The organism is Mesorhizobium sp. MC2-1-1, assembly GCF_057597255.1.
In genome coordinates, this window is record NZ_CP195205.1 from 4,621,041 (window position 1) to 4,733,932 (window position 112,892).

General features: G+C 64.8%; 106 protein-coding genes and 2 pseudogenes (2 of these 108 cut by a window edge). 36 read left to right on the plus strand and 72 right to left on the minus strand.

Annotated elements, in window-relative coordinates:
• Positions 1–651, minus strand: the 5' portion of a protein-coding gene (locus ACR64R_RS22970; protein ID WP_487358550.1) for an alpha/beta fold hydrolase. The gene continues 261 nt to the left of window position 1, outside the view; the window shows 651 of its 912 coding nt (coding positions 1–651); it begins with the start codon at positions 649–651; the stop codon falls past the left edge of the window.
• A 100-nt stretch (positions 652–751) separates the two neighbouring features.
• On the opposite strand from ACR64R_RS22970, the gene ACR64R_RS22975 reads away from it, so the two are divergent.
• Positions 752–1,372: a TetR/AcrR family transcriptional regulator gene (locus ACR64R_RS22975; protein ID WP_487358551.1), complete on the plus strand. Its 621-nt coding sequence runs from the start codon at positions 752–754 to the stop codon at positions 1,370–1,372.
• A 102-nt stretch (positions 1,373–1,474) separates the two neighbouring features.
• Here the strand turns inward: ACR64R_RS22975 and ACR64R_RS22980 are convergent, their stop codons facing one another.
• Positions 1,475–2,653: an MFS transporter gene (locus ACR64R_RS22980; RefSeq protein ID WP_487358552.1), complete on the minus strand. Its 1,179-nt coding sequence runs from the start codon at positions 2,651–2,653 to the stop codon at positions 1,475–1,477.
• 9 nt (positions 2,654–2,662) lie between these two features.
• Entirely contained in the window at positions 2,663–4,009 is a 1,347-nt protein-coding gene (locus ACR64R_RS22985; protein WP_487358553.1) for an FAD-binding oxidoreductase, read from the minus strand.
• A 131-nt stretch (positions 4,010–4,140) separates the two neighbouring features.
• Between ACR64R_RS22985 and ACR64R_RS22990 the strand changes: the two genes are divergently transcribed.
• Positions 4,141–5,070: a LysR substrate-binding domain-containing protein gene (locus ACR64R_RS22990; RefSeq protein ID WP_487358554.1), complete on the plus strand. Its 930-nt coding sequence runs from the start codon at positions 4,141–4,143 to the stop codon at positions 5,068–5,070.
• Between the two features lie 119 nt (positions 5,071–5,189).
• Here ACR64R_RS22990 and ACR64R_RS22995 read toward each other — a convergent pair whose 3' ends face one another.
• The 15 genes and pseudogenes from ACR64R_RS22995 to ACR64R_RS23065 all read right to left on the minus strand — a co-directional run bounded on the left by ACR64R_RS22995 (position 5,190) and on the right by ACR64R_RS23065 (position 23,374).
• A complete protein-coding gene (locus ACR64R_RS22995; protein WP_487358555.1) occupies positions 5,190–5,729 on the minus strand; it encodes an NADH-quinone oxidoreductase subunit B family protein in 540 nt (179 codons plus the stop codon).
• A 21-nt stretch (positions 5,730–5,750) separates the two neighbouring features.
• On the minus strand, positions 5,751–7,262 hold the full coding sequence (locus tag ACR64R_RS23000) for a hydrogenase large subunit (protein WP_487362520.1): 1,512 nt from the start codon (positions 7,260–7,262) through the stop codon (positions 5,751–5,753).
• Between the two features lie 20 nt (positions 7,263–7,282).
• Positions 7,283–8,735 (minus strand): annotated as a pseudogene (locus ACR64R_RS23005) (hydrogenase 4 subunit F).
• Positions 8,732–9,394, minus strand: coding sequence for a hydrogenase-4 component E (locus ACR64R_RS23010; protein ID WP_487358556.1), 663 nt, complete (start codon positions 9,392–9,394; stop codon positions 8,732–8,734). Before ACR64R_RS23010 ends, ACR64R_RS23005 begins: the two are co-directional and overlap by 4 nt.
• Positions 9,394–10,350, minus strand: a complete 957-nt coding sequence (locus ACR64R_RS23015) for a respiratory chain complex I subunit 1 family protein (protein ID WP_487358557.1) — start codon at positions 10,348–10,350, stop codon at positions 9,394–9,396. Before ACR64R_RS23015 ends, ACR64R_RS23010 begins: the two co-directional genes overlap by 1 nt.
• The gene (gene hyfB / locus ACR64R_RS23020; RefSeq protein WP_487362521.1) at positions 10,341–12,332 is read right to left on the minus strand and encodes a hydrogenase 4 subunit B; all 1,992 of its coding nucleotides are present in this window, start codon (positions 12,330–12,332) and stop codon (positions 10,341–10,343) included. Before hyfB ends, ACR64R_RS23015 begins: the two co-directional genes overlap by 10 nt.
• Positions 12,333–12,349: 17 nt before the next feature.
• Positions 12,350–12,661: a helix-turn-helix domain-containing protein gene (locus ACR64R_RS23025; RefSeq protein WP_487358558.1), complete on the minus strand. Its 312-nt coding sequence runs from the start codon at positions 12,659–12,661 to the stop codon at positions 12,350–12,352.
• 313 nt (positions 12,662–12,974) lie between these two features.
• Positions 12,975–13,526 (minus strand): 4'-phosphopantetheinyl transferase family protein, encoded by a 552-nt coding sequence (locus ACR64R_RS23030; protein WP_487362522.1) that lies wholly within the window; start codon positions 13,524–13,526, stop codon positions 12,975–12,977.
• A gap of 105 nt (positions 13,527–13,631) precedes the next feature.
• Positions 13,632–14,102, minus strand: a complete 471-nt coding sequence (locus ACR64R_RS23035) for a GNAT family N-acetyltransferase (RefSeq protein ID WP_487358559.1) — start codon at positions 14,100–14,102, stop codon at positions 13,632–13,634.
• Positions 14,099–18,169, minus strand: coding sequence for a Pls/PosA family non-ribosomal peptide synthetase (locus ACR64R_RS23040; protein WP_487358560.1), 4,071 nt, complete (start codon positions 18,167–18,169; stop codon positions 14,099–14,101). Before ACR64R_RS23040 ends, ACR64R_RS23035 begins: the two co-directional genes overlap by 4 nt.
• A gap of 304 nt (positions 18,170–18,473) precedes the next feature.
• Positions 18,474–20,129: an FAD-binding dehydrogenase gene (locus ACR64R_RS23045; RefSeq protein WP_487358561.1), complete on the minus strand. Its 1,656-nt coding sequence runs from the start codon at positions 20,127–20,129 to the stop codon at positions 18,474–18,476.
• 42 nt (positions 20,130–20,171) lie between these two features.
• Complete coding sequence (locus ACR64R_RS23050; RefSeq protein WP_487358562.1) at positions 20,172–21,158, minus strand: Gfo/Idh/MocA family protein; 987 nt, start codon at positions 21,156–21,158, stop codon at positions 20,172–20,174.
• A 70-nt stretch (positions 21,159–21,228) separates the two neighbouring features.
• On the minus strand, positions 21,229–21,804 hold the full coding sequence (locus ACR64R_RS23055) for a YceI family protein (protein WP_487358563.1): 576 nt from the start codon (positions 21,802–21,804) through the stop codon (positions 21,229–21,231).
• Between the two features lie 67 nt (positions 21,805–21,871).
• Positions 21,872–22,441: a cytochrome b gene (locus ACR64R_RS23060; RefSeq protein ID WP_487358564.1), complete on the minus strand. Its 570-nt coding sequence runs from the start codon at positions 22,439–22,441 to the stop codon at positions 21,872–21,874.
• Positions 22,442–22,483: 42 nt separating this feature from the next.
• The gene (locus tag ACR64R_RS23065; protein WP_487358565.1) at positions 22,484–23,374 is read right to left on the minus strand and encodes a LysR family transcriptional regulator; all 891 of its coding nucleotides are present in this window, start codon (positions 23,372–23,374) and stop codon (positions 22,484–22,486) included.
• A gap of 96 nt (positions 23,375–23,470) precedes the next feature.
• On the opposite strand from ACR64R_RS23065, the gene ACR64R_RS23070 reads away from it, so the two are divergent.
• Positions 23,471–24,466: an aldo/keto reductase gene (locus ACR64R_RS23070; protein ID WP_487358566.1), complete on the plus strand. Its 996-nt coding sequence runs from the start codon at positions 23,471–23,473 to the stop codon at positions 24,464–24,466.
• Positions 24,467–24,505: 39 nt separating this feature from the next.
• On the opposite strand, the gene ACR64R_RS23075 is transcribed toward ACR64R_RS23070, so the two are convergent.
• From ACR64R_RS23075 to infC, 8 genes are all read right to left on the minus strand, one after another.
• On the minus strand, positions 24,506–25,108 hold the full coding sequence (locus ACR64R_RS23075) for a nucleotidyltransferase family protein (protein WP_487358567.1): 603 nt from the start codon (positions 25,106–25,108) through the stop codon (positions 24,506–24,508).
• A 41-nt stretch (positions 25,109–25,149) separates the two neighbouring features.
• Positions 25,150–27,558, minus strand: a complete 2,409-nt coding sequence (gene pheT / locus ACR64R_RS23080; RefSeq protein WP_487358568.1) for a phenylalanine--tRNA ligase subunit beta — start codon at positions 27,556–27,558, stop codon at positions 25,150–25,152.
• On the minus strand, positions 27,555–28,007 hold the full coding sequence (locus ACR64R_RS23085) for a GFA family protein (RefSeq protein ID WP_487358569.1): 453 nt from the start codon (positions 28,005–28,007) through the stop codon (positions 27,555–27,557). The genes pheT and ACR64R_RS23085 overlap by 4 nt, the downstream gene beginning before the upstream one ends.
• A complete protein-coding gene (gene pheS / locus ACR64R_RS23090) occupies positions 28,004–29,056 on the minus strand; it encodes a phenylalanine--tRNA ligase subunit alpha (RefSeq protein WP_487358570.1) in 1,053 nt (350 codons plus the stop codon). Before pheS ends, ACR64R_RS23085 begins: the two co-directional genes overlap by 4 nt.
• A gap of 207 nt (positions 29,057–29,263) precedes the next feature.
• The gene (rplT, locus tag ACR64R_RS23095; protein WP_042637600.1) at positions 29,264–29,665 is read right to left on the minus strand and encodes a 50S ribosomal protein L20; all 402 of its coding nucleotides are present in this window, start codon (positions 29,663–29,665) and stop codon (positions 29,264–29,266) included.
• A gap of 37 nt (positions 29,666–29,702) precedes the next feature.
• A complete protein-coding gene (rpmI, locus tag ACR64R_RS23100; RefSeq protein WP_027166935.1) occupies positions 29,703–29,906 on the minus strand; it encodes a 50S ribosomal protein L35 in 204 nt (67 codons plus the stop codon).
• A gap of 184 nt (positions 29,907–30,090) precedes the next feature.
• Positions 30,091–30,738, minus strand: coding sequence for a methyltransferase family protein (locus ACR64R_RS23105; RefSeq protein ID WP_487358571.1), 648 nt, complete (start codon positions 30,736–30,738; stop codon positions 30,091–30,093).
• Between the two features lie 118 nt (positions 30,739–30,856).
• A complete protein-coding gene (infC, locus tag ACR64R_RS23110) occupies positions 30,857–31,393 on the minus strand; it encodes a translation initiation factor IF-3 (RefSeq protein ID WP_095767981.1) in 537 nt (178 codons plus the stop codon).
• 214 nt (positions 31,394–31,607) lie between these two features.
• Here infC and ACR64R_RS23115 point away from each other — a divergent pair, with 214 nt between their 5' ends.
• From ACR64R_RS23115 to ACR64R_RS23130, 4 genes are all read left to right on the plus strand, one after another.
• Positions 31,608–32,378 (plus strand): alpha/beta hydrolase, encoded by a 771-nt coding sequence (locus ACR64R_RS23115; protein ID WP_487358572.1) that lies wholly within the window; start codon positions 31,608–31,610, stop codon positions 32,376–32,378.
• Between the two features lie 2 nt (positions 32,379–32,380).
• The gene (locus ACR64R_RS23120; RefSeq protein ID WP_487358573.1) at positions 32,381–33,523 is read left to right on the plus strand and encodes a benzoate/H(+) symporter BenE family transporter; all 1,143 of its coding nucleotides are present in this window, start codon (positions 32,381–32,383) and stop codon (positions 33,521–33,523) included.
• Between the two features lie 116 nt (positions 33,524–33,639).
• Positions 33,640–34,119, plus strand: coding sequence for a DUF2852 domain-containing protein (locus ACR64R_RS23125; RefSeq protein WP_487358574.1), 480 nt, complete (start codon positions 33,640–33,642; stop codon positions 34,117–34,119).
• A 120-nt stretch (positions 34,120–34,239) separates the two neighbouring features.
• Entirely contained in the window at positions 34,240–34,998 is a 759-nt protein-coding gene (locus tag ACR64R_RS23130) for a M48 family metallopeptidase (RefSeq protein WP_487358575.1), read from the plus strand.
• A 145-nt stretch (positions 34,999–35,143) separates the two neighbouring features.
• On the opposite strand, the gene ACR64R_RS23135 is transcribed toward ACR64R_RS23130, so the two are convergent.
• On the minus strand, positions 35,144–35,359 hold the full coding sequence (locus ACR64R_RS23135; RefSeq protein WP_487358576.1) for a hypothetical protein: 216 nt from the start codon (positions 35,357–35,359) through the stop codon (positions 35,144–35,146).
• 105 nt (positions 35,360–35,464) lie between these two features.
• Between ACR64R_RS23135 and ACR64R_RS23140 the strand changes: the two genes are divergently transcribed.
• The 7 genes and pseudogenes from ACR64R_RS23140 (at position 35,465) to ACR64R_RS23170 (ending at position 41,198) form a co-directional block, all read left to right on the plus strand.
• A complete protein-coding gene (locus ACR64R_RS23140) occupies positions 35,465–36,124 on the plus strand; it encodes a phosphoribosylanthranilate isomerase (protein ID WP_487358577.1) in 660 nt (219 codons plus the stop codon).
• A gap of 33 nt (positions 36,125–36,157) precedes the next feature.
• Positions 36,158–37,378 carry a tryptophan synthase subunit beta gene (gene trpB / locus ACR64R_RS23145; protein WP_487358578.1) on the plus strand — a complete coding sequence of 407 codons (1,221 nt, stop codon included), beginning with the start codon at positions 36,158–36,160 and terminating at the stop codon, positions 37,376–37,378.
• Between the two features lies 1 nt (position 37,379).
• Positions 37,380–38,219: a tryptophan synthase subunit alpha gene (gene trpA, locus ACR64R_RS23150; RefSeq protein ID WP_487358579.1), complete on the plus strand. Its 840-nt coding sequence runs from the start codon at positions 37,380–37,382 to the stop codon at positions 38,217–38,219.
• Between the two features lie 95 nt (positions 38,220–38,314).
• Positions 38,315–39,241: an acetyl-CoA carboxylase, carboxyltransferase subunit beta gene (accD, locus tag ACR64R_RS23155; protein ID WP_487358580.1), complete on the plus strand. Its 927-nt coding sequence runs from the start codon at positions 38,315–38,317 to the stop codon at positions 39,239–39,241.
• A 150-nt stretch (positions 39,242–39,391) separates the two neighbouring features.
• Positions 39,392–40,717, plus strand: coding sequence for a bifunctional folylpolyglutamate synthase/dihydrofolate synthase (locus ACR64R_RS23160; RefSeq protein WP_487358581.1), 1,326 nt, complete (start codon positions 39,392–39,394; stop codon positions 40,715–40,717).
• A gap of 32 nt (positions 40,718–40,749) precedes the next feature.
• Positions 40,750–40,869 (plus strand): annotated as a pseudogene (locus tag ACR64R_RS23165) (VOC family protein); the annotation flags it as partial.
• Between the two features lie 23 nt (positions 40,870–40,892).
• Positions 40,893–41,198, plus strand: coding sequence for a VOC family protein (locus ACR64R_RS23170; protein WP_487358582.1), 306 nt, complete (start codon positions 40,893–40,895; stop codon positions 41,196–41,198).
• Here ACR64R_RS23170 and ACR64R_RS23175 read toward each other — a convergent pair.
• The 13 genes from ACR64R_RS23175 to ACR64R_RS23235 form a co-directional block, all read right to left on the minus strand.
• Complete coding sequence (locus ACR64R_RS23175; RefSeq protein WP_487358583.1) at positions 41,176–41,457, minus strand: cupin domain-containing protein; 282 nt, start codon at positions 41,455–41,457, stop codon at positions 41,176–41,178. The genes ACR64R_RS23170 and ACR64R_RS23175 overlap by 23 nt on opposite strands.
• 181 nt (positions 41,458–41,638) lie before the next feature.
• Positions 41,639–41,962, minus strand: coding sequence for a thioredoxin (gene trxA / locus ACR64R_RS23180; protein ID WP_041000044.1), 324 nt, complete (start codon positions 41,960–41,962; stop codon positions 41,639–41,641).
• Between the two features lie 74 nt (positions 41,963–42,036).
• Positions 42,037–45,549, minus strand: coding sequence for a double-strand break repair helicase AddA (gene addA, locus ACR64R_RS23185; RefSeq protein WP_487358584.1), 3,513 nt, complete (start codon positions 45,547–45,549; stop codon positions 42,037–42,039).
• Positions 45,546–48,665 (minus strand): double-strand break repair protein AddB, encoded by a 3,120-nt coding sequence (gene addB, locus ACR64R_RS23190; RefSeq protein ID WP_487358585.1) that lies wholly within the window; start codon positions 48,663–48,665, stop codon positions 45,546–45,548. Before addB ends, addA begins: the two co-directional genes overlap by 4 nt.
• Positions 48,662–49,384 carry a nucleotidyltransferase family protein gene (locus ACR64R_RS23195; RefSeq protein WP_487358586.1) on the minus strand — a complete coding sequence of 241 codons (723 nt, stop codon included), beginning with the start codon at positions 49,382–49,384 and terminating at the stop codon, positions 48,662–48,664. Before ACR64R_RS23195 ends, addB begins: the two co-directional genes overlap by 4 nt.
• Complete coding sequence (tsaE, locus tag ACR64R_RS23200) at positions 49,381–50,892, minus strand: tRNA (adenosine(37)-N6)-threonylcarbamoyltransferase complex ATPase subunit type 1 TsaE (protein WP_487358587.1); 1,512 nt, start codon at positions 50,890–50,892, stop codon at positions 49,381–49,383. Before tsaE ends, ACR64R_RS23195 begins: the two co-directional genes overlap by 4 nt.
• A 5-nt stretch (positions 50,893–50,897) precedes the next feature.
• Positions 50,898–53,459 (minus strand): sensor histidine kinase, encoded by a 2,562-nt coding sequence (locus ACR64R_RS23205; protein WP_487358588.1) that lies wholly within the window; start codon positions 53,457–53,459, stop codon positions 50,898–50,900.
• A 190-nt stretch (positions 53,460–53,649) separates the two neighbouring features.
• Positions 53,650–55,050, minus strand: a complete 1,401-nt coding sequence (ahcY, locus tag ACR64R_RS23210; RefSeq protein ID WP_487358589.1) for an adenosylhomocysteinase — start codon at positions 55,048–55,050, stop codon at positions 53,650–53,652.
• A 168-nt stretch (positions 55,051–55,218) separates the two neighbouring features.
• Positions 55,219–55,515 carry an HPr family phosphocarrier protein gene (locus ACR64R_RS23215; RefSeq protein ID WP_278160918.1) on the minus strand — a complete coding sequence of 99 codons (297 nt, stop codon included), beginning with the start codon at positions 55,513–55,515 and terminating at the stop codon, positions 55,219–55,221.
• Positions 55,512–55,913, minus strand: coding sequence for a PTS sugar transporter subunit IIA (locus tag ACR64R_RS23220; protein ID WP_027166957.1), 402 nt, complete (start codon positions 55,911–55,913; stop codon positions 55,512–55,514). Before ACR64R_RS23220 ends, ACR64R_RS23215 begins: the two co-directional genes overlap by 4 nt.
• A 164-nt stretch (positions 55,914–56,077) precedes the next feature.
• Entirely contained in the window at positions 56,078–56,536 is a 459-nt protein-coding gene (locus ACR64R_RS23225; protein WP_487358590.1) for an HPr kinase/phosphorylase, read from the minus strand.
• 14 nt (positions 56,537–56,550) lie between these two features.
• Complete coding sequence (locus tag ACR64R_RS23230) at positions 56,551–58,335, minus strand: stimulus-sensing domain-containing protein (RefSeq protein WP_487358591.1); 1,785 nt, start codon at positions 58,333–58,335, stop codon at positions 56,551–56,553.
• A 74-nt stretch (positions 58,336–58,409) separates the two neighbouring features.
• A complete protein-coding gene (locus tag ACR64R_RS23235; protein WP_487358592.1) occupies positions 58,410–59,111 on the minus strand; it encodes a response regulator transcription factor in 702 nt (233 codons plus the stop codon).
• 341 nt (positions 59,112–59,452) lie between these two features.
• Between ACR64R_RS23235 and ACR64R_RS23240 the strand changes: the two genes are divergently transcribed.
• The 4 genes from ACR64R_RS23240 to ACR64R_RS23255 all read left to right on the plus strand — a co-directional run bounded on the left by ACR64R_RS23240 (position 59,453) and on the right by ACR64R_RS23255 (position 63,652).
• Positions 59,453–61,063, plus strand: coding sequence for a phosphoenolpyruvate carboxykinase (locus ACR64R_RS23240; protein ID WP_487358593.1), 1,611 nt, complete (start codon positions 59,453–59,455; stop codon positions 61,061–61,063).
• Positions 61,064–61,147: 84 nt separating this feature from the next.
• On the plus strand, positions 61,148–61,585 hold the full coding sequence (gene arfB, locus ACR64R_RS23245; protein ID WP_487358594.1) for an alternative ribosome rescue aminoacyl-tRNA hydrolase ArfB: 438 nt from the start codon (positions 61,148–61,150) through the stop codon (positions 61,583–61,585).
• Between the two features lie 162 nt (positions 61,586–61,747).
• The gene (locus ACR64R_RS23250) at positions 61,748–62,365 is read left to right on the plus strand and encodes an alpha-ketoglutarate-dependent dioxygenase AlkB family protein (RefSeq protein WP_487358595.1); all 618 of its coding nucleotides are present in this window, start codon (positions 61,748–61,750) and stop codon (positions 62,363–62,365) included.
• 72 nt (positions 62,366–62,437) lie between these two features.
• Positions 62,438–63,652 carry a glycosyltransferase family 87 protein gene (locus ACR64R_RS23255; protein WP_487358596.1) on the plus strand — a complete coding sequence of 405 codons (1,215 nt, stop codon included), beginning with the start codon at positions 62,438–62,440 and terminating at the stop codon, positions 63,650–63,652.
• Positions 63,653–63,698: 46 nt separating this feature from the next.
• On the opposite strand, the gene ACR64R_RS23260 is transcribed toward ACR64R_RS23255, so the two are convergent.
• The 10 genes from ACR64R_RS23260 to hisB all read right to left on the minus strand — a co-directional run bounded on the left by ACR64R_RS23260 (position 63,699) and on the right by hisB (position 70,762).
• Positions 63,699–64,850, minus strand: a complete 1,152-nt coding sequence (locus tag ACR64R_RS23260) for a glycosyltransferase family 87 protein (protein ID WP_487358597.1) — start codon at positions 64,848–64,850, stop codon at positions 63,699–63,701.
• A 146-nt stretch (positions 64,851–64,996) separates the two neighbouring features.
• Positions 64,997–65,956 carry a type I pantothenate kinase gene (gene coaA, locus ACR64R_RS23265; RefSeq protein WP_487358598.1) on the minus strand — a complete coding sequence of 320 codons (960 nt, stop codon included), beginning with the start codon at positions 65,954–65,956 and terminating at the stop codon, positions 64,997–64,999.
• 78 nt (positions 65,957–66,034) lie between these two features.
• Positions 66,035–66,358, minus strand: coding sequence for a phosphoribosyl-ATP diphosphatase (locus tag ACR64R_RS23270; RefSeq protein WP_487358599.1), 324 nt, complete (start codon positions 66,356–66,358; stop codon positions 66,035–66,037).
• Positions 66,359–66,367: 9 nt separating this feature from the next.
• The gene (gene hisF / locus ACR64R_RS23275) at positions 66,368–67,159 is read right to left on the minus strand and encodes an imidazole glycerol phosphate synthase subunit HisF (RefSeq protein ID WP_487362523.1); all 792 of its coding nucleotides are present in this window, start codon (positions 67,157–67,159) and stop codon (positions 66,368–66,370) included.
• Positions 67,159–67,998, minus strand: a complete 840-nt coding sequence (locus ACR64R_RS23280; protein ID WP_487358600.1) for an arginase family protein — start codon at positions 67,996–67,998, stop codon at positions 67,159–67,161. The genes hisF and ACR64R_RS23280 overlap by 1 nt, the downstream gene beginning before the upstream one ends.
• Positions 67,995–68,741: a 1-(5-phosphoribosyl)-5-[(5-phosphoribosylamino)methylideneamino]imidazole-4-carboxamide isomerase gene (gene hisA, locus ACR64R_RS23285; RefSeq protein WP_487358601.1), complete on the minus strand. Its 747-nt coding sequence runs from the start codon at positions 68,739–68,741 to the stop codon at positions 67,995–67,997. Before hisA ends, ACR64R_RS23280 begins: the two co-directional genes overlap by 4 nt.
• A gap of 2 nt (positions 68,742–68,743) precedes the next feature.
• Positions 68,744–69,034, minus strand: a complete 291-nt coding sequence (locus tag ACR64R_RS23290; RefSeq protein ID WP_487358602.1) for a DUF1330 domain-containing protein — start codon at positions 69,032–69,034, stop codon at positions 68,744–68,746.
• Positions 69,035–69,685: an imidazole glycerol phosphate synthase subunit HisH gene (gene hisH / locus ACR64R_RS23295; RefSeq protein ID WP_487358603.1), complete on the minus strand. Its 651-nt coding sequence runs from the start codon at positions 69,683–69,685 to the stop codon at positions 69,035–69,037. It abuts the gene before it with no gap.
• A gap of 1 nt (position 69,686) precedes the next feature.
• Entirely contained in the window at positions 69,687–70,160 is a 474-nt protein-coding gene (locus ACR64R_RS23300) for a DUF2628 domain-containing protein (protein ID WP_487358604.1), read from the minus strand.
• 5 nt (positions 70,161–70,165) lie between these two features.
• A complete protein-coding gene (hisB, locus tag ACR64R_RS23305) occupies positions 70,166–70,762 on the minus strand; it encodes an imidazoleglycerol-phosphate dehydratase HisB (RefSeq protein WP_487358605.1) in 597 nt (198 codons plus the stop codon).
• A 214-nt stretch (positions 70,763–70,976) separates the two neighbouring features.
• Here hisB and hslV point away from each other — a divergent pair, with 214 nt between their 5' ends.
• The 5 genes from hslV to ACR64R_RS23330 all read left to right on the plus strand — a co-directional run bounded on the left by hslV (position 70,977) and on the right by ACR64R_RS23330 (position 75,304).
• Positions 70,977–71,528 carry an ATP-dependent protease subunit HslV gene (hslV, locus tag ACR64R_RS23310; protein ID WP_487358606.1) on the plus strand — a complete coding sequence of 184 codons (552 nt, stop codon included), beginning with the start codon at positions 70,977–70,979 and terminating at the stop codon, positions 71,526–71,528.
• Between the two features lie 109 nt (positions 71,529–71,637).
• Positions 71,638–72,162, plus strand: a complete 525-nt coding sequence (locus tag ACR64R_RS23315; protein WP_487358607.1) for a GNAT family N-acetyltransferase — start codon at positions 71,638–71,640, stop codon at positions 72,160–72,162.
• Positions 72,163–72,166: 4 nt separating this feature from the next.
• Positions 72,167–72,766 (plus strand): DUF2585 domain-containing protein, encoded by a 600-nt coding sequence (locus ACR64R_RS23320; protein ID WP_487358608.1) that lies wholly within the window; start codon positions 72,167–72,169, stop codon positions 72,764–72,766.
• A 5-nt stretch (positions 72,767–72,771) separates the two neighbouring features.
• Complete coding sequence (gene hslU / locus ACR64R_RS23325) at positions 72,772–74,082, plus strand: ATP-dependent protease ATPase subunit HslU (protein ID WP_487358609.1); 1,311 nt, start codon at positions 72,772–72,774, stop codon at positions 74,080–74,082.
• 262 nt (positions 74,083–74,344) lie between these two features.
• Entirely contained in the window at positions 74,345–75,304 is a 960-nt protein-coding gene (locus tag ACR64R_RS23330) for a DUF1402 family protein (protein WP_487358610.1), read from the plus strand.
• A gap of 9 nt (positions 75,305–75,313) precedes the next feature.
• Here ACR64R_RS23330 and ACR64R_RS23335 read toward each other — a convergent pair whose 3' ends face one another.
• The 3 genes from ACR64R_RS23335 to ACR64R_RS23345 are packed head-to-tail and all read right to left on the minus strand — an operon-like array spanning position 75,314 to position 78,001.
• The gene (locus tag ACR64R_RS23335) at positions 75,314–76,528 is read right to left on the minus strand and encodes an NAD(P)/FAD-dependent oxidoreductase (RefSeq protein ID WP_487362524.1); all 1,215 of its coding nucleotides are present in this window, start codon (positions 76,526–76,528) and stop codon (positions 75,314–75,316) included.
• Between the two features lie 14 nt (positions 76,529–76,542).
• Positions 76,543–76,857, minus strand: a complete 315-nt coding sequence (locus tag ACR64R_RS23340; protein ID WP_487358611.1) for a MocE family 2Fe-2S type ferredoxin — start codon at positions 76,855–76,857, stop codon at positions 76,543–76,545.
• A 46-nt stretch (positions 76,858–76,903) separates the two neighbouring features.
• Positions 76,904–78,001: a fatty acid desaturase family protein gene (locus ACR64R_RS23345; RefSeq protein WP_487362525.1), complete on the minus strand. Its 1,098-nt coding sequence runs from the start codon at positions 77,999–78,001 to the stop codon at positions 76,904–76,906.
• A 182-nt stretch (positions 78,002–78,183) separates the two neighbouring features.
• On the opposite strand from ACR64R_RS23345, the gene ACR64R_RS23350 reads away from it, so the two are divergent.
• The 7 genes from ACR64R_RS23350 to ACR64R_RS23380 all read left to right on the plus strand — a co-directional run bounded on the left by ACR64R_RS23350 (position 78,184) and on the right by ACR64R_RS23380 (position 85,645).
• Complete coding sequence (locus ACR64R_RS23350; protein ID WP_487358612.1) at positions 78,184–79,215, plus strand: LacI family DNA-binding transcriptional regulator; 1,032 nt, start codon at positions 78,184–78,186, stop codon at positions 79,213–79,215.
• Between the two features lie 342 nt (positions 79,216–79,557).
• Positions 79,558–80,499: a sugar ABC transporter substrate-binding protein gene (locus ACR64R_RS23355; protein WP_487358613.1), complete on the plus strand. Its 942-nt coding sequence runs from the start codon at positions 79,558–79,560 to the stop codon at positions 80,497–80,499.
• Positions 80,500–80,608: 109 nt separating this feature from the next.
• A complete protein-coding gene (locus tag ACR64R_RS23360; protein WP_487358614.1) occupies positions 80,609–81,685 on the plus strand; it encodes an ABC transporter permease in 1,077 nt (358 codons plus the stop codon).
• A gap of 2 nt (positions 81,686–81,687) precedes the next feature.
• Positions 81,688–82,458, plus strand: coding sequence for an ATP-binding cassette domain-containing protein (locus tag ACR64R_RS23365; protein WP_487358615.1), 771 nt, complete (start codon positions 81,688–81,690; stop codon positions 82,456–82,458).
• A gap of 78 nt (positions 82,459–82,536) precedes the next feature.
• Positions 82,537–83,529 carry an inositol 2-dehydrogenase gene (gene iolG / locus ACR64R_RS23370; protein ID WP_487358616.1) on the plus strand — a complete coding sequence of 331 codons (993 nt, stop codon included), beginning with the start codon at positions 82,537–82,539 and terminating at the stop codon, positions 83,527–83,529.
• A 30-nt stretch (positions 83,530–83,559) separates the two neighbouring features.
• Complete coding sequence (locus tag ACR64R_RS23375) at positions 83,560–84,354, plus strand: SDR family oxidoreductase (protein WP_487358617.1); 795 nt, start codon at positions 83,560–83,562, stop codon at positions 84,352–84,354.
• A gap of 199 nt (positions 84,355–84,553) precedes the next feature.
• A complete protein-coding gene (locus ACR64R_RS23380; protein WP_487358618.1) occupies positions 84,554–85,645 on the plus strand; it encodes a 3-deoxy-7-phosphoheptulonate synthase in 1,092 nt (363 codons plus the stop codon).
• Between the two features lie 20 nt (positions 85,646–85,665).
• Here the strand turns inward: ACR64R_RS23380 and ACR64R_RS23385 are convergent, their stop codons facing one another.
• Entirely contained in the window at positions 85,666–86,301 is a 636-nt protein-coding gene (locus tag ACR64R_RS23385) for a LysE family translocator (protein ID WP_487358619.1), read from the minus strand.
• A gap of 127 nt (positions 86,302–86,428) precedes the next feature.
• On the opposite strand from ACR64R_RS23385, the gene ACR64R_RS23390 reads away from it, so the two are divergent.
• Entirely contained in the window at positions 86,429–87,133 is a 705-nt protein-coding gene (locus tag ACR64R_RS23390) for a helix-turn-helix transcriptional regulator (protein WP_487358620.1), read from the plus strand.
• A gap of 55 nt (positions 87,134–87,188) precedes the next feature.
• Here ACR64R_RS23390 and ACR64R_RS23395 read toward each other — a convergent pair whose 3' ends face one another.
• Positions 87,189–87,989 carry a class I SAM-dependent methyltransferase gene (locus ACR64R_RS23395; RefSeq protein ID WP_487358621.1) on the minus strand — a complete coding sequence of 267 codons (801 nt, stop codon included), beginning with the start codon at positions 87,987–87,989 and terminating at the stop codon, positions 87,189–87,191.
• Between the two features lie 107 nt (positions 87,990–88,096).
• Positions 88,097–89,209 (minus strand): LacI family DNA-binding transcriptional regulator, encoded by a 1,113-nt coding sequence (locus ACR64R_RS23400; RefSeq protein WP_487358622.1) that lies wholly within the window; start codon positions 89,207–89,209, stop codon positions 88,097–88,099.
• A 624-nt stretch (positions 89,210–89,833) separates the two neighbouring features.
• Between ACR64R_RS23400 and ACR64R_RS23405 the strand changes: the two genes are divergently transcribed.
• The 3 genes from ACR64R_RS23405 to ACR64R_RS23415 all read left to right on the plus strand — a co-directional run bounded on the left by ACR64R_RS23405 (position 89,834) and on the right by ACR64R_RS23415 (position 93,459).
• Positions 89,834–90,796 carry a sugar-binding protein gene (locus tag ACR64R_RS23405; protein WP_487358623.1) on the plus strand — a complete coding sequence of 321 codons (963 nt, stop codon included), beginning with the start codon at positions 89,834–89,836 and terminating at the stop codon, positions 90,794–90,796.
• Between the two features lie 105 nt (positions 90,797–90,901).
• Positions 90,902–92,467, plus strand: coding sequence for a sugar ABC transporter ATP-binding protein (locus tag ACR64R_RS23410; protein WP_487358624.1), 1,566 nt, complete (start codon positions 90,902–90,904; stop codon positions 92,465–92,467).
• The gene (locus tag ACR64R_RS23415) at positions 92,464–93,459 is read left to right on the plus strand and encodes an ABC transporter permease (RefSeq protein ID WP_487358625.1); all 996 of its coding nucleotides are present in this window, start codon (positions 92,464–92,466) and stop codon (positions 93,457–93,459) included. The genes ACR64R_RS23410 and ACR64R_RS23415 overlap by 4 nt, the downstream gene beginning before the upstream one ends.
• Positions 93,460–93,602: 143 nt before the next feature.
• Here the strand turns inward: ACR64R_RS23415 and phnN are convergent, their stop codons facing one another.
• From phnN to ACR64R_RS23460, 9 genes are all read right to left on the minus strand, one after another.
• Positions 93,603–94,229 (minus strand): phosphonate metabolism protein/1,5-bisphosphokinase (PRPP-forming) PhnN, encoded by a 627-nt coding sequence (gene phnN / locus ACR64R_RS23420; RefSeq protein WP_487358626.1) that lies wholly within the window; start codon positions 94,227–94,229, stop codon positions 93,603–93,605.
• Positions 94,226–95,365 (minus strand): alpha-D-ribose 1-methylphosphonate 5-triphosphate diphosphatase, encoded by a 1,140-nt coding sequence (locus ACR64R_RS23425; RefSeq protein ID WP_487358627.1) that lies wholly within the window; start codon positions 95,363–95,365, stop codon positions 94,226–94,228. The genes phnN and ACR64R_RS23425 overlap by 4 nt, the downstream gene beginning before the upstream one ends.
• Positions 95,366–95,497: 132 nt before the next feature.
• A complete protein-coding gene (locus ACR64R_RS23430) occupies positions 95,498–96,205 on the minus strand; it encodes a DUF1045 domain-containing protein (RefSeq protein ID WP_487358628.1) in 708 nt (235 codons plus the stop codon).
• A gap of 245 nt (positions 96,206–96,450) precedes the next feature.
• Entirely contained in the window at positions 96,451–97,263 is an 813-nt protein-coding gene (gene iolB / locus ACR64R_RS23435; protein WP_487358629.1) for a 5-deoxy-glucuronate isomerase, read from the minus strand.
• A gap of 15 nt (positions 97,264–97,278) precedes the next feature.
• Positions 97,279–97,491 (minus strand): DUF3329 domain-containing protein, encoded by a 213-nt coding sequence (locus ACR64R_RS23440; protein WP_487358630.1) that lies wholly within the window; start codon positions 97,489–97,491, stop codon positions 97,279–97,281.
• Positions 97,492–97,555: 64 nt separating this feature from the next.
• Entirely contained in the window at positions 97,556–98,470 is a 915-nt protein-coding gene (gene iolE / locus ACR64R_RS23445; RefSeq protein WP_487358631.1) for a myo-inosose-2 dehydratase, read from the minus strand.
• A 37-nt stretch (positions 98,471–98,507) separates the two neighbouring features.
• Positions 98,508–100,352, minus strand: coding sequence for a 3D-(3,5/4)-trihydroxycyclohexane-1,2-dione acylhydrolase (decyclizing) (gene iolD / locus ACR64R_RS23450; RefSeq protein WP_487358632.1), 1,845 nt, complete (start codon positions 100,350–100,352; stop codon positions 98,508–98,510).
• A 50-nt stretch (positions 100,353–100,402) separates the two neighbouring features.
• Positions 100,403–102,337 (minus strand): bifunctional 5-dehydro-2-deoxygluconokinase/5-dehydro-2-deoxyphosphogluconate aldolase, encoded by a 1,935-nt coding sequence (locus ACR64R_RS23455; protein WP_487358633.1) that lies wholly within the window; start codon positions 102,335–102,337, stop codon positions 100,403–100,405.
• 154 nt (positions 102,338–102,491) lie between these two features.
• A complete protein-coding gene (locus ACR64R_RS23460; RefSeq protein WP_487358634.1) occupies positions 102,492–103,337 on the minus strand; it encodes a MurR/RpiR family transcriptional regulator in 846 nt (281 codons plus the stop codon).
• Positions 103,338–103,495: 158 nt separating this feature from the next.
• Here ACR64R_RS23460 and ACR64R_RS23465 point away from each other — a divergent pair, with 158 nt between their 5' ends.
• Positions 103,496–104,605, plus strand: coding sequence for a Gfo/Idh/MocA family protein (locus tag ACR64R_RS23465; protein ID WP_487358635.1), 1,110 nt, complete (start codon positions 103,496–103,498; stop codon positions 104,603–104,605).
• 60 nt (positions 104,606–104,665) lie between these two features.
• On the opposite strand, the gene ACR64R_RS23470 is transcribed toward ACR64R_RS23465, so the two are convergent.
• From ACR64R_RS23470 to iolE (ACR64R_RS23500), 7 genes are read right to left on the minus strand one after another with little or no spacing between them, the layout of a single operon-like run.
• The gene (locus ACR64R_RS23470) at positions 104,666–105,604 is read right to left on the minus strand and encodes a sugar phosphate isomerase/epimerase family protein (protein ID WP_487358636.1); all 939 of its coding nucleotides are present in this window, start codon (positions 105,602–105,604) and stop codon (positions 104,666–104,668) included.
• A gap of 32 nt (positions 105,605–105,636) precedes the next feature.
• Entirely contained in the window at positions 105,637–106,629 is a 993-nt protein-coding gene (gene iolG / locus ACR64R_RS23475) for an inositol 2-dehydrogenase (protein WP_487358637.1), read from the minus strand.
• Between the two features lie 60 nt (positions 106,630–106,689).
• Positions 106,690–107,508, minus strand: a complete 819-nt coding sequence (locus tag ACR64R_RS23480; RefSeq protein WP_487358638.1) for a carbohydrate ABC transporter permease — start codon at positions 107,506–107,508, stop codon at positions 106,690–106,692.
• Positions 107,505–108,410, minus strand: coding sequence for a carbohydrate ABC transporter permease (locus ACR64R_RS23485; protein WP_487358639.1), 906 nt, complete (start codon positions 108,408–108,410; stop codon positions 107,505–107,507). Before ACR64R_RS23485 ends, ACR64R_RS23480 begins: the two co-directional genes overlap by 4 nt.
• Positions 108,410–109,723 carry an extracellular solute-binding protein gene (locus tag ACR64R_RS23490; RefSeq protein ID WP_487358640.1) on the minus strand — a complete coding sequence of 438 codons (1,314 nt, stop codon included), beginning with the start codon at positions 109,721–109,723 and terminating at the stop codon, positions 108,410–108,412. The genes ACR64R_RS23485 and ACR64R_RS23490 overlap by 1 nt, the downstream gene beginning before the upstream one ends.
• A complete protein-coding gene (locus tag ACR64R_RS23495; protein WP_487358641.1) occupies positions 109,720–110,817 on the minus strand; it encodes an ABC transporter ATP-binding protein in 1,098 nt (365 codons plus the stop codon). Before ACR64R_RS23495 ends, ACR64R_RS23490 begins: the two co-directional genes overlap by 4 nt.
• Before the next feature lie 27 nt (positions 110,818–110,844).
• Entirely contained in the window at positions 110,845–111,756 is a 912-nt protein-coding gene (gene iolE / locus ACR64R_RS23500) for a myo-inosose-2 dehydratase (RefSeq protein WP_487358642.1), read from the minus strand.
• Positions 111,757–112,157: 401 nt separating this feature from the next.
• Here iolE (ACR64R_RS23500) and mocR point away from each other — a divergent pair, with 401 nt between their 5' ends.
• Positions 112,158–112,892 carry the beginning of a rhizopine catabolism transcriptional regulator MocR gene (gene mocR, locus ACR64R_RS23505; protein ID WP_487358643.1) on the plus strand. 738 nt of this gene lie beyond the right edge of the window, so only the first 735 of its 1,473 coding nucleotides appear in the window; its start codon is at positions 112,158–112,160; its stop codon lies off the right edge, out of view.

The window sequence follows — 112,892 nt, forward strand, 5'->3', positions numbered from 1 at the left end:
GGGCCTTGCATAGAGTTTCGCGTAGTGCTGGCGGGTCGCTTCATCGAACTTCGCCGGCGTGCCCGCGAACTCGTTCCAGAACCTGTCTAGATAGATGCGTTCGCGGCCGAGCACGAGGCGCTCCATGTCGGGACCGCCGAAATCGAAATGCCAGAGCCTCGGATCGCGCACGATGTCGTTCCAGGGCGGAATGCCAGGCACCGGCGCGTCCATGACGACAAGTTTGTCTGTCTTTTCGGGATAGCGGGCTGCATAGGCATAAGCGACCATCGTGCCGATATCGTGCCCGATGATGTCGGCCTTCCCGATGCGCAGATGATCAAGCACGGCCTGGATGTCGGCGGCCTGGTTCCATTTTTCGTAGCCGCCCTCCGGGATCGAGGAAAGCCCCATGCCGCGCAGATCGGGAACGATGACGGTATGATCCTTGGAAAGGTCGACAGCCAGCCGTTCCCACATGTCGCCGGTGTCGCCAAACCCGTGGATCAGCACCACGGCTGGCCCCGATCCGCCAATGCGCGCATAGATTTCGGCGCCGTTCGCGGCGACCATTTCAGTCCGGAAGCCCGGAAAAGTGCCGCCTTCCGCATGAACGGCCATCGGCGCGCCGATCGCCAGGAACAACGAAAGCATCATCACCTTGCCGAGCATCTTACCCTCTCACCATTTAGATCCACAGGTGCTGAAATCTAGAACGATCGTTCTACATTAAGCAAGCCCTATTATGCAAAACGCTGAGTCGGAGGTTGGCATGGGAGCAGGAAGACCACGCGAGTTCGACATCGACCAGGCGCTCGACCGGGCGGTCCAGCTGTTCTGGCGCCATGGCTATGAAGGGACTTCAATCGCCGACCTTACCGAGGCGCTCGGCATAACCCGCGCGAGTCTCTACGCTGCGTTCGGCAGCAAGGAGGCCTTGTTCCAGCGCGTTATGGACCGCTACGAGAGCCGGGCCGGTTCCTACAGGCGCGCCGCGCAGCAGGCTACGGCGCTCGAGGACGCCATCCGGCACCTGATGACCGGGCCGGTCGAGCTGCACGGAGATAAGCGCAATCCGCGGGGCTGTCTGGGTGTTCAGGGGGCATTGTCCGTCAGCCCGCTCTCGCAGGCGGTCAGAGGAGATCTGGCCGCGCGGCGTCGCCGCGGCGAGCTAGGTATTCTCGATCGGCTGCAACGCGCGCGCGATGAGGGCGAGCTGCCGGCCGGCGCGCAACCTGCGGACCTCGCCCGGTATTTTTCCGCATTGATATACGGAATGGCGATACTGTCGGCCGACGGAGCGAGCAAGAAGGAGCTGGAAGCTGTCGCGGACATTGCCCTTCGTGGCTGGTCGAATAGTTCGAGAAGCGATGGCGATTTCATGAACCCATAGCGGCGCGGCGGTCATTCCCGCGAAGCACGGTCCGACGCGGACCACCCGCCCAGACTGAATTCAAGCCGTTTCGAGCTTGTTCCGCGGCAGGACCGGCGCACTTCAGCTTGCTTGCGGTGCCGTCCGCGCCTGGACGAGCACCCGGTGTTCGAACCTCCATAGAAGAATCGGGCAGGCGACAAGCGCGGCGATGCCGAGGCCGAGAGCCGCGCCGGCGCTGCCTGCCCAAAGGGCAAGCTGACCGCCGAGCCATGGCGCGACCAGCATCGTGGCGTAGTACACCGTGTAGAAGAGGCCCATCCCTACCGCCCGCGTCGCCGGCGCCAGCACGCGCGCCGGCAGGCTCATGATCGATCCGGCCGGGAGCCCGCAGACCAGCCCGAGCGCAACCAGGGTGGGCAGCACCGGCGAACCCCACCACAACAGGAGAACAAGTGCAGCGAAAGCGAGGCTGCTTGCCGCAAGCAAGCCATTGCGGCTGCCTGTGCGGTCGGCGAGGTAGCCTCCGAGCGGAACCGACAGGGCCGCAAGCCACAGCACGATGCTGACGGCCGAGCCCGCGGCGGCGGTCGACCAGCCACGCTCGACCAGCATCGACGGCCCGAAGCTGAAGATCATGGCGAAACCGACATTGTAGAAGGCCCATATCGAGCCTGCCAGCAGCACGGCCCACATGGCCGGCTTCGTCAGTCGCGGGGCTTCCGCCGCAATCGGGGCGACGGACTGGCCGGGTGGCTGGTAGAATAGCTCCACCAAGACCAACGCCGCGCCGACAAGGGCCATCACCGCAACCTGCGCGCCCGCCACGCCGAGTTGTGACTGGATCGGCGGCAGCACGACGAGGGTGAGGGCGATTCCCAACGGCCAAGAGTTGATGAAGATCGCCATTGCGCTGGCGATCTGCCGGCTCGAGAACCAGTCGACGATCATCTTGGTCATCAACACGTTCAGCAGCACGCCGCCCATGCCCGCGATGAGGCGGCCCGCGATCTGCACCGCCCATGAAACCGAGGCGCACAGCAGCGCCTCGCCCGCCAGCATCATGACCAGGCCGGCAAGCACGATCGCCTTGTCGCCGAAACGCCGGCCGATCGCGCCGCCTGGAAGCGCCAGCGCGATGCCGGGCGCGAAATAAACGCCGATAAGAACGCCGATATCGGCGATACTGGCGTTCAGTGTCCTGCCCAATTCCGGCGCGATGGCCGCGATGCTCTGAAACTGCACCGCCATCGCCGCTCGGGCGACGAAGAGCACCGCAAGGATCGTCCAGCGACTGCGCACGGTCCCGGATTATCCAGGCCTGATGTTCTGGTTCAATCGGAAGAGATTGGTCGGGTCGTATTGCGTCTTGACGGCGGCGAGACGCGCATAGTTGGAGCCGTAGGCATCACGCACGCGCCCCTCGCCCTCGTCACCCAGATTATTGGCGTAGACTCCGCCGGTTGAGAATGGCCGGACTGCATTCCACAGCTCGCGCGCCCAGCTTATGTTCACCTCGTCATCGGCCGGATCGTCCCAAATGGCGATCGGGAAGCAGTCGAGGGCCGCATCGCGATTGGCGTAGGGCGAGTGCGACGCCGGCACGCGGGCGATCGCCCCGCCGACCTGCTGGAAAACCAGCAGGGACGAGTGATTGGGCGCCCTCGCGTAAGCGTCGAGCAGCGTCTCGATCGCGCCGTCGCTGATCTCACGCAGGAACTGCGCTTTCCAGTAGTAGCGACGTCCGCTAGGAAACAGGCTGTCGCCCGCCGATTGGATCTGGAGATACGGAACGGCCTGAAGGCGGCTGTCGATGGGGGATCCGAATGTCATCAGCGGCTCAAGGACGGCTTGGCCCGCTTCGGGCGGCCCTGCATAGCAGGCCGAAATGCTGAAGGCTCGCTCGCCCGAGGGCAGCGTAATAAGCGCGGCGTCGACGCTCGCCTCGTCGGGGGCGTGGAGCGAGAATTTGTCGTAAAACCGCATGGCCTCGCGTGCATCATCCCAGCCGTGCAGCACCGAGCCTACGAGTAGGTCCGGACCGAGTGGGTGCAGCCGGTACTCGAACGCCGTCACGATGCCGAAATTCCCGCCGCCGCCACGCAGGGCCCAGAACAGGTCGGGATAAGCGTCGGCGCTTGCGCGCAGCAGCCTTCCGTCGGCGGTGACGATTTCGGCCGCGATCAAATTATCGCAGCTCAGGCCGTGCTTTCGACCGAGCTTGCCGAAGCCCCCGCCGAGCGTCAGACCGGCTATCCCAGTGTCGCCGTTGACGCCCATGGTCGTCGCAAGCCCATGCGCCTGCGTGGCTGCGTCGAACTCGGCGAGGGTCAATCCCGCTTCGGCCCTGGCGACGCGGCGCTCGGGATCGACGACGATCTTCTTCATGCGCGACAGGTCGATCACCAGTCCATCGTCGCAGACCGACAGGCCGGCGACGTTGTGGCCGCCGCTGCGAACGGCCACGAGACAGCCTTGTGATCGAGCATGGGTCACGGCACGGACGACATCATCGGCGTTGGCGCAAAAGACGATTGCGGCCGGCCGCCTGTCGATTGCCCCATTCCAGACCCTGCGCGCCTGGTCGTAGCGGGCGTCCGTCGGCAAGACGACTTCGCCTTGCAGACCTTGGCGGAGCTGTTCGATCGCCGCGATCATTGAATGGGGTCTGCCTGATTTCACTTCGGTCTGTCGTGGAAGCTCCATCGTTGCCGCCCTCGGTTTCAACGGGACCACGGTCTCACGGGGCCTGACCTTCTGCAAAAGCGAAATTCTTAGCGACTGGATGAATGAAATTCATCTACACTGCCGGTATGGGAAACCGCCTGCCGCTACGCGCCCTGCACGCCTTCGAGGTAGCCGCCCGGCACGGCAGCTTCAAGGCCGCGGCGGAGGAACTCGGGGTGACGCCGACGGCGATCAGCCACCAGGTCCGCCAGCTGGAAGAGATATGCGGTTGCAAGCTGTTTCAGCGCCGGCCGCGCCCGCTAGTCCTGACCAGCGCGGGAGCGCGGCTGTTTCCGATCCTGCGCAACGGCTTCGATCTTCTCGCCGGGTCCCTTGCCGCGGTCACCGAGCCGGACGCCGAGGCGCCGTTGCGGGTGACAAGTCCGAACGCTTTCGCGAGCCGTTGGCTGGTGCCTCGCCTGCCGAAATGGCGAGAGGCCAACCCGACCGTGCCATTGGAGATCATCGGGACGGACGCGCTGCTCGATCTGCGCGCCGGCGCTGCGGATGTGGCAATCCGCTACACGCGCCGCGCGCCCGTGGGCTTTGCCGGGCAAGAGCTGTGCCGCGATTCCTTCTTTCCCATCTGCAGTCCGGGGTTGCTGGCAAGCGGCGGACGGTCGATCGAACGCGCCGCCGATCTCCTGCGCTATCCGCTGATCCATTTCGACTGGATGAACCGGGATCCGGACGCTCCCACCTGGCGCCGGTGGCTGGCGACGGCCCGTTCGATCGATCCGGAACTGATCCCGGAAAAAGCCTGGGACCTGAGTTTCCGCGAGGAACTGCATGCCATCGATGCGGTCGTCGCCGGGCAAGGCATCGCGATCTTGAGCGACGTCGTGGTCGGCCGTGAGTTGGGCAACGGCTCGCTCGTCAGGGCGCACCCGTTGTCACTGCCGGGCTACAGCTTCTATCTCGTGTGGACGCAGCACAATGCGCGATCCACGGTGATAGAGACTTTCCTGGGGTGGATGAGAACCGTCTTGTAAGGCGGTGGGAACCGCCGCGCAGTGCCTTCTCACCCTTCTATGCCCATCCGCCGTTCATCCGAGATGTCGCCTGTCGTGTCCGGTTCGTTGGTCGGCAGATCCGGCACGACGCAACAGCATCATGCCTTGGACGCTCCACCCTTCCCGTTCGCGCCGTCGAGCAGCGCGATCAATCCCTTGAGGATCTCGATCGGGGGCGGCGGGCAGCCTGGAATGTGCAGGTCGACCGGCACCACGTCCGCCACGCCGCCGACGACAGCGTAGCTGCCGGCGAAACAGCCGCCGTCCCTGGCGCAGTCGCCGAGCGCGACCACCCATTTCGGGTTGGGCGTGGCGTCGTAGGTCCGCTTGAGCGCTTCGCGCATGTTCTTGGTGACCGGCCCGGTGACCAGAAGCACGTCGGCATGGCGCGGCGAGGCGACGAAGCGGAAGCCGAAGCGCTCGATGTCGTAGAAGGCGTTGTTGAGCGCGTGCATTTCGAGCTCGCAGCCATTGCAGGAGCCGGCGTCGACCGCGCGGATCGACAGGCTCCGGCCGAGCCGCCTGCGGGCAAGCCCGTCAAGCGCGTGCGCCAGCTCGTCGACGGCAGTGTTGCTGGCTTGCGGCGCGCGCTCGGTCAGCGGCGGGCGGATGAGGCTTTCGAAGAGCAGTTTTCGCATGACGGTGTGCCTCGGCCCGGCCTAGAGGTCATGGCCGGAATAGGAGCAGTTGAAAGATTTGTTGCAAAGCGGGAAGTCGGCGATGATGTTGCCGTCGATCGCCGCTTCCAGCAGCGGCCACTGGAACCATGAAGGGTCGCGCAGGTGGCAGCGCTCGATCAGGCCGTCCTTGCCGATGCGCAGCCAGACCAGTATGTCGCCGCGGAAACCCTCGACCAGCGCCATCCCCTCGCGCGGCTCCTCCGGCGCGGCGATATCGACGCCGATCGGGCCTTCGGGCAGGCGCGATAGCATCTGCTCGACCAGTGACAGGCTCTGCTCGACCTCCCGCACGCGGATCCAGACGCGGGCATTGACGTCGCCCTCCTGCAGCACCGGCACGTCGAAGGCAAGCTGGTCGTAAGGCGCGTAGCCCGGGCTGCGGCGCGCATCGAATTCGCGGCCCGACGCCCGCCCGACATAGCCGCCGGCGGCATATTGCCGGGCAAGATCGACCTTGAGCCGACCGGTCGCCACCGTGCGGTCCTGCAGCGAGGCGGTATTATCGTAGAGCTCCACCAGATGCGGAAAGCGCTGCCTGATCTCCGCGACAAGCGATCGTATGGCGCTTGTTCCCGCCTCGCCCAGATCGCTTGTCGTGCCGCCGGGCACGATGCAGTCGCGCATCAGGCGATGGCCGAAGGCCGTGTCGGCGGCGCGCAGCACGCGCTCACGCAGCACGCCGCAATGCGCAAGCATGATCGCGAAGGCGGCGTCGTTGCAGATCGCGCCGATATCGCCGAGGTGGTTGGCAAGCCGCTCCAGCTCGGCCATCAGCGCCCGCAGCCACGTCGCGCGCGGCGGCGGCGTGACGCCCAGCGCCGCCTCCGCGGCGCGGGCGAAGGCCAGCGAATAGGCGACCGTGCTGTCGCCTGATGTCCGGCCCGCGAGTTTCGCGGCACGATCGATAGGCGCGCCGGCCATCAGGCCTTCGATACCCTTGTGCACATAGCCAAGCCGCTCCTCCAGCCGCACCACCGTCTCGCCGCCGGCCGTGAAGCGGAAATGCCCCGGCTCGATGATGCCGGCATGGACAGGCCCGACCGCGACCTGATGGAGGCTCTCGCCTTCCGCTGTCAGGAACCGGTAGGAAGAGGCTGCTGCCGGCCCGCCGGGTTGCGCCGCCAGCGGATGGCTGGTGCCCCATTGGCCGTGGTCGAGCCAGCTTCGTGTGTCGGGCAGGCCCTGCGGCGCCAGCCCGAAGAGGTCCGCCGCGGCGCGTTCCAGCCGCAGCGCCGGAGAATGGCGCTGGCCGACCGACGGGTAGCGGCCGCCACGGCAATCCAGGCTGATCACGCCGATAGTCAGCGCCTCGTCGAGAAGCGCCATGTGAACCTTGTCAGGCTCCCCCCACAGGCCGAGCAGGCTCCAGCGGCCGCCGGCAAGCTGCTCGACGGCAAGGTTCCAGACTTTGGGGGCGACCACCGCGCGCGGCCAGGGCGCGTGATGCTCGATCCGGCGGCCGGCTTCTATGAGATCGGCGAGCGCGGGCATGTTTTTCCTCGCCATGCGCATCACCCCAGCATCCCGGCGACATGCTGGAACCACGCCACCAGCGGCGCCGGCAGATAGATGCCGGCGGCAAACACCAGGGCAAGGTGCGAATACATCGGCACGTAGGAGGCCTCGACCGGCGCCATGCCGCCGCGCGGCTCGCCGAAGGCAACGCCCGTCAGCCGCAGCAGCAGGGCCCCGAAGGCGACGAGCAGCCCGAACACCAGTGGGATCGCCAGCCACGTATGCCTGGCGAAAGTCGAGCTGACGACCAGGAATTCGCTCATGAAGATGCCGAGCGGCGGCAGGCCGGCGATTGCCACGACGCCGATGACGAGCGCCCAGCCAAGTCCGGGGTGGCTCTCGGTCAGGCCCCTGATCTCGGAGATCTTCTGCGTGCCCTTGACCTGCGCGATATGTCCGACGGCGAAGAAGATCGCCGATTTGGTCAGGCTGTGCATGACCATGTGCAGCAGGCCGGCGAAGTTGGCGAGCGGGCCGCCCATGCCGAAGGCGAAGACGATGATGCCCATATGCTCGATCGAGGAATAGGCGAACAGGCGTTTGATGTCGCGACGTCGGTAAAGCATGAAAGCCGCGAAGATCAGCGAGGTCAGTCCCATCGTGACCATCAGCGGTCCGGGGCCGATCGCCTGCGGGCTTGCCGCGAGCAGGAGCTTGAAGCGCAATACGGCATAGAGCGCGACGTTGAGCAGCAGGCCCGACAGCACCGCCGAGATCGGCGTCGGGCCCTCGGCGTGCGCGTCGGGCAGCCAGGCATGCAAGGGGGCAAGGCCGACCTTTGTGCCGTAGCCGAGCAGCAGGAAGATGAAGGCGACGCTGAGCAGCGCCGGATCGAAATGCGCGGCCTTCTCGATCAGCACCGACCAGACCATGGCGTTGGTGCCCTCGCCGACCACCGGCTGTGCGGCCATGTAGACAAGGATCGTGCCGAACAGGGCCAGCGCGATGCCGACGCTGCCGAGGATGAAATACTTCCAGGCCGCTTCCAGCGCCTCATGCGTGCGGTAGATTCCGACCATCAGCACGGTGGTCAGCGTGGCGAGTTCCACCGCGACCCACATCAGGCCGATATTGTTCGACACGAAGGCCAGGTTCATGCCGAACATCATGATCTGGTACATCGCGTGATAGAATTCTGAGGTTCCGCGCCGTCAGCCGGCCGGTCTCCAGCTCATGCGCGATATAGGAGGCGCTGAACACGCTGGTGGTGAAGCCGACGAATGCGTTGAGAACGATGAAGACGATGTTGAGGTCGTCGACCAGCAGATATGGGCCCGGCGCCGGCCGCGCCGTGATGAACAGCGACAGCGCCGCGAGCAAGGTCAGCAGGCTGGCGATGACGTTGACGACGGACGATGCCTTGTAGTTCGGCAGCGCCGCCAGGATGGCCGCGGCGCCCGCCGGGATGAAAAGGATCGCGGCCACGGCGTCAAACGAAAACCCGGTCACCTTCGTTCTCCCCGGTAGTCGTCGAGCGCGCCGATATCGACCGAATCGAACCGTTCCCGGATGCGGAACAGGAAGACGCCGATGACGATGAAGGCGATCAGGATCGAGAAGGCGACGCTGATCTCGACCACAAGCGGCATGCCCTTGGCGCCGGTGGCGGCCAGCACCAGGCCGTTCTCCAGCGACATGAAGCCGACGACCTGGCTCACGGCGTTGCGCCTAGTGACCATCACCAGGAGTCCCAGCAGGATGATCGACAGCGCGAAGGCGAGGTCCTCGCGGGCGAGCGGGTCGGCCTCGGGCGTCACCCGAAGCATCAGCACCATGGAGAGCGTCACCAGCCCGATGCCGGCGAGCATGGTCGGGCCGATGCCGACGGCGGTCTCGATGTCGCGGTGGATGCCGAGCCGCTGGATGATGCGATGCAGCCCGACCGGAATGACGATCGCCTTGAAGACCAACGCTATCGCCGCGGTGATGTAGAGGTGATGCGCGTCCTGGATATAGGCCTGCCAGGCGACCGACAGCGCAAGCACGACCGCATGCAGCGCAAAGACGTTGATCAGCGCGAACAGCCGGTCCTGGTAGAGCATCATGAAGGAGATCAGCACCAGGCTGCCGGCGAGCAGATGGGCGATGTCGAAGGTGAGACCGCTCATCACAGGCTCCGCGAGACGAACAGCAAAAGCGTGCCGAGCAGCGCCAGCATGAGCGCGGCCCCGAGGAAATCCGGCACGCGGAAGACACGCATCTTGGCGACCGCCGTCTCGAAGACGGCAAGCAGCATGGCAAGCACCATGAGCTTGCCGAGATAGGTGGCCGCGCCGATGGCCAGCGATTTCGGCCCCGTCCCACCGCTGTCCAGCCCCCAGGGCAGGAAGACGCAGGAAATCAGCGACATGTAGAGCAGGAGCTTGAGGAAGGTGGCGAGCTCGATCATCGCCAGGTGGCGGCCGGAATATTCCAGTATCATCGCCTCATGCACCATGGTGAGCTCCAGGTGCGTGGCCGGATTGTCGACCGGTATGCGCGCATTCTCGGCGATCGCCACTATCACCAGCGCGATCAGCGACATGCCGAGCGACACCCTCAGTCCGACCTCGGGCGACCCCATGAAGGCCGCGACCGTCGAAAGCTGCGTGGCGCCGGCCACCAGCGCCAGGCTGAACACGATGAGCAGCATCGCGGGTTCGGCCAGCGACGCGATCATCACCTCGCGGCTGGCGCCGAGGCCGCCGAAGCTGGTGCCGATATCCATTCCGGCCAGCGCCTGGAAGAAGCGTGCGCTGCCGAGCAGCGCCACGATGACGATGAGGTCGGCGGTCCAGCTGAATTCAAGTCCGGTGGCGAATGTCGGAACGAGCGCCGCCGCGACCCAGGTGGCGGCGAAGATCAGATAGGGCGTCACCCGGAACAGCCAGGACGCGTTGTCCGCCAGTACGACCTCCTTGCGCGTCAGCCGAACGAGGTCGCGATAGGGCTGGATCAGCGAAGGCCCCTGCCGCCGCAGCAGCCTTGCCTTCACCTTGCGCACGAAACCGATCAGCAGCGGCGCCAGCAAAAGCACCAGAAGCATCTGCGCGCCCTGCACGGCCAGTTGCGAGATCATGGCCATAGCGCCAGCACCAGAAGCAGGATGACGAGGTAGAGGAAGACCAGCGTCAGATAGCGGCGGATGCTCAGGAACTGCAGGCGGTTCAGCCGCTCGGTGGCGAAATCGATCGCGCCGGTGATCGGTTGGTAGAACGTCTCCCAGGCCACATCATGCATCTCCACCTTGAGGCGCGCCGGCTCCAGCGCCCCCGGTGCCGGCATGTCCACCGTCTCGCGGGAACGGAAGGCGAAGCCGCCGAAGACGCGGCGGATGGGCTGCGCGAAGCTCACGGCCGTGTATTGCGCGGCCGGCACCGCGTCCGTGAAGCCGCACCCCCATGCGATGCTCCGACGCGTGGCATGTGAGGCGAAGCGGTGGATGAAGAAGGCTGCCATCGATGCCGATATGATGATGAAGACGAACACCAGCAGGCCGTTATAGGAGCTGCGGCTCTCGGCGATCGGCACGATCGACAGCCAGGGCTCGGCCATCTGAACCGGCATGCGGTCGCCGAGGAGCGAAAGCGTCACCGGCGACAGGCCGTCGATGACGAAGCCAGGCAGGATGCCGGCAAGCAGGCACAAGGCGGCAAGCACGGCCATCGCCGCCAGCGACCAGCGGTCGACCTCATGCGCTTGTTCCACCGCCGCCGACCGCGCCCGGCCGAGGAAGGTGATGCCGAATGCCTTGACGAAGCAGGCCGCGGCCAGCGCCGCCGCCAGCGCCAGCATGCCGCCGACCGCGGGCACGATGACCTTCAGCCCCCATTGCGGCAGTTCCGGACTGAGCAATACGGCCTGGAAGACCAGCCATTCGGAGGCGAAACCGTTGAAGGGCGGCAGCGCCGAGATCGAGACGCAGCCGATGAGGAAGACGAAGCTGGTCACCGGCAGGCGGTGGATGAGGCCGCCGAGCTTTTCCATGTCGCGTTCCCCGGTTGCCGAGAGCACGGCGCCGGCGCCGAAGAACAGCAGGCTCTTGAAGAAGGAATGGTTCAGCACGTGGAAGAGTGCCGCGGTGAAGGCCAGCGCCGCGGCCGACGGCATGGCGTTCGCCTTGAAGGCCAGCGCAAGGCCGAGGCTGGCGAAGATGACGCCGATATTCTCGATGGTCGAATAGGCAAGCAGCCGCTTGAGGTCCTTTTCCATCAGCGCGTGCAGGATGCCCAGCACCGCCGTCACGCCGCCGATGAGAAGCACGGCTATGCCCGACCACCATGCCGGCTCGCCAAGCAGGTCGAACACGACGCGGATGAAGCCGTAGATCGCAACCTTGGTCATGATGCCGCTCATCAGCGCCGAGACGTGGCTCGGCGCCGCCGGGTGGGCAAGCGGCAGCCAGGCATGCAGCGGCACGAGGCCGGCCTTGGAACCGGCGCCCAGCAGCATGAGTACCAGCACCGCGCCGGCGGCGAAGCGATCTGGATGCACTGCCCGCATCGCGTCGAACGCATAGGATCCCGCCGGTCCTGCCAGCAGGCCGAAGGCAAGCAGCAGCGCCATCGTGCCGAAGCTTGCCATCACCAGGTAGATATAGCCGGCGCGCCGGTTGGCTTCGTCGCGATGATGCGCCATGACCAGCGCCCAGGAGGCGAGCGACATGAATTCCCAGGACAGAAGGAAGCTGAAGGCGTCGTTGGCCAGCACGACGAGATTCATGCCGGCGAGGAAGGCCGGATAGAATGGCAGGACGCGATGCGGCGCGGATTCGTGCTGGCCGTAGCCGAGCCCGTACAGGCTGGTGATGGCACCGCCCAGGTTGACGACGACGAGGAAGAACGCCGACAGGCCGTCGAGCCGGAACCGTGCGCCGGTCCATGGCAGGCCGAGCGGCAAGGTGACGGACACCTCACCGGAATTGCCGGCGAGGTGGCCGGCAGCGATCACCAGCAAGGCACCGGAAATGACCAGCGTCGCGCCATAGACCAGACGCGTCGCGGCGAGCCGGCTGGCGGCCGCGGCCGATATGGCTGTTCCCAGATACGCGGCGGGGCCGCACAACATAAGGGCGACCGTCGAATTCACGGCAGGCTCCCACCCGCCTCTGCGTCATCGCCATCGGTTGCGGACGCCTTGGCGGGATCGAAGCCGGCCTTCAGCCGCACGCCGCGCCCGCCGCCCTGGCTGGCAGCACCTTCCCCGATCAGTTCAATGCCGGCCGCCTCCAGCGCCGCGATCAGCTTCATCAGCGAATCGACATTGCCCCGGATGATCGAGCCACTGGCTTCCATGCGCTGGATCGTCGGCACCGAAAGCCCTGACCACTCGGCAAGCCGACGTTGGTCGATGCCGAGCAGCGATCTGGCTGCGCGCAATTGCGGTGCGGTTATCACCGGCGACTCTCTCGTTCAGTGCTGAGATATGAGGTCTCGGTGCTGCACCTTACATTAAAATGTCTAATCGTCAAGGATTGATGTTTAAAACATCTATGTTGATGGCGGGGCGCGGTCGGTCGGCAGAGGTTCTCCCACGTTTTGCATGCAGACGTGCAGGGCAGATCAAACCACATCGGCGCTACGGGCGAAGAGAATGTCTGCCGGCGAGGCAATTAGGAGCGGCACGGAAATCGAGGATGAGCACGACCTCTTCGCCGCGCCGCAGGTGCCAACGGCGCTGCATCTCGGGGCGGCGCGACGGGCGGAACTCTCAGCACCTAGGCGCGGGATAAGCTAGCGCCAGAATTCTTGGGGAGATAGCGAAGCGAACTGTCAGCCGCTGGCCGGATGACGTCACCGCGTTGCCGGCTTCGAAGTCGACGGCAATGTCCTCGAAACCGAGCACGCAGCCGTCGAGGGGAAACGTTGCCTTGTAGACCGCTTCCTTGACCGCAAACAGAAGGCGGCTTCCCATGCCCGGATCGACGTCGCCCATGCGGTCTTGCGGCGCGCAAACCATTGACCACAGGTCCGCAGGCAACGGCAAGGCAGGCTCGACGTCGACGCCGACGCTTCTCATCGCATCCATTCGCGCGGCTACCGCCACTGCCATCTCGCCGTCATGGGCGATGGAGCCGACAATGCCCGGCGGCCAAATCGGGTTTCCCTGGCGGCCTCGCGACACTGCGACATCGGCGGATTCCAAACGTCCCAGCAATTCATGTACAATCCAGCGGCCCGCTCCGCTCGCAGCGAGGGCTTTGTGTTCGCGTGTGGCGATCGAGTCCCGTTCCGCCGGCAGCAGATGTCGTTCATCCCCCATCTGGATCCGACGGCAGGCGGTCAGCAGGCGAGGTGGCGCAAGGCTGGCCAGCGCCCGATCCGTGGCGACGGCAAGCGGTTCGCTTTCGGAAGAGGCGGGCACTTGCTATCGGCTCAACTCAAGCACGGCGATCATCTCGTCGTCCTCGTCCAGTCCCTGTTCCACGAACCAGAAGCGGGAATAGAGGCGGCGAGTTGGCTCATTGTCAGGCTCGTAGCAGATCGAAGCGCAGCGGATATGCCAGAGGCGCGCTATCTCTTTCAGTACCTTGGCGACCGGGGCATGACCCGGGCCCCTGCCCTGTTCGCGGCAGTCGATCATGAGACGGTAGACCATCGCCTGGTCATCGCCTTCCGCCGCGCTGTACATCAGGAATCCGGCGACCTGTCCGGCGGCGATGACGGCACGCGCGATGGCCTCCCGATCATGGCTGGCCTCCGCCAAGCACTCTCCGTTGGAGGCGATCCGCCTTTGTTGCTCCGGCAAAAGTTCGAGAGCAAGTACCTCCGCCCGGTTGCCCTTGCCGATTGGCTCCAGCACAACCGGGCGATCGGGCTCGACGACGTGTCTGGTCACGGAGCGTGTCCGATTTCCATTGCGCGCGCATCGATCGGGGTCACCACGCCGTAGAGCTTCGCTGGGTTACCGCGCCAGACAGTGTTCGGCTCGAGCACCTCGCCCTTCATGACAAAGCAGTCGACGTCTGCCACGGAGCCTTCGCCCATCACAACGGCATAATGGACGAAGGACGATGGTGCCAGCGTGCAGCCATTGCCGATACGGATATAGTCGGACTTGAACGCGCCTTCCTCGAGCGAGTGCGGCTGGATCACGCAGCCTTCGTTGAGCGTCACGTCGTCGCCTATTTCCACCAGCGACCGCTCGGTGATGATGCAACCGCCGTCATAGAGCCGCAGCCCGACCTTGACACCCAGCATGCGCAGGATGATCGGCCGGAACGGCGTGCCGGTGAACAGGCCCATGATCGGCGAATCGGACAGCTTCCAGTGACGTTCGTGCCGCCAGAAGACCGGGTCGTAGATCGTCGCCATCCTCGGCTTCAACCGACGGAAGCCGAGACTGGCCCGTTCGAGGAAGATGTAGAACGGGATGCCGATCGCCGTGGTCAACATCACCGCCACGAAGAGGGCCGTCGCCCCCCATTCAGTATAGTAGTTGAGCGCCCGGTCCCATATGGCGAGGGTCAGGAACAGGATCAGCCACTGCGCGGCTACGAACATCAACGCGGTGACCAGGTTATGCAGGTTCTTCAACGGCAGGCGGCGATTGCGCTCTTTGTCGGAGATCAATCCGAGAAGCTCCTTGTCGCGATTGACCATGCGGGGAATTTCGAACGGCGGCGAACCCAGAAGGCCTACATTCTCGCGCATGGGGCCTTCCACCGGAACATGGACTTTGGTTCCGAGCAGGCAATTGTCCCCGACATGGGAATCCGGTGAATAGATAATGTTGTTCCCGAAGAAGTTGCGTTCGCCGACCCGCGTATGCTCAAGGCGGAAGGAGTTGGCCGACTTCTGCATGTTGACCATGAACAGGCCGTCGGAGACCATCGTGTGCGAACCGATCTCGCTGAGCTGCGGATTCTCGTGCCGCTGGTTGGTGCCGAAGTTCGACCCGGTCTGATCCACCTTGTTCAATTTCCAGCCTATGGCGCGCAGATAGTAGATGATCGCCGAGCTGTCGCCGAACAGCACATTCAGCAGCCGCACGTTGCTGATCAGCTCGAGCATGGTCTGCAGCCAGTAGTGGAACCCGTAGAGCGAATAGTTCCGACCAGGCTTCAGCATGAGGTTGAACAGCCGCGGCACGATCGCCGCCAAGAGCACGCCGCCGACGATGAAGCCGACCACCGTCACGGTCGTGCCGATCGCCACGACGCCGATGGTCTCGTCGTAATCGTCACCGACATTTTCCCAGTAACTGTGAAACAGCAGCGGGAACGGCGTGACGATCGCAAAGAGGATGAAGAGCTGGATCGCCTCGTAGATGAAGCGGCGCAATCTCGTCATCGGGACGTTAGGAACGGTGCAGTAGTTCGCCTCGGTCGGGATAGCCGGCGAGCCGTGCCACCGCTCGCCGGCGGGGATCGACTGCCCGCGATGCAGTGACGAGGCATGGCCAAGCTGGGTTCCGTCGGCCATGCGCGTGTCGATGTCGAGCGTGGAGCCGACCCCGACGAAGGCGTTGTTGCCGATATTGACCGGCCCGGTATGGATGTAGCCGGCCTGGGCCCGAAAGCCAAGGATCGTCGAGTCCTTGCGCAGAATCGAGTTGTCGCCGATGGTGATCAGGTCGGTGCAAACCGGAACGGCCCGGCACTCGACCACCGCACGGCTGCCGAGACGCGCGCCGAGGAGGCGTAGATAGAGGCTGTAGAGCGGACTGCCACGAAAAAGCACCACCGGAGCGCTGCGGATCAGCGTCTTCACGATCCAGAAGCGATAGTACCGCCAGCCCCAGATCGGAAAGGTTTCGGCCTTCCAGCGGCCGACCAGCAGCCATTTGGCGACGACGGCGAAGCCGCTCAGCCCGAAGAACACGCCGGCCGACAGAACAACGCAGCGCATATAGAGCTTCGGCGCGTCGTCCAGCGCGTCATAGACCCAGCTGAGCCCGTCATTGACCAGCCAGAGCGCGGCATAGGAGTAGGCTGCATAGAACACGAGCTGGCCCAAGCCCGTAGCCCAGATGGCGAAATTCGAGGCGCGATGCGTCAGCATCGGCTCGCTCGCAGCCACCGCGGCCAACTGCGGCGCCCGCAGATGCTCGGCGAGCTTGGCGACCGTCGGGTTCAGGTAGATGTCGCGCATCGATGTCGTGGACCACGCCTTGCGCGAGCGGATGCGCGCGCAGAACCGCGCCATCAGCAAGGAGTTAGCGCCCAGATCATCGAAGAAGTGATCTTCGATCGAGATATCCTCGAACTTCAACACGTCCTGCAGCGTGTCGACCAGAAACCTCTCGTCCTCGTTGCGCGGGTCGATCATCGCATGGCCCGCGGCAACGCGGGCGCTGGTCGGCTTCGGCAGCTTTCGCAGGTCAACTTTGTTGGACACCGTCATCGGGATTGCGGGTAGCTGCTCCAGATAGGCTGGAACCATGTAATCGGGCAGCCGCCGCTTGAGTTCCTGCACCAGCGCGGTGCGATCCACGCCGTCCCGGCCGCATTTGGGGGCGTAATAGCCTACCAATTCCGTGCGCTCGGGCTCGATCTCCCATGTTGTGACCACCGCCTGGGCGATGCCCGGTTGATCCAGCATTACACTCTCGATCTCGCCCAGTTCGATGCGATACCCGCGGATCTTCACCTGCGTGTCTATGCGGCCGTGATATTCGATCTCGCCCGTGTCGTTGATGCGGCCAAGGTCCCCTGTTCGATATATGCGGCCGCTGGGGTTGTTGGGCAGGCCGACGAAATCATGGATGAATTTCTCGTCCGTCAGTTCCGGCCTGTTGAGATAACCGACCGCCACGCCCATGCCGCCGATGCAGATTTCGCCCAACTCGCCGCCGGTGAGTACCTTAGGCTCCTTCGGGTCGAGAATGGCTATGGAATAGGTGGGAAGCGGCCTGCCGATCGTCACCTGTTCGTCCGGCGTCAGCAAGGCCATGGTGGCGGTGACTGTGGCTTCGGTCGGGCCGTAGGTGTTCAGGATTTGGCGGCCGGGCCTCGCCCATCGCACGACCAGCTTGTGCGAGCATGCCTCTCCGCCGACCAGGATCGCGCGGAGACTCGGCGCGTCGGTCTCGATCGACGACAACAGAGTGGGGCTGCAGGCCATGCAGGTGATGTTGTGCTCGCGCAGGAAACTGGCCAGTTCCTCTCCAACGAGAGGCTGCTGGCCGGGCGCAGGCACAACTGTGGCGCCGGCTGCGAACGGCACCCAGATCTCTTCCGAGGAGAAGTCGAAAGCGATGGTCATGCCCTGGTACACCCGGTCGCCAGGCTGATATCCGTAGGAAGTCGCCGCGACGCGGATGAAGTTGCAGAAGCTTTGGTGAGTGATGACCACGCCCTTAGGCTTGCCTGTGGTGCCCGACGTGTAGAGGATGTAGCAGGTTTGATCCTCGCTGCCGTCCGGCAACGGCACCGTTTCAGGCTGGAGCGCGATTTCGGATTCCGCCGAGTCGGCCGAAATGTGCGGCACCGGCAGGCGTGCCACGCGCGCGGCATAGCCGGAAACGCTGATCACCATAGTGACGTTGGCATCCTCGATGATCATCACCATGCGATCTTCGGGAAACGCTGTGGCCAACGGGACAAACGCCGCCCCAGCCTTCATGACGGCAAGCACCGCGATATAGGTTTCGGCGGAGCGATCCAGCAAAAGCCCGATCCGATCCCCGGGCTTCACGCCGCGCTCGATCAGGAGATGCGCAAACTGGTTGGCACGGTTGTCCAACTCGCGGTAGGACCAGGCACGGCCGCCGGAAATGACCGCGGGCGCGGCGTCGAAGCGGCTGGCTAGGTCGCCGAAGAAGCGGTCGAGCCGCTCATGAGGTTCGCCTTTCTGGACGAAATCGGGGCCGATGAGGATCTGCTCGCGACCGGGGGATTGTGCAATTGCTTTGACCACGCGCGACTTCTGCCGGACGGGCTTGGGTACTTCATTGAGCGACATTGGTGACCCCGCGGACGAGTGCTGGCCCGCACATGCAGTGATTGGCAAAAGTACAAGAAATGGCGATGCCGGACCAGTAGTCCCCTCGTGGCCGACCGGCCTGGCCGGGCGTGTCGGAACAGAACTGGGCCGATTTCCGCTGGCGCTATGTCGCTACCCTGATGGCCGATCCGTGACGATCAGGCGACTTCACGAATATTTGATCAGGTCATGTCGCATTACGGCGATCAACGGCTGATTTCGGCGACGGCTAACTTACCGAAACCCGAAGCCGCAACGCGTTGGCCATGGACGGACTTCACCGTCAGGCGACAGCCTTCGCCACCGCCCGTCCCGCGCTGCGGCCGGAGAAAATGCAGCCACCGAGGAAGGTGCCTTCCAGCGCCGCATAGCCGTGCACGCCACCGCCGCCGAAGCCGGCGACCTCGCCGACTGCATAGAGCCCGGGCACCGGTTGCCCCTCAGCGTCGAGCACGCGGCTGTCGAGGTCGGTCTGCAGCCCGCCCAGCGTCTTGCGGGTGAGGATGTTGAGGCGCACCGCAATCAGCGGGCCGTTGGCCGGGTCGAGCATCTTGTGCGGCTTGGCGGTGCGGATCATCCTGTCGCCGAGATAGGCGCGCGCGCCGCGCAGCGCGGTGATTTGCGCATCCTTGGAGAAAGGATTGTCGAGCTGCATGTCGCGGGCGCGGATCTCGCGTTCGACCTGCGCGACATCGAGCAGCGGCTCGCCACCGGCCAGCGCGTTCATGCGCGCCACAAGCTTGGCAAGGTCGGCCTCCACAATGAAATCCTCGCCCTTTTCCATGAAGGCTTTCACCGGGCCGGGAATGCCGCTTGTCGCGCGGCCCAGCACCTGCCGCCAACTTTTTCCGGTGAGGTCGGGGTTCTGCTCGGAGCCCGACAGCGCGAACTCCTTCTGGATGATCTTTTTGGTCAGGATGAACCAGGAATAGTCGAAGCCGGTGCCCATGATGTGGTTGAGCGTGGCAAGTGTGTCGAAACCCGGATAGAGCGGCACCGGCAGCCTCTTGCCGCACGCGTCGAGCCACAGCGAGGAGGGACCGGGCAGGATGCGGATCGCGTGGTCGGTCCAGATCGGTGACCAGTTCTTGATGCCCTCGACATAGTGCCACATGCGGTCGCGGTTGATGATGGAGCCGCCGGCCGCCTCGGTGATCGCCAGCATGCGGCCGTCGACATGGTCCGGCACGCCGCTGATCATGCGCTCCGGCGGCGCGCCAAGGCGACGCGGCCAGTTCTGGCGCACCAGGTCGTGATTCCCGCCGATGCCGCCGGACGCGACGATGACCGCTTGCGCATGAAGCTCGAAGTCTCCTGTCACGTTGCGCGAGCTCTTGCGGCCGCGCTCGACGCTGCTCGGCTCCAGCACGTCGCCGCGCACGCCGGTGACGGTGTTGCCAGTGCGGATGATTTCGTTGACCCGGTGGCGGAAGCTGAACTCGACCAACCCCAGCTTTTGCGCCTCACGCACGCGTTCGACGAACGGCTCCAGCAAGCCAGGGCCGGTGCCCCAGGTGATATGGAAGCGTGGCACCGAATTGCCGTGGCCGGTCGCGTTGCCGCCGCCGCGCTCGGCCCAGCCGACGACGGGGAAGAATTTCAACCCCCGCTCGGCCAGCCAGGAGCGCTTCTCGCCGGCGGCGAAGCCGACATAGGCTTCCGCCCATTTGCGCGGCCAGAAATCCTCAGGCCTGTCGAACGCCGCCGTGCCCATCCAGTCCTCCAGCGCGAGGTCGTGGGAATCGCGGATGCGCATGCGCCGCTGCTCGGGCGAATCGACGAGGAACAAGCCGCCGAACGACCAGAAGGCCTGGCCGCCCAGCGATTGTTCCGGTTCCTGGTCGACGATGATGATCTTCCTGCCGGCCTGCGCCAGTTCGGCCGCCGCGACGAGGCCCGCAAGCCCCGCGCCGACAATGATCACGTCCGCGTCAGCCATCTCTCCTCCCCAGGCTTAGCCGGCAAATTTATAGCGTGGCGCCTAGACGTTCTCCCAGCCGTCCTTCTCGCCGGCGCGGAAGATGGCGTCGATGACCTTCTGGTTGAGCACCGATTCCTCGAGCGCGAAGACGCGGTCCTTGCCGCCTTGCGCGGCGCGCACGAAGGCTTCGCATTCGAGCCGGTATTGCTGCGTGCCCGGGAAGCGGAATACCTGCGCCTCGCTGTGGTTCTGGTTGTGCAGCTCGATGCGGTGGTGGTCGTAGAGCCCGGCATTGAACGGGGCGAAGACCTCGATGAAGCCTTTCTCGCCGTGGAACACCATCACCTGCCGCGCCGCCATCTGCGTGGAGAGGTAGAAGGACAGTTCGAAGTCGCCGAAATCAGCGCGGATCGAGGAATAGATGTCGGTGCCGAAGGTCTTGTCGCGCTCGATTGTCGCCTGCACGCGCAGCGGCTCCTTGCCGGTCGCAAAACGCGTCGACACCGTCGGATAGACGCCGATGTCGGGCAGCGCGCCGCCGCCAAGATCGAGTTGGTTGCGCATGTTCTTGGGGTCGACATTGTAATAGGAGAACGCGCCCTGCACATGGCGCAGCCGGCCGATGGCGCCGCTGGCGATGAGGTCGCGCACCTTGATCCATTGCGGATGGTAGACGACCATGAAGGCCTCGCAGACCAGCACCTTCTTTTCGTCGCGCAGCTTGATCAGCGGGGGGATGTCCTTGGCGTCGAGCGCGAGGGGCTTCTCGACCAGCACATGCTTGCCCGCTTCGATCGCCTTCGCCGTCCATTCGACATGCTGCGAGGTAGGCAACGGGATGTAGACGCCGTCGACCTCCTTGGAGGCAAGCAATTCCTCATAGGAGCCGAAGGCATGGCGGGCGCCGAAACGGTCGCCCAAAGCCCTGGCCTTCGACAGGTCGCGGCTGGCGATCGCCGACAAGACGCCGTTTTCGGAGTCGACGATCGCAGGCAAAAGATGCTCGCGGCCGATCTTTGCCGTCGACAGAACACCCCATCGGAACATCACGCTTCTCCATGTCGGTTTACAGGCGACGAGGTTTGCCCGAAATCGACGGAAAAGCCAATGCGGGTGATCAGCCCCTCTTGCCCGTCAGCGTCATGTCGAAGTCGACGACATTGGAATAAAGCGGAGTGCCGACATCCATGCCGTAGCGCGACCTCAGCACCTTGCCGGTGACGTGGAACTTGATGGTGCCGGATTTCAATCCGTCGAGCTCGGCGCTGAACTTTTCCGGGAACGTCTTGCCGCGCGCCGTCAGACGACCGGTCACCAGCGCCGTCGTGTCGCCGGTGCGGGTCACGCTGGTCGAGCGGAACTGGATTTCCGGATTGTTGGCGGCGTCGAACACAGCGTCGGAGCGAAGGAAGGCGTCGATGCGGCCCTGGCCTGTTCCGACGCTTTCGGGATAGATGGTGAGGTCGACCTTCGAGCGGCCGACATCGCCATTGTCGATGCGGATCGTGCCCTTGAAACGGCCGAAGGCGCCGTCGAAGCCGCCGCCGCCGGCCTTGCCGATGGTGAAGCGGATCGTGGAGCCCGAGGGGCTGATCGTGTAGCTGCCGGCGGCGTCGCTGAGCGCCGCCGCCGCATAGACAGGCATTGCGAGGCAAGCGGCAAAAGCCGCCAATCCGAGGATGCGCGCATTCATGGTTTCGTTCCTTCCGCAGATACGCTTCTTCTGCGTTCTCGCCCCACCAACGAATGATGGGGCGGTTCTATTCCCCGTCTGACGAAGGTGTGATCATCCGGGTCAGCACTCTGTCGCGCAGCATGAAATGGTGGCGCAGCGCCGCCGCCACGTGCAGGGCCACCAGCGCGATCCCGGCATAAGCGAGATACCAGTGCGCCGCCGCCCAGAAGCTTTCCGCGGCATCGGATTCGGCCAGCGGCAAATTGGGCATCACGAACAGGTCGAAGGGCATGGTCGGGATTTCCAGCGTGGATACGGAAACCAGCGCCCAGCCGGAGAGCGGCAGCGCGATCTGAAAGGCGTAGAGCACGACATGGGCGAGGGGTGCAGTCCTGCGCTCCAGCGTTCCGACCGAAGCCGGCAAGGGCGGCGCCGCATTGCCGAGCCGCCAGGCGATGCGCAGGATGATCAGCCCCAGCAGCAGGAAGCCGAAGGACTTGTGCAGTTGGATGAGCTCGAAGGACGTCCGCTGGCTTGTCGTGCGCACCATGACGAAGCCGAGCACGAACTGGCCGATGAAGATGATGCCGATCAGCCAGTGGAGGATGATCATCGCCCAGCCATAGCGGGTCGCGGTGTTGGTGAAGGATTGCATGGAGCGCAAACGCTCTCGCTTGCGACTTTCTTCCGGTCGCGGCTACCCGCTCACCTTGAAGAAATCCACGAACGCTCTCAGCGCCGGCCGCATCTGCCTGCGGCTTGGATAGTAGACGAAGAAGCCATCAAAGGACGGGCACCAGTCGTCCAGCACGCGTATCAATCGTCCGTCGGCGAGCGGCGCATGCACATAAGGCTCGAAGACAAAGGCCAGGCCTGCGCCGTCGACCGCCGCCTGGGCGATCAGATGATCCTCGTCGAGGATCAGCGGTCCTTCCACCGCCATCTCGATTTCCTCGCCGTCCTTCTCGAATTCCCAGCGATAAAGGACGCCGCTGGAGAAACGGAAGCGGATGCAGCGATGGTCGACCAGCTCGCGCGGATGGCGCGGTTTCGGCATGGTCGCGAAATAGGACGGCGCGCCGACAACCGCGCCGCGAAGGTCGGGCCCGATGCGAACCGCGATCATGTCACGCTGCAGGCTTTCGCCGAGCCGCACGCCGGCGTCGAAACCGCCTTCGACCACATCGGTGAAGCGGTCCTCGATGACGATCTCCAGCACGATCTCGGGAAAAGCGGCGGCAAAGGCGCCGAGCCGCGGCGTCAGCACAAGATGCGCGGCGGTGCGCGGCACGCTGAGCCGCAGATTGCCGGCCGGCCTGTCGCGCGCCTCGGCCGCCGTTTCCAGCGCCAGGTCGATCTCGGAAAGCGCCGGCCGCAGCCGTTCGAGCAGCTGCGCGCCCTCCTCGGTCGGCGCGACGCTGCGCGTGCTGCGGGCGAGCAACCGCACGCCGAGCCGCGCCTCCAGGCTCGACACCGCGTGACTGACCGCCGACGGCGCGATGCCGAGCTCGCGCGCGGCGCCGCGGAAGCTGGCGCATTGGGCGACGGCGGCAAGCACCGCCAGCTGGGAGAGATTGGTCCGGTTCATTGTTCCATTTTATAGAGCAAGCCGTGCAAAAGAGAACCAATTATCGAACGAAGCGCAAGGCCGTATCTCCCTCGTATCGCAACAAGGAGATGCGTGATGAAAACCCGCAAGCTAGGAACTGAACTCGAAGTCTTCCCCGTCGGTCTCGGCTGCATGGGCATGAGCTTTGTTTACGGCGGCCAGCCGGAGGCGGAAGCCATCGCTACGCTGCGCCGCGCCGTCGAGATCGGCGTGACCTTCTTCGATACCGCCGAAGTCTACGGCCCCTTCGCGAACGAGATCCTGCTCGGCAAGGCGCTGAAGCCGGTGCGCGACAAGGTCACCATCGCCACCAAATTCGGCTTCAAGATTTCCGAGCACGGCTCCGGCACCGACCGCATGGTCGGCCTCGACAGCCGTCCCGAGCACCTCAAGGCGGTGGCGGAAGCCTCGCTGAAGCGGCTCGATACCGACGTGATCGACCTTTATTACCAGCACCGCGTCGACCCCAACGTGCCGATCGAGGACACGGTCGGCGCCATGGCCGAACTGGTGCGCGAGGGCAAGGTGCGGGCGCTCGGCCTGTCGGAAGTGAGTGCTGCCACGCTGCGCCGGGCGCATGCCGTGCACCCGATCGCCGCAGTGCAGAGCGAATATTCGCTGTGGAGCCGCGATCCGGAGGAGGAAGTCTTCGCCGTCTGCCGCGAGCTCGGCATCGGTTTTGTCCCTTATAGCCCGCTCGGCCGTGGCCTGCTTACCGGCACGATCGGCAAGCCCGACGCGCTTGGCGCCGGCGACTGGCGCCTGACCCTGCCGCGCTTCCAGGCCGAAGCGATGGTAGCCAATAACGTCGTTATCGCAGTGCTGGAAAAGATGGCTGCCGAGAAGGGCATGACAACGGCGCAGCTGGCGCTGGCCTGGGTGCTGCACCAGGGCGACTTCATCGTGCCGATCCCCGGTGCGCGGAAGATGCGCCACCTGGAGCAGAATACGGCGGCGGCGGGGATCGAGCTCAGCACGGCGGAAGTAGCTGCGATAGGGGATGCGCTGTCGCCCGACAAGGTGATCGGCAAGCGCTACACGGAGGAACTGCTGGCGCTGGTGAATGGGTAGCGGCAGGGGCGCTTCGGCGCCCCTTTTTGCCGGGTTATCCTACCAAGCCACCACCTCAATCTCCGGCCAACACTCCAGCGCCCGCTTGCCCTTCGCCTCATGCGTCCGCTGATTATCCAGCACCCGGTTCGGCGTGATGCGAAACGAAAAGATGTCGTCGAGCCCGAACGGCGCCACCAATTCCAGCGCTCCATCCCGCCTGTATCGCACTCCAACCGCATGCGTCTTCGATGCGAAATAGCTCACCGACTCGCTCGCGCTTGCATAGCGCGGGCATTCCTGCCCGAATTTTTGCGGATACCACAGATGCACCCGCGCCTGGTTGCGCACCTCGACCGGCAACGGCAACCCCGCGAAATGCTTCTCCGCCCGGCGAATCACCGCATCTTCGGCCTCGTAGGAAAGGTCGGCGTCGTCGAAATAGAACAGGTCGACATCCTTGATGCCGTAGCCCGGCGGCTTGCCGGTCAGATGGTTCCAGACGCTGTTGTAGAGCGCGCCGGACACCACCAGCCAATCCGGCAGTGCGAGGTGGCGCGCCCGCGCCAGCGTTTCGGCCAGCAGCGGGTCCGCCGCGACGATGGCGAGGAAAGCCGCGCGCTGTTCCTCGAAGGAAAGCCCGGAATAGCGGAGATGGTCCATCGCCCCTTTTGGAGGGCGATTCGCCATCGCTCCGCAATGGCTTAGGCTCTGAGCACGCCGCCCGTCTGCTTGTTGACGTTCTCGACGATCCGCTTGGCCAGCGCCTCGAAATCCTCGTCGGTCAGCGTCTTTTCCACTGGCTGGATGGACACCTCGATGGCGATCGACTTCTTGGCAGCGCCGAGCGACGCGCCTTCGAAGACGTCGAACACCGAAACGCCGGTGACCAGCTTCTTGTCGGCGGCCAAAGCCGCCCGCACCAGCGTGCCGGCCTCTACCGCCTTGTCGACGACGAAGGCGAAATCGCGCTTCACCGCCTGGAATGGCGAAAGTTCGAGCCTTGGCTTGGTGCGCGTCGGCTTGGCCTTCGGCTCAGGCACGGCGTCGACGAACACCTCGAAGCCGCAGATCGGACCTGAGGCGTCCAAACCGTCCAGCGTCTTCGGATGGAATTCACCGAAGGTGCCGAGCACCGTCTTGGGCCCGAGCTTGATCGTGCTGGAACGGCCAGGATGATACCAGGCCGGTCCGCCGGGCTCGATCTGCAGCCGGTCGACCGGCGCGCCGCAGGCTTCAAGCGCCGCGATCGCATCCGCCTTGGCGTCGAACACGCCGACCGGGCCGGCATTGCCGGCCCAGCTGCGCCCCGAACCTTCAAGCCTGGCGGTTCCGCGCCGCACGCCGGCGGCCACGCGCCGCTGCTGGTCGGGCAAGTCGCCCTCATAGGTGCCGGAGACCTCGAACAGCGCCACATCGCCGATGCCGCGGTCGGCATTGCGCTGCGCGGCAGCGATCAGGCCGGGCAGCAGCGAAGGCCGCATGTCGGACATGTCGGCAGCGATCGGGTTGGCAAGCTTCAGCGCCGTCTGGCCGCCGCCGAACAGTTCGGCGTGCTTTGCCGGGATGAACGACCAGGTGACGGCCTCCATCATGCCGCGCACGGCCAGCGCGCGCTTGGCCGCGCGGGTGCGCACCTGCAGCGTCGTCAGGATCTTGCCGTTGACGGCGTCATGCGAGGTGAGCGGCTGCGGCGCGATATTGTCGACACCGTGGATGCGCATCACCTCCTCGACGAGATCGGCCTTGCCGTCGATATCCGGCCGCCAGGACGGCACCGTCACCTCGACGACGTCGCCCGAGCCCTGCAGCGCGAAACCGAGACGGGTCAAGATGTCCAGGCTCTCCGCACGGGGCACCTCGATGCCGGTCAGCCGCTTCACTTCCGAAAGCGGGAAGGACACGATCATCGGCTTGTGTCCGGCATAGCCGGCAATTTCGATCTCGGTCGGCTCACCGCCGCAGAAATCGAGCACCAGCCTGGTCGCGAGCTCGACGCCGGGCACCATGAATTCCGGGTCGACGCCGCGCTCGAAGCGGTAGCGCGCGTCGGTGATGATGCCGAGCGTGCGGCCGGTGCGGGCCGTGGCCATCGGGTCCCAGAGCGCGGATTCGATCAGCACGTCGGTGGTGTTCTCGTCGCAGCCCGAATGCTCGCCGCCCATGATGCCGGCGATGGACTCGACGCCGTTGTCGTCGGCGATCACGCACATTTCCGGCGTCAGCGTGTATTCGCGGCCGTCGAGCGCCAGCACCTTTTCGCCATCCCGTGCGCGGCGCACCACCAGGTTGCCGGCGACCTTCCTGGCGTCGAAGACGTGCAGCGGCCGGCCGCGGTCGAAGGTGACGTAGTTGGTGATGTCGACCAGCGCGCTGATCGGCCGCAATCCGATGGCGATCAGCCGCTGCTGCAGCCATTTCGGCGACGGGCCGTTCTTGACGCCCTTCACAAGCCTGAGCGCGAAGCCGGGGCAGAGTTCGGGCGCCTCGATCGTGACTTTCACCGGCGTCTCGCCCTTGCCGGGAATGGCCTCGACCGCCGCGGTCTTCAGCCGGCCGAGCCCGCTCGCCGCGAGGTCGCGCGCGATGCCGTACACGCTTGTCGCGTCCGGGCGGTTCGGCGTCAGGTTGATTTCGATGACCGGATCGTCGAGATGCGCGTAGGCCGCGAAGCTGGTGCCGACCGGCGCATCCTGCGGCAGGTCGATGATGCCGTTATGCTCGTCGGAGATTTGAAGCTCGCGCTCCGAGCACATCATGCCGTGGCTTTCGACGCCACGGATCTTGCCGACCGAGAGCGTAACGTCGATGCCCGGAACATAGGTGCCGGGCGCGGCGAATGCGCCAACCAGCCCCGCGCGGGCATTCGGCGCGCCGCACACCACCTGCACCGGCGGCTTGCCGTTGCCCGTGTCGACGGTCAGCACGCGCAGCCGGTCTGCATCCGGATGCTGCACCGCCGTCAGCACCTTGGCGATGACGAAGGGTTTCAGCCCCGCCTTGTCGTCGACATGTTCGACTTCGAGGCCGATCGCGGTCAGCCGCTCGACGATCTCGCCAAGCGAGGCGTCGGTCTCGAGATGGTCCTTGAGCCAGGAGAGGGTGAATTTCATGACTGGGTTCCGTTTGGTCCTTGCCCGTCCGGCATGTGTTGCTTGGGTCGGGGCACGCTGGTCTTCAGATGTCTGGGCAGATCGTCCGGCATGTGCAGGAAGGGCAGTTGCTCTCGCACATAGGCATGCTGCGTCGGCTTGAAATACGCCGGCATGTCCATGGCGCCGAGCATGAAATAGATCCTGTTGTCGAGCCGCTGGTCGACATAGGCGATCGGCGAGCCGCAGATGCCGCAGAACGAGCGCTCCACCGGGCCGTTGCGGTAGCTTTTCAGCGACTTGCCGTTGAGCGCGACCTGGTCGGCCATGAAGCCGACAAAGGCCGACACCGGCGCGCCGCTGGCGCGCCGGCAGTCGCCGCAATGGCAATAGCTGATGTGGTGCGGCTCGGCTGATACCTCGAACCGCACCGCGCCGCAGCGGCAGCCGCCGGTGTGAAGTGCCGTCACGCAGACAGCCCCCCGAACAGCGTCGGCAGGTCGAGCGGCCGAAAACCGTAATGCGACAGCCAGCGCACGTCGGCGTCGAAGAAGGCGCGCAGGTCCGGCATGCCGTATTTCAGCATGGCGATGCGGTCGATGCCCATGCCCCAGGCGAAGCCTTGGTATTCGTCTGGGTCGAGCCCGCCGTAGCGCAGCACGTTCGGATGCACCATGCCGCAGCCCAGGATCTCCATCCAGTCCGAGCCTTCGCCGAAGCGCACTTCGCCGGGCCGCGAGCGGTCGCACTGAATATCGACCTCGAGGCTGGGCTCGGTGAACGGGAAGAAGGACGGGCGGAAGCGCATCTTGACCGACGGCACCTCGAAGAAGGCCTTGCAGAATTCTTCCAGCACCCACTTCATGTTGGCAATGTTGGCTGTCTTGTCGATCACCAGCCCCTCGACCTGATGAAACATGGGCGAATGCGTGGCGTCGGAATCCTGCCGGTAGGTCTTGCCGGGGATAACGATGCGGATCGGCGGCTTCTGCCGCTCCATGGTGCGGATCTGCACGGGCGAGGTGTGCGTGCGCAAAAGCTTGCGCTCGCCCTTTTCGTCAGGCTGGAAGAAGAAGGTGTCGTGCATCTCGCGCGCCGGATGCCCTTCCGGGAAGTTGAGCGCGGTGAAGTTGTAATGGTCGGTTTCGATATCCGGGCCTTCGGCGATCGAGAAGCCGAGATCGCCGAAGATCGCCGCGATCTCGTCGATCACCTGACTGATCGGATGGATGCGGCCGCGCTCGGCAGGCGACTGTCGGACAGGGAGCGTGACATCGACCTTCTCGGCGGCGAGCCGGGCGGCGATCGCCACGTCCTTCAGCTCCGCCTTGCGTGCCGCGAGCGCCTCGGTCACGCGGTTCTTCAGGCCGTTGATCGCCGGGCCCTTCACCTGCCGCTCCTCGGCGCTCATCGCGCCCAGCGTCTTCAGCATTTCGGAGACCGACCCCTTCTTGCCGAGCGCCGAGACGCGCACCGCCTCGATCGCCGGCTCGTCGGCGGCAGCCGCGATGTCGGCCATCAGGGAAGCTTCAAGGGTTTCAAGATTTCCATCGGTGGCGTTCAAGGCGAAACTCTCTCGATTGGATGACTGGCATTGAAGCGTGCGGCACCATTTTGGTTACGCGGATGCCAATTTGGTTACATCAGAGGCAAAAGAAAAACCCGCGCCAGCCGTGCCAGCGCGGGTTCCCCAAATCAGTATTAGAAATGCTTGGGAAGCGCTGGCTTAGGCGACAGCGCTCTCAAAAGCATTCGGCGTGGTGTTCTTCAGGTATTCGAGCGCGACCTTGGCCTTGGCGACAAGCGCGGCGAAAGCCTGCGGCTCGTGGATGGCCATGTCCGAAAGGACCTTGCGGTCGATCTCGATGCCGGCCTTGTTGAGGCCGTCGATGAAGCGGCCATAGGTCAGGCCATGCTCGTGGGTCGCGGCGTTGATGCGCTGGATCCACAGCGCGCGGAACGAGCGCTTGCGGTTCTTGCGGTCGCGGTAGGCGTATTGCAGCGACTTCTCCACCGCCTGCTTGGCGATGCGGATGGTGTTCTTGCGGCGGCCGTAGAAGCCCTTGGCGGCTTTCAGGACCTTCTTGTGCTTGGCGTGGGCGGTGACGCCTCTCTTTACGCGTGCCATGTCATGATCTCCTTAAAACGTAACCAGGCCGAATGCTCTAGAGGCCGTTCGGCAGAAAATTCTTGATGACCTTCTTGCCGTCCGGTTCAGCCAGAACCATCGTGCCGCGGGCATCGCGAATGAACTTGTTGGAACGCTTGATCATGCCGTGGCGCTTACCGGCGGCAGCCGACAGCACCTTGCCGGTGGCAGTAATCTTGAACCGCTTCTTGGCGGCCGATTTGGTCTTCATCTTGGGCATTTTGCTACTCCGTATTGGTGGCGCACCATCGCGCTTCTTTTCTCGCTTCGGGCCGACCAAAGCCCGAAAAGCAAATGAAACCGCCACGGCATGCCCTGCCGGGCGGTTTTCTTGGAACGGCGGTCCTATAGATCAAACGGGGCCGGCGCGCAACACCTCAACGGATGCGCTGCTCTGTCTCAGGTCAGGGCAGCGTGAACCACACCGGCAGCATCCCCGACTGCTGCATGCCGTCGATCAGTTCGAAGGCCGGCAGCGCCACCAGGAACACCAGTCCGTCGAGCAGCGTATTCAAAAGCAGGCGCGGCTTGAAGCTGCCGGTGTCGCCTTCCTGGTAGAGCGAGAGATTGGGAAAGAAGCGCGGCACCTTCGCCAGGTAAGCCTGGTAGGGCGCGCCGAGCACTTCCTTCAGATACCGCTCCTCGCGCAGGATGACGATGTGGAAGGCGCCGGCGCATAGCAGCGCAAAGAGAATAATGCCTGAAAACGAGCCGATCTGCGCGCCGACGCCGGCGGCAGCGACCGTCGAAAACACATAGAGCGGGTTGCGAGTGATCGAATAAGGTCCGCCGGTAACCACTTCGGCCGATTTACGTCCGCCGATATAGAGCGTCGACCACAACCGGCCGACAATGCCGAGGAATATCAGGAGCACGCCGAACATCTCGATCGTTTCATGAACCGGCGTGCCCGGCGGAAAGGTCGATTGGCCGAAGAGAAGCGCGGCAAACAGCACAACGATCAGAACGGCCAGCACTATGCGGCGCATATGCTGGTAGCTGCCAAGACCAGGCGTTTGCCTGGCAGGCTTGGAGTTCACTTCATCGGCCATGAGGAAAAATCCGATCGTTTGCCCGCGATCAACTTGATCGTCGAATTGCCCGCGATCGGATCGAAAACAGGCGTCCCGCCGATCGTCGGGACGCCCTGCACCATGATTTTGGCGGGATTTAGCGCGGCGCCAGAACCATCATCATCTGGCGGCCTTCGAGCTTCGGCTCCGCCTCGACCTTGGCGATCGTCGCCACTTCCTCGCGCACCTTGTTCAGAAGCTGCATGCCGAGCTCCATATGCGCCATCTCGCGGCCGCGGAAGCGCAGCGTCAGCTTCACCTTGTCGCCTTCCTCGAAGAAGCGCCGCACGGCCTTCATCTTGGTCTCGTAGTCATGGCTGTCGATGTTCGGGCGCATCTTGATCTCCTTGATCTCGATGACCTTCTGGTTCTTGCGCGCTTCGGCCGCCTTCTTCTGGTTGGCGTATTTCAGCTTGCCGAGATCGAGGATCTTGACGACGGGGGGCACTGCATTGGGCGATATCTCGACGAGGTCGAGCCCGGCCTCTTCGGCCAGCAGCAATGCGTCGTTGATGGAAACATCGCCTCGGTTCTGGCCGTCGGCGTCGATAAGCTGGACCCGGGGCACCCGGATGTCTCGGTTGGAGCGCGGCCCGTCCTTGGTGGGTGCCGCTGCTTTGAAAGGTCTGCGAATGGTCGTGGTCTCCTCGGCCGTTTCGTTCAGGGTTCGGTGAATTCAAACTGCTGGACGCGCCTATGTGGTGAGCGCGGGGCGTGAGTCAATAGCACAGCCCTGTTGGAAAATCACCTGTTCGCTTGCCTTTACCTGCACCAAGCAAAGAAACGCCGCGAGCACTTTTCGTTGAACCACCGCCTGTGCCAAAAGACCGGCGGAGAGGGACAAGCTCATGGCCGCCAGCGTTCCGGTTTTCATCGATGTGGACGGGTCGCGCATCGCCGTCAGGCAGGCGCCCGGCGCCGAGCCCGGCGTGGTCTGGCTCGGCGGCTACAAGTCCGACATGCTGGGCACCAAGGCCGAGACGCTTGCCGCCTGGGCCCGTGGCGAGGGCCGCGCCTATCTGCGCCATGATTATTCCGGCCATGGCGAGTCGGGCGGCGCATTCGCGGACGGCACGGTCTCCAGATGGCTGGCCGAGAGCCTCGCCGTGTTTCGACGGTTCAGCCGGGGCAGGCAGATCCTGGTCGGCTCCTCGATGGGGGCCTGGATCGCGCTGCGCATGGCGCAGGAATTGCGCAAGGCAGGCGAGGATCGCGTTGCCGGCCTGGTTCTGCTCGCCCCGGCGCCGGATTTCACCGTCGAGCTGATCGAGCCGGCGCTGACCGACCGGCAGCGGCGCGACCTCGAGGAAAAAGGCTTCTTCGCCGAGCCGTCCGACTATTCCGACCAGCCCTATATCTACACCCGCGCGCTGATCGAGGACGGCCGCGCCAACCGGGTGATGACCGGACCAATAGACACGCACTGTCCCGTGCACATCCTGCAGGGCCTTGCCGATCCGGACGTGCCCTCCAGCCACGCCCTGAAGCTGGCATCGATGCTCCCGGCCGATGACGTGACGCTGTCGCTTATCCCCGAGGGGGACCATCGCCTCTCGCGCCCGGAGGATCTGGACATGCTGTTGCGCTCGGTCGCCGACATGGTCCGGCGGGTCGCCTGAGCGTGCGCGTCTCCATCCCCATATCCGCCTTCGTCGCGGCGATCGTCGGCTTCGGCGGCACGCTGGCCATCGTCATCGCCGCCGCCAAGGCGGTCGGCGCGACCCAGATCGAGACGGCAAGCGGCGTGACGGCGATCTGCCTTGCCATGGCGATCGAATGCGTGTGGCTGTCCTGGCGCACGAGAATGCCGGTCATCACCGCATGGTCGACGCCTGGCCTTGCGCTCGTAGCCGCCTCCAGCGGCTTCACCATGCCCGAAGCCGTGGGCGCCTTCATCGTCACCGGCATCCTGCTGGTCGCCACCGGCCTGTTCAAGCCATTGACCAGGCTGATCGCGCGGATACCGGCCTCCGTCGCCTCCGGCATGCTGGCGGGCATCGTCGTCACCTTCGCCATCAATGCCGTGAAGACCGTTCCGGCGGATTCCTGGCTCATCTTGCCGCTGATCGCGGCCTTCTTCGTTATCCGCCTGTTCAATCCGGCGCTGTCGGTGCTGGCCGTCCTGGTCGGCGGCGGTGTCGCCGCCTTCCTCACCGGCCGTGTAGGCGGCCTACCGGCGCCGGAACTGTCGACCCTGACGTTGATTATCCCGAGCTTCTCCGCAAGGGCGATCGTCGGGTTGGCGCTGCCGCTTTACCTTGTCACCATGGCCTCGCAGAACCTTTCCGGCCTCGCTGTGCTGCGCGCTGCTGGTTACCACCCCGAACCCGGCCCGCTGATCGGCGTTACGGGCCTGCTTTCGCTGTTGTCGGCGCCGTTCGGGGCCGGAACCACGAATCTGGCGGCGATTTCGGCGGCAATCTGCACCGGCCCCGACGTGCACCCCGACCCCGCCGAGCGTTGGAAGACGGGTCCGTTCTACGCGCTGGCCTACCTCGTCTTCGCCATATTCGGCGCCTCGCTGGTGGCGATCTTCGCCGTGCTGCCGCAGAGCCTGATCGTGCTGGTCGCCGGGCTGGCGCTGATGGCATCCCTGGCCAACGCCCTCGCCATCGCGCTGAAGAAGGAGGGCGAGCGGATGCCCGCGACCATCACCTTCGCCGTCACGGCCTCCGGGCTTGCCCTCTTCGGCGTCGGCGCGGCCTTCTGGGGCCTCGTTGCCGGAATGGCGGTGCATTTCCTCGATAAACTGAAAAAGCGATAATCATTTCAGTCGCTTCGCCGGTTTTGGCAGGACTTGCCTTGAATCGCCCATTTCGCCTTCCCATTTCGATTCCACGCAGCCGGTTTGGCTGTCTCCAACGGAAGGACTGGGAGAAAATGAACACGAGTGCATTGATCCGTCCGGCCTGGACGCCGGCTACCATCGCACTGATGGTCATCGGCTTCATGGTGTTCTGGCCGCTCGGCTTCGCCATGCTCGCCTACATCATCTGGGGCGACCGGCTCGAGGGCTTCAAGCGCGACGTCAACCGCGCCACGGACGGCATCTTCGCTGGCTGCCGCCGCGGCTCCGACAAGGCGGCTCGCTGGGGCTATGGCTCGGCTCGCACCGGCAACGTCGCCTTCGACGACTGGCGCGAGAAGGAACTCGAGCGCCTCGCCGAGGAGCGCCGCAAGCTCGATGAGATGCTGAGCGAGTTCGACGACTATGCCCGCGAACTGCGCCGCGCCAAGGACCAGGACGAGTTCGACCGGTTCATGGCGAACCGCAACAAGTCGACCGCGCCGACCACCACCGGCTCGACCGACAAGACCGCTCCGAAGCGCGGCAAGGGTACGAACCTGCTCGACGACTGAAGCCTCGCGACAGGCTCCGGTATGACAAGCGGCGTCGCGTCCAGCGGCGCCGTTTCTTTTTTGTTCTCTATTTATCCTCCCTCTACTGGCCGTTTTCCTCGAATCGCGTATCGTCCAGCCATGACCATCGGCTTCTTTCGCAATCTGACCAAGCCCAAGGCCGCGCCAGTCGTGGAGCGCGAGCATTGCGTCGCCGGTCGCACGCTGCCGCTGAAGATCGTCGAAAGCGCCAGGGCCAGGCGGCTCACGCTGCGCATCGATTCCGGCGGCCAGGGGCTGCGCGTCACCGTGCCGCCCGGCCTGCGCCGCGGCGAGGTGGAGAAATTCCTCGACCGCCACCAGGACTGGCTGGAGCAGCGCCTGGCCAAGGTGCCGACGAGGCCGCAGGTGCGCCCGGGCATCAGGATCCCGATGCGCGGCGTGCCCCACCGCATCGTGCATGAGCCATCCAAGCGCGGCACCGTCACCGTCTCGCGCGACGAGCGCGGCCCGCTGCTGATCGTTCATGGCGAGCGCATCCATCTGCCGCGCCGCATAGCGGACCATCTCAAGCGCGAGGCCAAGAAGGAGATCGAGAAGCTGGTGGTGAAACACACCGAGGCGATCGGCAAGCGCGCCAAGGCGATAAGGTATAAGGATACCTCCAGCCGCTGGGGGTCATGCACCTCGGAGGGCAACCTCTCCTTCTCCTGGCGCATCATCATGGCGCCGCCGGCGGTGATAAACTACCTGGTGGCGCATGAGGTGGCGCATCTCAAGGAGATGAACCACGGTCCGAAATTCTGGAAACTGTGCGAAAAGCTCTGTCCGGACACCGACCGCTGCAAGGACTGGCTGAAGCGCAACGGCGGCGCGCTGCAGGCGATTGTCTTCGAGTAGCTGCAGCGGATGCAGCAGTGAAAATGAACGCCATTCATCGCCAGGGCAAACGATGGAGCCTAGCCGGGCGAGCTACGCTTCGTCACCCTGGCGTCCGCGCGCCGCTTGGCGTCGCTAGCCCCGGATGACGAAAGCGTCTGGTTGCTCAGTCGTCATTCGCCGCATTCAGTTCTTCCGGCCGCAGCCCTTCCTCGGGATGCGGCCAAGGCAGGAAATTCCGGTCGAACGCGTCGCTGCGGAAATAGTCCAGCGCCCGGTGCGCCTCGGCGCCGTTGTAGGCGGCTTTTTCTATCAGATGCGCGATCACCTCGTGTGCCTGCGCGATCTTCTGCCTCAGTTCCTCGACGGTCCGGTCGGCCATGCTTGTCTCCTGCCATGATGTCCTCAGGAACCTAGCGCTTTCCATCCCCCCTGCAACAGCATGCTTTTTCTCGACTCTTTGGCCGTTTCGTGCCAAGCCCGCGCCATGACGCTCGACATCAAGATCTGCGGATTGAAGACTGACGCCGCGATGGCCGCCGCCCTTGCCGGCGGGGCCAGCCATGTCGGCTTTATTTTCTTCCCCAAGAGCCCGCGCTATATCGAGCCCGTCGATGCCGGGCGCCTGCGCGAAGCGGCGCGCGGCAAGGCCAAGGCGGTCGCCATCACGGTCGATGCCGACGACGCCTTCCTCGACGAGATCGTCGCCAGGATGCGGCCCGATCTGCTGCAACTGCATGGTTCGGAAACACCCGAGCGGGTGGCGGAGCTCAAGGCCCGCTACGGGCTCCCGGTCATGAAGGCGCTGTCGGTCAGCGAGGCGGCGGATCTGGAGCGGATAAAGCCCTATATCGGCGTCGCCGACGGCTTCTTGTTCGACGCCAAGCCGCCGAAGGGGTCGCAATTGCCGGGTGGCAACGGCGTCGCCTTCGACTGGCGCATCCTCGCCGGCCTTGACGCCGGCGTCGATTACATGCTTTCCGGGGGGCTCAACGCCGCCAATATCGGCGATGCTCTTCGCCTTGCCAACCCGCCGGGAATAGACATTTCCTCGGGCGTGGAAAGCGCCCCGGGCGTCAAGGATCCGGCGCTGATCGAACAGTTTTTCCGGGCCGTCCGGGCAGCACGCGACGACCGCGCCGCCTGAAAGTGTTTCCAATCGAGAGTTAGGAGATCGGCGATGAACAAGCCGGCGACACCCAATTCCTTCCGCACCGGACCTGACGAGCAAGGCATGTTCGGCATGTTTGGCGGCCGTTTCGTCGCCGAAACCTTGATGCCGCTCATTCTGGACCTCGAAAAGCACTGGACCTTCGCCAAGACCGACCCGGCCTTCAAGGCCGAAGTCGAGCATCTCAATAAGCACTATACTGGCCGGCCCAGTCCGCTCTATTTCGCCGAAAGGCTGACCGAGCATCTCGGCGGCGCGAAAATCTATTTCAAGCGCGACGAGCTCAACCACACCGGCTCACACAAGATCAACAACTGCCTTGGCCAGATTCTGCTGGCCAGGCGCATGGGCAAGACGCGCATCATCGCCGAGACCGGCGCCGGTCAGCACGGCGTTGCGTCGGCGACGGTTGCCGCGCGCTTCGGCTTGCCTTGCGTGGTTTACATGGGGGCAACCGATGTGCAGCGTCAGGCGCCCAACGTTTTCCGCATGAAGCTGCTCGGCGCCGAGGTTGTGCCGGTAACCTCCGGTCACGGCACATTGAAGGATGCCATGAACGAGGCGCTTCGCGATTGGGTGACGAATGTCGACGACACCTACTACATGATCGGCACCGCTGCCGGTCCGCACCCCTATCCCGAGATCGTGCGGGAACTGCAGTCGGTCATCGGCCGCGAGGCCAGGGAACAGATGCTGGAGGCGGAAGGCCGGCTGCCCGACCTGCTGGTGGCAGCGGTGGGTGGCGGCTCAAACGCCATCGGGCTGTTCCATCCGTTCCTCGACGACACGGATGTAAAGATCGTCGGCGTTGAAGCCGGCGGCAAGGGCCTTGACGGCGACGAGCACTGTGCGTCGCTTACCGCCGGTTCGCCCGGCGTTCTGCACGGCAACCGCACCTATTTGCTGCAGACGTCCGACGGCCAGATCATGGAAGGCCATTCGATCTCGGCGGGTCTCGACTATCCCGGCATCGGCCCGGAACATTCGTGGTTGAAGGAATCCAATCGTGTTGAGTACGTGCCGATCATGGATTCTGAGGCACTCGAGGCGTTCCAGTTGCTGACCCGGCTGGAGGGCATCATTCCGGCGCTGGAACCGGCGCATGCGCTGGCCGAGGTGATCAAGCGCGCGCCGAAGATGGGCAAGGACCAGATCATCGTTATGAATTTGTGCGGCCGCGGCGACAAGGACATTTTCACTGTGGGCAAAATTCTGGGGATGGAGCTTTAGAATGACCACCCGCATCGACCGCCGCATGGCGAAACTCAAGGCCGAAGGCAGGCCGGCGCTCGTCACCTATTTCATGGGTGGCGACCCGGATTATGACACCTCGCTATCGATCATGAAGGCCCTGCCCCCGGCTGGCTCCGACATCATCGAACTCGGCATGCCGTTTTCCGATCCGATGGCCGACGGCCCGGCGATCCAGGCGGCGGGCCTACGCGCGCTGAAAGCTGGCCAGACTCTTGTGAAGACACTGAAGATGGCATCGGACTTCCGCGCCGGCGACAATGAAACGCCGATCGTGCTGATGGGCTACTACAACCCGATCTACGTCTACGGCGTCGACCGCTTCCTCAGCGATGCCTTGGCCAGCGGCATCGATGGGCTGATCGTCGTCGACCTGCCGCCTGAGATGGACGAGGAACTTTGTATTCCGGCCTTGAAGGCTGGCATCAACTTCATCCGGCTGGCGACGCCGACCACCGACGACAATCGCCTGCCAAAGGTGCTGCAGAACACATCCGGCTTCGTCTACTACGTGTCGATGACCGGCATCACCGGCTCGGCACTGGCCGACACCGGCAAGGTGGCGGCGGCGGTGAAGCGCATCAAGGGCCACACCGACCTGCCGGTCTGCGTCGGCTTCGGCGTCAAGACCGCCGAGCAGGCGCGTGTCATTGGCGCCAATGCCGATGGCGTCGTCGTCGGCACCGCGATCGTCAATGCGGTCGCCAATGTTCTGGGGCCGAAGGGCGAGAAGACCGCCGACCCCGCCGAGGCCGTCGCCACGTTGGTCAGCGGCCTTGCACAGGGCGTGCGCTCGGCCCGCCTTGCTGCCGCCGAATAGCCTGACTATCTGTTCGCTACGCAATTCGGGCCGGAAATCCGCCAAGGGCTTTTCCTGAATTGCTCGAAGCCTCTTCCAGGACAGGAGCCGAAGCCATGAACTGGATCACCAATTACGTCCGCCCGAAGATCAATTCGATGCTCGGCCGACGCACCGACATGCCGGAAAACCTCTGGATCAAGGATCCCGAGACCGGCGAGATGATCTTCCACAAGGATCTCGAATCCAACCAGTTCGTCATCCCGGCCTCCGGCCACCACATGAAGATCTCGGCCAAGGAGCGGCTGAAATACTTCTTCGACGACGGCAAATACGAGGTTCTGGAAAACCCCAAGGTCGTCCAGGATCCGCTGAAGTTCCGCGACGAGAAGCGCTACACCGATCGCCTGAAGGAGGCGAAGGCCAAGACCAGCCTCGAGGATGCGATCCTCAACGGCGCCGGCACCATCGAAGGGCTGCCGGTCATCGTCACCGTTCAGGATTTCGCCTTCATGGGCGGCTCGCTGGGCATGGCCGCCGGGGAGGCCATCGTACATGCCTTCGAGGTCGCGCTGCAGCGCAAGCGGCCGCTGGTCCTGTTCGCCGCCTCGGGCGGCGCCCGCATGCAGGAAGGTATCCTCTCGCTCATGCAATTGCCGCGCACCACGGTTGGCGTCGACCGGCTGAAGGAAGCCGGCCTGCCTTATATCGTCGTGCTGACCAACCCGACCACCGGCGGCGTCACCGCCTCCTACGCCATGCTGGGCGATGTCCATATCGCCGAGCCCGGCGCCCTGATCGGCTTTGCCGGCCCGCGCGTCATCGAGCAGACCATCCGCGAAAAGCTGCCCGACGGGTTCCAGCGCGCCGAATATCTGATGGAGCATGGCATGGTCGACATGGTCGTCTCGCGTCTCGAGATGCGCTCCACCATCGCGCGGCTGCTGAAGATGCTGCTCAAGATGCCGGGCGCCGAGAAGCCGCTCGAGCCGGAGATTTTGCCGCCGGCGGTGGTCACCGCCGAGGCGCGGCCGCAAGTCTGAGGCATACCGGCCTGGCGCGTTGCCGGCCGACGCGACGTCGTTCGGCGCGAACCGCGATTTGCGCCTTGTCTTGCGTGCTGTAGCCTTTGATTCGCGCATGGTGTTTCTGAGACCGATTCCCGGTTCAGGGCGCCGCGCTGGGATTTCGTCATGACAACGCTTTCCGCCGAACGTGAAATCGAACATCTGATGACGCTGCATCCGAAAGGCTTCGACCTTTCGCTGGACCGCGTCACGCGGCTCCTCGAACGCCTTGGCAATCCGCAGGACCGGCTGCCGCCGGTCATCCACATCGCCGGCACCAATGGCAAGGGTTCTTGCGCCGCCTTCTCGCGCGCGCTGCTGGAGGCGGCCGGCCATCTCGTCCACGTCCACACCTCGCCGCACCTGGTGGCCTGGCACGAGCGCTACCGGCTGGCGGCCGAAGGCGGCGGCAAGCTCGTCGACGATGACGTTTTCGCCGAGGCCATTGCCCGCGTCGCTGAGGCCAATGGCGGTCAGAAGATCACGGTCTTCGAAATTCTCACCGCCGTCACCTTCGTCCTGTTCTCCGAGCATCCGGCGGAGGCAGCGATCATCGAGGTCGGCCTCGGCGGCCGTTTCGACGCCACCAACGTCATCAAGCGGCCGGCGGTTTCGGTAATCATGCCCATCTCGATGGACCACGAGGCCTATCTCGGCGACCGCGTCGAACTGATCGCAGCCGAAAAGGCCGGCATCATGAAGCGCGGCTGCCCGGTGGTGATCGGCGCCCAGGAGAGCGAGACGGCGCTTCAGGTGCTGATCGACACGGCCGAGCGGCTGGACTGCCCGACGGTTGTCTACGGCCAGGATTTCCTTGCCTTCGAGGAGAACGGCCGCATGGTCTATCAGGACGGGGACGGGCTGATGGACCTGCCCTCGCCGCGCCTGCCCGGGCGCCACCAGTTCGCCAACGCCGCGGCGGCGATCGCCGCCATCAAGGCGGCCGGCTTCGAGATCACTCATCGGGCCGCCGAGCGCGCGATGACCCATGTCGCCTGGCCGGCACGCATGCAGAAGCTGACACAGGGCAAGCTGGTGGAACTGGCGCCGAAGGGCGCCGACATCTGGCTGGACGGCGGCCACAACCCCGGCGCCGGCATCGTCGTCGCCGAGGCGCTGGCCGAGCAGGAGGAAAAGAACCCGAGGCCGCTGATCCTGATCTCCGGCATGATCAACACCAAGGACCAGACCGGCTATTTCAGCGCCTTCAAGGGCCTCGCCCGCCATGTCTACACCGTGCCGGTGAACAACAGCGACGCCGGCGTGCCGAACGACGAGCTGGCATTGCGCGCTGAAGAAGCCGGCTTGTCGGCCGAGCCGGTCAGCTCCGTTGCCAGCGCGCTCATGCTTTTGCGCGACTCGTGGGACGGTCCGGCGCCGCGTATCCTGATCGGCGGTTCGCTCTATTTTGCCGGCGCAGTGCTGGCCGAGAACGGCACGCCGCCGACGTGAACTGTCTCGGCCAGGGCTGAAAGGAACCGGCCATGATCAAGGTCAAGCAACTCGCCCATGTCTGCATCCTCGCGCAAGACCTTGAGGCGACGCGCGGTTTCTACCGCGACGTGGTTGGCATGCACACAAGGTCCAATTTCCTGCGCGACGGCAGGACTTTCGGCTTGTACCTCGATTGCGGCGGCCGCAGTCATGTCGAGGTGTTGAGCTGGCCGAGGCCAGCTATGGCGAACGTAACCAGATCAACCACTTCTGCCTGGAGGTGGAAGACATCGACGCAGCCATCGCCCATATTCGCATGAAGGGCGTCGCGGTGACGCCGAAGAAGCTCGCCTGCGAAGATACTTTTCAAGCCTGGATCAGCGATCCCAACGGCGTGAAGATCGAACTTTTCGAACACACCGGCAAAGCGCGCAGTTCACCCGCGGCGATCGTGTCGCCGACTGGTGAGCGAAGATTTACTTCAGCTCGATCTCGATGAAGGCGTATTCGCCGTCATTGGCGTTGACGACATCGTGCTCGACGCCTTCCCGGCGGAAATACGGCGCCCCCTTTTTCATTTCGGCAAAGGACTCGCCGTCCTTGGTAACCAGCTTCACCCTGCCGTCCATCAGCGGCACGACGACATAGTCGTGGCTGTGGCGGTGCCAGCCGGTGTTGGCGCCGGGCGCGAAGCGATACTCCGTGACGATCACGCGTTCATTGTCGACGTGGATCGTGGCCTTCGCCGTTCCGGTCATGAAGCTCTCCCTTTGTCTCTTTGACGCAATTGCGGAGGGAAATCGCTTCACACGTTTCCCTCCATCTCCTCAACAGAGGTGATGGAGGGCGCCGGCGTCAGGGCCACAGCGCGCCGAGCGATGACGCCAAAGAAAAGCCCGGCGCGAGGGCCGGGCTCGTTCTTGAACTTTTCGGATTGGCTCAGGCGAGGCTGCCGTTGATCCAGTGCGACAGCGCGGTCTTGGGCGCGGCGCCGACCTTCATGTCCGCGACCTCGCCGCCCTTGAAGATCATCAGCGTGGGGATCGAGCGAACGCCGTACTGAGCGGCCAGCTCGGGGTTCTCGTCGATGTTGAGCTTGGCTACTTTCACCTTCGAACCGAGCTCCTTGGCGATGTCTTCCAGCGCCGGCGCGATCATCTTGCACGGGCCGCACCATTCGGCCCAGAAATCCACCACGACCGGCTCCTTGGCGTTGAGCACATCGGCCTGGAAATTGCCCTTGTCGACCTTGACGGTGGCCATTCTGAAATCCTTTCGAAAACTCGGGTTGCACCAAATGTGGTGGTTTTGGCGGCGACGTTCAAGCAGTTCTTGTGTCACGCTCCCGTGAGTCGGGCAAGCGCGTCGTCCATGGCCGCCGCCGGCAGCTCGATCAGGCGCGGCGCCTCGGTGAACAGCAGCGCGGCCGTCACCGCGCGGCCCGGATAGAGCGGCTCAAGCAGCGCGCGGTAGAGGGCAAGCTGCAGCACATAGGCGGGCGGCACCTCCGCGAGACTCGAAGGCGCCGGGCGGTTGGTCTTGTAGTCGACGATCGACACCTTTTCCGGCGTGACCGCCAGCCGGTCGATCTTGCCCGAGATTGAGCGCGGCTTGCCCTTCACCTCCAGGCTGCCCATCACCGCGACCTCGGCACGCGAGGACCGTGAGAACAACGCGCCGAAGCCATCGTCCGACAGGATCGACAGCACAGCCTTCAACGCTTTGTCGCGCTCGTCAGCCGGCCACCCGTCGCCGGCGCGCGCCAGGTAGCGCTCGGCCGCGCCACGCCTCTCCTCCTCCGCGATGCCGGGCAGCATCTGCAGCAATTTATGCAATGCCAGGCCGCGCATGACTGCGAAGCCCGGCTCGTCGGCGGCATCGAGCACCGGCGAGCGTGTGTCGGGCACAGCCTCTTTCGCTTCATCGATCAACGCCGAAGCGCCCGAAGGCGAGAGCGGCCGCGGCAGTTCTTCGTAGGGCGGCAGCGGTCGGAACAGGTTTTCAGGCAGCGGCGCTGTATGACCGAACGGTCCTCCCTCGTCGGAGCTTGTAAATGCCACGGGCGGCAGTCCCGTCACATGGAAGCGATGTACCGTCACATCGGCTGTTGCCGGGTGCCTGCGTTCGGTGCTTTCCGGCGCGCCCAGCAGCGCCCGGCTGACGATCGAATGCCAGGTGCCGGTGCTGGGCTGACGCTTGCCATGATAGCCGCAGACGACCAGCCGGTCCTCGGCGCGCGTCATGCCGACATAGAGAAGCCGTCGGTATTCGTCGTCCGCCAATTCGCGCCCCCTCGCCGAAGCAGCCTTCGAGACGCCATTGGCGACATCGCTGGCCGAGCGCCATAGATAGCCCTTGCCCTTCCACTCGGTGCCGGAGCTTTCGAACGGCATCAGCCGCGGCAGATGCTGGTCGCTGAACGGCGCGGAGCCGCCATCGACCAGGAAGACCACCGGCGCTTCGAGGCCCTTGGCGGCATGCACGGTCATGACGCGGACCTCGTCCCGCGTCTGGTCCATCTCGCGCTTGATCTCGGGGCCGGCATTTTCCAGCGTCGAGAGGAAGGATTCCAGCCCCGGCAGGCCGGTGCGTTCCTCGGCCAGGCAGAAGCTCAGGAACTCGTCGAGGATGTCGCCGGCCTCGGGCCCGAGCCGCGCCGTCATCTTGCGGCGCAGGCCGTCGCGCGCCAGCGCAGCAGCATAGAATTCGAACACGGGCTTGAACGCAACCTCGGTTGCCCAGCCGTCGAGCCGGCTGACGACAGCGGCAAGGGCCACATCCTCGGCCGCATGCTGCCGCAGCGCGGCGATCAGCGACTGGCCCTTCGGCCTTTCGCCGGCCAGCGCCAGCAACTTTTCCTCGGAGACCTCGAAGATCGGGCTGCGCAGCACCGCGGCCAGGGAAAGATCGTCCTCCGGCTGGATCAGGAAATGTCCAAGCGCGATCAGGTCCTGCACGGCGATATGGCCGGGCAGGCTCAGCCTGTCTGCGCCGGCGACCGGGATCTGCCGGTTCTTCAGGCTGCGCGACAACGCATGCACGAAGCGGTCGCGCTTGCGCACCAGCACCAGGATGTCGCCGGCAGTCAGTTTCCTGCCCTTGCCTTCGATAACCTCGCCATTGCGCAGCCAGTTCTGGATGGTGGTGGCCACATGCTCGGCCACGCGCACGGCGGGCGCGCTGGCGTGGTTGACCGGCAAGGTCCAATCGTCGGGTTCCTCGACCATTTCGGTGCCGACCGAGGGCCACACCTCGACATAGCCCGGCGCGTCGATGCGGATCGCCTGGTGTTTCAGCGGATCGGGATCATGGCTGATGCCGCGCCTCACACCCGGCTCGGCGAAGACGCGGTCGACCGCCGCAAGCACGTCGTCGCTCGAACGGAACGACCAGGTGAGCTTCAGATTGGCGAAGGCGGCTTCCGCGTCGCGCACGCGGCCTGCAAACAAAAGCCGGCTTTCGGCGAAGGAATCGGGCGCCGCTCCCTGGAAGGAATAGATCGACTGCTTCTCGTCGCCCACGGCAAAGACGGTGCGCTTCACCGCCTCGCGCTGGCCGAGCCCGGCAAAAAATTCTTCCGTCAGCTTCTTCACCACCTCCCATTGGTCGGGGCTGGTGTCCTGCGCCTCGTCGAGCAGGATGTGGTCGATGCCCTGGTCGAGCTTGAACTGTACCCATGGCCCGGCGTCCGGTCGCGACAAAAGGTTGACGGTGCGGGTGATGAGATCGTTGAAGTCGAGGAAGCCCCGTCCGCGCTTCAACTGCTCGTAGCGCGCGATCAGCCAGCCGGCGACGGTGAGCGCCGCCGCTGACCCTTCCAGCATGCGGAACAGCGCCAACCGGTCGGTTACCTCCAGGATCGCGCTGGCCGCCGCAAGGTAGCGTTCCGCCAGATCAGGCAGCCGGTCGACCAGCGCCTTCTTGAAGATCTTGGGCGGCTCATAGGGGTCGCCGTCGGCCTTGAGGAAGGCCTTTGCCAGCAGCCGCAGCCGTCGGATCGGGTCGACTTCGGCAAAGGCGCCTTGCGCATAAGGCAGAACGTTGTTCAGCACCTGCTTCGCCTCGGCGTCCTGCGCGGCTCGGGCGAATTCGGCGAACTGGCCGGCCGAAAAACCCGGCAGCGGCCACAGCGAAGCGGCGATGTCCTCGGCCGTCTGTCCGTGCCTGAAGCCGAATTCCGCGAACAGCGGCCGAAAGTCCCGATCGTTGCCGAGCTTGGCGATGAAATCGCGCAGTTCGTCGCGCTTGCCGACGATTTCGCCAAGCAGCGTATCCAGCCCGAACTCGCCGCCGCGTTCCAGCACGATGGCGAAGGCCTCAGCCAGGCCTCCGACGCCGGCGCCCGCGCCGGAGATCATGTCGCGGCGCGCATCCGCGAACAGCGAGGCTTCCATCTGCGGGTCGAGCATCTCGAAATGCGCCGGGATGTTGGCTTCGAGCGGGAACTGGTGCAGCACGGATTCGCAGAAGGCGTGGATCGTCTGGATCTTCAGCCCGCCCGGCGTCTCCAGCGCCTCGGCGAACAGCCGGCGCGCGCGCCGCATCATGTTGCGGTCGGCGCCTTGGCCGCCGAGCGCCGCGATCCGCGCGCCAAGCTCCGCATCGGGCAGCGCGGTCCACTCCGATAGCGTCGAGAACACGCGGTTTGACATGTTGGCGGCGGCGGCCCGCGTATAAGTAAGGCACAGGATCTTCGACGGATCGGTGCCGTCGAGCAGCAGCCGGATGACGCGCTGCGCCAGAACATGCGTCTTGCCCGACCCGGCATTGGCCGAAACCCAGGCGGAATAGGCCGGATCCGAGGCGCGTGCCTGGCTGGCGGCAGTGTCGGAGGGGATCGGATACTTCATCCGTCCACCTCGTCCTCGCTGGCGCCGCCCGCCGACCATTCCAGCACGCGCGCCAGATGGTCGTAGTCGCCGTCGGCTTCGCCCTCGCGGAACGGCAGCGCGCGCGACAAATAGCCGGTGGTAGGGTCGGAATAGTGCAACAGCAGCCGCTCCAGCCGCGCCCAGGCTTCCTCGGAAAGGTCGTTGGCCGTGCGGGGCTTGCGGTTGTATTCGAGGATCGATTCCTCGAACACCTCGCCATTCGGCTTCAGCCTCACAAAGGCAAGCTGCGAGGGTTCGCGTATGCCGAGCTCCTTGAAGGCGCCGCGCCTGAGTAGCGCGCCTTCCAAGGCAAGCTGCGGCGACAGCAGGGTGTGCGCCTGCGCCTTCGAGGGCGAGGATCCGGTCTTGTAATCAAGAATATCGGCCATGCCGCCGGCAAGCAGGTCGACGCGGTCGGCATAGCCGGAAAGCGTCACGCCGGTGCGGCCGACCACCGTCTTCTCGGCGCGCTCCTCGGCATGGCGCCTCGCGACCGCATCGGCGCGGGTGAGCTCCCATTCGATGATGTTTTCGGCGAGCTTTTCGAAACGCGGCCACCAGATGGCCTCGATGTCCGGCGGAAGCTTTGCCTCGGCAAAGCAGATACGTCCGGCTTCGATCAGGCCCGCCAGCGCGTCCGGCGCCCTTGGATCCTCGACCCGCCGCGAGAACAGATGCAGGATCTCGTGGAACAGCGTGCCGCGTTCGGCGGCGCCCGGATCGCGGATCAGCGGTTCGAGCGGCATCAGGCTAAGGATGCGCCGCGCGTAGATTGCGTAGGGGTCGCGGCGCAGCGTCTCGATTTCGGTGACCGAGAAATGCCGCGGGCGCAGGCTGAGCGGCGGCCTGGGCTGCGGGCGGGGGGCAAAATCCTTCTTCTCGCCGGCATCGAGCGCGCGCGCCCAGCCAAGCAGCGTGTCGCCGCGCCCGCGAAGCGCTGCCGCCGGCTTCTTGCCGATGAAGGTCAGGATGCGCTGCAGCCAGCGCGACGGCACCGCCGGCGCGTCGCCCGAGCGGGCCGAACGTGTCAGCACCACCTCGGCGGCGCCCATTGCCATCTGGAAATCATGCGCGGCAAGGCCGATGCGCCGTTCCGGCGGTTCGAGGTCGATGCCGGTCTTCATCAGCCTCGACATGAAGCGGTCGCTCTCCGGCTTGCGCGGCCACACTCCCTCGTTGAGCCCGCCGATCACCAGCGTGGCGACATTCTGCAAACGGGCTTCCAGCGCGCCCCAGATGGCGATGTTGCGGTCGGTGCCTTGCGCCGGCTTCACTGTCTCCGGCGCGATCAGCGCTTCAATCACGTCGGGCCATTCCAATGCGGCGAAGGTGAATGGCGAGGACGCCGCCAACAGTCCGCGCAGCAACTCGGCAAGCTTCTCGCCGGCGTCTCCGGCATAGAGGCCGGCCAGGCCGCCATCGGCCGCGCGGCCCAGATATTCCAGCGCGGCCACGCTCGCGCGTGTCAGCGTCGCGATGTCGGCGTCCTTCTCGTCGCGCATCGCGGTGAGCGGCGAAAGCGCCTTGGTAAGGCGGCCAAGCACCTCTTGCGCTTCCTCGATGGCGCGCACGGTCAGCCGCGAGAACCAGAAAGGTTGTCTCGTGTCGCCACCCAGCTCCGCGAGCCGTGTCTCGAAAAGCTTGCCGAGCGATGCGACGTCGGGCCGGCCCGTGCCTCCCCTTAGGGCGACCAGCTCGACGAGTTCGGCAGCCTTGCGCACGCGTTGGCGTTCGAGGCCGAGCCCGAGCAGCGGATGCTTGAGTAAGGCAAGCAGGCCGACCGGATCGCCGGGCCGGAAGGCGGCGCTCAGCGCGAGCCTGAGCAGGCTGGCGGCCGGCGTGTTGATGAGTGGCGTGCCGCCGGAATCGTCGGCGACGACGCCGAAGCGCAGAAGCTCGGCCGAAACCCGCCGCGCCAGCGCGCGGTCGCCCGTGACGAGCGCCGCGCGCTTGCCGGGGATCTCGACGGCGCGCTTCAGCGCGATGGCGATTGCCGCCGCCTCGTCGCGTTCGTTCGCCGCTTCCACCAGCGTCACGCCGGCAAGCGCCTGGTCGACATCTCCCGCCGTGAAGCGCGGCCGCGTTTCTGTCCAGTGTTCGGTCGTTTCCGCCGGCCGCAATGCCTCGCCGACAAGGGCCGCGCGCAACGCAAGCGGCGATGGCGCCGCCACGATATCCTCGACGTCGTGGCGGGGGATGCCGATGCCGCCGATCAGCTTGGCGAGGCCATATTGCGGATGGCCGAGCGTTGCCGGGCGCGCGCCGGGCGCCGTGATCGCCGCGAAGGATGCGTCGTCGAGCTCGCGGTCGAGCCCGGGCAGCACGACCGCGCCGTTGGGCAAGCCGGAGATGACGGCAAGCAGTTCGGCGGTGGCGGGAATAGAACCGGTCGACCCGGCGGCGATGACCGGTCCCGCCGGTGGACTGCGCTTCAGCCGCGCCGCCTCCAGCCGGATCAGCGCGCTGCGATGCGCGGCCGGATTGGAGCGGTTACGCTCCTTGAGCAGTTCGGGCCAGTTGTCGGTGACGATGCCGAGGAAATCGAGCGTCACCTGCCACCAGCCGGCAAGGTTGCCGGTGACCAGCGTCGCGAGCTTCGCCCAATCCGTGCCCTCGGTTTCGATCTCGTCCATAAGCCGGGCGAGGTCGCGCGCCAGCCAGATGGCATCGGCGGCCGAGGTCGGCACGACGAATTCCTCGTTGAACCGCTCCCTCACATGGTCCGGCAGGCTCTCCTTCCAGGCGCGCACCAAGGGCGCCAGCAGGAGCAGCCGCTCCTGCGCGGCGATCGGCGGCGCAAGCTCGATGGCCGGCGCCGCCTCCGTGTCGAAGGCGGCCTCGTCCTCGTCGAACTCGCCGAGCGGCCGCACCGTCGGCAGAATGGCCGAGCGTCGACCGAGCACATCGACGAAAGCGCCGCGCAATGCCCGCGCCGCGCGTCGGGTCGGCACGTAGATGGTGGCGTCGGCGAGCGCCAGCGGATCGCCGTCGAAGCGGAAGCCGGGGATCAGCCGCCCGTCCAGCAACGACCCCGCCAGAGTCGGCAGGAACGGCGCTCCGGGTGGGATGGAAAAGACGCGGCGCGCGCCGCTCATACCGCTTTCGCGAGCGCACCGGCGACCGCGGCTTCGGCGGCGGGGATCGCGTCCGGCGTGCCGACGGTGATCCAGCGCCCGTTCATCTTCATGCCGAACAGGCGACCGGCGGCGATAGCCTTGTCGAAATAGACGTTGAGCGAGTGAGAGCCGGTGGGAGCGTCCCTGAAGATACGCGGATGGATGATCGCGGCGCCCGCGTAGATCAATCCCGCCGGATCACCCTTTGAGCGCGTGAGCGCGCCGTCGGGACTGACCAGGAAGTCGGTTCCGACGCCGTGCCCGGTCGCTGAGTCGAGATCGGTAAGCATCAGCAGAATATCCATTCTGGCGGCGTCCCATGCAAGGGCAAGGCGATCGAGGCTGGGTCTGCCCCTGTCGATCCAGAACGTGTCGGCGTTGATGACGTAGAAGGCCTCGCTACCCAATAGCGGCAGCGCCTTGACGATTCCGCCCGCCGATTCAAGCAGGGCCTCGCGCTCGTCGGAGATGACGATCTGCGGCGCCTTGCGGGCGGCGACATGGGCGACGATCTGTTCTGGCAGGTAGTGCACATTGACGATGGCCTTGGCGACGCCGGCTGCCTCCAGGCAGTCCAGCCCCCAGTCGAGCAAGGTCTTGCCGGCGATCTTCACCAGCGGCTTCGGCATCGTGTCGGTGATCGGCCGCATGCGTTTACCGAGCCCGGCCGCCAGCACCATCGCGGTCGCCGGCTTCATGGGACCCGTTCCTCGATCAGGCCGTGCGCCATGTAGAAATCCTTCAGGCCAGCAAGCGCCGGATGCGCTAGCGCACGCCTCAGATAGTCGCGGATGCGCGGCAGATGCCTGAGATAGTAAGGCTTGCCGTCGCGCTTCTCGAGCCGCACGAAGATGCCGAGGATCTTCGAATTGCGCTGCGCCGCCATGATCGCATAGGCCTCGGCGAAGCCGGCTTCGTCGAAGACGCCGGCGGCATGCCGCGCCGCGACATAGGCCGCGACCGTCCGCCGCTCGATCTCGGGCGAGACCGTGACGCGCGCATCCATCGCGAGCGAAGCGACGTCGTAGGCCGCCGGCCCGATCAGCGCGTCCTGCACGTCCACGATGCCGAGCCGGTCGAGGCCGGACCGCTCCGCGCGCCAGATGATGTTGGGCGAATGGAAGTCACGCAGCATCAGCGTGTATTCGCTGCCGGCAAGGCGATCGAGAATGTCGTTCCATACTTTTTGGTAGCCAGCCCGCAACTCGTCGTTTGCCGGCTGACCGGTGATCCACGGCACGTACCAGTCGACCAGAAGGTCGGCCTCGATCAGCATGGCTTCCCGATCGAAAGGCGGCACGTCGTGAAAAATGCCAGGCGCTGCTTCCATGCGTGTTGGCCAGGCCTTGCCGTGCATCATGGCCAGCAGTTCGGCCGCCGCTTCGTAACGTTCGGCGATGGGCTGGCCGTCGTGGCCGAGAAAGCCTTCCGAGCCGAGATGCTCGATGAGCAGAAAGCCCTGGTCGAGGTCCTGGGCATGGATCACCGGCACGCTGACGCCTGCCGCAAGCAGTGCCCGGTCGATGGCGACGAAGGCGGTGACGGATTGGGCCGTATGGGCGATCACCGCATAGGGCTTGCCGTCGCGCACCGGCGGCCCAAGCACGAGGCGCGGCGAGTTCATAAGCACGCGGGGCGCTTCGCCGGGCAACGACACGATCTCGTAGGAGCGGGCGGAAGCGTCGCCGACGAAGTGCCGGCGGCTGGCTTTTTCCCATCCGGCGGAGGCCAGGAAATCGCGCATGGCCAGCGATCGCTGTACGCGCTCGAATACCAGCCCTTGTCCCGACAGCCTTGCAACGCGGCCCTCGCCATCCTCGGCGAGATCGACCCACAACGCGTTTCCCGGTAATCGGTCTCCGGCTCGTTCAGGCCATTCGACCAATGCCGCGCCTTGGGCGAGCGCATCCTCGAGGCCGAGCTCGTCGAGTTCATCCGGCGAGGCGAGGCGGTAGAGGTCGAAATGATGCACCGGAACGCGCGTCTCGTAGCTTTGCACCAGCGTGAAGGTGGGGCTCGGAACCTCGAGACCGGTGTCGTCGGCGAGTGCCCGGATCAGGGCGCGGGCCAGCGTCGACTTGCCGGCGCCGAGATCGCCTTTCAGCGCGACCGCGTCGCCAGCGCGCAACGCCATGGCGAGATCCTCGCCAAGCCTTGCCGTTGCCGCCTCGTCGGCGAGAAAGCGCTCCAGCACCGTCGCTGCCAAGCGCGTTACTCGGCCGCTTCGCGAATGCCGCCCGAGGGCGTGTCGGGGAAGGTGCAGACGACCGTCGTGCCCTTGTCCGTGCCGGTGTCGATACGCACCGTTCCACCGTGCAATTCCACGAAGCTCTTGACGATCGACAGCCCGAGCCCGGCACCGCGCCGGCGGCCGCCATTGGTGCGCGGCTCGAAGCGGCGGAAGACCGATTCCAGCACATCCGGCGGCATGCCGGGCCCATCGTCATGGACGGAGAATTCAACCCCTTGCGCGAGCTGACGGCAAGCCAGCGTGATCGTGCTTGCCTCCGGCGCGTAGTTGGCGGCGTTGCTCAGCAGATTATAGAGGATCTGGCGCACACGAACTTCGTCGCCGTGGAAGCTCTTCGGCGCCGCGGCCGCGTCTATCCTGAGCTTGATCCGATGTTCTTGCAGTCGGTCGGCGACCAATTCGGCGGCCGCCGCGATGGTCCGATCTACGCTCATCTCGGAAATGTCGAGCTGCATGATGCCGGCGTCGACCGTGGCTAGGTCGAGAATGTCGTTGACGATGGTGAGCAGCACCGAGGACGACGAGCTGACATGCTCCACATATTCGCGCTGCTTGGGCGTCAGCGGGCCGGTCGCGGGCAGCGACAGAAGCTCGGTGAAGCCGATGATGTTGGTCAGCGGCGAGCGCAGCTCGTAGGACACGTGCTGCACGAATTCGTTCTTGAGCTGATCCGATTTCTCCAGCGCCTCATTCCGGTCCTTCAGTGCCCGCTCGACATTGACGGTGTCGGTGACGTCGACAAAGGTTATCATCACCTGGCCGTTGGGCAGGTGGATCACCGCATAGCTCAGCACGTTGCCGTTCATCAGCTCGATCTGGCCGCGGCGGTCGCGACGCTCGTCGTCGAAGCCGGTGACCGCGGCGACGAAGCCGCCCCACGGGCTGTTCGCGGCGCGCTGGTCGCACAGGTCACGGATCGCCGAGACATGGACATTGGGCTTGACCATTTCCACCGTCAGCCCCCACAGCGCGACGAAGGCGGGATTGGACAGGCGCAGCCGCCCATCCGGGCCGAACACGACCACGCCCTCGGCGAGATTGTCCAAGGTCTCGCCCTGCACGCGCACGGCGGTCTGGTAGCGGCTTTCGAGATCCATCTTCTCGGTCAGGTTCTCGAACACCCAGGTGACGCCGCCCTTCGGCTGCGGGTTCGCCACCACGCGGATCGTCTTGCCGTCCGGCAGGTGCCACCAGTGTTCCTGCGATTCGACGGCGCGATAGGCGCTGAGCAGGTTCTCCTTCCAGCGCCGCCATTCCGGTTGCTCGGCGATTTTGCCTTCCGAGCGCAGCCGGTCGAGCAGCAGTGTGTTGGATGGAGCGCTGAGCAGGAAGCCGCTGTCGAGCCCCCAGAGCTTCTGGAAAGCCTGGTTGAAGAAGCGCAGCTTTTCGTCGGTGTCGAAGATCGCCACCGCGGTGTTCAACTGGTCGAGCGTGTCGGCATGGCTGCGCACGGTCCGCTCATATTCGGCGCGGATCGTCTCCGCCGCGCTCGTGTCGCAGGCAAGCCCCGCCGAGCCGTCCGCGCCGGCGAAGTCCGTGACCGCGAACATGCGGCGGTCGCCTTCGATGACGGTGGAAAGCGTCTGTTCGAAAACCGGACGCGATTTATGCTGCTCGGCGATCTGCTCGCGCGCCTGGCCGCCGAGGAACTCCTTCGCGTCGCGCACGGCCGCGGCCGCGCTTTCCGCCTCCACCGCCTCGGCATAGGCGCGGTTGACCCATTGCAATCGCCCGTCCGCCCCGCGCAGCCACGCCGGCATCTTCAAAGCGTCGAGCAGGCCGACCATGGTATCGTAGTCGGCACTGAGCCGCTGGTTCTCGATCTTCAGCCTGGCCTGGTTGCGCAGCGTCTCCGACAGCGAGACGAAGCGCACCAGGACATGGGCCGCGCTCTTGCGGCCATGCACCTCGAGCGGCACGCCGGCCTGCGTTTCGATGACGAGATCGAAGGTCTTCGCCTGTTCGCGCAGCGCCGCGACCGCGTGTTCCAGCGCCGCGGCCGAGCGCGGCATCAGCCAGCGGCCGAAGGCGAGGAAAGCCGACCTGTCCTCGGGGGCGCCGCTTTCCAGCGGCAGGCTGCCGATGAGTTCGGGTTTCTTGTTCTCCGCGGTCCAGACGATCAGGCGCTGGTCGCGCAGGTTGAGCAGCGCTTCGGAACGCTGCAGCGCCGCGTTGACATCGGCGATGCGGGCCCTCAGCTGGACATTCTGCGAGGCGGTGCGCGCGCGCTCGCGGATCAGGAAGATGGCCGAGACCAGCGCCGCGCCCATGACGCCGACGAACATGGCGAGCTGCATGACCTCGACGGTGCTGACGGGCGCGGCGACCTTTGCCGGGGAGCTTGTCTGCGCGCGCGCGGCAAAGGCGAGCAGCGGGCCGGCAAGCGCCGAGGTGGCAAGCAGCGAGGCCAGCCGCAAGCCGGTACGAAAACCGGCGCCGCGCACGGCGTGGCCGGCTTCGTTCGAATCCTCATGGCCGCCGGAAACGGCCTTTCCCGCGCGTGGCGGGTAATCCCCCGGCATGTCTTGGTCCTCTTCGCCGCTTGAATGCAAGACCGCCCTGAATGCGTCCCCGGCCCAACATGTCCCCGGACCGCGAATCACAACAATAACGCTTGCCGGAATCGGCGTGAAGAATCATTGCCGCAAAAAATAAAACCGGGCGGAAAGTCAACCGCCCGGCTTCAATATCTGGTAGATAATTTCGTTTTGGTTAATAGCGGTAGTGTTCGGGCTTGTAGGGCCCCTGCGGCGTCACGCCGATATAAGCGGCCTGTTCCCCAGACAACTCCGTGAGCTTGGCGCCGAGCTTGTCCAGATGCAGCCGCGCAACCTTCTCGTCGAGATGCTTGGGCAGCACATAGACCTGGTTCTGGTACTGGCCATGCTTGGTGAAAAGCTCGATCTGCGCCAGCACCTGATTGGTGAACGAGGCCGACATGACGAAGCTTGGATGCCCGGTGGCGTTGCCGAGGTTGAGCAGGCGTCCCTCCGAGAGGAGGATCATGCGCTTGCCGTCCGGGAAGGTGATCAGGTCGACCTGCGGCTTGACGTTGGTCCATTTCAGGTTGCGCAGCGACGCCACCTGGATCTCGTTGTCGAAGTGGCCGATATTGCCGACGATCACCATGTCCTTCATCGCCCGCATATGGTCGAGCGTGACGACGTCCTTGTTGCCGGTGGTGGTGATGACGATGTCGGCGGTCGGGGCGGCGTCTTCCAGCGTGACGACCTCGAAGCCGTCCATCGCCGCCTGCAGCGCGCAGATCGGGTCGACCTCGGTGACCTTGACGCGGGCGCCGGCGCCGCGCAGCGAGGCCGAAGAGCCCTTGCCGACGTCGCCATAGCCGCAGACCACCGCAACCTTGCCGGCCATCATCGTGTCGGTGCCGCGGCGGATGCCGTCGACCAGCGATTCCTTGCAGCCGTACTTGTTGTCGAATTTCGACTTGGTGACGGAATCGTTGACGTTGATCGCCGGGAAGGGCAGCAGGCCCTTCTTCTGCAGCTGGTAGAGGCGGTTGACGCCGGTGGTGGTCTCCTCGGTGACGCCGCGGATCGCTTCCCGCTGCTTGGTGAAGAAGCCGGGCGAGGCCTTCAGGCGCTTCTTGATCTGGGCGAACAGGATCTCTTCCTCCTCGCTGCCGGGATTGGACAGCACGTCCTCGCCGGCCTCGGCGCGTGCGCCGAGCAGGATGTACATGGTGGCGTCGCCGCCATCGTCGAGGATCATGTTGGAGGTGCCGCCATCGGTCCACTGGAAGATGCGGTCGGTGTAGTTCCAGTAATCCTCGAGCGACTCGCCCTTGATGGCGAAGACCGGGATGCCCGCCTCGGCGATCGCCGCCGCTGCGTGATCCTGCGTCGAGAAGATGTTGCAGGACGCCCAGCGGATGTCGGCGCCCAGGGCCTTCAGCGTCTCGATCAGCACCGCCGTCTGGATGGTCATGTGCAGCGATCCGGTGATGCGCGCGCCCTTCAGCGGCTTCTTGGCGCCGAATTCCTCACGGCAGGCCATCAGGCCCGGCATTTCGGTTTCGGCGATCTCGATCTCCTTGCGGCCCCAGCCGGCAAGCGAGATGTCGGCGACCATATAGTCCTTGCTACCCGTCATGGCAGTGCTCCGGTGTGATTTTTTCTCAAAGGCGCGCCGGCGCCGGGAGGCGCATGGAAGGGCACGATTACCGGCCTGACTAGCAGATCGGCCGTCACACGACAATGGGATATAAAGAAATCTTTATGCGCGCATGTCTTGAGAGCGGGACATGCCAGCGCTGGTCGATCAGATTTCCTCGCCGAAACGCGAGGCGACCAACTGTTCCAGCGCATCCATGGCCGGCACGGCTTCCGGGCCACTGGCGATCACGCGGATCGAATAGCCGGGGCTCGCCGCCAGCATCATCAGCCCCATGATCGAGGTGCCGCCCACCTTCACCCCGTCCTTCTCGACATGGATGGTGGCGTCGAAACCGCTGGCGACCTGGACGAATTTGGCCGAGGCGCGCGCGTGCAGCCCGCGCTGATTGATGATCGGGAACTCCCGCACAACCTCATCCGTCTGCGGCGCCGGTGCGTTCATTTGCTGCTCAGGAGCTGGCTGGCGACGTTGATGTATTTGCGGCCCGCGGCCTGCGCCTCGTCCAGCGCGGCGGCCATGTTGTCGCCCTTGCGGATCGAGGAGAGCTTGATCAGCATCGGCAGGTTCATGCCGGCGATCACTTCGGTGCGGCCGGATTCCATCACCGAGATGGCGAGGTTGGAGGGCGTGCCGCCGAACATGTCGGTGAGCACGATGACGCCGGCGCCCGTATCGACGCGCGCCACGGCGTCGACGATGTCGGCCCGGCGCTGCTCCATGTCGTCGTCGGCGCCGATCGCCACGGTTTCGAAATTGTCCTGCGGCCCGACGACATGCTCTACGGCATGCCGGAACTCGGTGGCGAGTTGACCGTGCGTCACGAGCACGAGTCCGATCATTCTATGGTGGCTCCCGTCATCGCCGCTTCACAGGCTTATCTTATGTTCGCCAGCCATTCCAGGCGGCGGGAGCGCTATCTTGTCGACGCGCGCCCGGTTGACAAGCCTAAAATTGCGGCAGCTCGGGCCATTTTGACGCATCGCAGCAAAAAACCTTGGCCGGATCATGAAAAAGGCTGGATCGACAGCTGCGCCGTCAGCACCGGCAGCGCGGCCGCTACGCTCTGCCGGGCGACGTCGATGCGGGCCAGCCGGCACCCTTGGATCGTCTCCGCGCTTTCGTCCTGCAGACGCCCCAAGTCGGCCGGCTCGACCAGCCGGACCACCAGGTCGATCACGGCGGCAGGCTCAAAAGCAAGCGGCCGTGGCCCGATGCCATGCACCTCTGCGAGGCCGGCGATGCTTGCCGGCGCATGGCACACCAGGCGGCCGTCATGCGCGGCGGCGAACAGCTGGTCGTCGCCGACCAGCCGTGAAAACAGCCCGCGGATCCGGTAATGATCGAGGAGTGCAAGTGCCAGCGTCGTCTTGCCGGCGCCCGACGGCCCGGTGATCAGCACGCCGCGATCGCCGATCAGTATGGCCGTCCCATGGATGTTCCGGGGCTTCGTGGCGTCTGGCATGTTCGGTTCGGGGGTCAGCCTTCGGCCGGCAGCGTCACAACGAAGCGCGCGCCCTTGATCTCGCCGGGCTTGGTGCCGGGGATGTTCTCGGCCGTCAGCGTGCCGCCATGCGCCTCGACGATCTGGCGGCTGATCGACAGTCCGAGGCCGGAGTTCTGTCCGAACGCCTCGCCGGCGGGCCGGTCGGTGTAGAAGCGCTCGAAGATGCGGTCGATATTCTCGGCCCGAATACCCGGGCCGTTGTCGTCGACGGTGATGATGTTGAACTTGCCCGCGCGGGCCAGCGAAATGGTGATGTGGCCATGCTCGTCGGGCACGAAGGAGCGCGCGTTCTCGATCAGGTTGGTGATGACCTGGCCAATCCTCAGGTCATGGCCGGCGACGAAATAGCCCTTGGCGCCGGCAGGCAGCTTGGCGACCTTGAGCTCGATCTCGACGGCTTTCTTGTTGCGCGTGGTCTCGCGCGAGACGGCGATGAGATCGGTCGTGAACTTCTTCAGATCGACGATTGCCGCGTCCTCGCGCGCGAGCTCGGCATCGAGCCGCGAGGCGTCCGAGATGTCGGTGATCAGCCGGTCGAGCCGCCTCACATCGTGCTGGATGATTTCCATCAGTCGCGCGCGAGAAGTATCGTTTTTCGCCAAAGGTAATGTCTCGACCGCGCTGCGCAGGGAAGTCAGCGGGTTCTTCAATTCGTGCGAGACGTCGGCGGCGAAGCTTTCGATCGCCTCGATGCGCGCATAGAGCGCATTCGTCATGTCGCGCACGGCAATGGACAGATTGCCGATCTCGTCCTGACGGTCGGAGAAATCCGGGATCTCCTCGCGGCTCTTGACGCCGCGCCGCACCCTGACGGCGGCGGCGGACAGCCGCCTGAGCGGATTGGCGATGGTGGACGCCAGAAGCATCGACAGGATCGCGGTGACCAGCGCCGCGACGCCGAACACGCGCAGGATCGCCTTGCGCTCGGCCGCGACGATCTTGTCGATGTCGCCGCCTTCGGTGGACAGCATCAGCACGCCGAGCACGGCGCGGAAACGCTGGATCGGCACCGCGACGGAGACGATCTGCTCGCCCTGCTCGCTTACACGCACGATGGTCGACGGGCTGCCGGTCAGCGCCTTGACCACCTCGGGGAAGGCAGCGCCGTTGCCGCCGGGCTGCTCGTGATAGACCGGCAGATCCTTGTTGCGGAAGAAGTCGAAGATGAACTTCTCAACCCGCTCGACGATGCCGGGCTGTTCGTCATCGACGGGCGGAAGGTCGTAGCGCAGGATCTGGCCGCGCGAATAGAGATGCCGGGAATCGAGCAGGAGGTTCGCGTCGCGGTCATAGATGCGCGCGCGGGTGCGCGTCGGCGAGATCAGTCGTCTGAGCACCGGCGCCACGCGCTCGGGGTTGATGGGGAAGTCGAGATTGTCGAGCTGGTCCGACCCCGGCCCCAGGCTTTCGCCGGCCTGCAGCTCGAGCAGCTTTTCCGGGTCGATGCTGATCGAATCGGTTTCCACCGTCGCCGAGGCCGCGATTGCGCCGGCGATGATCTCGCCCTGCGTCATCAGGCTCTCCACACGAGCGTCGATCAGCCCGTCGCGGAAGGTGTTGAGATAGAGGATGCCGGTGACCAGCACGGCGAGGCCGGCCAGGTTGAGGAACAGGATGCGCCGCGTCAGGCTGGAGAAGATGTGATGGCCGAGAAACCGGCGCATCGGCACCGTGAATTTCGACACGAAGGCTGGCACGAGCCGCGGCTGGCGCCTTGCCGCGCCCGCTCGTCTGCCTCGCTCCACTTCCACTGCCATCGAATAGCAGCTCCCGGTCCATTCCTGTGCATGTCGTCGCTCCCTATCCAATTTCGGGGGCGACCTGCATCAACTCATGCTTCGCGGAACCGGTACCCGACTCCGTAGAGGGTTTCGATCATCTCGAAGTCGTCGTCGACGGCTTTGAACTTCTTGCGCAGCCGCTTGATGTGGCTATCGATGGTGCGGTCGTCAACATAGACCTGCTCATCATAGGCCGAATCCATCAGCGCATCGCGGCTTTTCACCACGCCCGGGCGCTGCGCCAGCGAATGCAGGATGAGGAACTCGGTCACCGTCAGCGTAACCGGTTCGCCCTTCCAGGTGCAGGTGTGGCGTTCCTGGTCCATCACCAGCTGGCCTCGCTCGAGCGAGCGCGACTGCTGGGTGGGCGCCTTGGCCGCAGCCTCGCGAGCGCTGGTGCGGCGCAGCACGGCGCGCACCCGCTCGACCAGCAGACGCTGCGAAAAAGGTTTGCGGATGAAGTCGTCGGCGCCCATTTTGAGGCCGAACAATTCGTCGATCTCGTCGTCTTTCGACGTCAGGAAAATGACCGGCAGGTCCGATTTCTGGCGCATGCGGCGCAACAGCTCCATGCCGTCCATGCGCGGCATCTTGATGTCGAGGATGGCGAGGTTCGGCGGTCGCGCCGCCAGACCTTCGAGCGCCGACGCGCCGTCGGTGTAGGTTTCGACCCGGTAGCCTTCGGATTCGAGCGCGATCGACACCGAGGTCAGGATGTTGCGGTCGTCGTCGACAAGCGCGATTGTTGCCATTTCAAGCGGCTCCCTCATGAGCTGTCCCTTCTGTCGTCGAGAAGGGGCTTTTGCAGGACAAATTAGGTACAAAATGTGGCACGAGCCCTGTCCGAAGTCACGGGCGGCCTACCGCTACACACCATCGTACCCATAACGGGATTGGACGAAGCAAACCTGCCAATCCTTTGGGCAACCCCAGTGGTTTTTTGCACATATAAACGATTTAAACAACTTTCAAATTTTTTAAATCGATTAATGATTTGATATCATTCGGCTTTTCTGGTTCTGAACCTGGCGGCCCCGGCGCGGGCTGCACGAAACTCCCCGTCACATGCGGCCAAATTCAGAGAGGAAATTTGATGTCGGAAGCCGGCAAACGCAACCCCGACTGCGCCATTGACGCTATCGGCCTGAGGACCACGGGCACGGTGCGCTACAATCTCGGCGCCGCCGAGCTTTACGAGCACGCGATCAGGCGCGGCGAAGCTAGGTTGACCGCCCAGGGCGCGCTGCTCGCCGAGACCGGCCAGCACACCGGGCGTTCGCCGAAGGACAAGTTCGTCGTGCGCGACGAGGCGACGGAGCCGCATGTCTGGTGGGACAACAACAGGGCGATCTCGCCCGCCCAGTTCGAGGCGCTGCTTTCCGACTTCCGCGCCCATGCGGCGGACAAGGATCTCTATGTCCAGGATCTGGTCGGCGGCGCCGACGCCGACCTCAAGCTGCCGACCCGCGTCATCACCGAATTCGCCTGGCATTCGCTTTTCATCCGCAACCTGCTGATCCGTCCGCAAGCCGCCGATCTCGAGCGCTTCGTCCCCGATATGACGATCATCGACCTGCCGTCCTTTCGTGCCGACCCGGCCCGTCACGGCACCCGTACCGAAACGGTCATCGCGGTAGACCTGATCCGCAAGATCGTGCTGATCGGCGGCACCTCCTATGCCGGCGAGATGAAGAAGTCCGTGTTCACCATGCTGAACTACCTGCTGCCGGCCGAGGGGGTGATGCCGATGCATTGCTCGGCCAATGAGGGGCCGGCCGGCGACGCGGCCGTCTTCTTCGGCCTGTCTGGCACCGGCAAGACGACGCTGTCGGCAGACCCTTCGCGCACGCTGATCGGTGACGACGAGCACGGCTGGGGTCCGCACGGCATCTTCAACTTCGAGGGCGGCTGCTACGCCAAGACGATCAGGCTGTCGGCCGAGGCCGAGCCGGAAATCTTCGCAACCACGCAGCGCTTCGGCACGGTTCTGGAAAACGTCGTGCTCGACGCCGGCCGCGTGCCGGATTTCAACGACGGCAGCCTCACCGAGAACACGCGCTGCGCCTACCCGCTGGACTTCATCCCCAACGCCTCGAAAACCGGCCGCGCCGGCCATCCGAGGAACATCATCATGCTGACCGCCGACGCTTTCGGCGTCATGCCGCCGATCGCCAGGCTGACGCCGGCGCAGGCGATGTACCACTTCCTGTCGGGCTACACCGCCAAGGTCGCGGGGACGGAAAAGGGCGTCACCGAGCCGGAGGCGACGTTCTCGACCTGCTTCGGCGCGCCGTTCATGCCGCGCCATCCGTCCGAATACGGCAATCTGCTGCGCGAGCTCATCGCCAGCCATGGCGTCGACTGCTGGCTGGTCAACACCGGCTGGACCGGCGGCGCCTACGGCACCGGCCGCCGCATGCCGATCAAGGTGACGCGAGCCTTGCTGGGCGCCGCGCTCGACGGTTCGCTGAAATCGGCCGAATTCCGCACCGACGCCAATTTCGGCTTCGAGGTGCCGGTGGCGGTTCCGGGCGTGGACGGCGCCATCCTCGATCCGCGCTCGACCTGGGTGGACAAGCCCGGCTACGACCGCCAGGCCGCGAAGCTGGTCAACATGTTCGCGACCAATTTCGAGAAGTTCGAGGCGCATGTCGACGCCACCGTCATGGGCGCGGCGCCGCGCCTGCAGGAAGCGGCCGAGTAGCCGCCACCTCGAATGTCTTGCCTTCATAGGCCCGGCTCGCTCCGGGCCTTTTCTTTTTGCTCCCGTCGCGTCATGAGTGCATGCATGGCGAGCGACGACGACATCACGATCTCCGGCGAAGCGGTCATCCACCCGGGCGACCTGCACGAGGATTTCATCCGCTCGTCCGGTCCGGGCGGCCAGAACGTCAACAAGGTGGCGACCGCCGTGCAGTTGCGCTTCGATGCGGCGAACGCCTCGGGCTTGTCCGCGCGCGTGCGCGAACGCACCATCAAACTTGCCGGCCAGCGCGCCACCAAGGATGGCGTCATCGTCATCGAGGCCGGCCGGTTCCGCACGCAGGAACAGAACCGCGCCGATGCGCGGGCGCGGCTGACCGCATTGGTCGCCAAGGCCGCCGAGCCGCCACCGCCGCCGCGCAAGAAGACCAGGCCGTCCAAGGGCGCCGTGGAGCGCCGTCTGAAGAGTAAAGCCGGCCGATCGACGGTGAAGAAGCTGCGCGGTCGCGTCGACAACGATTAGAGCAATTCCAGGGGAACGACATCTATCCGGGCCAGGTGCTGCGCATGCCGCATATCAGCCAGGCTTGACGGCCTCTATCGCGGAGATCGGACAAATGGCGGCTTTTGGGTCGCCGTTTGCGTTTGTGGGTGGCATGCTTGTGTAAGTCGACCGGAACAGACCATGCTCGTTCTGCCCAATGGCGTTCGCCACATGCCGGGCTACATCGCCCGCCCCGCCCAGGAAGCGCTGGTCGAGGAGATCCGGCGCGTGGTGCAGGCGGCGCCGCTCTATGTGCCGGCCATGCCGCGCACCGGCAAGCAGATGAGCGTGCGCATGACCAATTGCGGCGCGCTTGGCTGGGTGACCGACAAGGAGCGCGGCTATCGCTACCAGCCGACGCATCCGGTGACGGGGGAGCCCTGGCCGCCGATCCCCGAGGCGCTGCTGAGAGTGTGGCGCGAAGTCTCTGGCTACCCACATCCGCCCGAGGCCTGCCTGGTCAACTTCTACGCGGCGGATGCCAGAATGGGCCTGCACCAGGATCGGGACGAGAAGGATTTAGCGGCACCCGTGGTGTCGGTCTCGCTGGGCGACGACTGCCTGTTCCGGGTCGGCCAGAACATGCGCGAAGGCGGCACCAAATCGTTCAGGCTGAAGAGCGGCGACGTCGTCGTGCTCGGCGGCGAGGGACGCCTCGCCTTCCACGGCGTCGACCGCATCTATCCGGCGACGTCGGCCCTGTTGAAGAATGGCGGCCGCATCAATCTGACGCTGCGGCGGGTGACGGTTCCCGGCTGAGCATCCCCGGGCCCGGGCAACGCGATCTTAAGGACAGCCGGATACAACCTCGATTGCGAAACCGAGGTCGCCATGGAACCGAGCTGGATCAGGACCAGAAGCCTCTTGGACGTGGCTATCGTCACGGTCGTGTCGATCATCGCTCTGTGGATGACCAAATTCTACCTGAGCATGTTGTGGAACCTCGACGACCGAGGATTTTCCGAACTGTCGCACAGGCTGCCCTACTGGGACTTCACCAATCTATGGGCCGGCTCCCGGATGGCGATCGACGGTCATGTTACGACCCTGTTCGACGTGGACGCCTACCGCGCGGCGCTACGCGCCATGTTCTCGCCCGACCTTCCCAACCAGGAATGGAGCTATCCGCCGAACATCCTCCTGCTCGGCGTTCCGCTTGCCACTTTGCCGATCCTGCCTGCCTACCTGGTCTGGACAGTGGGGACCGTTCTTTGCCTATGGCTGGCAATCCGGCCGCTGAAGCTCGGAGCGGCCCTGGAACTCGCGATTGTCTTGAGCCCCGCCGTGGTCTGGAACTCGGTCTTCGGCCAGAACGGCGCGCTGACCACCGCGCTGTTGATCGGCGGCCTCGCCGTGGCGCCCAGGCGTCCGCTGCTGGCCGGGATCCTGTTCGGCATGCTGACGATCAAACCGCATCTCGGCATTCTCGTGCCTTTCTGCCTGCTTGCCAGCGGCAACTGGCGCGCCATTCTGGCGGCTATCGCCACCGGGGTCGTGATTGCCCTCGCCACCGGCCTGTTCTTCGGCTTCGATGTCTGGCGCCTGTTCCTGACCGAAACCCGTCCGTTGATGACGGCGATCATGGAGGCGCCTTATCCGCAGCCCTATCAGTACAACGCGATAACCGTGTTCTTCACAGCAAGGGCTGTCGGCCTCGGGCTCGGCCCCGCCTATGGCGTGCAGGCTGTCGCGACCATCGCTGCCATCGCCGCGGCGATCTGGCTCTGGTGGCCGGGCCGCGCGGTTTCGCACCAGGAACGCGTGGTGCTCACCGCGGTCCTTGCGATCCTGGCCACGCCCTACGGCTACACCTATGACGCAATCGGGGCGGCCGTAGCGGTCGCTATGCTCGCCGCGATGGTTTCGAGGCCGCCTCGGCTGATACTGGCGATTTGCTGGCTCGGCCCTTTCGTCGTGCATTTTCTCACCTGGGGCGGATATTGCGTCGCTGTCCTGATCCCGCTGTTTGTCGCCGCGTGGATGTTGCTTTCGATATGGGCGAGAGGCCGGAAGGCGGAATTCTCCGGAGAGCCGTCCCCGGCGTGAGCGTTCGTGCCGGTTGTCCCTGCGGAATTGAGCAACGGCAAAAAACCTACGGCGTAGCGTCCATCTTGGCGTCCGGACGCCGCAGCGGGAAGTAGGGCGTAAAACCGGTGTCGCGCAAGGCCACGAGAAAGAGCGCGAACAGAACGATCGTGGCGAGCGGAATCTTCAGCAACCCAAACTGTATCATGGCGAGGGGAAGCAGCATCGCCAAGGCCAACATGAGGATCCGGGCCTTACCCTCGGGCCACGGCGGATATTTCAACGCCATTAGGCCGAGCGCACCGGCGAGCAGACCGAGATCGTAGGTCAGGGCATAAGGGGTGATGATGAATGTGGCGATCAGCAGAAGAATGTCACGGTCGCGCGTTTCTCTGATTCGGAAGAAGGCCGCGATAACGACCAGCGCGACGGGTGCGGCCACCGCCAGATGCAGCATCAGCGCGAGATCCGGGCCGAAATTCCAGTTGCGAAACGCGCCATAGGCGGACGGCATCATCGCCGGGAACAGACCCTTGAGCATTTGCATGACCGCGTTCTGGTACGGCACGACATTCTGGAAGTAGCCGCGCCACGTGTCGATCCCGAAGACCGCGGCCGAGGCTGTCGCCAAAACCAGCGTGGAGATAGTGGCGCTTGCGATCACGGTCCAACGCCGCTCGGCCATCAGGAGGAAGGGAAACAGCAGGCCGAGCTGCGGCTTGATCGTCAGCAGGCCAAGCAGCATGCCGGCAATGATGGGCCGTTTCTCGCGCAGTGCCAGCGCGCCGAGCGCCAGCGCCGCGCAGAGATAGCCGTTCTGCACGGCCCAGAAATTGAGAACCATGAAGGGCATCGCGGCGACCCACGCCACGAGGCTCCGTTCGCCGATGAACGCGCGATAGGCGAAAAGGAAGGCGACGCCCGTCGTCGTCAGAAAGAGCAGCAGCGCGCTTTTGTAGCCAAACAATCCTAATGGCCAGACCAGGAAGAGGAAATGCGGCGGGTAGCTCCAATTGTGCCATGGATAGTCGCCGCCGAAAGCCTCCCGCAGGTGGCGGAAATACATATCCCAGGGGCCAAACAGATCCTGCACCCTGCCCGAGAGCAGCAGTCTGGACGCCATCCAGTAGTTGGCGAAATCCTTGTCGGCGAGGTTCGGATCGAGGCCCGGCGCCAGGAGCGCGACAAGGGTCGAGCAAGCCAGGACCGCCGCAGCCATGGATGCGGCCGCGAACACGAACAGATATGGCTTCGGCAGTGCCGGTAGCCCTTGCATGAAACCTTGGCCCGTTGCTGGTCGGTTTCTTGCAGGAATCTCTTAAGAAAGCTGAAAACCGGCTGCTGCCGGGGGGGCCGCTCTGTGCCTCAAAGCTTCCTCAGCGCCACTTCCTCGATCAGGTGGTTGGCGCCCTTGCGCAGGATGAGATCGGCCCGCGCCCTGGTCGGCAATATGTTCTCGCGCAGATTCTTCAGGTTGATGTTGGCCCACAGTCCCTCGGCAATGGCGCGCGCGGCGTCCTCGGAGAGTTGCGAATAGCGGTGGAAGAAGGAGTCCGGATTGCGGAAGGCGGTCTCGCGCAGCCGCATGAATCGCTGGATATACCATTGATGGATCAGCTTCTCGTCGGCATCGATATAGATGGCGAAATCGAAGAAATCGGACAGGAATGGCACGATCTTGCCGTCCTTCGGCAGCTTGCCCGGCTGCAGAACGTTGATGCCCTCGAAGATCAGTATGTCGGGACGGTCGATCGTGACGAACTCGCCAGGGATCACGTCGTAGGTCAGGTGCGAATAGACCGGCGCGCGGATATTGGGCTGGCCCGACTTGATGCCGGACAGGAAGCGCAGCAGCGCGCCGACATCGTAGCTTTCGGGAAAGCCCTTGCGCTCCATCAGGTTGTCGCGGCGCAGGATCTCGTTGGGCAGGAGGAAACCGTCGGTGGTGATGAGGTCGACCTTGGGGCTCGACGGCCAGCGCGCCAGCAATTCCTTCAGCACGCGCGCCGTGGTGGACTTGCCGACCGCGACCGAGCCGGCGATGCCGATGATAAATGGCGTCTTGACGATATCCTGCGCGTTGAAGAAGGCCTGGCGCTGCCGGTACAGGAGCTGGCTCGCCTCGACATGCGCCGACAAAAGGCGCGAAAGCGACAGGTAGATGCGCTTGACCTCTTCGAGGTCGACCGGGTCGTTGAGCGAGCGCAGCCGGGCGATCTCATCCCCGGTCAGCGTCAGCGGCGTGTCGGCGCGGAACTGCGACCATTGCTCGGCGGAGAAGAAACGATAGGGGGAATACTTCTCGGTCGGAGCCAGCTGGTCCATCGGGTTTCCTGCCCTCCTAGAGCACGATGCCGAAAAGTGCGAAGCGGTCTTCGGGCGACATGCTCGATCCTCTTGCGGTCATCCGCGTGGCCGGGACGCCTTTTCGGTGATGCCCGAGCGGCCGGTGCGCCCCTCAAGCTCCTTCAGCACGTCATCCAGCGGAATGCCCGCTATGCCAAGGACGACCAGCCAATGATATAGAAGATCCGCACTCTCCGAAACGAGCGCCTGCTTGTCGCCGCGAATGGCGGCGATCACGGCTTCCACGGCCTCTTCGCCAAGCTTCTGCGCCGCCTTGTCCATACCCTTGGCGAACAGCTTCGCCGTCCACGATTCCGGGTCGCCGGAATGGGCGCGTTGATGGATGATCGTTTCCAGCTCGGCGAGCGAAAATTGAGCCATGGCAGCGATTTAAGTCCGATGGACGGCCGAGTCCAGCCGCATCGGCAGGCCGGCCTTGGCCATGTATGCCTTGGCCTCGGCGATCGTGTAGGTGCCGAAATGGAAGATCGAGGCGGCAAGCACAGCACCCGCATGGCCTTCGCGGATGCCTTCGACCAGGTGATCGAGCGTTCCGACGCCGCCGGAAGCGATCACCGGCGCGCGCACCGCGTCGGCGATGGCGCGCGTGAGCGCGATGTCGTAGCCGGCCTTGGTGCCGTCGCGGTCCATCGAGGTGAGCAGGATCTCACCGGCGCCGCGATCGACCATCCGGCTGGCGAACTCGACCGCGTCGATGCCTGTCCTCTCGCGTCCGCCATGGGTGAATATCTCCCAGCGATCGGCCTCGCCTTTCGCCGACACCTTCTTGGCGTCGATCGCGACGACGATGCACTGGTTGCCGAACTTGTCGGCGGCTTCCGTGACGAAATCAGGATCCTTCACCGCCGCCGTGTTGATCGACACCTTGTCGGCGCCGGCCAGAAGCAGCTTGCGGATGTCGGCCACCTGGCGCACGCCGCCGCCGACGGTCAGCGGCATGAAGCATTGCTCGGCCGTCCTGGCGACCACGTCGAAAATGGTCTCACGGTTGTCGGACGAGGCGGTTATGTCGAGGAAGCAGAGCTCGTCGGCGCCCGCGGCGTCATAGGCCTTGGCGGCTTCGACCGGATCGCCGGCATCGATGAGGTCGACGAAATTGACGCCCTTGACCACGCGGCCGTTCTTGACGTCGAGGCAAGGGATGACACGGGCCTTCAGCATCATTTGCCTTCCAGGGTCGCCAGCAGGTCGACCACCAGCTCGCCGACCAGCGGCGGCACGTCACCCCTGGGGTCGAAGGCCGGATCGTAGGCTGAAATGGTCAGTCCGGCCATGCTGAGCGGGCCGGCCAGGCCGCACATCGCGGTACGCACCTGCTCGGGCGCCGGGCCGCCCGGGGTTGTGTAGCGGTTGGCCTGCAGCTTCTCGGGGTCGTGCACGTCGAGGTCGACATGCATGTGTACCCGGCTCGCGCCGTCGGACTTCAGTCTCTGCGCCGCGCTCTTCCAGTCCGGGCATTCGGTCCGGATGATCGGCAGTTTTTCCAGCAGCTCCTTTTCGGCGCTGTCGAGGTCGCGCGCGTTGACCAGGACGCAGCGCGACGGATCGACCGGCCTGAAGCCGGGGATCTGGCTCGCCATCGGCCGCCAGCAGAGGCCGAGCACGGTGGCCAGCGCCATGCCGTCGAGGAAGCCGGTGGTGGAGGTCTCCGGCGTGTTGAGGTCGCCATGCTGGTCGGCCCAGATGATCGCGTCAGCGCCCGAGCCGGCGACGGCGCCGGCGCTGGTCAGGCAGTTTCCGGCCAGCACGATCGGAAACCGCTTCTTGTCCAGCGCGATGCGGACTTCGCCCGACACGGCGTTGCAGACGGCAAAACCGGTACCGATCTCGCGCTCCTGCTCGTCCTCGATCACTTTGCCGATGTCGGACACTTCGACATCGTGGCCGGCGAGCGTCAGCGCGTCGGCCAGTCCGCCGGCAATGAGCGCGTCCGGGCCCTTGCCGCAGCCGCCGTGGAAATGGCCGCTGTCATAGGGGGCCAGGATGATCGAGATGTTCACGGTCTTGCCTCCGCCCTTTCGCCGCGCAGGATCGCCAGCGCCTCGGCCGGGTCGATACGCCCGTCATATAGGGCGCGGCCCGATATCGCGCCTTCGAGTTTTTGTGCGTCGGGCATGGTCATGCGCACGATGTCTGCGATCGAGGCGAGGCCTCCGGACGCGATCACGGGAATGGAAACCGCCTCGGCGAGGTCGATGGTCGAATCCCAGTTGATGCCGGTCAGCACGCCGTCGCGGTCGATGTCGGTATAGATGATGGCGGCCACGCCGGCGCCCTCGAATTTCCTGGCCAGCTCGATGACGCCGAGCTCCGAGGCCTCGGCCCAGCCCTCGACCGCAACCTTGCCGCCCTTGGCGTCGATGCCGACCGCGATCTTTCCCGGAAAAGCCTTGCAGGCTTCCTTGACGAGTTCGGGTTCGCGCACCGCCACGGTGCCGAGGATGACGCGCGTCAGGCCACGGTCCAGCCAGTCCTCGATCTGCGGCAAGGTGCGGATCCCACCGCCGAGCTGCACCGGGTTCTTCGTCGCGGCGAGGATAGCGCCGACCGCGGCGGAATTGACGCTTTGGCCCTTGAAGGCGCCGTTGAGGTCTACGACGTGCAGCCACTCGAAACCCTGCTCCTCGAAGGCCTTGGCCTGCGCGGCTGGGTCATCATTGTAGATGGTGGCCGTGGCCATGTCGCCGTGTTTCAGGCGTACGCATTTGCCGTCCTTGAGGTCGATGGCTGGAAACAGGATCACGGTCAGGCGCCCTCGACGATGACGAAATGACCGGTCGAAGCGGCGAGCCGGAATTTCGAGGCCTGTTGATACTCAGGCGAATGATAGCACTCGACTGCCTTGTCGTAGGTCTCGAACTCCACCAGCACGTGGCGGTTGCCGGTCGGCCGTTCCGGGCTTTCGTAACGGCCAGCCCGGACCGCGAATTTCGCGCCGTATTTCGCGAAGGCGACGGCGTTCGCTTCGATGTACTGATTGTAGACGTCTGGATCGTGGACGTTGATCATCGCCATCCAATAGCCCTTCCTGCTCATTCAGGGCCTCCATTTCAGGAAATTGGTGATCAGCGCGAGGCCGAGCGCCTGGCTCTTCTCGGGATGGAACTGCGTGCCGGCGAGATTGTCGCGGGCGACCGCGGCCGTCACCGGGCCGCCATAGTCCGTGTCCGCCAGCACCTCGTCCGGGTTACGCGCCTCAAGATGGTAGGAATGGACGAAATAGGCGTGCAATCCGTTGGCGCCGGTCTCGATGCCGGAAAACAGCGGATGCTGCCGCCTCAGCTCGATCGTGTTCCAGCCGATCTGCGGGATCTTCAGCGCCGGATCCTTCGGCGTGATCTCCTTGACGTCGCCGGCGATCCAGCCGAAACCCTTGGTCACGGTCTTCTCGAGACCGCGTTCCGACATAAGCTGCATGCCGACGCAGATGCCGAGGAACGGCCGCGCCTTGGCGATGGCCACTTCTTCCACTGCTTCCCACATGCCGGCCACAGCATGCAGTCCCGCGGCGCAGTCGGCATAGGCGCCGACACCCGGCAGCACGATGCGGTCGGCGGTGCGCACGCGCTCGGCGTCGGCGGTGAGGTCGATGGTTGCCGCGATGCCCGCCTCGCGAGCCGCGCGCTCGAATGCCTTGGTGGCCGAGCGAAGATTGCCCGAGCCGTAGTCGATGATGGCTACCCGCATGTCAGGGCCTTCCAGGCGTATGGGTCAGTCCCAGCGCCATCCCGGTTTGCGGCGCACGTGCCAGCGCGGCGTCCGGCACGATGCGCGGCATCGGCGCGGGCTCCTCGCCGTCTTCGCCGGTTTCCATCGCATGGCGCATTCCGGCATCGTCTGGATTGTCGGCCTCGACCGCACCCCATTCCCGCCAGCCGCGCCGGCGCAACGCGGCGATGCGCAGGGCCTGGCCTTCGAATCCGACATAGAGCGAGACCAGCAAGGAAAGCATCGACGCGGCTGATTCGAACCCGAGCCTCTCGCCGGCCATCGACAGGATCGCCATGACGATGAAGGTCGAGACCGCCTCGATCCACAGCCGGTGCCAGGCGAGCCAGAGCGGCGCGACCAGGAGCCCCAGCCAGGTGAAGCCGTCGCGCACGAAAATTGCGTCCTCGGCTTTACTGCCGGCAGGCGGCGCCATCACGACATAGATCGCCATAGGGGCTATCCTTTCAGGGATTCCTTGGTGGATGGCACCGCGTCGGGCTGGCGCGGATCGGGCTCCAGCGCCACGCGCAACGCCCTTGCCACCGCCTTGAAGCAGGCCTCGGCGATATGATGGTTGTTTGCGCCGTAATGGTTGGTCACATGCAAAGTGATACCGGCGTTCTGCGCCAGCGCCTGGAAGAACTCGCGCACCAGTTCGGTGTCGAAAGTGCCGATCTTCGGCGACGAGAAGGCGACGTTCCAGACCAGGAAGGGCCGACCGGAGACGTCGATCGCAGCCCTGGTCAGCGTCTCGTCCATGGCAAGGTCGATCGAGGCATAGCGCATGATGCCGCGCCGCTCGCCCAGCGCCTGGCTCAAGGCCTGGCCGATCGCGATCCCGGTGTCCTCGACCGTGTGGTGGTCGTCGATATGCCGGTCGCCGTTGGCCTTGATCGTCATGTCGATCAGCGAATGCCGCGACAGCTGGTCGAGCATATGGTCGAAGAAGCCGACGCCGGTCGAAATGTCGGCTTTGCCCTTGCCATCGACATGGACCGAAACCGAAATCTCGGTTTCCCTGGTCTTGCGGCTGACTTCGGCGGAACGCGTCATCGTCCTGTCCTTATTGCCCTGATCGGAGGCTTCGGGCTTGAAAACGAAAGCCTTCTATCAGCATGATCCAGCGATTGCCAGTTGCCATTCCGGTCGCTATCGGCCCTGCCGGACGGCGGTTTGCAATCGTTGGCCATGTGCATACATATGGCCGATAAAACTCACTCGTACCGCGCCAATCGCCTTCAAGGGATAGCGCGAATCGGAGCAATACATGTCGAATGAACTCACCATGCACGCCACGACGATCGTGACGGTGCGCAAGGGCAGCAAGGTCGTGATCGCCGGCGACGGCCAGGTCAGCCTCGGCCAGACCATCATGAAGGGCAACGCCCGCAAGGTGCGCCGCATCGGCAAGGGCGGCGGCGTCATTGCCGGCTTCGCCGGCGCTACCGCCGACGCCTTCACCCTGCTGGAGCGGCTCGAAGCCAAGCTCGAACAATATCCGGACCAGCTGACGCGGGCATGCGTCGAACTCGCCAAGGACTGGCGCACCGACCGCTATCTGCGCCGGCTGGAAGCCATGATGCTGGTCGCCGACAAGTCGGTCTCGCTGGCATTGACCGGCAATGGCGACGTGCTCGAGCCCGAACATGGCGTCATGGCGATCGGCTCCGGCGGCAATTACGCGCTGGCCGCGGCGCGCGCCCTGATGGACACCGACAAGGACGCCGAGGAGATCGCCCGCAAGGCCATGCAGATCGCGTCCGACATCTGCGTCTATACCAACAACAACTTCGTCATCGAAACGATCGACGCCGCCTGAACGACCATGATCCCGAAAAGTGGCCGCCGGTTTTCGGACAAGATCATGGTCAATCAGGAACAGGCCGGCCATGATCCCAAAAAGTGGGACCGCGTTGTTGGAGAAGATCATGGTCGATCAGGAACATAGCTACGATTTTCGGCCGGTCGACGAGAAAGACCTGCCGTTGATCGGCAGGTGGCTGCGCGAGCCGCATGTCGCCGCCTGGTGGGACGACCCGGAAAAGGAGATCGCCGAGATTCGCGAGCATATCGATTCGGTCTCGGTGGAGCCGCTGATCGTCGAGCTCGACGGCAGGCCGATCGCCTATCTGCAGAGCTATGACCCGCATCTGGAGGACGACCATCCCTATGCCGACCAGCCCTTCGGCACGCTGGGGGTCGATCTTTCGATCGGCCCGCCAGAGCTGGTCGGCCTGGGCCATGGCTCGGCCATACTGCGCCAGTTTGTCGAGGAACTGTTCGAGGAAGGCGCGCCGCGCGTCATCATCGATCCGCATCCCGACAACGCCCGCGCCATCCGCGCCTATGAGAAAGCCGGCTTCAGGCCGGTCGGTCGAAGGCAATCGCAATATGGTGACGTCATGCTGATGGCTGCCGACGCGAGCGAAGACGACGAAAATCCGGGGGACTGACCGAATGACCGCGCCCGAAGAGGACAAGACGCTTTCCGCCTATGAAGACAGCTGGCGCATGGGGCTTCTCATCGTGCTCGCCTTGGTCCTCGTCCAGGCCGGCGTGCTCTATGCAATGGGCCATCCGCCGATCTGCACCTGCGGCTACGTCAAGCTCTGGCATGGCGTGGTCAACAGCTCGGAGAATTCCCAGCACATCGCCGACTGGTACACCTTCTCGCACATCATCCACGGCTTCCTGTTCTACGCGCTGGCGAAGTTCCTCTTTCCGCGCTCGCCGATCGGGTTGAGGCTGGCCTTCGCCGTTCTCATCGAGGGCGGCTGGGAAATCCTCGAAAACAGTCCCTTCATCATCGACCGTTACCGAGCCGGGACCATCTCGTTGAACTATTTCGGCGACTCGATCATCAACTCGGTGTCCGACACGCTGTTCATGGCGCTGGGATTTGTGATGGCGCGAAAGCTACCTATATGGGTCATCGTGGCCCTGGCGCTCATCTTCGAGCTCGGCACGGGCTACATCATCCGGGACAATCTGACGCTCAACGTGATCATGCTGCTGCATCCGTTCGAGTCCATCAAGCAGTGGCAAAGTGGAATTTGAGTATTATGAGCACCTTTTCTCCCCGCGAAATCGTTTCGGAACTCGACCGCTTCATCATCGGCCAGAAGGACGCCAAGCGCGCCGTGGCCATTGCGCTTCGCAACCGCTGGCGCCGCCAGCAGCTGGAAGGCCAGATGCGCGAAGAGGTGATGCCGAAGAACATCCTGATGATCGGCCCGACCGGTGTCGGCAAGACGGAGATCTCGCGCCGCCTGGCGCGGCTCGCCGGCGCGCCCTTCGTCAAGGTCGAGGCGACCAAGTTCACCGAGGTCGGCTATGTCGGCCGCGACGTCGAGCAGATCGTGCGCGACCTCGTCGAGGTCGCGATCGGCCTGACGCGCGAAAAGATGCGCGAAGACGTCAACGCGCGTGCCCAGGTGAACGCGGAGGAGCGTGTTCTGGAGGCTCTCGTCGGCAAGACCGCGAGCCCCGCCACGCGCGACAGCTTCCGCAAGAAGCTGCGCGACGGCGAACTCGACGACAAGGAGATCGAGATCGAGGTGGCCGACACCGGCAATGGCGGCATGCCCGGTTTCGAGATTCCCGGCATGCCCGGCGCCAATGTCGGCGTGCTCAACATCAACGATATGCTGTCGAAGGCGATGGGCGGCCGCCGGACCAAGACCCGCAAGACCACTGTGCGCGATTCCTACGCGCTGCTGGTCAACGACGAGTCCGACAAGCTGCTCGATCAGGACGAGGTGGTCCGCCGCGCGCTGGAATCGGCCGAGAATGACGGCATCGTCTTCCTCGACGAGATCGACAAGATCGCCGCCAGGAGCGACATTTCGGGCGGCCCCTCGCGCGAGGGCGTGCAGCGCGACCTGCTGCCGCTCGTCGAAGGCACCACCGTTGCGACCAAATATGGGTCGATCAAGACCGACCATATCCTGTTCATCGCTTCCGGCGCCTTCCACGTCTCCAAACCGTCCGACCTTCTCCCGGAGCTGCAGGGCCGCCTGCCGATCCGGGTCGAGCTGCGCGCGCTGGAGAAGGCGGATTTTGTCCGCATCCTGACCGAGACGGAGGCGAGCCTCATCAAGCAGTATATCGCTCTGATGAAGACCGAAGGCGTGGAGCTGAGCTTCACCGACGACGCAATCGACTCGCTCGCCGGGATCGCCGTCGATCTCAACGCCAGCGTAGAGAATATCGGCGCGCGGCGCCTGCAGACCGTGATGGAGCGCGTGCTGGACGAGATCTCGTACGACGCGCCGGACCGCAACGGGACCCAGGTCGTCATCGACGCCGCCTATGTCGAGAAGCATGTCGGCGACCTGTCGCGCAACACCGACCTGTCGCGGTTCATCCTCTGAGCCCTTAAGGTTCGGGCGGGTCTTTCGGTCGGCCCGAATCGTCCGCTCCATGCAAGGTGTGGCCAAATGGAAGCATCCGGCCACCATTATTGGCGGCCGGCAGCAGCCCTCTCTCGACTCTGCCGGGCGCTTTACCTAGGTTGCCGCCGTTTCCGAAAGCAATTTCAGGAAAAGTGTCCAGCAGTTTTCCGCCTGAAATTGCATTCAATCAAAATGGTTGGGGTGGATCGGCGATGGCCGAGCCGCCCCAAGGCGGCGGCGCATGAAGAAATATCTACTCCTCTTGATTGGCCTCGTACTGGCGGCGGCGGTGACCACCGCCGATGCCGCGACAATGGTGCCGCCGGGCAATCGCAACGCCGTGCAGCCGGATATCCCGGGCGCCTCCAGCCGGCGCACCCAGGCAACAAACACCACCTTCCAGGCCAAGTACCGCAAGATCTACGCTTTGCTGCAGAACGATGCCGAGCTGCGCGGCAAGATCAGGAAGGTGGCGGCCGCCTATGGCATCGATCCGATGCATATCGTCGGCGCCATCGTCGGCGAGCACACCTACAATGTCGACGCCTACGACCGGCTGCAGACCTATTACGTCAAGGCTATGTCATATCTGTCGAGCAAGCTGAGCTTCGCCTATGAGGGTGAGGACGTCAGCGATTTCGTCCAGCGGCCGCAATTCAAGAAATGCGACGGCATGGGCGACAGCTATGATCTGTGGGAATGCCGCGAGCAGGTCTGGAACCAGTCCTTCCGCGGCAAGACGGTCGAAGGGACCAGCTTTCCCAACGACCGCTTCGGCGCCACTTTCTTCCAGCCCTATTACGCCGGCCAGACCTTCGGTCTCGGCCAGCTCAACCCGCTGACCGCGCTGCAGATGAGCGATCTCGTGCACAAGGTCTCGGGCCTGCCGAAGCTCGATGTCAATGATCCGAACGCGGTCTACAAGACCATCATGGATCCGGACCTGACGCTGCCTTACGTCGCTGCGACCATCAGGAAGTCGATCGACGCCTATCGCGGCATCGCCGGCTTCGACATCTCGCACAATCCGGGCCTCACCGCCACGCTCTACAATGTCGGCAACCCTGAGCAGCGCGCCTATGCGCTGAAGACCGAGAACGAAAAGCGCCGCGCCGCCGGCCAGCCGGAAAAGCTGCCCGAAGAGAACTATTACGGCTGGCTGGTCAACGACAAGCTGGATGAGCTGAAGGCGTTGTTTTAGTCGATTCTCTCAGGCCGCCAGCAGCGACTTCAGCTTGACCGTTTGCGATTGGAGCGCGTCGGGCGCCGGTCTCGCCCGCTTGGCGATCAGCATCTCCGCCAGCCGGATGTCGCGCGCCACCGCATTGCCGGGACCGATGCCGCTGGCGGCGACCAGTCGGCCGTCCTCGGCCAGGTGGAACAGGATGAAGGCGCCGTCGTCGAGGTCGCGCCGCACTGTCGAGCGACCCTCATCGGAAAGCCCGGCGATCTGCAGTGTCAATCCGTATTGATCCGACCAGAACCATGGCACGGCGGCATGCGCCTCGCCGGCGCCGAGCATGTTCTTTGCGGCCAGGGCGCCCTGTTCCTGCGCGTTGCGCCAGGCTTCGAGCCGCACCCGCCGGCCGTCATAGACGGCTAGCGGGAATGAACAGCAATCGCCGGCGGCCAGGATGTCCGGGTCGGCGGTGCGTAGTTGCTCGTCCACGGCGATGCCGTTGTCGATTGTAAGCCCGGCTTCGGCTGCAAGCGCCGTCACCGGCACGGCGCCGATGCCGATCACCGCGAGATCGGCGATGATCTCGTGCCCGTCTGCCAGCGTGATGCGAACGGCGCCATTGTCGGCGACAGACGTGATGCCCTGGCCGGTGAGCACCTTCACGCCTTCGGCCTCATGCGCCTTGCGGATGATTTCGGCGATCTCGGCCGGCACGCCCCGCATCAGGATGCGCGGCTGCGCCTCGATGACTGTGACGATGGCGCCGAGCTTGCGCGCCGCCGCCGCTAGCTCGAGGCCGATGAAGCCGCCGCCGATGATAGCGACGCGGTTGCCGGCGCCGAGATGGGCGCGGATGGCCAAGGCGTCGTTGAAGGTCCTGAGATAGACGCAGCGTCTCCCGAGACCCGGCATGATCAGCTTGCGCGGCACCGACCCTGTCGCCAGCAAGAGCTTTTCATAGGGCAGGGAAGTGCCGTCCGACAGCTGCACGGTATTGGCCGCTCTGTCGATCGCGATAGCCCGGACGGAATGGATGTGACGGATCGAGCGCTCGGCCAGTTGCTCGTCGCTGGCGATCGCCTTGATGGCCGGCGCCCCGCCGGTCATCGCTTCCTTCGACAGCGGCGGCCGCTCATAAGGCAGGTGCGGCTCGTCGCCGACCAGCGTGATCGGCCCCTCATAGCCGAGATCGCGGAGCGCAAGCGCCGCGCGTCCGCCGCACTCGCCCGCTCCGACGATCACCATCCCCGCCATGATAGTCACCCGATCTGGATCAGGACTTTTCCGCCGTCGACCCTGACCGGATAAGTCCTCAGGTTGATGCAAACCGGGGCGCCGCGCGCATCGCCGGTCTTGTAGTTGAAGCGGCCATTGTGCTTCGGGCATTCGATGATCTCGTCCATCACCAACCCGTCGGCCAGATGCACCTTTTCATGCGTGCACAGACCGTCGGTGGCGAAATACTCGTCGTCCGGACTGCGATAGACGGCGAAAGTGCGGCCGGCATGGTCGAACCGCATCACGTCCTCTTCATCGATATCTCCGGCCGCGCAGGCCTCGACCCAATTGCTCATCCCGTCCTCCGGCAAGTTCCTGGTTGTCCGGTGCTGGCGTTGCGGTTCATTCCGCCGCCGCCGCCATCGGATTGTCGGTGTGCAGCTCTTCCCGGTAGGGCTTCGCCGTCGCCGGCAAGTCGCGCTTGATGAAATAGTCCTCGTTGCGCAACTGGCGCAGGAAGGCCGGGATCATCTCGCGGTAGCCGGCCATGATCGATGGCGTCGGCTCTGGCAGGTCGTGCTTGATCAGCTCATGCAGCTTCGGCAGGGCGTGATAGGGCACCATCGGGAACATGTGGTGCTCTACATGGTAGTTCATGTTCCAGTAGATGAATCGGCTGATCGGGTTCATGTAGACGGTGCGGCTGTTTAGCCGATGGTCGGTGACGTTCTCGGCCAACCCGCCATGCTGTAGCAGCCCGGTCATGACGTGATGCCAGGCGCCGTAGAGCCGTGGCAGGCCGACCAGCATCAGCGGCAGCCATGAGCCGCTATAGATCGCCAGCGCGATCGTCGTGGCGTAGATCGCCGACCAGATCCGCGCGATACGGATCGCCTTCGGCTGCTCCTGCTCTGGAATGAAGGTCTTCTCCGCGGGACTGATGATGCCGGCGGCATTGCGCAGCATGTCGGTCATTGCATGCCAGGCATCGCGAATGCCGAAGAAATTCAGGACAATGCGCACGAGGTCCGGCGGCCGCATGACGGCGATCTCCGGATCGCGACCGACGATGATGGTGTCGGTATGATGTCGCGTGTGGCTCCAGCGCCATGTCACCGGATTGCGCATGATCATGAAGCAGGCGAGCTGGTAGACGGCATCGTTCATCCACTGCGTGCGGAACGCGGTGCCGTGGCCGCATTCGTGCCAGCGGGAATCGGTCGAGGAGCCGTAGAGCGTGCCGTAGACGAACAGGAACGGCACGCACCACCAGCTGCCCCAGAACCAGGCGCCGCCCGCGCCGCTGAGGATCAGCGCTCCGAGCCAGATGACTGTGTCGCGGATCGCCGGCTGGTCGGAGCGCTGCATCAGCTCCTTCATCTGCTTGCGCGGGATCTCGGTGTGATACCACTCGGCCGCCGCCAGTCCGTTCTCGACAGCGAGCTTGGCATCGCGGCCGGTCAGGCTGTAGTCGCGTGGCGACGCCGCTGAAGACGTCATGGCCGTCATTGAACTTCCTCCAAAACGTGCCTGGCGAACGGCACCGGCAGGCCCGGGCGCGTCCATGGCCGCTCTCACTTCAACATACCGCCGGCCTATGATAGTCTCAACATCAGAAAGATAGTTTCTATCATTTCCTATCAGATTGATGTATCGTAAGGTGGATCAGCGACGGAGCATTCATGGCAAAGCGGCCGACCATTACCGATCTCGCACGCGTCTCGGGCGTCAGCGTCGCTACCGTCGACAGGGTGCTGAACAGTCGCCTGCCGGTTCGCGAGGAGACTGCGCGCAGGGTCTACGAGGCCGCCACCGAGATCGGCTATCACGCGGCGGGGCTGATCAGGCAGCGCATGCGCCAGGAATTACCGGAATATCGGCTCGGCTTCCTGCTGCTCAGGGGAAACGATGTCTTCTATGGCGATTTCGCCAGGGAACTGGAACTGGCGGTCGCACAGTCGCAGCGGTTTCGCGGCACCGCCACGATCGACTTCGCGGCTTCGCTGGCGCCTGACGACATCGCCGCCCAGATGCGCAAGCTGGCGGCCAAATCGAAAGCCATCGCCGTCGTCGGGCCGGATCATCCGACGCTGACGGCGGTCGTGGAGTCATTGAAGGCGAGGGGGCAGCCTGTCTTCTCGCTGCTGTCCGACTTCGCCGCCGGCATTCGCGAGGGTTATGTCGGTCTCGACAATCGCAAGGTCGGGCGCAGCGCGGCCTGGATGATTGCCAAGGCGGCCAGCAAGCCCGGCAAGGTCGCGCTTTTCGTGGGCAGCCACCGTTTCCACGGCCATGAGCTGCGCGAGATCGGCTTTCGTTCCTATTTCCGCGAGCACGCGCCGGACTTCAACGTGTTGGAAACGCTGGTCAACCTCGAGGCGAACGATGTGACGCATGACGCCATGCTCGATCTCCTGGCGCGCCACCCCGATCTTGCCGGCTGCTACGTCGCCGGCGGCGGCATGGAGGGCGCGGTCTCGGCGCTGAGGACGGCGCGTCCGGCCGAGATGCCGGTCGTCATCTGCAACGAGATCAACGCCGTCTCGCGCGCCGCGCTCGCCGACAACATCCTCACCATGGTCATCTCGACGCCGCTTGCGTCGCTCTGCCGGGAGCTCGTCGGACTGATGGCGCATGCCATCGAAAGCGGGGCTGCCAATGCGCCGGGGCAGACCTTCCTGCCCTTCGATATCTACCTGCCGGAAAACATCTAGGCCGCCCGGGTGATGTAATCCATCAGCGTGACGGATTCTCTCACGACCGCTTCCCGCGATTCCCGGCGCGGGTTTCGCGGTCATCGTTTTCCTCGCGACGATCATGATCGAAAAACCGGCCGCGCCGTTCGGAATCACCCTTGACGTTTCCAAACGAAATGGAATAAATATTTCACTAGGCAGGCTTTTTGGTTCTTTCGTTCCGAAGCTTCCGGTTCGAACGGAGGAGGAGGGCGTTCCGTCGAATTGGCGACGCCGCATGGCCGCAGGGAGATTCCCCGGGCAAACCGGGGATTCCGGTTCAAACGGGTGCAGCCGGACACCGAGTGGAGGAGAAACAAAATGAAGAAACTGCTTTTGGGCGTCGCGCTTTCGGCGCTGATGTGCTCATCCGCCTTCGCCGCCAAGATCGGCGTCTCGATGGCTCTTTTCGACGACAACTTCCTGACCGTCCTGCGCAACGGCATGATCGCGCAGGCCAAGGGCATGAGCGGTGTCGAGCTTCAGGTCGAGGACGCGCAGAACGACGTGGCCAAGCAGCTCGACCAGATCAAGAACTTCGCCGCCTCGGGCGTCGATGCCATCATCGTCAACCCGGTCGATACCTCGGCCACGCAGGCGATGTCGGACGCGGCCGCCGCGGCCAAGATCCCGCTGGTCTATGTCAACCGCGAGCCGGTCAATGTCGACAAGCTGCCGGACAACCAAGCCTTCGTCGCTTCGAACGAGGCCGATTCCGGCACGCTCGAGACCAAGGAAGTCTGCCGCCTTCTCAAGGAAGCCGGCAAGAAGGAAGCGAATGTCTATGTGATCATGGGCGAGCTTTCCAACCAGGCCGCCGTGCAACGCACCAAGGACATCGAGGAGGTCATCGCCACGCCGGACTGCAACTTCATCAAGATCATCGACAAGCAGACCTCGAACTGGAAGCGTGACGAGGCGCAGAACCTGATGACCAACTGGCTGTCGTCCGGCAAACCGTTCGACGGCGTGATCGCCAACAACGACGAAAGCGCCATCGGCGCCATCCAGGCGATGAAGGCCGCCAATATCGATATGAAGTCGGTCGTGGTCGGCGGCGTCGACGCCACCCAGGACGCGCTGGTTGCCATGCAGGCCGGCGATCTCGACGCAACGGTATTCCAGGACGCCGCCGGCCAGGGCGCCGGCGCGCTCGACGCGGCGTTGAAGCTCGCCAAGGGCGAGAAGGTGGATAAGAAGGTCTACATCCCGTTCCAGCTCGTGACGCCGGCGAACATCGACAAGTTCTTGAAGAAGAACTGAGGCGCCTCGATACGGGGCGGCGCGTCCAATCGGAACAAGCGCGCCGCTCCGCCCTTCCTCTTGCCCGCGCGGGAGGCCGGACAGCTGCGCCCCGACGGAGGAAAAAGACGTGTCACAGACATCGCATGGCATTGGCGGGCTGAGCTATGACGCCAGGAAGCGCCCCTGGCCGGCCGAGTTCAACGTGTTCCTGGCCCTTGTCATCCTTGTCGCCGGCTTCGAGCTGATCGGCCGGCTGTTCCTCGGCGACAGCTTCCTGTTCAACACCCGCGAGAACGTTTCCGGGCTCTTCAACGAGCAGCGCCTGCAGATCATCATCCTTCAGGTATCGATCGTCGGCATCATCGCCATTGGCGTCACCCAGGTCATCATCTGCGGCGGCATTGACCTCTCCTCGGGCTCGATCGTCGGCGCCACCGCCATGATCGCCATGAGTTTCGCGCAGGTCGCGACCGTCAACGGCAATCCCAATCCCAAGGCGATGTTTTTGGCACAGGGCTGGACCGACCTGCCGGTCATCGTGCCGCTGCTGGTCGCCATCGGCTGCGGCCTTTTCGCCGGCCTGATCAACGGGCTTCTGATCGCCTACACCCGCATCCCACCCTTCATCGCCACGCTCGGCATGATGGTCACCGCGCGCGGCATCGCCAAATGGTGGTCGAAGGGCCAGCCGATCTCCTTCCCGACCGACAGCTTCGCGGCCATCGGCAAGGGCCTGATGCCCGTCGTCATCTTCATATCGCTGGCGATCCTGTTCCAGCTCATCCTGACCTACACGAAATACGGCAAGCACTGCTACGCCATCGGTTCCAACGAGGATGCCGCGCGCATGTCCGGCATCAAGATCGCCAACCATAAGGTGCTGGTCTATGCCATCGCCGGCATCCTGGCGGCTATCGCCGCGGTGGTGCTGTCTTCCAAGAACCTCACCGCGCAGGCCGGCATGGGCGTCATGTACGAGCTCGACGCCATCGCCATGGCGGTCATCGGCGGCGTCTCGCTGTCGGGCGGCCGGGGCTCGATCATCGGCACCGTGATCGGCTCGCTGATCTTCGGCGTCATCATTTCCGGCTTCACCTTCCTGCGCCTCGACGCCTACTATCAGGAGATGGTGAAGGGCGTGATCATCGTCGGCGCGGTCGTTCTCGATCAATGGCGCCAGCGCCGCCGCGCGATAGGAGCTTGACCATGTCCGACATCGTTCTGAAGACCGAAAACCTCACCAAGCATTATGGCGGCGTGCACGCGCTGCAGGAGGCGAATTTCGAGCTCCGCAAGGGCGAGCATGTCGCCATCATGGGCGACAACGGCGCCGGCAAGTCGACCTTCGTGCGCCAGATCACCGGCGTCGAGCAGCGCACCGGCGGCAAGATCTGGTTCGACGGCAAGGAGGTCAATTTCTCCGGCCCGATCGAGGCGCGCGAGGCGGGTATCGAGACAGTGTTCCAGAACCTCGCTTTGGCCGACGACCTCGACGTTCCGTCGAACCTGTTCCTCGGCCGCGAGAAGGTGCTGTTCAACCTCGGTCCCTTCTCGATCCTCGACCGCAAGGCGATGCGCAAGGCGACCGAGGCGGCACTCGTCCGCACGGCGGTGAAGATACCCAACCTTTCCAGCACCATCCGCCACATGTCGGGCGGCCAGCGCCAGTGCGTGGCGATCGCACGGACCGCGACATTCGCCTCCAAGCTGATCATCATGGACGAGCCCACCGCGGCGCTCGGCGTCCAGGAGACGGCGCAGGTCGAGAACATCATCCGCACGCTGAAGGAGAACGGCGAGCCGCTGATCCTGGTCAGCCACAACATGCGCCAGGTGTTCGACCTGGTCGACCGCATCGTCGTCTTCCGCCGCGGCAGGATCGTCGCCAACCTGCGCAAGCAGGATACCGACGGCAACGACATCGTCGCCTACATCACCGGCGCCAAGGCCGGAGAGGCGGAGCTTCGGGCCGCCTGACGGGCGCCACGACGGGATCACCAATCGTCCGCGCCAGGAGGCGCGGCATCTTTCAGAACCGCCCTCAAAGGACATTCCATGACACTCCGCTTCGCTCTCCTTGGCGCCGGCCGCATCGGCAAGGTGCACGCCCGCGCCGTCGGCTCAAATCCTCAGGCAAAACTGGTCGCCGTGGCGGATGCCTTCGAGAAAGCGGCGACGGAACTGGCCTCCGCCTTTGGCGCCGAGGTACGCACGATAGACGCTATCGAGAAGGCCAAGGACATCGACGCCGTCATCATCTGCACGCCGACCGACACCCATGCCGACCTGATCGAGCGTTTCGCCAAGGCCGGCAAGGCGATCTTCTGCGAGAAGCCGATCGATCTCTCCGTCAAGCGGGTCGAAAAATGCCTGGCCGTGGTCGAGAAGACCAAGGCCACGCTGATGGTCGGCTTCAACCGCCGCTTCGATCCGCATTTCGCCGCCGTGCGCAAGGCGATCGACGATGGCGCAATCGGCACGGTCGAGATGGTCACCATCACGTCGCGCGATCCGGGCGCCCCGCCGCTCGACTATATCGCCCGCTCCGGCGGCATCTTTCGCGATATGACCATCCATGATTTCGACATGGCGCGCTTCCTGCTGGGCGAGGAGCCGGTTGCGGTCAGCGCTCATGCCTCAGTGCTGGTCGACAAGAAGATCGGCGAAGCCGGCGATTTCGACTCGGTCAGCGTCATCCTCGAAACCGCCTCCGGCAAGCAGGCTGTCATCTCCAACTCGCGCCGCGCCACCTATGGCTATGACCAGCGCATCGAGGTGCATGGCTCCAAGGGCATGGTCGCGGCCGAGAACCAGCGCCCGGTCTCGATCGAGCTCGCCAACGACAAGGGCTACACGCGCCCACCGCTGCACGACTTCTTCATGACCCGCTACATCGACGCCTATGCCAACGAGATCGCCGCCTTCATCGCGGCCAAGAGCGCCGGCAAGAAGGCTTCGCCCAGCGGCAAGGACGGCCTCATCGCGCTGAAGCTGGCTGATGCGGCGCTGAAATCGGCCAAGACGGGCAAGACCGTCCGTATCGATTGAACGTTAGAAACACGGATTGGGAGCACAGCGATGAACGGTTCGGCCGGTCGCAATTCACAAACGCGCGCCATCGTCACCGGCGGCGCGCAGGGCATCGGCTTCGCGGTTGCCCAAGCCTTGGCGGACGAGGGCTGCAGGGCCCTGGCGCTGATCGGCCGCTCGCAGGAGAAGGGCGACAAGGCGGTGGCGACGCTCAAGAAGAGTGGCGTTGATGCCATTTTCATCAGTGCCGACGTCGCCAAGGTCGCCGACTGCAAGCGCGCCGTCGCGACGGCGCTCGCCCATTTCGGCACGTTGAACGCGCTGGTCAATGCCGCCGCCACCTCGGCGCGCGGCTCGCTGATCGAGACCTCTGAAGAACTCTTCGATCAGATCTTCGACACCAATGTGCGCGGGCCGTTCTTCCTCATGCAGGGCCTCGTCGCGCATCTCCTGGAGCGCAAGGCGCCGGGCTCGATCGTCAATGTGCTTTCGATGTCGGCGCATGCCGGCCAGTCGTTCCTCACGCCCTATTCGGCCAGCAAAGGCGCGCTGATGACGCTGACCAAGAATGTAGCGAGCGCCTATCGGAAGAACCGCATCCGCTGCAACGCCGTGCTGCCGGGCTGGATGGACACCGAGGGCGAGGCGATCGTGCAGAGGAAATGGCACGGAGCGTCGAGCGACTGGCTGGAAAAGGCCGAGGCCGCGCAGCCGATGGGTCAACTGGTCAAGCCTGCCCAGCTTGCACTGCTGATCACCTATATGCTGAGCCCGCAGGCCGGCGTCATGACCGGCTCGCTGGTCGATTACGACCAGAACATTGCCGGCGTGATAGGAGAGTAGTGACAAGCGCTCCGGCATCGATTATATGACCCGCATGATCCACCTGACCGCCTCGTTTTGGTACTTTAGCTACGGTAGCTCGCTGGCGGCGGGAGGATTGCGCTCGATCTGAAAATTCCAGATCAAAATCCGACAAGCCGCCAGACCTGGCGGCTTTTTTGTTTCAGCCGGCAGGTCTCCTAACCAGGAGCAGAAAGCCGTGTTGACCACCACAGACGACCTTCGGGTCAGAGAACTCAAAGTCCTGAGCACGCCGGACGACGTGATGCGCGAGATACCGCGCTCGCTCACGGCGACACGCACCGTTGCCGCTTCGCGCAACGCCATCCATTCCATCCTCACGGGGGCCGACGATCGACTGGTGGTCATCGTCGGCCCTTGTTCCATCCACGATCCGGTCGCCGCCGTGGACTACGCCAGCCGTCTGGCGGCGCTGCGCGAGGCCCTGGCCGACCGGCTCGAGATCGTCATGCGCGTCTATTTTGAGAAGCCGCGCACCACGGTCGGCTGGAAGGGTCTCATCAACGATCCCGATCTCGACGGCAGCTTCAACATCGACAAGGGCTTGCGCATGGCTCGCAACGTTTTGTCGGCCGTCAACAATCTCGGCCTGCCGGCCGCGACCGAGTTCCTCGACATGACGACGCCGCAATACATCGCCGACCTCGTCGCCTGGGGCGCCATCGGCGCTCGCACCACCGAAAGCCAGATCCATCGCGAGCTGGCCTCGGGCCTTTCCTGCCCTGTCGGCTTCAAGAACGGTACCGACGGCAATCTCAGGATCGCTGGCGAAGCGGTGAAATCGGCCGCCCAGCCGCATCATTTCATGGCGGTGACTAAGGACGGCCGCAGCGCCATAGCCGCGACCACCGGCAATGAGGACTGCCATGTCATCCTGCGCGGCGGCATTCAGCCGAACTACGATGCCGCAAATGTAGAGGCCGCCGCCGCCGAGCTTGGCCGCATCGGCCTCGCGCCGCGGCTGATGATCGATGTCAGCCACGCCAACAGCGCCAAGAAGCCGGAGAACCAGCCGAAGGTCGCCCATGATGTGGCGGGCCAGGTCGCGGCTGGCGACGAGCGCATCATTGGCGTCATGATCGAGAGCAATCTCGTCGCGGGCCGCCAGGATGTCGTGCCAGGCAAACCGCTCGTCTACGGCCAGAGCATCACCGATGGCTGCATAGACTGGGCGACCACCGAGACGGTGCTGCACGGCCTTGCCGGCGCCGTCGAGTGGCGCCGGTCGGTGAAGCGCGAGATGCTCGCCAGCCGTCAGGGCGCGGCTTGAACAAATGGAGAGGGCGGCGCTCACGCCGCCCTCAACCCTTCCCAGGCGGTGAATAACGAGACCGCAAACAGCAGCAAGCCCGCCAGGCGTCCGGCGAGAACGGTTGCGCCGGGATTGGCCACAAGCATCCGCCTGCTGCGCCCCGCAGTGACGGCGAGCCCGCCATAGATCGCGGCCTGCGTTGCGATCGTCAGCAATCCCATGACGGTCGCCTGCATCCAGATCGGACCATAAGCCGGCTTCAGGAACTGCGGATAGACGGCAAGGATGAAGAGATAGGCCTTCGGATTGATCAGGCAGGTGACGAACCCCTGGCGAAACGCTTTCCAGGCAGAGCGGCTGCCCGCGGGCTCGTCGTCGCCCACGGTGATCGAGCTATGCATCAGCGAAATGCCGATATAGGCCATGTAGGCGGCGCCGGCGACCAGCAGCGGCGTGAACAGGACCGGCACGAAATGCATGAGCAGGCCAACGCCCACCGCGCCGTTCAGCGTATGCACCGCTCCGCCGAGCATGATGCCGCCGGTGGCGGCCAGGCCTCTGTTGCTGCCGCCGGTCAGTGCATTGGCCAGCACGAACAGCATGTCCATGCCGGGAACGGCGATGATGCCGAACAAAAGAACGGAGAAAAGCCAGAGGTTTTCGGCGTAGCTCATGTCAGTTGCCCCTCGAATGACCTGTCCGCGCAAGAAGGAATCTGTTGATTTTCAAGCCGGTAGGCGGCTCTATAGGTCACCCCAACTGACGGGGGTGTGTCAGTTGCGTTTTGGTCGGCTCAAGGAAATGCGCAAAGCCTCGCGCCTGTTCGAGATTATCCAGATCCTGCGTCTGGCCAGGAAGCCGGTGACGGCGGCGACTATTGCCGAGCGGCTGGAAGTGACGGTGCGCTCGGTCTATCGCGACATTGTTGCCCTGCAGGCGATGCGCGTCCCGATCGAGGGCGGGCGCGGCATCGGCTACATCCTGCGCCCCGGCTTCGACCTGCCGCCGCTGATGTTTTCCATCGAGGAGATGGAGGCGATCGTGCTGTCGTTGGCATTGCTCGAGCGCACCGGCGACCAAGAGCTCAAGCAGGCCGCGAAACGCGTCGGCGCCAAGATCGCTGGCGCGGTGCCGCCGCCCTTGCGCCAGGCCCTTGACGCCAACGCGCTGCATGCCTGGGGTTTCGCGGCGCCTTCAGCTTCAGCCGTCGACCTCGCGCTGGTCCGCCGCGCCATTCGCGACGAGGAGAAGCTGAGCCTGTCCTATCGCGACGAGGCGGGCCGGGCGACCGAGCGCACCATCCGCCCGGTCGCGCTGATCTATTATGCCGAGACCGCCAACATCGTCGCCTGGTGCGAGTTGCGGCAAGCCATCCGTAATTTCCGCAGCGACCGCATCGAGGACTGCCGACTGGCCGGCTTGTGGTTCAAGGGCGAGGGCGACCGGCTGCGGCAGGTGTGGGTCGACGGCTGGGAAATCAATGCCTCGACCACCGCCGGCGATTGACGGGTTGAAGGCTTTCAACGAACTGGCCCATTCACCACGGCCGAACCGATGATTCTCAGGGCACGATGCTGCGGCAGGCCCACGCGACATTGGCGAAGGATCGCGGGCCATCGGGCCGGCCGGCCTGGTAGGCATCGCGGACGGCGGCCTCGACGCGCTCCCGCTCCGCCGCGTCCAGCGTGGTCATGTATTTGCCGAGCGGGCCTTCGCCGGCGCCGATCGGCGCCCAGTAGTCGTCGAAATTCGCGTAGTCCATGCGGATCATCAATTCGGCTTCTGTGACGTCGACCAGGCCTTGCTCGACAAAGGTCCGCTTCATCTCGCCCGGCTGCATCATCGGCTGGAAGCAATAGCGGCTGCGCATCTGTCGCCCGCTTTCGCTGAGCGCGGCCACGGTGTCGATCATCATGCGCATGCCGGCCATGCCGCCATAATGATCCCAGACCACGGCCGCCACCACGCCGCCCGGCCGCACCACCCGGCGCATCTCGGCCACTGCCTTGCCGGCCTCCGGCACGAAATGCAGCACAAGCAGCGCCAGCGCGCGGTCGAAGGCATTGTCGGCGAAAGGCAGCGCCGTGGCGTCGGCCTGACTGATTGTGACGCGCGGATCGGTGTTGAGCTGCCTTGCCGCCTCGACGAAGACGGGCGAGAAATCGATGGCCTGGATCTCGGCAAGATCAGGGGATTTCGCCAGCTCGAAGGTGAGACTTCCGGTGCCGCAGCCGACATCGAGAATTTTCTCGCCGGCGGCTAGGCCCGTGAAGTCGATGAATTTGGTCGCCAGCCGCCGGCTCCAGCGACCCATGAGTTGCTCGTAACCGGATGCTGCATGGACCGTGAAGGTGGACGTCATCTGAGCCTCCCATTGATGAGCGTAAGCTAAACGACGGCGCAATTGCTGCATAGGCGCCAGGTAATTGCCAACATTGGCAGCGATGGTAGCCTGAATGGGCCGGTGCCTTATGTAGGCGACTTCACGTCCGCCACGCTCTCCCGTTCCACCAGCGGGCATTCCAGCTTGGTGATGGGATACCTGCCGCGGCCGGGCGTCGGCGGGGTTTCGAGCTGCTCGATGGCCCATTGGCCCATCGCCAGATGCGGCAGGATCGAGGTCGTAAGCGGCGGAAAGAGATGGCGGGCGATTTCCTCGTCGTCATAGCCGACGACCGAAATGTCCTGCGGAATATGCAGGCCGGCTTCCTTCAGCGCCTCGTAGCAGCCGATGGCGGTGCGGTCGTTCTGGCAGAAGATGGCGGTGGGCCGCTCCTTGAGCCCCAGCAGCTTGACCGTCGCGGCATAGCCGGCGCTGGCCGACCAGTCGCCCTCGACCACCAACTCCGGGTCGAACGGGATGTCGGCGGTGGCCAAGGCGCGGCGATAGCCCTTCAGCCGATCCTGCGCCGCCTGCATCCACGGCTCGCCGGTAATGGTGGCGATGCGGCGATGGCCATGGCTGATCAGATGCCTGGTGGCGCTCTGGCCGCCGGCGATCTCGGAGGGAACCACCGCCGGGAAGGCGTAGTCGGCGGTGTAGCAGTTGAGCAGGATGACCGGGATGTCCAAGCTGTAGAGGAAATCCGGCGCGGCGATCTCGCGGGTGAAGATGGTCATGTAGATCAGCGCCGAGATGCCGCGCCTCGTCAGCGCTGATATCGCGCGCGGTTCCATCACCGCATCGCCCATGGTTTGCGCCACCAGGAGCACATTGCCGGCGTTCCACGAGGCCTGCCGGGCGCCCTCGATGGCGACCACCGCCTCGGGGCTGGTGGCAAGCTGGTCGACGGCGAAGCCGATGACGCCGTCCAGGCCCTCGAACGGGGTCACCGGAGGCCGCAGCGCCGAAAAGACCGGCGGCGAATAGCCCAGCGCCCTGGCTGCCTCGATCACCCGGTCGCGTGTCTGCTGCGACAGCCTGATGCCCGGCGAATTGTTGAGCACGAAAGACACCGTCGCCTGCGAGCAGCCGGCGGCGCGCGCGATGTCGGTCATGGTGACACGTCCCTTGGGCTTGGCGGCCTGCTTGCGGCGCCTGGAAGGGCCTGTAGGATCGCGCAGTTCCGTCGGTTCACTCATGGTCGTTTCCCAAACCAGCGGCCTCTAGAGCAAAGGCGGCGGCGACGGCAAGATGGTCGAGGTTGATGCGTCTATCGAAAACGCGCTTCACTAATAGATATTAGTGCAGCGACGTCCTAGTCGCCAGCCACGCCGCATCACGACGAAACCGGCCGAACAAGGTCAGCAACACTGACAATTCCTCTGCCTTCCGTGCGGTTCCAGGCTCTTGCCGCGGGCTCTCTCCCACTCCCGGCGCGCCTTCCGATGAGCGTCTCCTCCGCTTCGAAAACGCGCGCCCGAGCTTCATAACTAATACTATTTACTAATAGCCGTAAGCGTTCTACTGTCAACTCGTCGTAACCGTTCGGGCTTCCGCTCGGTGCCGGCAGGTGTGAAGGCCGCTCGCTCGACATCGGCGAAATCGCCGGATCGGGTCTGTGCTTCATCTCACGAAAATGTCAGACAAATCGGACTATTTACGAACGCCACATGAGTGTCTAGTGTCTCGACCGCGGCCGGATCGGCACCGTTCTTAAGTCGGCGGACCTTTGCGCCAAACCCTTGAGGAGGAGGGTTGTCCAACCGCAGCCGAGACATCTGCGACGAGTTCCACAAGGCAAGTTCTACAAGGGAGGTTGAACTATGAAATCCATGATCCGTAACGCATCTGTCGCCGCGGCGGCTCTGCTTGTCGGCCTGTCGGTAAGCGCCAGCGCGCGCGCGGACGACAAGCCGACGCTGGCCTTCGTCGTCAACGGTGCGTCAGACTTCTGGAAGGCGGCGGAAGCCGGCGTGAAGAAGGCGCAGGGCGAACTACCCGACTACAATCTCGAGCTGAAATATCCGGAACAGTCCTCGGTCGCCATCCAGCAGCGCCTGATGGACGATCTGGTGACGGCAGGCGTCAAGGGCATCATGGTCTCGGCCGTGGATCCCAAGACCTCGACCGACGGGCTGAACAAGATCGCGTCGGAAACCGCTCTCTTCACCACCGACTCCGACGCCCCGCAGACCAAGCGCGTCGCCTATATCGGCTCGTCCAATGTCGATGCCGGCAAGCAGGCGGCCGAGATCGCCAAGAAGGCGATGCCCAATGGCGGCAAGTGCCTCGGCTTCGTCGGCCTGCTCGGCGCTGACAACGCCAAGGAACGTATCCAGGGCATGAAGGACGGGCTTGCCGGCAGCAAGATCGAGCTTGTCGACGTGCGCGGCGACGATATCGACCAGGCGCGCGCCAAGAAGAATGTCGAGGACGCGCTGGTCGCCAGCCCGGACATCACCTGCATGGTCGGCTTCTATTCCTACAACACGCCGCGCATCTATGAAGCGCTGCGCGACGCCGGCAAGCTCGGCCAGATCACCGTCGTCGGCTTCGACGACGATCCGATCACGCTGGGCGGCGTCAAGGAAGGCACCGTCGCCGCGACCGTCGTGCAGCAGCCGTTCGAATGGGCCTATCAGGGCATGAAGCTGATGGCCGCCTATCTCAAGGGCGACAAGTCGGGCATTCCGTCCAATGGCCTGATCATCATCCCGACCAAGATCATCGGCAAGGATGATGTCGACGCCTATGCCGCAAACCTGAAGGCGATGCAGGGCAAGTAAACCTGGCACGGTCGCGCCGGCTCAAGGGCCTCCTTGAGCCGGCGTTCGTATTGACGGACCCGCCAAGGCCCGTCAATCTGTGCTCACCGGCTGCTGTCAGGCGCGATGACCTCTAGCGATACCAACCAACCGATCACCGCTCCGTTCCTGAGCCTGGAAGCCGTGCGCAAGACCTACCCGGGCGTCGTCGCCCTGGACGGGTTCTCCATGCAGGTCCGGCCTGGCGAGATCATCGGTCTGGTCGGCGAAAACGGTGCCGGCAAATCGACGCTGATGAAGATCCTCGGCGGCGTGACGCGGCCGGACAGCGGCACCATCAGCGTCGATGGCGTGGCGCATGACGGGCTGACCGTCGAGCAGAGCATCGGCTCCGGCATCGCCTTCGTGCACCAGGAGCTCAATCTCTTCGAAAATCTCGATGTCGCCGCCAATATCTTCTTCGGCCGCGAACCTCTGCGCGCCGGGCCGCTGAAGCTGGTCGACCGCGCGAAACTGCGCGACATGGCGGCGCCGCTCCTGAAGCGCGTCGGCGCCAACTTCTCGGCCGACGCGCCAGTGGCCTCGCTGTCGCTTGCCCAGCAGCAGATGGTCGAGATCGCCAAGGCGCTGTCGATCAGAGCGCGGCTGGTCATACTCGACGAGCCGACGTCCAGCCTGCCCACCGCCGAGACGGAAAAGCTGCTCGAGGTCATCAATGGCCTGAAGGCCCAAGGCATCAGCGTCATCTTCATCTCGCATCGGCTGCATGAGATAGAGCGCGTCGCCGACCGTGTCGTGGTGCTGCGCGACGGCACGCTGGCAGGCACGCTGGCGAAGAGCCAAATCAACCACGACGAAATGGTCAGGCTGATGATCGGCCGCATGCTGAAGGAGCGCGAGAAGGCCGGCGAGGCGGCGCGCGCGCCGGGCAGCGTCGCGCTGTCGGCCGACGCGATCCGCACCAGCGCCTATCCGGACCGGCCGGTCAGCATCGAGCTGAGGCGCGCGGAAATCCTCGGCCTCGCCGGCCTGGTCGGTTCCGGCCGCACCGAACTGGCGCGCGTGCTGTTCGGCATCGACGAGCGGCTGGCCGGCAGCGTCACGCTCGACGGCAAGCCGCTCGATGTCGGCTCGGCGGCGGACGCGGTGGCGAACGGCATCTTCCTGGTGCCGGAGGACCGCAAGCTCACCGGCATATTGCTCGATCTGTCGATCGCCCAGAACATCTCGCTACCCAATCTGCCGGCGCACGCCAGCCACTCGCTGGTATCGGCCAGCGCCGAACTCGCGACGGCCGAACAGCAGAAGAAGAATCTCGGCATCAAGGCGCCGTCGGTCGCGACCCGCACCGGCACGCTGTCGGGCGGCAACCAGCAGAAGGTGGTTCTGGCCAAGTGGCTGGCGATGAATCCGAAGGTGATGATCCTCGACGAGCCGACGCGCGGCATCGACATCGGCGCCAAGGCCGAGATCTACGGGCTGATGCGGGCGCTGGCCGATGCCGGCGTCGCCGTGCTGATGATCTCCAGCGACATGGAAGAGGTGATCGGCGTGTCGGACCGCATCGCGGTCATGCATGAGGGGCAGATCTCCGGCATCCTCGACAAGGACGATTTCAGCCAGGAGAACGTGCTCTTGCTGGCGGTCGGCAAGAAGCCGAAACTGTTGCAAGCGGCGGGAGGAGCGCAATGAGCAAGAAAGATCTCGGCCTGCTGATCCTGATCCTGGTGGTCGGCGCGGTGGTGACAGCCATCAACCCGCGCTTCCTGTCGGCGATCAACCTCGCCAACACTTCCAACCTCGTCGCCCTGTTCGGAATCCTGTCGATCGGCCAGGCCTTCGTCATCATCACCGGCGGCATCGAGCTGTCGGTCGGCTCGCTGATAGCGCTGCTCGGCACGCTGTTCATCGACTTCATCGCGGTGCGCGAATTGGACTGGCCGTTGGCCTTCGTGGTGATCATCGTGCTCGGCGCCGTCATCGGCTTCGTGCATGGCTGGCTGATCACGCGACTGAAGCTGCAGCCTTTCGTCGTCACGCTGTGTGGGCTGCTGATCTATCGCGGCGTGGCGCGTTTCTACACCGCCGACGGCACTGCGGGCTTCGCCTTCGGGCAGAATTTCCCGACGCTCGAATTCCTGACCGCGGGGCGCTCCTATGGCTTGCCGAACAGCTTCATCGCGCTGATCGTGATTGCCATCGTCATGTGGGTGGTGCTGCACCGTTCGGTGTTCGGCCGCTATCTTTACGCCATCGGCAAGAATGAGGAAGCGGCGAAGTATTCCGGCATCCGCACCGGCAGGGTGATCATCGCGGCCTATGTCATCTGCGGCGTGCTGACGGCGCTGTCGGCGATCTATTTCGCCATGTACACGCGCTCGATCTCGCCGGCGAGCCACGGCCAGTTCTATGAGCTCTATGCCATCGCCGCGGCGGTGCTCGGCGGCTTCTCGCTGCGCGGCGGCGAAGGCTCGCTGGTCGGCGTCATCCTGGGCACCGTGCTGCTGCAGGAACTGCAGAACCTCGTCAACCTGCTCGGCATCCCCTCATCGCTCAATTTCGCGGTGATGGGCGGCGTAATCCTGATCGGCGTGCTGGTCGACCAGCAATGGGGCGTCTTCCGCGCCCGCCGCCGCATGATGGAAGCAACGCGCCGCAATATCGCCGGCGCGCCTGCGGAGTAGCTTCCTCCTTCAGACCGCCGCCCTGATTGGATCGACGCGCGCCGGCTTTCATAGCGAGAGCCCGAAGCGCACTTAAGAACGTGAGCACTAGAAGCGCAAGTCGCCGCCGCTTGTAGGCCTGCCTGACCTGAATATCGGCATACCTAGATCATGTCTGACAGGTCGGAGAACGCCATCGCCTTGCGCAGCACCTCGGCGAAGCGCTCTCCGGCGATATCCTTGTCGCCGCTGTTGTCGATCGAGGTCACGTCCGGTCCCGTCAGCTTGACGCTCGCGCTGCGCGCCAGGCGGGCAAGCACCTCGCCGCGCGATTCACGGCCGCGCGCCGCCAGCCGCTCGGCGAGGATCTCGGGGGCCGCGCTGATCTCGACCACGGCCAGATTGGCGTAGCGTTCGCGCAGCGCGGGGATGACCGCGCGCGACACGTTGGCCACTACCACGTGGCCGTTCGCCACGGTCCAGTCCACATCGGCCGGCAGGCCGTAGCGCAGGCCGTGGGCGTCCCAGCACAGCGAGAAGGCGCCGTCGGCCTCCGCCTCGGCGAAGGCGGCATCGGCCAGCGTGTCGTGGTCCTCGCTTGCCGCGTCGCTCTGCCTGGTGATGACACGGCGCACGAATTCCAGCCTCGTCTCGCCGGCGAAGCGCTGCTTGGCGTAGCCGATCACCGTATCCTTGCCGGCGCCGCTCGGGCCGACGACGGCGACGAAGACGCCGTTGCGGATCGGCAGGCTCCCGGCCAGCTCGCGCTCGATGAGGGCCGAGACCATCATGCGACCCGGCTGCCCTGGCGCCACACCGTGCGCACGACCGGCACATGGTCGTCGACGCGCACGCGCACCAGATCGGCGCGGCGACCGGACTCGATGACGCCACGGTCGCCAAGGCCGATCGCCTCGGCCGGATTCTTCGAGACCATCGCGACCGCCTGCGGCAGTGTGATGCCTTCGACCACGTCGCCGAGGAAGAAAGCCGACTGGATCAGGCTGAAGGGAATGTAGTCGGACGACAGGATGTCGAGCAGGCCTTCGGCCGCAAGCGTGCGAGCCGAGACATTGCCGGAATGCGAGGCGCCGCGCATGACGTTGGGCGCGCCCATCAGCACGCCGAGGCCGGCCGCCTTGGAGGCCTTGGCCGCCTCTTCCGTCGTCGGGAACTCGGCGACGCGCACGCCCTGCTCGATCGCCTCGTCGACATGGCCGGAAGTCGCGTCGTCATGGCTGGCCAGCACGATGCCGCGCTCACGGCAGGCGGCCGAGATGAAAACCCGGTTCGGGCCTGAGTTGCGGGCCGATTCCGCCATCCGCTTGTCGCAGAATTTCTGGAAGTCGCGGTCGGTCAGCTTCAGCTTGCGCTGGTAGTAATAGGCATAGGTCTCGAGATTGACGAACTGGCGCTGTCCGGGCGCATGATCCATCAGCGAGGCGAGCTTCACCCTGTCGTCGGTCTCGAAGTTGGCGAAGGCCTCGAGACAGTCCGGCGCCGAGACCTCGCAGCGCAGATGGATGAAATGGTCGGCCCTGAGCCGATCCTGGCGCACGCTGTCCTCGATCGCGTCGGCCAGCTTGCGGACGTCGTCGGACTTCAGGTCGGCGTCGTCGTCCATGCCGACGCGCAAGGCGTCGAGCACCGTGGTGATGCCTGCGGTCGCCACCTGGGCGTCATGGGCGAGCACGGCGGCGATCGGGTTCCAACGCACTTTCGGGCGCGGCGCATAGTGGCCTTCGAGGTGGTCGGTGTGCAGTTCGACGAGGCCCGGGATGATATAGTCGCCGCCCATATCCTCGCCGGTGCGGGCAGCCCCCGGCTCCACGGCGGCGATCAGGCCGTCGCGCAACAACAGCGAGCCCTCGACGATTTCGTCGGGCAGCACGATGCGGGCATTGGTGAGAACTGTTTCGGCGGTCATCTCGGGCGGTCCTATCTCGGCGGTCGGTCGGCTATCGGACTAGAGCTTTTCCAGGAGAAGTGCTTGGCGGTTCTCCGTCCGGAATTGCCTAAACAAAGAGATAGGGCGGTTCAGCGTGTCCGCTGAGCCGTCCTAGGCGGTCTTGCGGGCAGCGCCGCGGCCAAGCGCATGGTGGGAAAGCACCATGAACGGCGCGCCGGGCTCGCTTTCCACGAACAAGGTCAGCGCATCCACCGGCACCGGCTGCCGCAGGATGTCGGCGAACAGGCCGTCTATCGCTGCACGCAGACGGGAGCTTTCCTGTGGCCCGACGCGCCCCGAGAGCGTCATGTGGAAGCGGAACGTGTCGAAGACGTAAGGATAGCCCCATTGGCAGAGGTTGCGGAACTCGTCCGGCTTCAGCGCATCGGGGCTGCGGCGCTCGATCTCGGCCTCGGTCAGCGGCGCGCGGAACGGATCGAAAGCACGCACGACCTCGCCGGCGAAATCGTTGAGCGGCGCAAACCGCGTCTCCGGCACCAGCGCGAAGAAGCCGTCGATCTGTCCGACGACCAGGCGCGGGATGACGACCGGTGGCGTCGCCTCGGCGAAATTGTCGAGCGCGGCGCGCAGCGAGGCTTCCGTCTCGTTCGGCGCCAGCCGGAACGGCGCCTTCAGTGTGGCATGGAACCCGTAGCGCCTGGCGGAGGCGGTGTGGAAGGCGACTTCCGCGGCCGAAAGGTCGCCCACGGCCTCGACCGGCCGCGTCGCCGCGCCGAACGGGTCGCGGCCCAGCCAGTTGGCGGCAATGCGCGCCAGCGGCTCGTCCTGTCCCGGGGTGTAGTAGATGGCGTAGCGCATCGGCGTTCCTCGTCAAGCGCGCTGCGCACCCCAAAGGATCAAGCGACGCGCTTCAAGTCATTGTCCTGGCAAGTCGCAGTCCCGAAAACGCTTAGCGCTTGCGGCGACATGCATCAGAACCGCTGCCATAGGTGATTTCCATGACGGATTGACGAAGCTTTCATGGGTTTTCGAAGGCAAGTCCAGCGCGGAGCTCGTTAGCCGACGATTTTCCGCTGATTGTGACCGGCTTGCCCGACTGGCGGTCAGGCTTTCATCAGCCACTCGTGCTCGGCCGCGTTGTGGAATTTCCACGTCCGCTTCGGCCCGGCCATGACGTTGAGATAATATAGGTCGTAGCCATGGCAGGCCGCGCAGGGGTGATAACCCTTGGGCACCAGCACGACATCGCCGTCCTCGATCGCCATCGCTTCGTCCAGCTCGCGCACGCCGTTGCGGTCGGCATCCGTGTAGACGCGCTGGAAGGCAAAACCCTGCGGCGGGTTGAGGCGATGATAATAGGTCTCCTCGAGATATGATTCGGCCGGCAGGTTGTCCTGGTCGTGCTTATGCGGCGGATAGCTCGACGTGTGGCCCCCGGGCGTGATGACCTCGACAACCAGCAGTGAATCCGCCGGCTTGCCCTCGGGCAGGATGTTGGTGACGTAGCGCGTGTTGGTGCCTTTGCCGCGCACCTCCTGGCCGAGATCGTCAGGCCCTATGACGCGCACCGGCAGGCCGCCGCTCAAGCCCGGCGCCGAACAGACGGCAAGCTCCAGCTCGGTGTCGGCGGTCACCGACCAGTCCGAGCCTTGCGGCACATATACCGACCACGGCTTGCCTTCGAAGGGCGACATGCGTTCGCCGAGCAGGCCGAGGTCCTTGCCGCCGGCCGAGGCCTTGCCCTTGCCGGTGACAAACACCAGGCACACCTCGCGGTCGCCGGTCTTGCCCGACGCCGTCTCGCCCGCTTTCAGCCGATGCAGATCGAAACCGACATAGGTCCAGCCGGCGCTTTGCGGCGTGACGTGAGCGACATGGCCGTGGCCCTTGTCGGCCTTGACGAGCAGTTTCGACATGCGGAGCTCCTTGGGTTATTCCTTCGTCTCGGTCGGAGGACTGGCCTGCTCCGCCGGCTTGTAGAGGTAGAAAAACTGCCACACCGCGTAGCCGGTGAAGCCCAGCGCGATGACGCCCCAGAACGGCGTGCCCGACGCGAATTCGATCACCGACCAGATCATGCAGACCGCGACCACGGCGACACGGCGCCATAGCGGCCGGAAGAAGGGATGTTCATAGTCTTTCATCGCGCCTATCCAGGATATGTCCAAAGCGCATCAGATAGACCGGACGCCCGGGCGAATCCACCATTCAGGCCGGAAACCCTTGCGTCTCTACCGCATAGCCGGCAGCCGTCATCACGCGCATCAGCTCCTTGTGGCCCACCTGCGCCATTTTCAGCGGCGGGTTCTTCCTGGGGTCCTGCTCGGCCTCGACCACGAACCAGCCCTCATAGCCGTAGTCGGCGAAGCGCTGGACGATGGCGCCGAAATCGAGCGAGCCGTCGCCGGGCACGGTGAAGGCGCCGAGCGCCACCGCGTCGAGGAAGGACTGCTTTGTCCGGTCGAGGCCGTTGATCACGTCCATGCGCACGTCCTTCACATGGACGTGGTTGATGCGCTTGTGGTGGTTGTCGATGGCGCGCAGCACATCGCCGCCGGCAAAGGCGAGATGGCCGGCATCGAGCAAGAGCGGGATGCCTTCGCCGGAATGGCGCATAAAGAGGTCCAGCTCCGGTTCGGTCTCGACGACCGCCGCCATATGGTGGTGATAGGAAAGCGGCATGCCCTGGTCGGCGCACCATTCGCCGAATTCGGTGACGCGGCGGCCATAGGCTTTCATTTCGTCCTCTGAAAGCTTCGGCTTGGTGGCCAGAGGCTTGGAGCGGTCGCCCTGAATCGAGCGGCCGACCTCGCCATAAACGATGCAGGGAGCGTTGACCGCCCGGAACAGGTCGATCATCGGCTGGATGCGGTCCTTGTTCTTCGCCAGATCCTCATCGACAAGCGTGCCGGAGAACCAGCCGCCGCAAAGCGTGACGTCGGCCGCTTTCAGGATCGGCAGCATCACCTTCGGATCATTGGGGAAGCGGCGGCCCATCTCCATGCCGGTGAAACCGGCCGATCGCGACTGGCGCAGACATTCCTCCAGCGACACGTCGTCGCTGAGTTCCACGAGATCGTCGTTCCACCACGCAATGGGGGACATGCCCAGTTTGGCTTTCAAGTCGTCACTCCAATGTCAGTTCGTCGCGAGGCCGGTTTCAACCCTGGCGGCTGCCCACGGCTTCCTCGTATTTCTTGCGCGCGGCGTTCACCTGGGGCCGCGAGGAGACCTCCGGCACGGCGACATCCCACCAATGGCCGCCGGCGTCGGTCGAGATCAGCGGATCGGTGTCGATCACCAGCACCGTCGTCCTGTCGTTCTTCTTCGCCTTGGCCAGCGCCGTCTCCAGCTCGGCGATCGACGCCACCTTCTCGGCGAAGGCACCCATGCTTAGAGCGTGCGCGGCGAAATCGATGTCAGGCAGGACTTCATGACGGGCGTCCTTGAGCAGATTGTTGAAGTTGGCGCCGCCGGTCGCCATCTGCAGCCGGTTGATGCAGCCATAGCCGCGATTGTCGAGCAGCACGATAGTGAGTTTCAGCCCCAGCATGACCGAGGTGGCGATCTCGGAATTCATCATCAGATAGGAGCCGTCGCCGACCATGACGACGACCTCGTGGCCGGGCTTGGCCATCTTGGCGCCGAGCCCGCCGGCAATCTCATAGCCCATGGTCGAGAAGCCGTACTCCCCATGATACGAGCCGGGAGGGCCCGCTCGCCAGAGTTTATGCAGCTCTCCCGGCAGACCGCCAGACGCATTCAGCAGCATCACGTCGGATCCCATCGCGCGCTGCACGGCGCCGATCACCTGCGCGTCGGAAGGGTAGGCGGCGTTGGTCGAAGCTGTCACCTTGGCCGCGGCGGCCTGCCATTCCGCCTTGCCCTTCAGCGCATTGTCGGTCCAGGCGGCTGGCGCCTTCCAGCCCTTCAGCGCCGAGGAGAGCTCGACGAGGCCCTCGGCTGCGTCCGCGACCAACGGCAGCGCCCAATGCTTGCTGGCATCGAACACCTGCGTGTTCAGCCCGATGATGATGCGGCCGGCATTCTTGAACAGCGCCCAGGAGCCGGTGGTGAAGTCCTGCAGCCTGGTGCCGACGGCAAGCACCACGTCCGCCTCCTCCGCCAGCCGGTTGGCGGCCGAGGTGCCGGTGACGCCGACCGCGCCCATGTTGAGCGGATGATCGTCCCTCAGCGAGGATTTGCCGCCCTGCGTTTCGCAGACCGGAATGCCGGCGCCCTGCACCAGCTTGGCGAGCTCGTCCGAGGCCTGCGAATAAAGCACCCCGCCGCCAGCGATCACCAGCGGCTTCTTCGCGCCCTTTAGCGCCGCGACGGCTGCAGTCAGTTCACTGCGGTCCGGGCGCAGCCGGCGCGGCGTCCAGACGCGCTCGGCAAACAGGCCTTCCGGATAATCATAGGCCTCGGCCTGCACGTCCTGGCAGAGCGAGAGCGTCACCGGGCCGCATTCTGCCGGATCGGTCAGCACCTGCATGGCGCGGTTCAGCGCCGGGATGATCTGCTCCGGCCGCGTGATCCGGTCGAAATAACGCGAGACCGGGCGAAAGCAGTCGTTGACGCTCGCCGTGCCGTCGGAGAAATCCTCGGCCTGCTGCAGCACCGGATCGGGCAAGCGGTTGGCGAAGACATCGCCGGGCAGAAAAAGGACGGGCAACCGGTTCACATGGGCGAGCGCGGCGGCCGTCACCATGTTGAGCGCACCGGGGCCGATCGACGTGGTCGCTGCCATGAAGCGGCGGCGGAAATTCGCTTTTCCATAAGCGATCGCCGCATGCGCCATCGCCTGCTCGTTATGGGCACGGAAGGTCGGCAGCTCGTCGCGCACCTGGTACAGCGCCTCGCCGATGCCGGCGACATTGCCATGGCCGAAGATCGCCCAGACGCCGCCGAAGATCGGCACTGTCTTGCCGTCTATCACGGTCATCTGCCGGCTAAGGAAGCGGGTACCGGCCTGCGCCATCGTCAGGCGAACGGTCTTGGTCATTGTCGTTTCCTCCGGCGTCCCGATGACGTCTTGTTATGCTGCCCGTGTTCTTATGCTGCCTTGCGCCCGCGCGCGGCAAGCCACGCCTCGGTCAATTGCTCGAAGCGCGCCGCCATGTCGGCGATGGCCTCGTCATCCGATATCCGTCCGGCCAGCCATTGTTCGGCGGCGTTGATGAAGATGGTGCGGCCGACAGCAAATCCCTTGACGATCGGAGCATTGCTCGTTGCGGCAAACGCCGCGACCAGCTCGTCCTGCGGCGCCTCCAGCCCGAGGAGAACGACACCCCGGCACCAAGGATCGTTCTTGACGATCACCTGTTCGATCTTCGCCCAGGCGCCTGCCGAGGCCTGCGGCTCGAGCTTCCACCAGTCGGGCTTGATGCCCAGCGCATAGAGCTCCTCCAGCGCGCGCGGAATGGTGGTGTCGTCAAGCTTGCCGTGCTTGCCGGCGATGATCTCGACCAGCAGTTCCCGCCCGACCTTGCGCGCCGCCTCGAACAGCGCGCGCAGCTTCTGCTGCTGCTCGATCTTAAGCGCTTCCGGGTCGTCCGGATGGTAGAAGCACAGGCACTTGATGCAATGGTCGACCGGCCATTCGATCAATTGCGAGCCGATATCTTGCGAGAACTCGAAGCGCAGCGGCCGCGATCCCGGCAATTCGACCGGGCGGCCAAGCCAGGCAAAGGGATGGCGGGCGAACTCGAACATCGCGTCGCGGCCATATTTCTCGTCGATCAGCATTCCGTAGCCGTCGCGCCCCGCGGCCACCTTCGCCGCCGCCTTGACGGTCAGCACCTTGAAGTCGGAGAGGCGCGCGACATCGGCGCCGACCCTTGCCGCGACGTCTTCCAGCTGGACGCGATGGTCGCAGGCCAAGGCCATCAGCGAGGGAATGTCGCGCCGCCGCGTCGTCGCCCAATGGATGTGGTTGATCGCCTCGTCCTTGCGCAGCGCCAGATGCTTGCTGCCGTGCTTCAAGAAGTATTGCAGCTCCTCGAACGTCGGATATTCCGGCGCGCAGAGCAGGCGCGACACGGCGAAGGCTCCGCAGGCATTGGCCCAGGTGGCGGCGGTGGCGAAGCTTTCGCCGCCGAGCCAGCCGCGCAGGAAGCCCGACATGAAGGCGTCGCCGGCGCCGAGCACATTGTAGATCTCGATCGGGAAACCCTTGCCGACGATGCCGTCCTCGAGATCGTCGCTGATCGGCCCGTCATAGACGATGCAGCCCTTGGCGCCGCGCTTCAGAACGATGGTGGCCGAAGACAGCGCGCGGATCGTCTTCAGCGCGCTCAGGCAATCGTCGGCGCCAGAGGCGATCATGATCTCTTCCTCGGTGCCGACGATGAGATCGCAATCCGGCAGCACGGTCTTCAGCTGCGCCGACACCCGGTCCGACTTGACGTAGCGCTCGAAACCCTCGGCATGGCCGGCCAGGCCCCAGAGGTTCGGGCGGTAGTCGATATCGAACACCACCTTGCCACCCTTGGCCTTCATCAGGCGGATCGCCTTGCGCTGGGCGGCATCGGAATTGGGGCGCGAGAAGTGCGTGCCGGTGACGACCACCGAGCGGGCCGAAGCGATGAAGGCTTCGTCGATATCCTCCTCGGCCAGCGCCATGTCGGCGCAGTCCGAGCGGTAGAAGATCATCGGCGAGACGCCTTCGCTCTCGACCGAAAGCAGCACCAGCGCCGTCAGCCGCTCCTTGTCGGTCTTCAAGCCGTCGACCGAGACGCCCTCACGCCGAAGCTGCTCGCGGATGAAGCGGCCCATCTGCTCGTCGCCGACGCGCGTCAGCAGAGCCGAGCGCAGGCCGAGCCTTGCCGTGCCGACGGAAATATTGGCCGGACAGCCGCCCACCGACTTGGCGAAAGAGGTGATGTCCTCCAGCCGCGAGCCGATCTGCTGGCCGTAGAGATCGACCGAGGCGCGACCGATGGTGATGACGTCGAGCGGCGGGTATTTCCCTTCCACGGCTTCGCCCATTCGAACCTCCCATCGGCCTTGTTGTGCAGAGCTGCGTCGTTTTGGGCAGCACGCGCAAAAGGCGGCGTGGCGCCATCAATATGAAATATTAATTCCAATCCGTAGTCAATATGGAATGTGCATTCCCGAGGCAAAAAGCGCTTGGCGGAAACGCTCAGCCCTTGCGCCGGCGACCGGCTTCGCGGCGCTTCTCGCCCACGGCGACGGTCAGCGCCATGGCTAAGGCCATCGTCGCCGATATCGAGCGGAAACCGCCGAAATCGGCCTCGGCCACCTCGAACCAGACCTTGGCGAATTGCGCCAGCGGCGAGAAGGACGAGTCGGTGATTGCCACGATAGGCACGCCCTGCTCCGCGATCGAGCGCGTCTCCTCGATCGTCGCCGGCGCGTAAGGCGAGAAGCTGATGGCGATGACGGCGTCGCGCGGCGTGGCGAAGCCGATCATCTCGGCATTCAGCCCGGCGGCCGACTCCACCAGCTGGCTGCGGATCTTGAGCTTGCCCAGCGCATAGGCGATGTAGGATGCGACCGGATAGGAGCGGCGCTTGGCCAGCACATAGATGGTCTCGGCCTTTGCCAGCAGCGTCACTGCCTCTTCGAAATGCGCGTCGTTGAGCGAGCGCGAGATATCGCCGAGCGAGGTGCTGGCGGCGGCGACGAAGCCGTCGAAGATCGCCCGGTGCCCGCCGCCTTCCTCGGCCTTGGCGCGCAGCGCGGCCAGCCGCTCGTCATAGGAGGAATTGCGTTCGCGCAGGCGCTCGCGGAAAACCTGTTGCAGGCTGGTGAAGCCGTCGAAGCCGAGCTGCTGGGCAAACCGGATCAGCGTCGAGGGTTGCACCCCGGCCGAGGCGGCGATACTCGCCGCCGTTCCGAAAGCGATGTCGTCGGGATTGTCGAGCGCATAGGCGGCGATCTGCGCGATGCGCTTGGGCAGGCTCGCGCGCCTGTCCAGGATCGTCGCGCGCAGTGTTTCGAAATCGCGAGGCACCCGTTCGTCCATCGTCGCTCCGCCCACGCCCATAAAGCTTTGCCCTCTCCTGCCTCATCATAGCGAGTTCACGCAAGAACACCATAAAAAATGATTTGGATGTTCCATTCTCAAGTGAAATGGACTAATTCATCCATAAGGACTTTTCCCTTGTTCTGGAGACAATCGACATGGTCGGAGTGGGCCTCATCGGCACGGGTTTCATGGGCAAGTGCCACGCCATCGCCTGGAGCGCGGTGGGCGCCGTCTTCCCCGATGTCGAGAAGCCGAAGCTGGTGCATCTGGGCGAGGTGAATGACGAGCTTGCCAAACGCAAGGCCGGCGAATTCGGCTTCGCCAAAGGCTCCGGCGACTGGCGCGCCGTGGTCGAGGATCCGGACGTCGATGTCGTCTCGCTGACCACGCCCAACCAGTTCCACCCGGAGATGGCCATCGCCATCCTCGAAGCCGGCAAGCATCTGTGGTGCGAAAAGCCGATGGCGCCGAGTTTCGCCGAAGCCGAAGCGATGGCGAAGGCCGCAAAGGCTTCGGGTAAGGTCGCCGTGCTCGGCTACAACTACATCCAGAACCCCGCCATCCGCCATATCGGCGCGCTGCTCGAGGAAAAGGTCATCGGTGACGTCAATCTCGTGCGCATCGAGATGGACGAGGATTTCATGGCCGACCCGGAAGCGCTGTTCTTCTGGAAGCACGAGGCTTCGTCCGGTTATGGCGCGCTCGACGATTTCGCCGTGCATCCGCTGTCGCTGATCAGGGCGTTGTTCGGCCGCGTCAGCCGCGTCATGTGCGACATGGCCAAACCCTATGCCGATCGCAAGACCGCTTCCGGCGCCCGCCGCGCGGTCGAGACCTATGATATCGCGAGCGTCTTGATGCATCTCGAGAACGGCGTCGCCGGCACGCTTCTCGTCAACCGCTCGGCCTGGGGCCGCAAGGGCCGCATCGCCATCCAGATCTTCGGCTCGAAGGGCTCGATCCTCTACGATCAGGAGCGGATGAACGAGTTCCAGCTCTACCTCACCGCCGACCGGCCGACCGAGCAGGGCTACCGCACCGTTCTGGTCGCGCCACATCACAAGCCCTACGATTCCTTCCTGCCGGCGCCAGGCCACGGCCTCGGCTTCAACGACCTCAAGATGATCGAATGCCGCGAGCTCCTGATGCGCATCGCCGGCAAGCCGGCCCGCGTCATCGACTTCGACGAGGGGCTGGAGATCGAGCGCACCGTGCATGCGATGGCCCGCTCCTTCCAGGAACAGCGCTGGGTCGATGTGAGGTGATCGAGCCGCGCGCGGGGACGGGCGCCACGGCCGCACCGATGCAGAGCCGCGTCTGGACATTCAGGCCAGGTTGATGGCGACGTTGCGCAGCAGCGCCACGGATTTGCGCATGCCTTCCATCGGCGACAGCATCATGTCCTCGTGCTCGATCGACAGCACGTCGTCGTAACCGACCTGTTTCAGCGCGGTGCAGAATTGCCGCCACCAGGTTTCGCCGTGGCCGTAGCCCAGCGTGATGTAATTCCAGGCCCTTTCGGCAAACAGCGTCGGCGGGCGCGCGTCGAGCGTGCCGTCGATGCCGGCCGGCACCGGCTCGACGCGCGTGTCCTTGGCGTGGACATAGTAGATCGCCGAGCCAAGCTTGCGCACGGCGGCGATGGGGTCGGCGCCCATCCACATCGGGTGGCTCGGATCGTAGTTCGCGCCGACCGTCTCGCCGACGGCATCGCGCAGCCGGAACAGCGTCTGGACATTGTACACGGCTTGATGCCCATGCAATTCCAGGCAAAGCTTCCTGATGCCCAGATTGTTCGCGAACGCGACGAGATCGCGCCAGTAGGGAATGATGCAATCGTCCCACTGGTAGCGCTGGATGTCGGCGCATTCGGGCGGCCAGTCGGTTATGATCCAGTTGGGGTTGGCGTCGCCCGGGCCGCCGGGCAGCCCGGACATCATCACCACGCGCTCGATGCCCATGAGGCTCGCCAGCCGGATCGTGTCCTCGGTCACCTGGCGGTGCTTCATGCCCTGCGGCCCCGGATGCAGCGGGTTGCCAGAGCAGTTGAGCGCCGCGATCGTCAGCCCGTGGTCGCTGACCTTGGCGATGAATTCGGCGCGGGTCGCGGGACTTTCCAGCATGGCCGCCAGATCGATATGCGGCGCCGAAGACCAGTTGCCGCAGGCGAACTCCAGCGTCTCCAGCCCGAGTTCGGCGGAGGCGCGCAGCATCTCGTCGAAGGACAGGTTGCCGAGGCTGTCGGTGATCATGCCGATCTTCATTTTTAGCTCCCCGTTGATTTCAGGCCATGCGCTCAGAGCTTTACCGGCTCGAACCGGCCGGACCGTGCTGAGGCGAGCGCCGCCTCGCAAAGGATCATGGCCTTGCGGCCGTCGCTGGCCGTGACCGCCGGCTTCCTGCCCGTTTCGACGCAGCTGATGAAATGATCGATCTCGGCGGCGTAGGATTCCGCATAGCGTTCGACGAAGAAGTAATAGGGTTTGTCGCGCGATATGCCCTTGCCGCCATACATTTCCACCGAGGTCGGCAGCCGGTTGCCGGCGTGCAGCATGCCGTCGGCGCCATGCACCTCGATGCGCTGGTCATAGCCATAGGCGGCCCTGACGCTGTTGTTGATGTGGCATTGGCGGCCGGACGCCGTGCGCAGGATGAACATCGCGGTGTCGTAGTCGCCGAGCTTCTTGTATTGCGGCGCCACCAGCGAGGAGCCGGTCGCGAACAGCTCCACCGGCTCCTCGTCGAGCAGGTTTCGCGCCATGTCGAAGTCGTGGATGGTCATCTCGCGAAAGACGCCCCCGCCTCCGGCCAGCGCTTCCTCGGTTTCGGGCTCCGGGTCGCGGCTGGTGATGATGACCTGCTCGACCGCGCCGATCTCGCCGCCGTCAAGCCGCTCCTTCAGCGCCCGGAAGCTCGGATCGAAGCGGCGGTTGAAACCGATCTGGAACGGCACCCCGGCCTTCGCGACCGCGGCCAGGCATTCGTCCGTGCGCCTGAGGTCGAGATCGATCGGCTTCTCGCAAAAGATCGCCTTGCCCTTGGCCGCCGCGGCCATGGCGAGATCGGCGTGGGTGCGCGTGGCAGAGGCGATGAACACCATCTTCACCGACGGATCGTTCATCACCGTCTCGATGTCCGCGATCTCGGCGCCGGTCGCGCCGGCGACCTTCTCGGCCGCCTCGCGATTGGGATCGACGATGTAGCGCAGCCGCACCTTCGGGTGGCGCGCGAGATTGCCGGCGTGCACCCTTCCGATCAGTCCCACCCCGAACAGACAAACATCCATCATGCGTTCAACTTTCCTGTGCGGCCGTCCGCGACGGCCAGTTCAACATGCCCGGCCGGGCGGTCACTTCACGGCGCCCATGGTCAGTCCGCGAACCAGATGCCGCTGCACCAGCAGCGCGAAGAACACGATCGGCAGCGCGCCGATGACGCCGGCGGCCGACATCGAAGCCCAGTCGGTATCGATACGCCCGATCAGCGTCGCGGTGCCGCGCGGCATGGTCATGGCGCGCGGCGTCGCCGTCAGCGCCAGCGCGAACAGGAATTCGTTGAAGGTGACCAGAACGGCGAAGATGGCGGTAGCCGCGAGACCGGGCGCCGCCAGCGGCAGCGTGATGCGGCGGAAGGCGCCGAAGCGCGAGTCGCCGTCGACCATCGCGGCTTCCTCGAGATCGACGGGGATCTCGCGGAAGAAGCTCTCCATCATCCAGACGCAGAAGGTGACGTTGAAGGCGGTGTAGGTGGCGATCAGGCCGAGCCAGCTGTCGAGCAGGCCGAGGCTGAGCATCAAGAGGTAGACAGGGATCAGGATGACGACCGGCGGGATGATGCGCAGCGTGAGCAGGAACAGGCCGACCTTGCGCTCGGCCGCGAAAGGCAGGCGGAACCTGGCGATCGCATAGGCGCCCGCCGCGCCGACGGCGAGCGCGATGGAGACCGAGAAGAAGGTCACCACCAGGGAGTTCGTCAGGTAGGAGCCGAACTGCTTTTCGGTGAACAGCCGCACGTAATTGTCGAGCGTCGGCACATGCGGATAGAGCGTGCCTTCCTGGGTGATCTCGCGGTTGGACTTGAGCGAGGTGGAGACCAGCCAGTAGATCGGCAGCAGCACGACGGCCAGCACGAAGATGGTGGTGAGGATGCGCGCCAGGCGGGTGTTCATGATGCGTCGATCCTGCGCAGGAGCCTGATCGCGCTGAAGGCGAGCGCGAGCACGACGAGGCCGATCGTCACGAACAGCGCCGCCGCGTATCCGGTCTGCTGGAACTTGAAGGCGGTGTCATAGCCATAGATCGAGATCAGCCTCGTCGCTTCGCCCGGCCCGCCACGCGTCAGCACGAAAACCTGGTCGAAGGTGCCGAAGGCGTCGATGGTGCGCAGCACGATGGCGATCGCCAGCACGGGCCGCATCATCGGGAAGGTGAGGTCAACGAAGACGCGCCATGCGCCGGCGCCGTCGACGCGCGCGGCCTCGAACGGCTCGTGCGGCAGCGATTGCAGGCCGGCGAGCAGGATCAGGAACATCAGCGGCGTCCATTCCCACACGTCGAGCGCGACGAGACCGATGAAAGCCTTGAGCGGATCGCCGAGGATCTGCACCGCGCTGCCGCCCATGGCTGCGGAGAGCGCCGTCAGCATGCCGGCGTCGCTGGCGTAGATCAGGCGAAAGACGATCGCGACGACGACCGGCGTGATCACCATCGGGATGATGAGCACGGTCCTGAGCAGCCGGATGCCGCGAAATTCATGCAGGCAAAACAGCGCCAGCGCGAAGCCTAGCACCGCTTCGATGGACACCGATAGCGCGACGAACCGCACGGTGACCCAGAGCGAATTCAGGAACTGGGCGTCGCTCCACAGGCGCACATAGTTCTGCAGGCCGACATCGGCGACGGGCGAGCCATAGCGGTAGGCCTTGGTGCTGGCCCTCAGACCGTCCCACAGCGGATAGACCAGCACGCCGAGCACGATCGTCAGGCCCGGCGCCAGCATGAGGTAGGGGAGGGCGAGGTCTAGCCCCGCCCCCTGCAGGCGATATTTGCTTGCCTGCATGCCGTTGCGCATCAGTAGTAACCGGCCGTGGTCAGGTAGTCCTTCACCTGCTTGGCCGCCGTGTCCAACGCCGCGCCGCCGCCGGAACCGGCCTGCAATGCCTTGTTGAGCTCGATGCCGAGCAGTTCCTCGACCTTGGCCCAGTCGGGCGTGCGCGGCCTGGGCAGCGCGCCGGCGTCGAGTTGCTGGAGCGCGACCGGGATCAGCCGGTTGCCGGGCTTGGCGATGCCGAAGGCGCTGCGCTTGACGGGAATAGAGCCCGCTTCCGACAGCTTGGCCTGGGTTTCGGCGCTGACATACCACTTCAGGAACTCGATGGAGTTCGCCTTGTTGGGAGCAGATTTCGGCACGCCGGCGATGAAGATGCCCATCTGCGCGATCGCCGACTGCTGCTTCGGCACGACGCCGAAATCGAGCTTGCCGGCCACCTTGGTCTGGGCGGGATCGTCGGCCTTCAGCGCATTGCCCGAATACTGGATGATGGCGCCGGCATCGCCGCCGAGGATCGCCGCGCCCTCCTGGTCGGAGTCGAACTCGACCACCCCGCTCGGAGCGTTCTGCTTCATCGTGCCGACGAAGAACTCGGCGGAGGCCTTGCCTTCGGCAGAATTGAAGATCGGATTCCACTTGTCGTCGAAGAACGAGCCGCCGAACGACAGGAAGACCGGATACCAGCTGGTGACGATCGGGTTGCCGGAGACGCCGCGGAAGACGACCGGGTACTTGATCTTGCCGGCGGCCACCCCTTCCTTGCCCTTGGCGATCACTTCGTCCCAGGTCTTGGGCGCGCCGCCGGTGAAGACATCGTTGCGATAGGTGAGCGTCTGCAGGTCGCCGACGAAGGGCACGCAGATCAGCGTCGGCTTGGCGTTCTCGAAGCCCTTGACGCGCGGCCCCTTCTGCGGCGGCCAATAGCCCATGTCGATCATCGAGCCGATCCAGTCCTTGTCGGACCCGTCGATGCCGCCGGCGCCGAGATCCTCGAGCACGTTGGCGGCGCCGAACTGCGGCACCCACGGGTCGTCGAGCAGATAGAGGTCATACTGGCCGGCGCCGCTCTGGGCATCGGCGAACCACTTCTCCAGGGTCACGCCGTATTCGTCCTCGAGGAACTGGATGTCGAAGCCCTGTTCCTTGGCCAGCGGGATGATCTTTTCCTTGAACGGCGTCAGGCCGCCATCGGCGAAGGCGCCGATGATCACCTTCTTGCCGGCCGCCTTCGCGGGCATAGGCAGCCCGAGCGTGGTGAGGGCGGTGGTCGCCAGAGCCAGGCCAAGCCCGCCCTTTATGACGGAGCGGCGAGTAAGTCTGCTGGAATGCATCATGTCACTCTCCCATTGTTGTTGACCCTGTGGACGGCTGTCAGGCCGGCCGAATTGAAGAAACAGGCGTTCGCCGGGTCGAAGGCGACGCCGATCCTTTCACCCACCACACCCCGGAAATCGCGCCCGGCCCGGACCGAGACGTTGCCGCCTTCGAGGCGGACATTGACCAGCGTCTCGTTGCCCATCGGTTCGACGACGTAGATTTCCCCGGGCAGGGCATCAGGCATGTCGAGGGCGGCAACGCTGCAATCCTCCGGCCGCAGCCCGATTTCGGCGACGGAGGCGGCCCGGCAGGCCGCCAGCCGCGCATCGTCCAGCCGAACGACCTTGCCGGCGGCCATCGGGCCTTGCCCGGAAAGCGCTACGGGCAGGATGTTCATCGGCGGGTTGCCGACGAAGGTGGCGACGAAGCGGTTCGCCGGCCGGTCGTAGATCTCGATGGGCGGTGCCATCTGCTGCAGCTCGCCGCCATGCATGACGGCGACGAAGTCGGCCATGGTCAGGGCCTCGACCTGGTCGTGCGTGACGTAGATGGTGGTGGCGCTGAGGCGCTGGCAGAGCCGCTTGATCTCGCCGCGCATGGTGAGCCGCAGCCTTGCGTCGAGATTGGACAGCGGCTCGTCCATCAGGAACGCCGCCGGGTCGCGCACGATGGCGCGCGCCAGCGCCACGCGCTGGCGCTGGCCGCCGGAGAGCTGGCGCGGCCTGCGGTCGAGCAGGTGGCCGATCTCGAGGACGGCGGCGACCTCGTCGATCTTGGCCTTCCGCCCGGCGTCCGGCGTGCCGCGGATCCATAGCGGATAGCCGATATTCTCGGCGACCGTCATCTGCGGATAGAGCGCGTAGCTTTGGAAGACCATGGCGATGTCGCGGTCGCGCGGCTGCAGCCGGGTGACGTCGCGCTCGCCAATGAAGACCTTGCCGGAGGTCGGCATGTCGAGCCCCGCCAGGATGCGCAGCGCGGTGGTCTTGCCGCAGCCCGAGGGGCCGAGCAGGGCCAGGAACTTGTGGTCCGGCACGGCAAGGTCGAGCGACCTCAGCACGTTGAGCGCGCCGAAGCTCTTGACCACCTTCTGGTACAGAACCGAACTCATTTCCCTCCCCGGCGCCCCATGTTTTCCTCAGGCCTTGCGCTCGTGGACGTGGAAGCCCGCGCCCTCGGCCAGCTTCTTGAGATTGCGATACCCCATCGTGGCATAGGTCAAGGGGTGCGCCTTGGCCGGGTCCTGCTCGGCCTCAACCACCAGCCAGCCGGAATAGCCCTTGTCGGCGAGGATCCTGAGCAGCGTCGGATAGTCGATCGCGCCGTCGCCGGGCACCGTGAAGATGCCTTCCACCACCGCGCCCATGAAGCTCATATCGGTCTCGCGCGCCTTCTTCAGCATCGCCGGGCGCACATCCTTGCAATGCACATGCACGACGCGCTCCACATGCCGGCGCAGCAACTGTTCCGGGTCGCCGCCCGAAAAGGCGCAGTGCCCGGTATCGTAAAGCAGCCCCACAGCCTCGCCGGTCGTCTGCATGAGCCTGTCGATCTCGGCGTCGGTCTCGACGATCGTGCCCATGTGATGGTGGAAGGCCATGCCGACGCCGAAATCGGAGAACCGCTCGGCAAGCCTGGTGATCTTGGCGCCATAGCCCTTCCATTCCGCGTCCATCAGCGTCGGCCGCTGCGAGATCGGATCGTGGATGGCGCCATGCCGGCCGCGCGAGGTGTCGGCATAGACGACATGTTTGGCGCCGAGGTCGCGCAACAAAGTCAGATGCGGCCGGATCGCCTCGAATTCCTCGTCGACCTCCTTCTCGCAGATGCGCCCGTCATACCAGCCGGAGACCAGCGCCAGCCCGTAATGGTCGAGGATGGGCCGAAGGGTGCGGGCCTCGCGCGGAAACTTGCCGCCGAGCTCGGTGCCGGCATAGCCGGCTTGCGCGGTTTCGCTGAGGCAGGTCTCGAGCGGCGTGTCGCCGCCCAGTTCCGGCACGTCGTCATTGGTCCAGGTGATCGGGTTGATGCCAAGTCGAACTGTGGTCATTGCTCGCTTTCCGCCCCGCGGCCGTCATGGCCGCGGGGGTCTGGTCTCGGGAGGAGATGGTCGCGATTGCTGGCGGCGGGCGAAGCCCTGCCGTTTCGTCAGGCGGGAGGCCCTCCCAGCACCCCGCCTCACATGTTCTTGTCGACGTCTTACCCCAACGTCATTGAGCGAAGTCTACGCCGCTCTGTCTCCATCGCGAGGGCCAGTTTTGGAAAAAATGAAGGAACCAGTTGTGTCGGCCGGTGGGTGTGACAGGATGGGGGGATGGGAAATCCGAGAGCATTCACGCGGCACTATGGAAATGAGCGTCGACCGTCGGCGCGAAGTTGGCGGGAACTCGACGCTGCAGGGCGAACTTTTTGCAAGCTCGTGCTGCCAGCTGGCCGCAGAGGCTAGCCCGCATGCGCCCGCCCCCCAAACCCCAGGCTTTCCCGCTCGACATGCTGGCCGTGAACCGCGCCGGCCCCGAGCATCTGTCGCGCCAGCTCTATCACGGCCTCGTCGCCATCATCCGCAACCGGGCGCTTCCCCCCGGCTCGGAGCTTCCATCCACCCGAGCTTTGGCCGCCGAGCTCGGCCTTGGCCGCAACACCATCGTCGCCGCTTACGACCAGCTCGTCACCGAAGGCTATCTCGCCAACCGCCAGGGCGCCCGCCCGGTGATCGTCGACCTGCCCGAGGGCCCCCGCGAGTTACCGCGCGAGGAACAACCCATCCCGCTGCGGTCGCCTTCGCTGCGCGGCCAGCTTCTGCTCAGCCAGCCCTATCATCACGGCCGGCCGGGGCATGTCGCCTTCCACCCCGGCATGCCGGATGCGGGCAGCTTTCCCTTCGGCGTCTGGGGCCGGCTGGTGGCGCGCCGCGCCAGCCATGGCGGCGAGACGCTGTTCGGCACCTATGACGTCACCGGCCACCCGGCGCTGAAGCAGGCGATCGCCGGTTATCTCTATTCCGCGCGCGGCGTGCGCTGCCGGCCCGAGCAGATCGTCATCACCACCGGCGCGCAGGCCGCCTTCGACCTTCTCGCGCGCCTGCTGCTCGACCCAGACGACACGGTGTGGATGGAGGAGCCCGGCTATTACGGCGCCAAGGCCGCCTTCACCGTGGCCGGGGCCAGGGTCGTGCCCATCCCGGTC

What these genes read in the sequence shown, in the direction of transcription:
- ACR64R_RS22975 (WP_487358551.1), top strand. Translation starts at nt 752, where the DNA reads ATGGGAGCAGGAAGACCACGCGAGTTCGACATCGACCAGGCGCTCGAC.
- ACR64R_RS22985 (WP_487358553.1), bottom strand. Translation starts at nt 4,009, where the DNA reads ATGATCGCGGCGATCGAACAGCTCCGCCAAGGTCTGCAAGGCGAAGTC.
- ACR64R_RS22990 (WP_487358554.1), top strand. Translation starts at nt 4,141, where the DNA reads ATGAAATTCATCTACACTGCCGGTATGGGAAACCGCCTGCCGCTACGC.
- ACR64R_RS22995 (WP_487358555.1), bottom strand. Translation starts at nt 5,729, where the DNA reads ATGCGAAAACTGCTCTTCGAAAGCCTCATCCGCCCGCCGCTGACCGAG.
- ACR64R_RS23000 (WP_487362520.1), bottom strand. Translation starts at nt 7,262, where the DNA reads ATGCCCGCGCTCGCCGATCTCATAGAAGCCGGCCGCCGGATCGAGCAT.
- ACR64R_RS23010 (WP_487358556.1), bottom strand. Translation starts at nt 9,394, where the DNA reads ATGAGCGGTCTCACCTTCGACATCGCCCATCTGCTCGCCGGCAGCCTG.
- ACR64R_RS23015 (WP_487358557.1), bottom strand. Translation starts at nt 10,350, where the DNA reads ATGGCCATGATCTCGCAACTGGCCGTGCAGGGCGCGCAGATGCTTCTG.
- hyfB (WP_487362521.1), bottom strand. Translation starts at nt 12,332, where the DNA reads ATGTTGTGCGGCCCCGCCGCGTATCTGGGAACAGCCATATCGGCCGCG.
- ACR64R_RS23030 (WP_487362522.1), bottom strand. Translation starts at nt 13,526, where the DNA reads ATGGGGGATGAACGACATCTGCTGCCGGCGGAACGGGACTCGATCGCC.
- ACR64R_RS23040 (WP_487358560.1), bottom strand. Translation starts at nt 18,169, where the DNA reads ATGTCGCTCAATGAAGTACCCAAGCCCGTCCGGCAGAAGTCGCGCGTG.
- ACR64R_RS23045 (WP_487358561.1), bottom strand. Translation starts at nt 20,129, where the DNA reads ATGGCTGACGCGGACGTGATCATTGTCGGCGCGGGGCTTGCGGGCCTC.
- ACR64R_RS23050 (WP_487358562.1), bottom strand. Translation starts at nt 21,158, where the DNA reads ATGTTCCGATGGGGTGTTCTGTCGACGGCAAAGATCGGCCGCGAGCAT.
- ACR64R_RS23055 (WP_487358563.1), bottom strand. Translation starts at nt 21,804, where the DNA reads ATGAATGCGCGCATCCTCGGATTGGCGGCTTTTGCCGCTTGCCTCGCA.
- ACR64R_RS23060 (WP_487358564.1), bottom strand. Translation starts at nt 22,441, where the DNA reads ATGCAATCCTTCACCAACACCGCGACCCGCTATGGCTGGGCGATGATC.
- ACR64R_RS23065 (WP_487358565.1), bottom strand. Translation starts at nt 23,374, where the DNA reads ATGAACCGGACCAATCTCTCCCAGCTGGCGGTGCTTGCCGCCGTCGCC.
- ACR64R_RS23070 (WP_487358566.1), top strand. Translation starts at nt 23,471, where the DNA reads ATGAAAACCCGCAAGCTAGGAACTGAACTCGAAGTCTTCCCCGTCGGT.
- ACR64R_RS23075 (WP_487358567.1), bottom strand. Translation starts at nt 25,108, where the DNA reads ATGGACCATCTCCGCTATTCCGGGCTTTCCTTCGAGGAACAGCGCGCG.
- pheT (WP_487358568.1), bottom strand. Translation starts at nt 27,558, where the DNA reads ATGAAATTCACCCTCTCCTGGCTCAAGGACCATCTCGAGACCGACGCC.
- pheS (WP_487358570.1), bottom strand. Translation starts at nt 29,056, where the DNA reads ATGGCCGACATCGCGGCTGCCGCCGACGAGCCGGCGATCGAGGCGGTG.
- rplT (WP_042637600.1), bottom strand. Translation starts at nt 29,665, where the DNA reads ATGGCACGCGTAAAGAGAGGCGTCACCGCCCACGCCAAGCACAAGAAG.
- rpmI (WP_027166935.1), bottom strand. Translation starts at nt 29,906, where the DNA reads ATGCCCAAGATGAAGACCAAATCGGCCGCCAAGAAGCGGTTCAAGATT.
- ACR64R_RS23105 (WP_487358571.1), bottom strand. Translation starts at nt 30,738, where the DNA reads ATGGCCGATGAAGTGAACTCCAAGCCTGCCAGGCAAACGCCTGGTCTT.
- ACR64R_RS23115 (WP_487358572.1), top strand. Translation starts at nt 31,608, where the DNA reads ATGGCCGCCAGCGTTCCGGTTTTCATCGATGTGGACGGGTCGCGCATC.
- ACR64R_RS23125 (WP_487358574.1), top strand. Translation starts at nt 33,640, where the DNA reads ATGAACACGAGTGCATTGATCCGTCCGGCCTGGACGCCGGCTACCATC.
- ACR64R_RS23130 (WP_487358575.1), top strand. Translation starts at nt 34,240, where the DNA reads ATGACCATCGGCTTCTTTCGCAATCTGACCAAGCCCAAGGCCGCGCCA.
- ACR64R_RS23135 (WP_487358576.1), bottom strand. Translation starts at nt 35,359, where the DNA reads ATGGCCGACCGGACCGTCGAGGAACTGAGGCAGAAGATCGCGCAGGCA.
- ACR64R_RS23140 (WP_487358577.1), top strand. Translation starts at nt 35,465, where the DNA reads ATGACGCTCGACATCAAGATCTGCGGATTGAAGACTGACGCCGCGATG.
- trpB (WP_487358578.1), top strand. Translation starts at nt 36,158, where the DNA reads ATGAACAAGCCGGCGACACCCAATTCCTTCCGCACCGGACCTGACGAG.
- trpA (WP_487358579.1), top strand. Translation starts at nt 37,380, where the DNA reads ATGACCACCCGCATCGACCGCCGCATGGCGAAACTCAAGGCCGAAGGC.
- accD (WP_487358580.1), top strand. Translation starts at nt 38,315, where the DNA reads ATGAACTGGATCACCAATTACGTCCGCCCGAAGATCAATTCGATGCTC.
- ACR64R_RS23160 (WP_487358581.1), top strand. Translation starts at nt 39,392, where the DNA reads ATGACAACGCTTTCCGCCGAACGTGAAATCGAACATCTGATGACGCTG.
- ACR64R_RS23175 (WP_487358583.1), bottom strand. Translation starts at nt 41,457, where the DNA reads ATGACCGGAACGGCGAAGGCCACGATCCACGTCGACAATGAACGCGTG.
- trxA (WP_041000044.1), bottom strand. Translation starts at nt 41,962, where the DNA reads ATGGCCACCGTCAAGGTCGACAAGGGCAATTTCCAGGCCGATGTGCTC.
- addA (WP_487358584.1), bottom strand. Translation starts at nt 45,549, where the DNA reads ATGAAGTATCCGATCCCCTCCGACACTGCCGCCAGCCAGGCACGCGCC.
- addB (WP_487358585.1), bottom strand. Translation starts at nt 48,665, where the DNA reads ATGAGCGGCGCGCGCCGCGTCTTTTCCATCCCACCCGGAGCGCCGTTC.
- ACR64R_RS23195 (WP_487358586.1), bottom strand. Translation starts at nt 49,384, where the DNA reads ATGAAGCCGGCGACCGCGATGGTGCTGGCGGCCGGGCTCGGTAAACGC.
- ACR64R_RS23205 (WP_487358588.1), bottom strand. Translation starts at nt 53,459, where the DNA reads ATGCCGGGGGATTACCCGCCACGCGCGGGAAAGGCCGTTTCCGGCGGC.
- ahcY (WP_487358589.1), bottom strand. Translation starts at nt 55,050, where the DNA reads ATGACGGGTAGCAAGGACTATATGGTCGCCGACATCTCGCTTGCCGGC.
- ACR64R_RS23215 (WP_278160918.1), bottom strand. Translation starts at nt 55,515, where the DNA reads ATGAACGCACCGGCGCCGCAGACGGATGAGGTTGTGCGGGAGTTCCCG.
- ACR64R_RS23220 (WP_027166957.1), bottom strand. Translation starts at nt 55,913, where the DNA reads ATGATCGGACTCGTGCTCGTGACGCACGGTCAACTCGCCACCGAGTTC.
- ACR64R_RS23225 (WP_487358590.1), bottom strand. Translation starts at nt 56,536, where the DNA reads ATGCCAGACGCCACGAAGCCCCGGAACATCCATGGGACGGCCATACTG.
- ACR64R_RS23230 (WP_487358591.1), bottom strand. Translation starts at nt 58,335, where the DNA reads ATGGCAGTGGAAGTGGAGCGAGGCAGACGAGCGGGCGCGGCAAGGCGC.
- ACR64R_RS23235 (WP_487358592.1), bottom strand. Translation starts at nt 59,111, where the DNA reads ATGGCAACAATCGCGCTTGTCGACGACGACCGCAACATCCTGACCTCG.
- ACR64R_RS23240 (WP_487358593.1), top strand. Translation starts at nt 59,453, where the DNA reads ATGTCGGAAGCCGGCAAACGCAACCCCGACTGCGCCATTGACGCTATC.
- arfB (WP_487358594.1), top strand. Translation starts at nt 61,148, where the DNA reads ATGGCGAGCGACGACGACATCACGATCTCCGGCGAAGCGGTCATCCAC.
- ACR64R_RS23250 (WP_487358595.1), top strand. Translation starts at nt 61,748, where the DNA reads ATGCTCGTTCTGCCCAATGGCGTTCGCCACATGCCGGGCTACATCGCC.
- ACR64R_RS23255 (WP_487358596.1), top strand. Translation starts at nt 62,438, where the DNA reads ATGGAACCGAGCTGGATCAGGACCAGAAGCCTCTTGGACGTGGCTATC.
- ACR64R_RS23260 (WP_487358597.1), bottom strand. Translation starts at nt 64,850, where the DNA reads ATGGCTGCGGCGGTCCTGGCTTGCTCGACCCTTGTCGCGCTCCTGGCG.
- coaA (WP_487358598.1), bottom strand. Translation starts at nt 65,956, where the DNA reads ATGGACCAGCTGGCTCCGACCGAGAAGTATTCCCCCTATCGTTTCTTC.
- ACR64R_RS23270 (WP_487358599.1), bottom strand. Translation starts at nt 66,358, where the DNA reads ATGGCTCAATTTTCGCTCGCCGAGCTGGAAACGATCATCCATCAACGC.
- hisF (WP_487362523.1), bottom strand. Translation starts at nt 67,159, where the DNA reads ATGCTGAAGGCCCGTGTCATCCCTTGCCTCGACGTCAAGAACGGCCGC.
- ACR64R_RS23290 (WP_487358602.1), bottom strand. Translation starts at nt 69,034, where the DNA reads ATGAGCAGGAAGGGCTATTGGATGGCGATGATCAACGTCCACGATCCA.
- hisH (WP_487358603.1), bottom strand. Translation starts at nt 69,685, where the DNA reads ATGCGGGTAGCCATCATCGACTACGGCTCGGGCAATCTTCGCTCGGCC.
- ACR64R_RS23300 (WP_487358604.1), bottom strand. Translation starts at nt 70,160, where the DNA reads ATGGCGATCTATGTCGTGATGGCGCCGCCTGCCGGCAGTAAAGCCGAG.
- hisB (WP_487358605.1), bottom strand. Translation starts at nt 70,762, where the DNA reads ATGACGCGTTCCGCCGAAGTCAGCCGCAAGACCAGGGAAACCGAGATT.
- hslV (WP_487358606.1), top strand. Translation starts at nt 70,977, where the DNA reads ATGTCGAATGAACTCACCATGCACGCCACGACGATCGTGACGGTGCGC.
- ACR64R_RS23315 (WP_487358607.1), top strand. Translation starts at nt 71,638, where the DNA reads ATGGTCGATCAGGAACATAGCTACGATTTTCGGCCGGTCGACGAGAAA.
- ACR64R_RS23320 (WP_487358608.1), top strand. Translation starts at nt 72,167, where the DNA reads ATGACCGCGCCCGAAGAGGACAAGACGCTTTCCGCCTATGAAGACAGC.
- hslU (WP_487358609.1), top strand. Translation starts at nt 72,772, where the DNA reads ATGAGCACCTTTTCTCCCCGCGAAATCGTTTCGGAACTCGACCGCTTC.
- ACR64R_RS23330 (WP_487358610.1), top strand. Translation starts at nt 74,345, where the DNA reads ATGAAGAAATATCTACTCCTCTTGATTGGCCTCGTACTGGCGGCGGCG.
- ACR64R_RS23335 (WP_487362524.1), bottom strand. Translation starts at nt 76,528, where the DNA reads ATGGTGATCGTCGGAGCGGGCGAGTGCGGCGGACGCGCGGCGCTTGCG.
- ACR64R_RS23340 (WP_487358611.1), bottom strand. Translation starts at nt 76,857, where the DNA reads ATGAGCAATTGGGTCGAGGCCTGCGCGGCCGGAGATATCGATGAAGAG.
- ACR64R_RS23345 (WP_487362525.1), bottom strand. Translation starts at nt 78,001, where the DNA reads ATGACGTCTTCAGCGGCGTCGCCACGCGACTACAGCCTGACCGGCCGC.
- ACR64R_RS23350 (WP_487358612.1), top strand. Translation starts at nt 78,184, where the DNA reads ATGGCAAAGCGGCCGACCATTACCGATCTCGCACGCGTCTCGGGCGTC.
- ACR64R_RS23355 (WP_487358613.1), top strand. Translation starts at nt 79,558, where the DNA reads ATGAAGAAACTGCTTTTGGGCGTCGCGCTTTCGGCGCTGATGTGCTCA.
- ACR64R_RS23365 (WP_487358615.1), top strand. Translation starts at nt 81,688, where the DNA reads ATGTCCGACATCGTTCTGAAGACCGAAAACCTCACCAAGCATTATGGC.
- iolG (WP_487358616.1), top strand. Translation starts at nt 82,537, where the DNA reads ATGACACTCCGCTTCGCTCTCCTTGGCGCCGGCCGCATCGGCAAGGTG.
- ACR64R_RS23375 (WP_487358617.1), top strand. Translation starts at nt 83,560, where the DNA reads ATGAACGGTTCGGCCGGTCGCAATTCACAAACGCGCGCCATCGTCACC.
- ACR64R_RS23385 (WP_487358619.1), bottom strand. Translation starts at nt 86,301, where the DNA reads ATGAGCTACGCCGAAAACCTCTGGCTTTTCTCCGTTCTTTTGTTCGGC.
- ACR64R_RS23390 (WP_487358620.1), top strand. Translation starts at nt 86,429, where the DNA reads ATGCGCAAAGCCTCGCGCCTGTTCGAGATTATCCAGATCCTGCGTCTG.
- ACR64R_RS23395 (WP_487358621.1), bottom strand. Translation starts at nt 87,989, where the DNA reads ATGACGTCCACCTTCACGGTCCATGCAGCATCCGGTTACGAGCAACTC.
- ACR64R_RS23400 (WP_487358622.1), bottom strand. Translation starts at nt 89,209, where the DNA reads ATGAGTGAACCGACGGAACTGCGCGATCCTACAGGCCCTTCCAGGCGC.
- ACR64R_RS23405 (WP_487358623.1), top strand. Translation starts at nt 89,834, where the DNA reads ATGAAATCCATGATCCGTAACGCATCTGTCGCCGCGGCGGCTCTGCTT.
- ACR64R_RS23410 (WP_487358624.1), top strand. Translation starts at nt 90,902, where the DNA reads ATGACCTCTAGCGATACCAACCAACCGATCACCGCTCCGTTCCTGAGC.
- ACR64R_RS23415 (WP_487358625.1), top strand. Translation starts at nt 92,464, where the DNA reads ATGAGCAAGAAAGATCTCGGCCTGCTGATCCTGATCCTGGTGGTCGGC.
- phnN (WP_487358626.1), bottom strand. Translation starts at nt 94,229, where the DNA reads ATGATGGTCTCGGCCCTCATCGAGCGCGAGCTGGCCGGGAGCCTGCCG.
- ACR64R_RS23425 (WP_487358627.1), bottom strand. Translation starts at nt 95,365, where the DNA reads ATGACCGCCGAAACAGTTCTCACCAATGCCCGCATCGTGCTGCCCGAC.
- ACR64R_RS23430 (WP_487358628.1), bottom strand. Translation starts at nt 96,205, where the DNA reads ATGCGCTACGCCATCTACTACACCCCGGGACAGGACGAGCCGCTGGCG.
- iolB (WP_487358629.1), bottom strand. Translation starts at nt 97,263, where the DNA reads ATGTCGAAACTGCTCGTCAAGGCCGACAAGGGCCACGGCCATGTCGCT.
- ACR64R_RS23440 (WP_487358630.1), bottom strand. Translation starts at nt 97,491, where the DNA reads ATGAAAGACTATGAACATCCCTTCTTCCGGCCGCTATGGCGCCGTGTC.
- iolD (WP_487358632.1), bottom strand. Translation starts at nt 100,352, where the DNA reads ATGACCAAGACCGTTCGCCTGACGATGGCGCAGGCCGGTACCCGCTTC.
- ACR64R_RS23455 (WP_487358633.1), bottom strand. Translation starts at nt 102,337, where the DNA reads ATGGGCGAAGCCGTGGAAGGGAAATACCCGCCGCTCGACGTCATCACC.
- ACR64R_RS23460 (WP_487358634.1), bottom strand. Translation starts at nt 103,337, where the DNA reads ATGGACGAACGGGTGCCTCGCGATTTCGAAACACTGCGCGCGACGATC.
- ACR64R_RS23465 (WP_487358635.1), top strand. Translation starts at nt 103,496, where the DNA reads ATGGTCGGAGTGGGCCTCATCGGCACGGGTTTCATGGGCAAGTGCCAC.
- ACR64R_RS23470 (WP_487358636.1), bottom strand. Translation starts at nt 105,604, where the DNA reads ATGAAGATCGGCATGATCACCGACAGCCTCGGCAACCTGTCCTTCGAC.
- iolG (WP_487358637.1), bottom strand. Translation starts at nt 106,629, where the DNA reads ATGATGGATGTTTGTCTGTTCGGGGTGGGACTGATCGGAAGGGTGCAC.
- ACR64R_RS23480 (WP_487358638.1), bottom strand. Translation starts at nt 107,508, where the DNA reads ATGAACACCCGCCTGGCGCGCATCCTCACCACCATCTTCGTGCTGGCC.
- ACR64R_RS23485 (WP_487358639.1), bottom strand. Translation starts at nt 108,410, where the DNA reads ATGCGCAACGGCATGCAGGCAAGCAAATATCGCCTGCAGGGGGCGGGG.
- ACR64R_RS23490 (WP_487358640.1), bottom strand. Translation starts at nt 109,723, where the DNA reads ATGATGCATTCCAGCAGACTTACTCGCCGCTCCGTCATAAAGGGCGGG.
- ACR64R_RS23495 (WP_487358641.1), bottom strand. Translation starts at nt 110,817, where the DNA reads ATGAGTTCGGTTCTGTACCAGAAGGTGGTCAAGAGCTTCGGCGCGCTC.
- iolE (WP_487358642.1), bottom strand. Translation starts at nt 111,756, where the DNA reads ATGACCACAGTTCGACTTGGCATCAACCCGATCACCTGGACCAATGAC.